The sequence below is a fragment of the [Clostridium] innocuum genome, assembly GCA_012317185.1.
Taxonomy (GTDB): domain Bacteria; phylum Bacillota_I; class Bacilli_A; order Erysipelotrichales; family Erysipelotrichaceae; genus Clostridium_AQ; species Clostridium_AQ innocuum.
Map to the genome: position 1 here is coordinate 3,344,949 of CP048838.1, position 115,343 is coordinate 3,460,291.

A 115,343-nucleotide genomic window follows, 5' to 3' on the forward strand; every position below is an offset into this window, starting at 1 on the left:
GAACGGCATGCAGATTGCCCTGCAGTATGGAAATCAGAGAATACAGTGAATACAGATAGGCACTGCCCGTACCGACTGCCACCAGCGTATCCATATTGGGTGCCTTGTGGAATAATGCCGTAAACCCTCTGGTAAAGAAGTGGCGACCCAGAATGAGAATCACTGTCGCAAGGAGAAACTGAATAAAGGCGAAATTGAATGGATGTGTATCATAATGAATGATATCCGGCAGCGGCAGTCGGATATTGCCCAGCATATGGGACATACCGATATACAGTAAAACAAAGGCCAGAACCAGTGTGGTATAAATTTTAACTGCCTCATAATCCTTTTTCACAGCTTCTTCCTTTCGCTCCACATGAAGCGCACCGTGATACCCGGTATTCTGAATAATTGCCAGAATCTCCGACAGCTTGATTTTATGCGGGTCTGCTTCCACTGTTGCCGTATTTGTGACAAGGTTGATGCTGACAGCGGATATTCCCTCCGCTTTTTTCAGCGCATGCTCCAGCGCTGCGCTGCAGGACGAACAGGTCATTCCATCCACATCGATGCGATATGTCTTCTTCGCTTCCTCCAGCAGCGTGAAGCCGGCCTTTTTCACTGCCGCTGCCCACGCCTCGAAATTCTTTTTCGTAAATGTGATGCGCACGGTATTCATTACCAGATTCACACTCGCCTGCTCAATTTCCTCAAAGCGGCTCAATACCCGCTCTACAGCTGCACTGCAGGCGGCACAATGCATGCCCTCAACACGATAGGTCTGCTGCTTGGCAGCATCGCGCTCCTTCATATGAAAGCCGCCCTTTTCCACAGCCTGCATGGCCTTTTTTTCGTCAAAGCCGTCCGTGAAGCTGACCACCGCTTCTTCCATAACCAGATTTACAGAAGCATCCTCTACCGCTGGCTGACGCTTCAATATTTTTTCTACCGAGGCTGCACAAGCTGAGCAGTGCATCCCTTCTATTTTATATGTCTTGTTCATAAGATTTTCCTTCCTTCTATTTCAGCAGTGCCGAAATTACAGCTTCGATTTCACTGACCTTTTCCTCGGCATCCCTTTCTTCAATAGCAGTCAGTACACAGCTGTGCAAATGTCCGCTCAGAATATGCTGATTTGCTTTTTTCAGCAGAGCCGTCGATGCTGAAATCTGATTTGATATATCAATACAATAGCGTCCTTCTTCAATCATGCGAATGATACCATCCAGCTGACCGCGTGCAGTCTTTATATTCTGAAGTGCTTTTTTTCGTTCATCGTTCATCGCTTTACCTCCCCCAGGGGGTGCCCTGGTACAATCTATTATAGTAGCTGCCTTTTCTGCTGTCAACTCCTATGCCTTTATGAATTTTTCTGTTGAAGAGGATTGCGGAAAATCACCTGCTTTATGCCCGCATGCCGCTTCCTTAGTGTACCGATTATGCGTTCCTGTATTCCTTTTCCAATCACGCATCCTCTTTGCGCAGGCATTTAACAAGGATCCTATCTATGCTATCCTTTCATAAAATATGCATAATGAAATCTTACAATTTCAATATATTTCTATACTTTCACATGTCCTGCACACGATTGTACGATATAATAAAGACATGTGTGGAGGTTATCGACATGATTAAGAAAAAACTGTACATCCTTATGCTGAGCCTTTTGATCACGGCATCCCTTACTCCGGTATCAGCCAGTGAAAAGACGCTGCAGGATGATGGAACATATCACATTGTCAGTGTGGAAAAGGATGGTACCTATACAATTCTTGAGGACAGTGACACCTATGCCAGGGCAAAGGTTCTCTATACACTTCGTAAACGCAGCTATGACAATCTTGCAATCACCTATGGCAGTAGCTTTCTGAGTCTGGAGCAGGGGGTTGTGGAATTTGCGACAGCCAAAGACTGCACGCTGAACATCACCTATACCAATGATGAAAATGGTGAAGAAGGCTATACCAACGGCTGTTATGGTATTGACGCGGCATTTCTGGAATACAATCCCGGAACACAAAAGGTAAAGTTTCGTTTGTCCGGTGTTACCGGATGGGCAGATGCGGCCGATGTCACCATCTATCCGATTGAGCAGGTTCCCAATGTTTCCTCATTTACGGTAAAAAACAACACTTTGCAGCATCAGCTGAAATCCTCACTCGCAACCGCTGCCTATGACAATGTCCTGCAGCTGGGAAACGCTCCGCAGCAGCTGAAGGAGGGCGTTACCTACTATAGCTATGATACCCATTATTTCTATGATGATTACGCTGTGATGATCGAAGATTATCGAAACAGCAGCTTTGCGCATGCGGTAAATGCCAATGCTCCCTACTATAATTATTATCAGTATCTGAATCACCGCTCTACCAGCGCCTATACACAAAAGGATGTGGACGGCTATCTGAAAAACACACTGGCTCTGCAGCATACGATTACCGCCTTTTACGATAAGGACAACTATATCCATGATGTTTTGACACAATCTTTGCTTTTACAGGCGGAAGCTGCGTTTTTCCAGTATCAGAATCAATTCGGGGCAAATGCGCTGATGATGCTTTCACTGGCGGAGAATGAAAGTGCTCTGGGAAGAAGCTATCTCGCCTACACCCGCAACAATCTGTTCGGACATGCAGCGTATGATTCCACCGTTGAGGAAAATGCCTCCCGCTATACCAGCACCTCAGGCAGCGTATATTCCCATGCCATGCATTACCTGTCCAATGCGTATATGAATCCCAGCCAGTTTCAGTTTCACGGCGGCTTCTTCGGAAACAAGGCAGGCGGTATGAATGTATCTTACGCATCCGATCCCTACTGGGGAGAAAAAGCAGCCCAGTACTTTTATGAAATGGATCACGCCATGGGGGACAGGGATCACAACCGCTATGCGCTTGGAATCGTGAAAAATACCGGTGTTTCCATATATAAAAACGCTGATAAAAAAAGTGATGCCGTATACAGCATCAAAAAAGGCTATGATGCAGCCCTGATTCTGCTGGAAAAGCTGGAGAACAAGGATGGCGTCTGGTATCGGGTACAAAGCGACCCTTCCCTTGACAAAGAGCAGAAGCAGCAGGAAGGAAGCTACAATTTCAAAAACAGCTATGGCTTTGTGAAGGCAGAAGATGTTTCCACAGTGCTCAACAGCAAGCACATACAGGATAAAGCCTATGTGGATATCACCTTTGATGCGAACGGCGGAACATTTTATCCCAATGATAAGAAAATCACCCTGCAGGTGGAAACCGGAAAGACACCGGTGATGCAGGCGCCGGTCAAGGATCATGCCCTCTTTTCTTCCTGGGATATACAACTAAAGCCCGCAGGGGAACCGTTGACCTATAAGGCAACATACAGGGACGTCAAGCAGATTGTGCTGACACAGATGCCGCTTACCACCTATGATTTGAATGAATCCCTCGATGTCAGTGATGGCAGAATCCGCGTGGATTTTGCGGATGGTACAAGTAAGGAGGTTTCCATGACCACCGATATGGTGGAGGGCTTCTCCAGCAAAAAGACAGGAACCAAAACACTGAAGGTGACCTATGCCGGCTGTACGCTGAATTATGAAATCAGGGTATCCGACGAGCTGACGAAAAAGCAGGAAAACATGCAGCAGCGAGCTGCGGCAATCATTAAGCTGTACGACGGGAAAACGGATTTAAACGATGAGGCTCTGCAGGAGCTGGAGCAGTTCCGCAAGGATGTTACCGCATTCCTTCTTACACCGCTCGCAAATGAACAGATCCGTCTTATCGACCGGATACTGCAGGAAAATCTGAAGCCCCGCTACAGTGTCATCATCAGGGATGACAGCCATGATCTGCAGGTATCCGGCTTATCCATGGCACGGATACAGGAAACCGGCTTCCTCAATACCTTCCTGCCTAAAACGATTGTCCTCAAGGTAAAGGATTCCATGGATGAGGAGCAGAAAGCACTTGCAGAGAAAGTAGCCAAGGCAGACGGAACCACTGTTGAAGAAACCTTCTCTATCGAAGGAACGGATGATTTCTCCTCCCTGAAGCTGAAGCAGGAGGCTGTATTCTCAATCAGGAAGCCGAAGGACAGCAAAAATAAACGATATCGTATATATTATGTGGACGGGCAGGATGTCTATCAGATTCCTACCGAGCAAAGTAAAAGCCGCATCCGCTTTACAACGGAAAAGCTGGGCAGCTATGTTCTGGTATCCACAAACCAGCGCAGCATACAGGAAGCAGACGATATTGCAGAGGTGAATACGATCGCCTTGAACGGAAAGAACTATATCCTTCGCTATGTCCTGTTGCCATGTCTGCTGCTGGCACTGCTTGTATGTCTGTTTCTCACACTCCTTGTATACCGCAGACGGCATCCGAATCTGCGTCTAAAAAAGCCGTGGAAGAAAGCAAGAGCGGAAAAATCACAGTACAAAAAAGATGAAGATGATATGCAGTAGGAAAGAAAACAGAAGAAATCACATGCTTCCTTGTGATTTCTTTTTATTTGACATACAATACTATATGAGGTGATCATACATGAAACGTAACGAAATAGATTCACAGCTGACCTGGGATCTGCGCTTTCTCTTTGAACATCAGGAGGCCTTTGAAGTGCAGTTTGCACAGGCACAAAAGGAAATCGGATTGTTGCAGGCTTCCCTTTCTTCTCTTGCGGATGACAGAGCCAGCTTCATCAGCTTTATGGAACATCAGGAAACACTGGAACGCTATCTGGATAATCTTATCAGCTATGCGAAGATGAGCAGTGATGTAGACCCTGAAAATATGCAGAATCAGGAAAATCTGGCACGCAGCTATACCCTGTATCAGCAGGTGAATCAGGCATTATCCAATATGCCTTTACTTCTGATTCAAAACAGGGAACAAATTGAACAGTGGCTGCTGGAGGATGACTGTCAGGATTTCCGCTACCCGATGGAAGAGGTATTCCGTACTATCCCACACCGACTGAATGAAGAGCAGGAGGCTTTGCTTGCACAGGCGGGAGAGCTGATCCGCAATCCGCAGGAAACCTTTGAAAGCTTCCGTTTGCAGTTCGAGCCTGTTCTGGTGAATGGAAAAGAGGAATTCCTGAATGAAGGAACCTATCAGCAGTTCCTGAAAAACCGTGACCCCAGAGTACGAAAGGAAGCCTTTGAACATTTTTTCACCGCCTATAAAACCTATCAGAATGTGTTTATGAATCTGTTGAGCGGGCATGCCAAGGGCCAGATATTTGAAGCCGGATTACGCAATTTCTCCAATGCTCTGGAAGCCTCCCTGTTTGAAGACGGCGTTGACCGATCGCTGTTTGACAAGGTGCTTTTCATGGCAAATGAAAAATACATCGATGGCATTCACCGTTACTTTGCGGTTCGCAAGCAGGTCAGCGGACTTGCTGTTCAGCATGTGTACGATATTCAGATACCACTGGTGGATGCGGTGGATATCACCTATTCTATCGATGAGAGCTTCGATATTCTCAAGCATGCCCTTGCACCGCTTGGCGAAGACTATGTGCAACTGCTGGATCAGGCAAGAGAGGAGCGCTGGATCGACTTTCTGCCATGTGCAGGTAAACAGGGCGGAGCATATTCCGGGGGGACCTATGATTCCCGCCCGTATGTACTGACCAATTTCACAAACGATTATCCATCCCTGAGCACGCTGGCGCATGAGCTGGGACATTCCATGCACTCCTGGTATTCCCGTCACCATAACCGGCCAATGCTTTCTCAGTATACGATTTTTGTTGCCGAAGTGGCATCCACTGTGAATGAGATTCTGTTGAACCGTTATCTGCTGGATCACAGCGATAGTGAGGAAGAGAAAGCATATCTTCTTTCCAATCTGCTGAATCAGCTTGTCGGCACGCTATATCGGCAGCCGATGTACGCAGAATTCGAAAAGCAGCTGTATGCCATGCTGGAAAACAAAGAAGCAGTTTCCTCACAGAAGCTGACCTCCCTGTACATGGAGCTGTCCAGGCGGTATTACGGGGATGCTGTTGAGGTGGATGATCTGCAGCGCTATCATTGTTACTACATACCGCACTTTTATTTCAATTTCTATGTATATAAATATACCCTGGGAATGTCGGTGGCATTGAGCTTTGCGAAGAAGATACTTGCCGGAGATACAAAGGAGTATTTAAAGTTTCTCACCAAGGGTGGCAGCGAGTCACCGCTGGATGAGCTGATCCATGCCGGTGTTGATCCGAGAGTGGACAGTGTCTACGACGATGCCTTCACCTTTTTCGAAAAAACTCTGGATGAATTCAGTGAACTGATGAAGGTAAAACGATAATCCCTTTATAGCAGGGCAACTATTGCAGGGAAGCCATGATGTTCTCCTGCTGCTGTACCGATTTGCTTTAAAGGAATTATCCATGTAGCTGAAAAAAGAATGCAGAATCTTTGGATGGTAAGCATCCGTAAGGATTTTGCATTCTTTTCTTTTACTGTAACGCTGTTATATTTCTGCTTGCCTCTGCTTTGCTTTACTTTCTAAATATCGGTTCGATCTGCTGTTTAATCAAATCCATGCTGTCTTTTGCTTTAGGATCAAACCTGCACATGAGGGATACAACCAGCTGTTCTCCGGTATTCACATAAATAATGTTTCCTCCATCCCCCATTGCCGCAAATCCGTCTTTCTGCTCATCGATCCACCATAAATAGCCGTATGGCAGATTGCGCTTTTTCCAGCGGCTGTGCTCCTTTGTGCTTTCCTCAATCCAGTGCTTTGATACCAGCTGTTTTCCTTCCCATACACCGCCATTCAAATACAGCTGCCCGATATCTGCCATTTCCTTTGCCGATAACGCCAGTCCCCAGCCTGCGGATTGCAGTCCCTTTGCGTCTGCTGCCCAACCGCTGATGGAGGCTGACTGATTGAATGCCATCTGTTCTTCCTTATCTTTAAATATCAGTTCCTTTTCCACAGAAATTCGCAGCGGGGCAAATAATTTCTCACGTGCAAAAGCAAGCACAGATTGTCCGGTTGTCTTTTGTAAAATACCAGTCAGAATATCCGGTCCAATCAGTGGTGTATAACGGAATTTCCCGCCCCTTCCCTTCAGCTGCTCCAGTGAAAACCGCAGCCAGTCATCACTTGTAAAATATTTTATATAGGGTGGAATTCTATATTTATATGCCGCTGTCATGGTGATGACATCCTCCAGCGTTACTTCACCCTTTGCATACTCTTTTTCCCGGGCTGCATACTCCGGAAAAAAATCCAGAACCCTTTGCGACACATCCGCAATGTACCCTTCATCCATTGCGATTCCCAGCAATATGGATACAATACTTTTGGTCACGGAATACACATGCATTCTGCTATCGGAAGTACATCCCTGAAAGTATGCTTCATACACCGACACACCGTTTTTTAATACATTCATCCCACAAATATTCTTGTAATTCCTGTTGATCAATGCTTCCATTTCTGTTATTTTCATCTGTTCCATGCAATTACCTCCGCAGTTTCTGCCTATATCTTACAGTTTTCCCTCAGGGGAAGGTCAAGGGGGATAATGCAGAAAGCTTCGGCTGCACAAATACAGTGCTCATAGGGCTGGTATTTCGTTAGCATATCAACGAATCTCGCACGTTTTCAAGCGATAAAAGCCTTATGAAGATATCCTTTTTTCGATTGTGCAGATCTCTTTTAGCTTACGCCTCCTTCCCTCTCTACGCAAGGCCTTAGTAGAACCATATTCTCTTTCCAGATTCTCTTTTTGCATTGCTATGCTAAGGAAAAGATGTAAAGCGTTTCCCCTCAACCCGTTTCACAAGACGCAGCAGCTTTTATCTACTTATGAGCACAGAAAAGCCTGTGGTACACAGCAGTATACACACAGGCCTTCATTCATAATCAAAAGCAAAGAAATTTACATTTTTTCAGACTGTCTCAATATGAGAATTTCTCGTAGTATTCCATATCCTCAAGAACTGTGATATCCTCGATTGGGTTTTCATCCAGACGAAGCTCATACAGATTCTTCAGTCTGGTCAGCGGTGTCACATCTGTTACATAATTCGCCTTCAATGTCAGGGAGCTCAGATATATGCATTCCTCCAGCGGAGATAAATCCATTACGCCATTGTGATCCAGCCGCAGGGAGCTTAAATTGATCAGCTTCTTCAGCGGTGAAAGATCTGTAATGACATTGTTGTATAAATCAATCGTACTCAGATTGGTTAAATCCTTTAATGGCGTCAGATCAGAAATATTGTTGTGGGAAAGCCCCAGACATTCCAAATTGATCATATCCTCAAGAGAATCAATACTGCGAATATCGTTGTTTCCGACATCCAGGGTTGTCATATGCTCACAGCCCTTTAAAACCTCGATATGCTTGATATGATTGTTGAAGACATTCAGCTCTACCAGATCCTTTGCATTCTTCAAAAAGTCGATGTCCTTCAGGAAACAGCAGCTGGCTTTAAAATAGCGAAGCAGCTTCATTTCTTTTAAAATTTCCGTATGCTCCACACGGTTTTCACTGATATCCAGCTTCTCCATCCTGATCAGACCCTTCAGATTACGTAAATCACAAAGTCCGCTCTGCGTAGCACGAAGATCCTTTAAATTCTTCAGCTTCTTCAGGAATGAGAAATCCTTAATATGGTCAAAGGAGATATCAAGGACCTCCAGATTCGGAAATTCCTCCAATATACTTAAATCACGCAGATATTCACAATTTGAAATATTCAGATTGCGCAGAGAATCCTTCATATACTGCAACGGAGATAAATCACAGAACAGATTGGTCGATACATCCAAAACCTCAATGTGCTTCAAATAGGTCAGATCGGCAATGTCATACAGCCACATCTTGTTCATATGAAGCTCCTTCAGCTCATCCAGCATACCGAGAATGCTGAGCGGGAACGGTCCGTTTTCAATTCCGACATACAGCTTTTTCAGCTTCTTGACATTTTCCAGATATACCAGATTGTCCACCTTGCTGCGTTCCAGATTCAATTCTTCCAAATTGATCATTCCTGCCAGTGCACTGATATCCATCGTATACAGGTTATTGCGTGAAATATCCAGCCGCAGCAGCTGCCGGAATTCCCTCAGCGCCTGAATGTCACGCAGCATATTCTTGGACAGATTCAAAACTTCAATCTCCCGCAAATCACGGATCGGTGTTAGATCCTCAATGGCATTTCCGCAAAGGTCCAGATACTTCAGATTAACCGCATATTGCAGTCCTTCCAGAGAGATAATTCCACTGCTTCTGGCAGAGAGTGTCGTCAGCTCTTCCAGCTTTTTTTCTGTGATATCCGCTTCCTCGATCTGCAGGGTTCTGGCGATTGCAGCTCGCAGCATTTCATCCTGTATGATCATAAACATTCCTCCGTTTCTTTTCTTGTATGCCTATATTATACCCCAAAAGATTAAAATCTGAAACAGCTTACACAAAAAAACACGAATCATGAAAAAAGAGAAAAACAAATCCTTCCAATTCACGAAATAATGATTGACTTTCGGTTTTGAAAGTGATATTGTTTAAGAGTAATAAAAAGCAATAATTATGATTTCACAAGTCTGGAATTGTATTTATGTGTTTCAATGTACGAATATCCAGTTTTGTGATTTTTTTATACATTGGAGGGCTTCTTATTGACACACGTATAGGAGGTACTAAAATGAGTACAGGTAAAGTAAAATGGTTTAATGCAGAAAAAGGTTATGGATTCATCACTTCTGATGAAGGTAAGGACATCTTCGTTCATTACTCAAGCATCCAGAGCGACGGATTCCGTACACTGGAAGAAGGACAGGCTGTAAACTTCGACGTTGTTGAAAGCGATCGTGGACAGCAGGCTGCTAACGTAACTGTAGCGTAAGCAAAACCGTTCTTGGATCATGACCTCGTGCATGATCCTTTTTTTTGACTGTGCATATCCTGTACGGAAATGATACAATAGAAGAAAGGATGTGATGTCATGGATCGCTTAGAACTTATCCGTGAACAAACGGATGCCGTCATTCAAAAGCTTGTCAAGGAAGAGGAACGCAAATTTGCATATATCCACACGTACGGCGTTGCACAGGCTGCAGCTATGCTGGCCACTTTGCGAAAGCTGGATGTGGAGCTGTGCTGTATTGCCGCCATGCTGCATGATATAGCACTTTACGCCCAGAATTGTCCGCATCTGGGTCATGCACAGCGCAGTGCGGAATATGCGAAGCTGCTGCTGGAGAAGATGGAGGTATTCAGTGAAGAGGAAATCCGGATACTGACCCATGTTATATCGGTGCATTCCGATAAAATGAACCGACATGACGGACCGATTTCAGAGCTGCTGAAGGATGCGGATGTTTTGCAGCATTATCTGTATAACCCGAAAATTGAGTTATCGGAAAAAGACAAGGTACGGCTGTTTTATCTGCTGGAGGATTTGAATTGTGCGCAGGTAGAAAAATAGCTGTCTATATCTGCAAGCAGATTACGCGTAAAAAGGAGTATTCACAGGGGATGTCCCTTGTATACTCCTTTTCCTTTTCTAATTTTCCCTAATTGTTCCGTTTTTAAGCTACAATTCTGTATTCAGGATAGCTGTGGCTTTCCTCATACTGCTGCTCTATAAGCTCACCTCTTTTTTTTCATTCTTTCGTCGGTAACAGATAGAGCATTTCTGCATGAGAGGAAAGGAGACAGCCATGGTATTCCCCAAAACAAGCATACTGATCCAGGTACCCTCGCGCAGCATTGTAAAATCCAGGGAAAACACAGCAACAAGCAGCAGACTGCAGGTGATGAAGACAGCATCTGCACCGCAGCGCAGAAAATTGAAGGGCTTTTTATATTTTTTTGAAATCACGACAATCAACTGTTCAAACGGCTGTTTCACAAGATCAGCAGCCATGGTAAGCGCAACACCAAAGGACACAAGGATAATCCCCACTGCCAGAAACACCCATTGCATAGGATACGATACAGGGCGAATATCCGCAAGAAACGCTATATCATAGCAGGTGAGATTGATGATAATTCCCTGAATCCAGCACACCGGTAGCTGTAAAACCTGAAGCTTATCAAAGTCCTTCCGCTGTATCAGCAGCTGCAATAAAACACATAGCAGATAAAAGCACATAAGAAGTGTACCGCTTTTCATACCACTGATAAGTGAAATACATTGCAGAAAGGCTGTCAATGCAGTTTGTCCAAGACCGGATTTCATCATGAATGAAAGTCCCAGAGCTACCCCTGTAACACCAAGCAGCATTTCTATGAATTGCTCTAATTTCCAAGCGTTAGCCATATATGCCCGTAATCTAATGAGGTATGAAATCGATATCCTCATCCGGACAGCTTTTCAGCATCGCATATACATGGGCACTGCTTTCCATTTCTTCAATAAGATCAAACGCATGATACACATCTTCTGCTCCTGCCACGATTCCGTGATGTTTCAACAGCAATATCTTCGGTTTTGTCTTCGTTTTATCCTTGAAATGACAAAACAGTGCATCACTTCCCGGCGGCGCATACGCAACACATGGGATATTTCCTTTTGTTTGCATAAACAGATAAGGAGTATATGCAAACAGGTTCCTGACATGAGACTCCGCATCTGCATAACAGGACAGTACGGTAGCATAAAAGCTGTGTGTGTGAATCACCGCCTTATACGCCTCGCTTTCTTGATACAATGCCAAATGCATGGGATATTCCTTGCTTGGCTTTCCATACAGAATAGTCCCCTGCATATCCACCTGTGCGAAGTCTTCCTGCCGCAATCTTCCAAAACAGCTTCCGCTCCTTGAAATATACATACGATATTCATGGAGAAAGCTGATATTTCCTGTCGAGCCGCCAACAAGTCCTTTCTGAAACAAGGTATGCGCACTCCAGATAGCGGCATCCAGCTTTTCCTGTAATTCACTCATGTGTGTTCCCTCCTATTGCCTTGATGAAGAAATCCTCTGCACCGAAATTACCGGATTTCAGAATAAGAGTAAGACGCTCATTCTTCAATGGAATCAGTTCAGGAACACCGGGATCAACACTTTTTCCGATATAAAATCCATCAAAGCCCAGCTGCTGCATGACAGCTCCGGAGGTTTCTCCGCCCGCAACTACGATACGTTCATATCCGCACGCCAAAGCAGCGCTGCTAATCTCCCCCATGATCTGTTCTATACATTTCGATGCTTGATAGAAGGCTTCATCCTTTTTTAGCTTTCGCATATCCCGTTCCACCGCATCACTGTAAATCAGCACCGGCTGTGTCTGTTTGTTTGCATATGTCAGAATATCCTGTGCGGTAAGCTCTTTATTCATCACACGGTTTGCATTTACAGGATAACAGCAGCCTTGATGCTTTCGGAAATACTCAATTTGACATCTAGTCGCAGCCGAGCAGCTTCCACATAGCAAAATCGTCCGCCCATGCTTCCGTATCTGATTTTTTTCCGAATGCAAAAAAGCATCGTTCTGTAAGACATGGGCAAGCAGTCCGGAGCCGCCGGTAAGAATAGGCAGATCCTTAAACGCTTCCGCTATCCGTTTTCCATCCTGCTCTGTTTCGTAATCCGGTACGATATAAAACTTCTCATATTCGCATTTCAACGCATGGATCGTTTGTTTCCATTCTCCCTCACAAAGCTCCTCCTGCCGCATAATAAAGCAGGGGTATTTGCTTTGTGGCTTCATCAGATTGGGGATATAGGAATCCCACATTGGATTTAAGGGATGATTTTTCAACGGACTATCACTTAATTTTTCACCATTGACGTACAAATTTCCATCCTTTACTATGCGATGATTCACTGGTAAGGAGGGGCATAGAATTGTAAAGGGCTGTGCCAGATATTCCAACAAGAAATCAGCAACGACTCCGATATTCCCCTGAGGAGTGGAGTCAAAGGTTGAGCAGTATTTAAAATATATTCGTTCACATCCGTTTTCCTTGAGGAAATCAACAGCCTTTTTTGCTTCCGTAACAGCCTCATGGGGAGAAACGCTCCTTGTTTTCAAAGCGATAACAGCCGCATCACACACCTGCAGCTCGTTTGGAACTGCGTTGTACATTATGGTTTCAGCACCGCTTTTTTCTAAAAAGCTGGCCGCATCCCCTGCACCTGTAAAATCGTCTGCGATAACACCGATTTTTATATTTTTCATTTCCATATATAGCTCCTTTTTCGGTAAGAGGATAAGTTCCCGTTTACAGGAAACAGTTCCCGGTTCAGGAACAACTTCCATACTGCGGGAACTGCTGTACGCTTCCTTTACCCCCAGGCCTTTCCAGCCTGATCAAACAATTCAACGTAATGAGCCAGACGATCCTTATACCCCTTTTTGAAGGCAGGTATCAGCTTCCATTTATCAAAATTCGGATCCTTGATGAAGTCTTCCAGCTCCTCTTTTCCTGCAACGATCAGCTCAGTAGCCAGATTAACCTTCTGAATTCCTGATCGAACTGCTTTTCTGAGATTTTCATCCCCCGTTCCACTTCCGCCATGCAGGACAAGCGGTGTTTCTCCACATGCTTCAACGAGCTGCTTTAATCGCTCGAAGTCAATATGTGGTGTTCCCGTGTAGCGTCCATGTGCGGTTCCTATGGCAACTGCCAGACAATCCACACCGGTTTCCTTGATAAAATCTGCCGCTTCTTTTGGAACGGTAAGATTATTTACTCCGTCTACAGCATAATTGTTTCCCATACCGACATGTCCCAGCTCGGCCTCAACACTGATTCCCAGCGGTCTGCACATTTTTACGACTTCCTTTGTCTGTTCCACATTTTCTTCATAGGATAAGCTGGAACGATCAACCATGATAGATGTAAACCCGGAATTGATAGCGAGCATAATATCCTCATAGGATTTTCCATGATCCAGATTGATTGCGACAGGTACTGACACCTTTTCTGCAAGATCCCGTATCATATGTATAAACCACGGAAGATCCGTATGAATAAACGCATTGACATCTACAATCATGGGAGCATGGTATTCCTCAGCTACCTCCAGCACGGCCCTTACCGTATCCTCACTTTGTACATTGGGTGCGGTAACACCATATCCTCCTTTCTTTGCATGATCGAGTATTTCTTTCATTGTAACTAACATAATAAGCACCCTTACCTTTCGTTATCCTCCGGCCTGCAGTTATCACCCTGGCCATATATAAAGACGATTTCTACGCATCCACCTTCATCATAGTGGAAAGCATGCCATTCATTTTCCGGGATATGAAGAATCATCCCCTCCTCTAATGCAATGGTTCTTTGCAAATGATGCGCATCATTCCCCCAGGATACATACCCGTTTACCGATTTTGTGATGATCACGGTTTCCTCTGCATGTGCATGCGGCTCCATGATGCCATATTCTTTTCTGTATAACGCATATCCCACTGTCATTTTATCGCTGTCAAAGCAGCTGTTTTTACCAACGGCGCGTATTAGTCCACGTCCGCAAAGTGCATCCACGGTGATGCTATTTTTATTTATATAATCCATACAGACTCCTCCCTTTCCCTACTTAAATCTCCTTCAGCTGCTGCAGACCCAATGGCAGACTCGTTACTATTTTCTCTCTGCCCTGCGTGATATATTGTATCGCATTTGCCATACTTGCCTGTGCCAGTACGATCACATCATATGTGTTCAAATGCTCCTGTATCACTTCTGCGATCCTTTGGTCATGCTGTTCTCTGTCAATTTCATATAATTCAAACACGTCGGGAATCAGGATACAGGTGATGCTTTGCTCCTGTGACTTCCGTTTGCTTCGAATTAAATCGGAGGTCGGCTCCAGCGTACTTTTCACCGTTCCCAGAACGAGGATGTTATTTCCTGAGTTCACCGCTTGATCCGCCATTGGCTCATCGATTTTATATAGCGGTATATCCAGGAGCTCTCTGGCGATATCCGCTGCTTTGCCAAGAGAAGAGCAAGCCAGTAAAAGCGCGTCACTTCCATTGTTTTTCGCAATACATGCATATTGAATAAATCGTTCGATTATGGATGCACTCATCCTGCCGCTGCACTTTATATCATTTAGTAAAGAATCATCTAACACGTTTACAATATCAAATTCATCCGGATAAAGCTCCCGTATCATTGCAGGTATCGTTGTGGTTGTCGCAAGGGTGGTGTGCAGAATCGTCAATTTCTTTCGCATATAGGTTTCCTCCTTTTATCGTCATGAATATTTCATTTTGAAGTCTAAACGATATGCACCGCTGCCATTAGCAGGGAAAGAACAAAGATTCCGACCATAATCCAGTTGATGTTTACATTTTTATCAAGCAGTTTTTTACAGCCGAATGTCAGCAGGAGCGGAACAAGTCCTAAAAACAAGGTATCCAAGGAGGACTGTAATGCGACCGCTTCTCCGCCAGGAATCGGAATGGAAATCGCTGTTGTAAATTTTACAGTAGATGCTGTCATTGCACCAACCATAATCAGACCAAGTATACCGGCGCATTTTGTCAATATCTTTAAGGTACCATTCTGATACATATTTGTGATAAAGCTGGAACCGCTGATAAAGCCGACATATCCCAAAGAGAAGCGCAATGCCATCGTACAGCCGTTATAAATCAGAAAGAAGAGAATCGGTCCAAGGATAGAACCCTGCAATGCAAAGCTGATACCAATACCTGCCGCAATGACACGTACGACACTGAACAGCAGGGAATCTCCGATTCCTGCCAGCGGCCCCATAAGCGCTGCTTTGATTGCGACGATGGAGCTTGTATCAAAGTCATCTACTTCACTGTTTTCTTTTTCCATGGAAGCAACCAGTCCAGCCAGGAACGGATAGATAGCATTGGATACGTTACAAAATTGAACATGACGGTAAAGTGCTTCTTTTTTCTTTTCCGGCTGATCTTTATAATAACGGTTCAGTGCCGGCATAATCTGCCACAAAAATCCGATTGCCATCTGTCTGGCCTGCCCGCCTACCCTTGAACAATGTGCATTCAGTGAACGCCAGCAAATGGAATTGATCATTTTCTTATCTTCTCTTGATAAATTATTTGTCAGTTTCATTGTAAGAAATCCTCCAGTTCCTCATTTGAATCATTTGTGTCAGCACATGCGATTGGGTGCTGTTTCATTCTATTGATTTCAAAATCACGCATGGCTGTCGCTACCACGATGACAATACCGATGACTGCAATCGCGATGATTGGCAGCTTCATATAGATAAACATAACGAAGCCGAGCAGATAATAAATACCGATTTCCTTTGTCCAAATCATTTTCATCAGCAAAGCCAGACCAACTGCCGGAAGCAGCTGTCCGCAAACGGTAAGGCCGGTCATGACAACATCCGGAATGGAATCCACAAATGCTTCAACTGCATTGTAGCCCACATATACACCGAAGAATACGATAGCAGCAAAGAACAGATTTTTAGCCAGCCAGACGCCAAAGTTCAAGTAGATGAGAAGCCCTCTTTCATTTCCCTCGAGTGCCCATTTATCCATTAAGGTTGTGAATACGGTCAGGAAAATATTATTTACAAACATGGTTACAAATCCCATTAGAATCCCGATAGGTACAGCAATCGTCAAGGCTGCCTGCGGATCCAGTGTAGCATTAGTTGCGAAGGCTACCGCAAATACGGTTGCCGCAGAATGGTCCGCTGATATCTGTCCACCGATATTGACAGACCCCATAAATACAGCCTCCAGTGTTGCCCCGATAATCAGCCCCTGTTGCAAATCCCCAAGCAAGAGTCCTGTAACCGCCCCGATAAAGATTGGTCTGTCTGACATGCTTTGACCAAACATCCAGTTTCCGGCATAACAGATGAAATAGGACAATGCAGATAATAAAGCAACGTTTAACATATTCAATTCCCTCCTTTAATTGTTTTCCAGCAGCTTTTTCACACTGATTTTAGGATTTGTCGGTATAACCCAGTGAATGGTTTCCATATCAAGCTTGGCGATTTCTTTCAATGCTTCCAATTCCTTTGGTGTACAGCCGACATCCGCATTCAGCTGCTTCTTTTCCGATGCTGCTTCAAAGCGCCCGACATTCGCTACATTTATCGATTCCACCTTGCAATTGGTAGCGATTTTCAAAGCATCCTGAATACTATTGGTTAAGACAAACATCTTAACAGTCTCAGATTTGGGATTATTAAACACCTTGATGGCATCATCAACACTGCGAATCAAAACCTTCACGCCATTTGGAGTTGCCATTTTCAATGTCATCTGCTGTACCTCGTTTTTTGCCGCCTGATCATTTGCCACTACCAGATGATTGGTAGCGAAATGCTTTGACCATACGACTGCTATCTGCCCATGAATCAAACGATCATCTACTCGAATTTGAATTATCATACGTTCCTCCTTAGATGCAGCTTTTATAAATCGCTGCTAAATCATTGCTGTTTAATACGCAGGGTGAATTGACAAGCAGCCGCTGTTGCTTTTCATACACGCTGACTGCCCATGTGTCACAAATCCCCTCATCGATCCCCAATGCTTTGAAATCCGGACATGGATAGATTTCAGATAACAACTTTTGTAGTCCTGAAACAGAAGAAATATCTGCTGGCAGATCCTTTAAAGCATTTTCAAGCTTGTATAATGGTATATTCTTTTTTTGATAGTATTGCAGAGTCTGTGCAAATACGGCATAGACTGCTTCTCCATGGGCAAGCTGACAGTTCGCACCCAAAGGAAAGGACAGTGCATGCATGGTGGCACATCCCGCTATACTGAAAGCGACTCCCGCCATATTGGCACAAATCAGACTTTTCTGCATATCCTGAGGGAGCTTCTTTGTTTTTCGTGTCTCCTGCAGATTTTCCACAATACCTGAAATCGCACTTCTAGCATACATATCTGTATAGGGGTTTGCCTTGGGTGAAAGCAAAGCCTCAATCGCATGTGCCAATGCATCGATGGATGTGAGTGCAAATGTCTTATACGGCAGCGAGGTCAGCAGTTCTCCAATCAGAATCGCTTTGTCCGGGAACAGTGCATCCATCTGCAGACCAAGCTTACTGTGCAGGGAAGGAAATTCCACAACGGAAACATTGGTTACCTCACTTCCGGTTCCACAGGTTGTCGGCAAAGCAATCAGCTCCCGCGTTTTACGTACTTCTCTTTTATCGCTGTACAATTCCTGTACGGATCGGCCATCACCGAATACACAAAGCTTTGAAACATCAATCACAGTACCACCGCCGATTGCGATTATACGCTTGTATGGATACGCATTTGCTACTTTTAATATGTCATCTACCCATTCCTCTTTGGGCTCCTTCGTACCGTATGCATCCATATTCAGAAGAACAGCCTTTCCCAATGCATTTGTCTCTTTGATTTTTTTCATCTGGGAATTACTCGTGATTACCAAATCAGTTTCCTGCAGCTTTAAGTTCTTCAAACAGATGTTCAGATCAGCTTCCTGATAGATTTCCCCTTTCATACGAAAAAGCCGATGCAGCTTTGTCTCATGCGAAGAATTCATCCTCATCACCTTCCTTTGACTCGCATGAGGACATCTTCACAAGCTGTAACTGACATTCCTTCAGCATGCTTTCCATCCGTTCAGCAGTTAAACAATCATCGGTCATAGCCGCTGATAAAACAATCGGCAGATTCATACCGGTAACAATCGGAATATCCTTTCCGCTTTCCATTACCATTGCACTAACCTGCTGATTCACACTTCCTCCATAGATATCCGTGAATATGATCGCTTCCCCCACTTCTGCAGAATCCACAAACCTCTGGAGCTGTTGCAGATAATCACTGGAAGTGTCTACATAAGCATCTACCGCAGCAATCATGTCTGATTGTCCCAGGAAAAACTCCAAGGTATCCTTTAATCCGGAAGCTAATCTGCCATGCGACGTTAATAAAATCCTTTTCATTTCATCACCTCTCGTCCACTTTATACATCTATATAACCACAACTTAACAACAATTTCAACATATTTTTAGTATTTTATTGTTATTTTTGTTATTTTTTATTTTCATATTTTGGATAAATTGGTGATATGAAGTTTAAATTTGGTTATTTTATAGGTAAATTGTTGTTATTTTCATATCAGTTTGATATAATATACTCAGCAAATGCATAAATTTATATCATCTATAAGCTGGAGGGAAGGATTGCATATGATAAACAACCAAAGAAAAAAAGAGATTATAGAGTATTTAAGTGATACAGATTACCGAACATTAAAGGATATAGCTGATAAATTTGCTATATCGATGAATACTGCACGAAGAGATATCAATGAATTAGCAGAGGAAAACCTGGTTAAGAAATTTTATGGCGGCGTCAGCCTGGCTAGGAAAAAGGACAGCACCTTTCAAAGCAGAATCGCCTCACATATCGAGGAAAAGCAAAGAATTGCGAAATACGCTGCAGCACTGGTGAATGATAATGACCTGCTGTATATTGATTCAGGATCCACCACTTCCTTGTTAACAGACTATCTGCACAGGGATTTTCATTTAACAATCGTTACAAACAACATCTATGTTATTACAAAGGTGATCGAGGTCGTGAACTGGGACTTGATTGTTGTAGGATCAAGATTGAAGCATTCTTCCTGTTCCCTCATAAACGTGTATGACTGGGATTATCTGAATTCTTTAAATGTAAATAAAGCTTTTCTGGCCACAACCGGATTAACCATACAGGGTGGTGCTACAAATCCGGATAATGCGGAAACAATTATTAAAACAAGCATGATGAAAAGAAGTCAGGAGAATTTTCTACTGACCGATTCATCCAAATTTGATCGAACTTCCTTAAGAACCTTCGCCAATATCGAGGACTTCGATAAAATTATCACATCCGGATCTGTACCAAAGCATTTTGTAGAATACTGCGCAGCTGACAGCACACAGCTCATCATTGCATAAGGAGGAGCACCGTATGAACATAGGCTGCTGTATTGCCACAAAGGACATACCCCTGGCAAAGGAATTCGGATACGATTATGTTGAATTATCCGCAAAAGAAATTATGAAAATGGATACGGAGCTATGGAAACTAAAACGTAAGGAAATTTTGCATCCGGGTATTCCGGTATTGGGCTTCAGTGCTTTTGCAGATGAGCAGATGCCTTTGATTGGCCCATCCGCACAGGAGGAGGTCTGGAGTGCTTATTTGGATATATTATTGGAAAGAGCCTCACAGCTTCATATAAAAAACATCGGTATCGGCGCCCCAAAAGCCAGAATGATACCATCGGAGTATGATTATGGGCTTGCAACACGGGAAATGGAATATTTTCTATATACGGCGGCTAGGAAAGCAAACTCCTATGATATCACGATATTGTATGAAGCGCTGCATCCGAAAGAATGTAATTTTGGTAATCATACGCAGGAGTGCTATCAAACTGTAAAGCATATCCATTCACCAAATCTGAAGCTGGTATATGATGTATATCATGCGATAAACACCGGTGAACAGTATGCAGACAGCCGCATGTGCTTTGATGAGATAAGACACGTTCATATCAATTCTTGGGATCAAGGACTGCAACGATATTTCTTATTTGAAAAGGATTTACCCTATGTAAAAGATCTCTGTGTATTTCTGCAATCCGTGGGATATGATAACACGATTTCCGTGGAAGCCTTTGATGCGGATTTCCCAGAAACAGGGGCTGCCTCGGTATCTATTATAAGGGAGGCGTTATACGAGGCAGAAATCAAACATCCATTATCCCGTACACCTTCTCTTTGATAGAGCTCACCTTTTTCTAGGTTCCTAAATTTTTTTTCATTCTCTGATGAAATATGAATACCGTATGCGTCAATTTCTACGAAGAGTCAAGCACAGCAAGAAATGTATACTTATAAGGTGGTAAAGCGATCAGAGGATATTGTGTCTGTGCAGTGCTGTAAAACGAAGAAAGAAAAAGAATGATTTACATAGCAATTCAGATATATATAAAAAAAGGGTATTCCGCTCTATTGTCAATCGGCTGGAATACCCTTTTTTGCTCATAACTGGTAGGAAGCTGTTTTTTTAGAATATTGCAGGGTTAACTGCGAATAGCCTGTGCGAAGGCTATTTCTGACTTTCAAATCCTTCCTATATCTGTTGCAGTGCCTGTTCCCCATGTATCTGTGCCTTTTTCTGGCTGCGCAGCATACACCATATACTGACCACCAGTGTACTGCTTTCACATACAAGCGTTGCATACCAGATTCCTTCACCCTGAAACAGCTCTCCCATAATCCATATAGATGCCGCGATCAGCACAAAGCCGCGCAGCAGCGATATGGCAAAGGAATAGCCGCTTTTCTCCACAGCCGCAAAATAACCGCTGCATACGATATTGTAGCCAATTACCAGATAGCACAGAGAATAAATTCGAAAGGCATGAACGGTATAGGTGAACAACTCGGCTCGTGATGCATCAATAAAAATCGAAACAAGAGCCGGTGTCATAAACAGACAGATTGCCAGCGCCAGCATTGACATCGCAAACGTGGAGTACAGGGCATAGCGCAGGAATAAACGGCAGGTGTTTTCCTCCCGGCGCCCTCGGTAAAAGCTGACCAGTGGCTGCATCCCCTGTGATATTCCCGTAAAGGTCATCATGACAATATTGTAGATATACGTGATAACAGTATAGGTCACCACTCCGTTATCTCCGATATGCTTTAAAATTGCATGGTTGAACAGAAAAATAATCGTACCGGCAGACAGCTCGGTGATAAAATCCGCAGTCCCGATGGGAATAATACGCTTGTAAACCGATAAGTCCATCGTTGTTTTACACCAGTGAATCGTCCCTCTTTTTCCAAGAAAATGAATGGTAAACACGGTAAATGTCAAAACCTGGGACAGACCGGTCGCAATCGCCGCTCCCCGAATCCCCATCCCCACATGCACGACCAGCACATAGTCCATGACGATATTCATCACCGCACCAACCGATACAGCCGCAGTTGCCAGCTTTGGGAATCCATCCGTTTTGACAAGCACCTCCATGGAATAAGATACGATAAAGAAAAACGTAAACCAGATCAGCACGCCAAGATAATCATGCACATAGGGCAATGTTACTTCACTGGCTCCCAGAAACAGGGCAAGTTCATTTTGAAATACCAGCGCCAGCAAAGTGATGATCAAGGCACAGACGGTCAGAAAAATCGTGTTCCTCGTGAATGTTTCATTTGCGCTTTTCATATTGTTTTCTCCACGGAAGATGGCTACAACCGTACTCGTTCCAACAGAGAAGAGAATGGAAAATGCAAAGATGAAATTGACATACGGCATGGAGATATTCACTGCGGAAAGTGCATGCTCGCCAACAAAACGGGCTACGTAAATACCGTCCACCATCGTATACAGATTGAAGACCAGCATGGATACCACGCTGGGAATTACAAATTTAAAAAACTGCTTTTTATGATTCATATTATAACCTCACTTGCATAGATATCATAAACCCTGGTATAATACCAGAGTCAAGAGGTAAATATGAAAACATACTATAAAATCAATGAAATTTCAAAATTATACAACATCGGACAGGATTCCCTGCGTTATTATGAAGAGCTCGGTATTCTTCATCCCATGCGGGACAAAAACAACTACCGCCAGTATACCACCAGTGATATTCATCGTCTGAATGTAATTCGCGATCTTCGTAATCTGGGGTTTTCCATGAAAAGTATTCAGGACTATCTGGAGAACCGAACCATCGCCAACAGTCTTTCCTTCATGGAGGAAGAGGAGCGCATCATCAATCAGAAGATTCAGGAGCTTTATCAGCTAAAGGTCGATATTCTGCATCGCAAGGCGTCTTTAAAAGCGTGTCAGCAGCTGCAGATGGAGGTGATAGAGCTGATGCGCCTGCCTCAGCGCAAATGTGTAGCCTTAAAAACAGATACTGTTCATGATGATGTGGAATATCAGCTGATGAAGCTATCAAAGGAATACGAAAAAAACATTTATACGATTGCGAATTTTAATACCGGCTTCTTTCTGGATGTATCCGATCGTGAACATATTCACGCTTCCTCTGTTTTCATTGCGGGGGAATCCCTGCAGGACTGGGAATTCACACTGCCTGCCGGAACCTATTTGAATCTATATTATCAGGGTGCACGCGATAAAGCGCATGAGCATTTAAAAAGGATGCTGAAATACTGTGATGAAAACGGATATGCCATTGGACGCCATATTATGGAATTCTTTGTTATTGATACGCATGAGACCCATGTGCAGGAGGAATACATCACGCAGCTGCAAATCGAATTGGAGAATATATAGATTATTGTTATAAAACCGTACAGGGCACACAGCTTTGTACGGCTTTTCTTATCTTCTTTTCCTTTAGCAGGTGACGTCATACAGGAAGAACTTCATCAGTGCCTGTTGTCCGGCCAGCTTCACAACCATCTCTGTTTCTCCTCTTCGCTGCATTCCACGGTGCTCATAAAAGCCGTAATTACAGCTAATGTCTGTGTAAAGATAAAAGCTTTGAATATTCTCCTGACGCATATAAGTAAGCGCAGCTGCATAGAGCTGTTTGCCGATTCCCAGACCACGCACAGCTTCATCCAGGACGAAGAATGACAATTCTCCTCCATAGGTTTGCCCGCTACCGTCTAACAGCTCCTGATCAACATTACGAATCTTACCGTAAAAGGAACAGATTTCTCTGCCTTCTCTTTTTATAAGCAAACGCACGATAGCAAGAAGGCTTTGCAGCTTTAGGGAAAACGGACAGCGGTGCTTCTGTATATGTTTTGCCATAATGATACCACAGGGCTTTCCGTCAACGATTGCCACGGCAGTGAAGGTTTGATTGGCAAGACAGGAGTACAAATATACATGTGCGAGTCTGGCTGCTGTATCGGAAGAACAGAATGCATCATATTTCCAGGTTTTGCGTATCACATCCTCCAGAGCAGGTGCATCCTCCTTGTAAAATCTACGAATAACGACCGTTTTGTTCATGATGTTCACTTCTCCTTTATTCTTCATTCTATCAGGTGTATAATCATCTTAAAGTATCCAGTAACTGTAAAGTCAAGAAGAAACATGCCGATTTCCCTAATATTGGGACGGCCAGTATCCCCTTTTTATCGCTAAAACTATTTCCGGATTCAATTCTGTTACATATCGGATACTGAAGGAGGAATTGTATGAAGCTGCCGCCATGGAAAATGACAACTGCACAATTTGCGAAGCTGCATGGTCTGAACAAACGGACACTGCATTACTATGATGAGATAGGATTGTTTTCACCTGCCTTCAAAGGTGAGAACGGATATCGCTATTACGATTACCGACAAAGCATGGAGTTTGAATATATCCGCATGCTGAAAGACCTCCATATGAGTATTGAAGAAATCAAGGAATATGAAAGTAACCCAAGCAGTGCCGGCTTTTTGAAAATTGCCGATACCAAGCTTACCGAAATTGAAAAGGAAATTCAAAGGCTGCAAATGACTGCGGATTCCTTACAGAGAAGAAAGGAACAGCTGCTCCTTTGTGAAAGCGTAGAGAATCTTGAAATCCGTTTAGAGAAACAAAATGAATGTACAGTATCAACGATTCCCTATCCTGATGGCGATGCCTCCATTGCCGTTTTGTTTCATCATATGATGAATGCCTTCGGCGCACAGCAGCTGCGTGATTTGAATATGGGCTGTTTTCTATCCCTTGATAAGGTGCAAAATAGAAACCTGGACAGCTATGACGGTTTGTTCACCACAGCAATTCTTCCGGATACGGATACTATGGTTATTCCAGAGGGAGCCTATTTATGCGGATATGCAAAAGGTGACTGGCAGCAAATCCCGCAGCTGTATGAGGTTATGTGTACCTATGCAGAACAGCATGAAATCATGCTGTCGGGTCCTGCATGGGAAATCGGTCTAAATGAATTTGCGATTTCCTCAATGGATTCTTATGTGACAAAAATCATGATGAAAGCAGACAATGCTTGACTTTCCACCTACTGTACACTATACACTGAATAGGAAAAGGAAGTGTCGAATGAATTTGTCGAGATACTCCTTCTAGCATTATGATCAATCTTTTACGGTGTTCTTGTCATATTGTTTCTGCTGCTATGCTTCCGAATGAAAAAGTAGTTCTTTCCTATGAATGAGGATAACTGAAACAGCTGTTTTTTTACTATGTCGAATACTGGATATCTCATCCGATTTAGCGCAGTTTCATCGCTATACAAATTTTGAAGTTATCACAAAGAAAAACAGCAGTCATGTACCGGCTGCTGTTTTCATTCATTTACGTATCATAGGGGCTCTGTTGCCCTTTATCGTATAAGGAAGCTTAGCAACTGCTTCCAGTGTTTCCTGCATACAGCTGCGTATATCCTCGCAAGCATAGCCCTGCTCTTCACATTCCGAAAGGAACTCTTCTATGACTTCCTCATAACGGTTTTTATGCTCAGTGTTGCGTTTTTTCCAGTTGATTCCGGCAAAGGCAGGTAGAATATTCCAGTTTACAGAAAGAATTCCCAGCTTCATCCATACTGCCAGAATAGGATAGCCTGGATAATGCTGCCAAACGGTCGCATTGTCATTGCTTGAAACCTCATCATCATGAAATCTGACAGTATACGTCTTTGCATAATCGCTGCTGTCAACAAGCGCCTCCTGCTCCTTCACTACAATACGGTCATCTGCCAATGCACTGTATGCCTCATATACCTTTGCTATCGGGGGTAGCTTTTCCACATCATCACCTTCTTTCTATTAGAATACCACGATATATACTGCCTATAAAGTAGTTTTCCACTTTTCCACATTGTTTTCCACATTTGGTGGAAAACTAAAAAAAAGACCGATACCTGTGATGAAATACCGGTCTTGCAGCGATTTCCTTTCCATAAGGAAAGAAAGCATCTTTCTTTCCTATTCTTTATACATTCCCATACACTGCCATACCATACGATATCCGGCTGCCAGATACTGCATGATATGGAGGCTTCACCGTACAACGTATCTGAAAGAGGAGGGACAATTGCACTGAACGGCGTCTATGTGGAATGCCTGCACCCCGTAAGGGATGAAAGAACCTAAATAATTGTTTCTTCTGTTTCCTTATCGAAGAAATGAACCTTGCTAAGATCCATAGCCAGCTCGATATCCTCATGCGGTCTTGCTTCAATGCGGGCCGCTACCTTTGCCTCCAGACGCTGTTTTCCAAAGCGTCCGTGCAGGATAAACTCATGACCGAGCAGTTCACTGACCTCAACATCGAACATGAAATGTGAGGTAGGATAGGTATCCGCAACAATGCCTTCACCATGCAGATCCTCCGGACGGATACCCATGACAACCTCTTTGCCGTCATACGGCTTCATAGCCTCGTGGAACATATCCGGCATTTCGATGCGCTGATCGTTACAGATAAACGCATTTCCCTGATAGGTTCCCTGCAGGAAGTTGGTCGCAGGTGCCCCCAGGAATCCTGCAACAAACATATTCTTCGGATTGTTGTAAATTTCCTTTGGTGTACCGATCTGCTGGATATAACCGGCCTTCATCACAACAATGCGATCCGCCATGGTCATCGCCTCTGTCTGATCATGAGTTACATAAATCGTTGTCGCATTGATGCGCTCATGCAGCTTGATGATTTCACTTCTCATCTGTACACGCAGCTTCGCATCCAGATTTGACAGTGGTTCATCCATCAGGAAAACCTTCGCATTGCGGACGATGGCACGCCCCAGCGCAACACGCTGACGCTGACCGCCGGATAATGCTTTCGGCTTACGATCCAGATAGTCTTCAATTTCCAGTATACGGGCAGCTTCCCGTACACGCTTGTCGATCTCTTCCTTCGGCGTCTTTTTCAGCTTCAGACCAAACGCCATATTATCATAAACACTCATATGCGGATACAATGCGTAGGACTGGAAGACCATGGCAATGTCACGATCCTTTGGTTCTACATCATTCATCAGCTTGCCATCGATATAAAATTCCCCGGCGGAGATATCCTCCAGTCCTGCAATCATACGCAGAGTTGTTGATTTTCCACATCCGGACGGACCTACGAATACAATGAACTCCTTATCCTTGATTTCCAGATTGAAATCAAAAACGGCCTGTACATTATTATCATAGATCTTATCTATATGTCTTAATGATAAATCTGCCATTTTACTTCCTCCTTCTTATTTGTACTTTCGATTGTATACATACAGCTCTGCGAGCAGTCCGGCCAGTCCGGCAATCTCCAATCCCAGATTTCCCAAACCAACGGTTTTCTGTCCGATGACGATCATGCCAAGGAACACAAAGAACAAAACTGCCATGATGATATTCTTCACAATATTGGTTTCCATTATTTCATCACCATCCATCGTATTTCCCCAGGCTGCAGTGTGACATGTTTGCAGTTACCTTCTCCGTCATACACACCACTTTCCTGGATTTCATTTGTATTATTCAAAATCGCATACTGCTTTGACTGCGGATATGCGTGAACCTCACAATACAGGTTGTCCGCATACCATTTCTTGAAGGCTTCCTCCTTGCATGCCGCATAATAGAGGGCACGCAGCAGGATTCTCGTATTCTGGGTGCTGTATGGAAGTCCTGCAATATATACACAGCGTCCTTTTCCATACGCATGGGCTGCCATGTTCACTTCGCCATCGTTATATGCGATGATTTCCGTATCCTCATACAGCGCATAGATATTCTTCATTCCTTCACCGAAATCCAGCGGCTCCACAACATCCTCTGTTATGAAATGCCTGTCCTGCGGTGTATGGAAATATTTATCTGTATGCAGTGTGAAGCCAAGCTCCTTATCCACACCGAATGCATCTGCCATCTGGAAGAAACGCCCGCCATGCTCACAGGCTGTCGGCTCTCCGATTCCTACAAGGCCATGTCCGCTGTATACCCATGCACGCAGCATGCTCACCAGCTTCTCATTTTTCCATATATCACCCCCGGAGAATGCCGTATGCGCATCTCCGGCATTGATGATGACATCAATATCCGCAGGAATACCATTTTCCAGCAGCTCATCAAAGCTGATAAAGACAACATCCACACTGGCTCCACTCAAGGATTCCAGCATCCCGTTATAGGAGTAAATCTGTTTGCAGTACAAACCATGCGCCACCATATAGGCATGCCAGCTGCGTAAGGCTCCCCAGTGATTGAGTATGGCCACCTTCAGCCCGCAGTATGGTGTCTGATCATGTACGATATCGTAAATCTGACGGAATTCCTCACATACCTTTTCAATATATTCTACGAATTTCGGGAACTTATAGGCAAGGCTTGGATATCCGCCATAACCGATACGGTCAATCGGCTTGCGCATGATGGCGCGTCTGGCACTCAGCCAGTTATCCACCGCTTCAATTACCGGATCATTTCCTTCATGAAAGGTATCCGGAAAGAAATACGGAAGGAATCGCCCTTCATGATATTTCACACCGGGAATATCGGAAATCAGACGAAGGGTTGCACCGCCGCCGACACTTCCGACCACAGCATCCAGTCCGATGGAAGAAAAGTATTTACCATACGGCTCGGTACCGATCCAGTTATCACCGAGAAACATCATTGCTTCCTTACCCGCTTCATGTACCAGATCCACCAGCTCTTTAGCCTTACCGCTTACAAAGCGCTGTGTAAAATCAATATACTCCTGATATTCCTTTGTCGGAACACAGAACGTGGAATTATAATAGCCGTTTTGTATAAAAACCTCCGGGCGCAGGCGATAGCCCTTTTCCTGTTCAAATGCCAATATTGCTTCCGTGGATACACTGGCACCATAGCCGCACCAGTCTACGAATTTTTCCTTCGCATAGTTATTGAAAATCAGCGTAAAATGATAGAAGAACGTTGTAAAGCGCACAATATCACAGCGCTTATTCTCTTCCTCCTGCAGCCAGTGTTTCAAATATTCCACAACATAGCCGCTGCTGAACGGCTTGCGTACATCAAACGGTATTTCATGAGGCTTGTCACCCCAGTCATTGGTGATATGATTGTACATCTGTGTCGGATCCCAGAGAATATAGGCAAGAAAGCTGACCGTATATTCATGGAACGGCTGTGCATGATGCACGATAACCGTATGCTGCTTTTGATCCAGCTCCCAGTCATCTGCGGAAATCACAGTCCCACTGGTACGGTCAATAACCTCCCACCATTGCTTGGGATCATGGTCGTAATCCGGTGTGACCTGCTGATCGAAGTATTCTTTGGCAAATGCAATACAGACATCATCTTCGGTTGCCAGTGTATGCGCACTCATCAGATAAATCTGCTGGCATTCCTCCATGTGCTGTTCAGCGAATTCATTATGCCCTCTGGCTACGAAATATGTGGTATATATCTTCGCATCCAGATTCCGGATTCCTTCATCTAGCTTTGTGCCGTCGCTGTCACGGATTGCATCCGCACCCCAGCGCTCCAGCAAATCCTTTGTTTCTTCCAGAAAATTGCTTTCTCCTGGCAATGTAACTCTGCCGAATGTTTTTTTCATAGTCGTGTTGCTCCTAATCTTTCAGACCTCCAAGGCTCATGCCCTGGGTCAGTTTCTTCTGTACACAGATATACAGAATCAAAGTTGGTACCATAACGATAACAAGACCGGCATACATGACACCGTAATTCGCCTGCGAGCGCTGATCCGCCATCAGAAATTTCAATCCGACAGCCAGCGTTGCATTGTCCTTATCCATCAAGGTAAACGCCATGATATACTCATTCCAGAACGCAAGGAACTGGAACAGAATAACGGTAATGATACTTGGTCTGGCCATTGGAATCATGATTTTCGTCATTGTCTTGAAATAACCGCAGCCGTCAATCAGTGCTGCTTCCTCATACGCCTTCGGCAGCGTCTTGAAGTAGCCGCTCAGCAGATAAATCGTGAACGGAAGACTGGTCGCTGCATTCACCAGTGCCAGCATGACCTTATTATTCAGGAACACCTCCACACCGAGCAGTTGATCCGCCTGAAACAGCATCAGATAAATCGGCAGCACAATATAGTTTACATTGACAAACAGGCCTGCCATAAACAGGGCATTGAAGAATTTCTTGCCCTTGAACGGATATCTTGCCAGAACATAGGATGCAGGCAGTGCCAGCACCAGCAGGAAAATCAGACCGAGCACGGTGACAAATACGGAATTGATGAAATACTCTCCCATGCGGGCCTTTTCCATCGCATCAACGAAGTTACTCCAGAGAAACTGCGTCGGCATGGACCATGGATCGCCAACCAGATCCAGCTGTGATTTCACACTGGACAGAAATACCCAGGCAACCGGAACGATGATGCTGATGGCGAATACAATCATCGCCACGTAGACGAATATCTTATACCAGGCATGAGAGGACATTTTTTTCTTATTCATAGCTCACACCTCCTAGAATTCCAGAACATCACGTTCTGTGATTTTGTTCAGTAAACCGGACAGGGCGAAGGAGAAGATAAAGGTGATGACACCGATTGCCATACCATAGGAATAATTTCCTCCGAATGCCTTGTTATACATATAGTTCAGCGGTACTTCACTTCCAAGATCTCCATTCGTATTGATCTGAATGAACATAAAGCTTAGATTGATCGTGGAAATAACGAAGAAGGTCAGTGTTGTTCGGATGTTGTTCCAGATCAGTGGAAGCGTAATCATGAAGAACTGTTTTACCTTTCCTGCCCCTTCCAGAGCAGCCGCCTCATACAGGTTTTCCGGAATGGACGACATACTGGCCATATACATAACCATATAGTAGCCGATTGCCTGCCATACCAGTGCAAAGATAATGGAATATAATATGATACCGGAATCTCCCATCCATTGCTTCTGCAGCATACCCAGACCGATCATTTCAAGAAAACTGTTCAGCAATCCGTTATCCGGTGCATAAATTGCCGAGAAGATACCGGCGATAACAACAATACTTAAAATATTAGGAATGTAGAAGATGACACGGAAGAAGTTTTTCCCTTTGAATTCTTCTCTTGTCAGCAAGGTCGCAAACAGAACAGCGAGTACAACGGTAAACAGCGTCACCATTACAATGATCAGAATCATGTTCTGCATGGATTCAATAAAACGCGAATCGGTAAATAAAATTTTAAAGTTGTTCAATCCTACAAACGGGGCATCGCCGACGATTCCCGTTTTCCCGTACAGAGAGTAACGGAATACGTTGAAGGTAGGAATCACCATAAAGAGAATCACAAGAATAACCGCCGGTGCCAGACAGGCAAAGACAAATCTTCTCTGTGCTTTCTTTTTATTCATTACTTAACCCTCCTTTTCTAAAAAGCAGTGAGCGATTCGCTCACTGCTAGTTCAATAAATCATGCTCACAAATTTATTTTACTGGATGCTCACTAATCGTTTTCCAAGTTTTCACTAATTCACTGTTCCACTTTTCAGCAGTAGTCTTACCAGTATTGATATCATCAGCTGTGAAACATAATACCTTCTTCATGTCTACATCAGGGATAGCCGCAGAGTCAAATGGTGCAAATGCGCCGATAACTGCAGTAACATTCTCGTCATTGTATACATTGTACAGCTCTTTGTTAACGCCTGTCAGTTTTTCTGTGATACCGTTGACAGGTACAACACAGTTGTATTTCAGCATGATGTTTGCGCCTTCCTCAGAATAGATAAATTTCAGGAATGCTTTTGCGTCGTCTTTGTTCTTAGCTTCGGAAGGGATCCAGCACTGCTCTGTAAAGGTCGTGATGGCTTTCTTTCCGTCTTTTGTCAGTGCAGGCACTGCGCTTACACCCCATTTGAAATCCTTCGGAGTTGTAGCTTCCATTTCACCAACTACCCAGCTTCCGTTTGGCATGAACAGAGCCTTACCGTCGATAACAGCCTGCTGGTTCTTTGTGAATCCGTCTTTTACGTTAGCATTTGCAACCGTATTCGGTTCCATGTAATCTTTTACAAGACGTCCGATGGTATCGGTAACTGTCTTACCTTCTTTTGTTTTCCAAGCCTCAGAATCGTAGTTCAGCAGCTTGCTCAGCAGATCCTGTCCGCCGGCTTCCTGAATAACGGAAAGGATTGTGTTATCCAGATATCCTGCTGTTGCATACGTGAACAGAGAAACCTTGCCTTCTTCTTTCAGCTGGTCACCAAGCTTGAACATATCATCCCAGGTCTGAGGAATTTCATATTTCTTTCCTTCGCCAACCAGGTTTGCATTGTAATATAAACCACCAGGTGTATACATGATTGGTGCCAGATAGTTTTTGCCGTCACCATAGAACTGAGATACCGGGTTGTTTACGAAATCCGGATTGATGTTTTTCTTAACATTTTCATCTGCGAATACATCAGAGATGTCTTCCACCTTCTTGCTGTTCAGCTGAGTTTCTGTAAACTGGCTTTGCTGTCCCAGGTTGTAATAAACGATATCGGAATATTCCCCTTTGCTGTTTTCCTTGTTCAGAACTGCTGGTAAGTCCTTCTCAAAACGAAGCTCAATCTTGACATCTTTATTTTTTGCTTCGAATGCCTTCGCCATTTCCTTCCAAACTTCTTCACCGTTTCCTCCAGAGAACGCATCAAATTTAACGATACGTTTTTCGCCGTCACTGCCAGAAGATGCATCATCCTTCTTGCTGCTGCAGCCTGTAACAACGCTTGCGGCCATTAACCCTACACAAGCAAGTGCTACCATTTTTTTCATAATGAATTTCCTCCTTCATCTGGATATGTTTTCCATACCTAAATATTACTGAATGTAAGCGTTTTATGCAATGCATATATTGTTCTGTTTTTTATAGATATTGTTTTTCAAACAATAAAATGCAAGAAACTGTAAATCTTTTCAGAAATCACATTTTTTACATTTCTTTACATTCAAAGACAACCATCATTATATAAGATAAATCGAAGAAAATAAATAGTATTCATACAGTTATTCTTCGATACAAACAAAAATACAAGAAATTTTAACAAGAAATACCAATTTACAAGAACTACATATAAATTAAATTCCTTTTTATTGACGCTGTATATGAAGTCAGTACTTATAAAATAGCTGTACATGATGAAAGAGCAGGCTGGCAACAATCAGAAAACAGGTGACAAATTGTTTATCAGAAAACATACAGTCAGCAGGTTGCACAGAAGCATAGCCGCTTTTCTGCACGACATTCCACACCCTCCGGTTTCCATTTTTTCCATTTTTTATTTTTGTGTCAAAATCGTGCTATAAAATCGTGCTATACTATAGATAGAGAGGAGGGATTTTCATGAAGTACGCCAGCTATCTCTATTATTTTCTATATCCGTATCTGATGCTGTTATCTCAATATCCTATTCATACCGCCTATAAGAACATGATGCAAACATATGATTTCACCGAGTACTATCTCGTCTTCTGCAGTATTTTTCTTCTGACTGGTATCTCCGTATTCCTCCTGTATCACTGTTATCAAGCGATACAGCCCCGTATACGCTATGGAATCGAGCTTGTAAACCTCATTCTTCTCGGCTCGTACGTTTACAGCTTTTTCAGCGGAAATCAGCTTCTCCCGGTATTCTCCATCCTTCTGGTCAGTGACTTTGCTCGGGGATTGACCATGGTGTACGCCGGCTTTACTCTCTGTGATATTATCAAAGGCGCCATTTCAAAAATTCATCCTGTTTCATAGTATTATCATACGGTATCCGCAGAGGATACCTTTTTCAACCTGCAGGTTTCTTGTCCAGTTTTTTCATATAATTGCCACAAAGAACGTTACACATTTCCTTTTTCCACTCTTTCCTATATAATGAACGTTAGAAGGTGAAATTATGAAACAGAATGTGAACGTACTATTGATTGTCTGTGATCAGTTTCGGGGGGATGCTTTATCCTTTGCGAACCATCCGGATGTTAAAACCCCTTATCTGGATTCCCTGGCTGCGGCTGGTGTCTTTTTCTCCCATGCTTATTCAGCCACGCCAAGCTGTATCCCCGCACGGGCCGCCCTGATGACGGGAAGAAGTCAAAAGCGGCATGGACGCGTCGGTTATCTTGACGAGGTGGAGTGGCGTTATCAGCATTATATGGCTGAGGAATTTTCAAACAGCGGCTATCAGACGCAGTGCATAGGCAAGATGCATGTACATCCTCCAAGACTGACCTGCGGCTTTCAGAATCTGCAGCTCCACGACGGTTATCTGGGCTGTTATCGCAGCCTGGATATTCCGCACTGGATGCATCAGGATGTCAGTGATGATTATTTGCAGGATCTGCGCAATGTGCTGGGAGAAGATGCAGACATCAATACCAGCGGAGCGGAATGCAATTCCTGGGTAACGCATCCCTGGATTTATGAAGAGCGCCTGCATCCGACCAACTGGGTTGCAGATAAAAGTATTCGCTTTTTAAAAACACGGGATCGCACCCGGCCGTTTTTCCTCATGTCCTCCTTTGTTCGTCCGCATCAGCCCTTAGATCCTCCTAAAGCATATTTTGATATGTATAAGGATAAAGAGCTTCGCTCACCGGCTAGCGGTGACTGGGATCCGCAAAACGGAGCAGGTGCGGCTGGCAGAATTTCAGACTCCATATACGGCTGCTGTGATGCTGCTATGCGAAAGGATGCCATGGCCGGCTACTATGCGGCAATCACCCATGTTGACCATCAGCTGGGCCGCATCCTGACAACGCTGAAGGAAGACGGCGTCTATGACGATACCATCATCTTGTTTACCAGTGATCACGGAGAGATGCTGTTTGACCATAATTTATGGCGCAAGGTCTTTCCATATGAAGGAAGCACCCATATTCCGTTCCTTGTGCATATCGGTAAGCATATAGCGGATATCGTACCACATACTGTCAATGGCATTACGGAGCTGCGCGATGTCATGCCGACGCTGCTGGATCTGTGCGGGCTGCAAATCCCCCATACGGTGGATGGATGCTCTTTGAAGGATTGTATCCTGCAGGAAGCTGAATCTGTGCGAAGCTATCTGCACGGAGAACACAGCTTTCACGATAAGCTCTCCAATCACTATATCGTTACTCAACAGGATAAATTTATATGGTACAGTGAAACAGGCGAGGAACAGTATTTTGACCTGAGCCGGGATCCGCAGGAAACACACAACGCCATCCTGGATGAGGAGTATCAGTCACGTATAAGCGAGCTTCGTGGCATCCTCATTCAAACACTAGAGAATCGAGAGGAAGGGTTTAGCGACGGCACCAGACTGATCTGCCGCAAGGCACAGGACATCCTACAGAATGTGCATGATTACTAACCGCAGGAAACTGCGGTTTTTTTATGCCCTGGGCAACCTGCTGTTGATACATACAGCAGTATGATGGATAACGTGCTGCATATCTGTTTACCTTGAAGACCTCACCCTCATGATAAAGTCCAAGAGCCAATGCAGCCACAATAAAAAAACAGGCGGCATGCATATGAATGGAAAGCACAGGCAGCCTCCTGTACAAAGCATGAGTAGACAAGAGTCGGGTATTCCATTGTACGGATAACATCCAAGAAGGTCTGCGCCGATATGGGTTCCTTCTTACTTTAGGTGTTGGAAAAGGGAGAATTCAACTTCTATTGATAATTACAATAGTGTTACATTCTCCCTTTTTTAAATTTACCCTCAGTTGAGTAAGAACTTCGATATCATCACAGACATTTTCCAGCTTTCCTACGCATGGAAACTGAAGCACATGGTATCCGAGCGTTTCTACCGTCCTTTTTTTACCGGATTTTTCGGCTTGTAAATACGGAAGATAACTCCCTCTGCCATATTCTCTCCGACAACCTCATAGCCATTGGCACTGACAACCTTTGCCACAATCGACAGACCCAGACCGAATTTTCCGCCCTTTCCCATCTCATACGGCTTAAACAGCACCTTCAGGCGATCCTCATCCATACAAGGTCCGTCATTGGAAATGGTCAGACCCTCTTCCTCACTCAGATGGATATCAATCGTTGTTTTCGCATACCGCAATGCATTTTCAATAATATTCTCCACGACTACGCGCCACGGCTCTGCCAGTCCGTCAAAGTAAACCTCCTCTAGATTTGTCAGGATCTGAATATCCGAGCGGATGAATCTGGTGTTCTGCACAACCGTTTCCACGATTTCCTCCATATTGGAGCCGATTCCCTCACAATCCTGAGAAATCAAATATTCCACGCGGTTCATGAACAGCAGGGAATGTACCTTCTGTTCCAGCCGGTCGGCATTTTCAATAATAACATCGACGCTTTTCTCCAGTGTATCATACGGATAAATACCGTCCTTGATGCTTTCACCGTAGCTTTTGATCGTCGCAATCGGTGTTTTCAGGTCATGGGAAATATTGTGAATCATTTCTTCCTTCGTCTTTTCCTGCTTGCGCAGCTCTTCCCGCATGCTTACAAGTGCATCCGCCAGCTCGCCGATCTCATCCCGCCGGTTTACACGCAGGTCCGCATCCTTGCCAAGCTTGACACGTTCGATATAGTTTCGTATCTGATTCAGGGGGTGAATCAGCGTCAGTACCCACATCATCATAATGATGAAGAAGAAGCCGACAACTATCACCGTGATATAGACAACGCTGTTAATCAGTGAGTTCTCCAGCTTGCCCATATTGTCGCTGTACATCTTGCTAACAAGCAGCTGGTCATCTGCCACCTTGTAAATGCTGTAGTAGGAATCCCGATCTCCGCTGACCTTCTTCACGATTCCGTGATGAATCTTATCGCCTGCCGTATAACGGGCATTGATACTCAGAATGTCCTGTGCAATGGCTTTCCATTCAGAGCTGTTCAAATCCATATCCGAGGTGTTTTTACCTGCCAGCGTAACATGCGTGGCACCATCCAGCGTCTTATCCACCCGCACCATAAAGATATCGATACCGGCTGCGGAGTTGATCAGCTGGCGCTGTTCATCATTGGTACTATCACTCATAGCCCAGCTTTGCAGCGTCGAATCCAGAGTACCATACATCTGTTCACGTATCACAGTGGTCACATTGCCGTTGATGTAGACAAAGAAGAAGACCGCAAAAAATGTGACAAAGAAAAAGATTAGGGCAAACAGCTGCTGTGTCAGTGACAGCCGCTTGACAAATTCATTAAAACGCTTCATTATCCTAAACGGTATCCGTAACCGTAAATGGTATGAATGTTCAGATTCGGAAGCTTCTTACGCAGTCTTCGCAGCGTATCATCCACAACACGGTCACTTCCGAAATAATTTTCCTCCCATACACTGGTCAGAATCTTATCCCGGTTGAACGCCATTCCCTTGTTTTTGATAAACAGCATCAGCAGATCAAATTCCTTGGTTGTCAGATCGATTTCCACACCGTGATCAAACACCTTGCGCTGTTCCTCATCCAGCTCATAGCCGTCCACCATGATCCGGTTGTTGTCATCCTTATAGACGCGCTTGATGACATTGTTTACACGCAACACCAGCTCCTTTGGGGAAAAGGGCTTCGTGATATAGTCATCGCTTCCTTTTTCCAAACCGATGATACGGTCAAATTCCTTATCTCTGGCAGACATGAAAATAACAGGGATATCCCTCCCCTGAAGGCGGATTTCCTCAATCAGATCAAAACCGCTCTTGTCATCCAGCATGATATCCAGAATCCATAAATGCACATCATCATCCATTACATGCGCACTTGCTTCTTCATATGTATAATAAGAACGTACTTCATAGCCTTCCTTTTTTAAATACTGATTCACCAGGTCGTTGATGGCCTTTTCATCCTCGACAACGCAGATTACTTTCTTCATTAACATCACCTCATACCCCTATTTTAGACTAAATTATGTGAAAAAAAAAGCTATTTTTCAAAGTAGCTGCTTTTCACATGGATTTCTCACATTTGCCGCTGTGTTTCCACTCAATTTCCGACATTTCTCGACATTTCCCGGGAAACGTAAAAAGACTCCCCCAAAAGGTAGCTACTCATAAAACAGTATCAACCAACAAACTGAAATAGGGTAGCTGCCATACAGGGTGCAGAAAAGTAGGCGTATCGTCAAAGCGATACGCCTATTTTTTGCATTTAAGCTATTGAAGCAGACGGCTTGTTGTCATTTCTACAATCGATTAAGTAAATTGACTCGCCAATCATGTTTTCATACCCAGCAGCTTTAACAATTTGTTCCGAATAAAGATATTCACTTTCAGAGAAGCAAAATATTGCAATCAAGCTACCATCGCTACAATTTGCAGCTTCGTATATCTTCACTTGTGTAAATACATGTGCTAATGCTGAGTTGCTCGCCAATTTAAACTCGACAATACTTTGATTTTTTTGCCCCATTGAAATTATGAAGTCGGCTTGTCCTCTTCCGTTATTAGGCTCTGCGTCTACTTTATAGTTCGTACCATACCAAACAAAGCGGAAGAGTCTTTGCAAATCATTTTCCTTTGCAATTTGTTTCCCTTTAACATATAGATTTTTGTATCCGTCGCAATCTTCAATTATATGCTTAAAAAACTTTAATCTTTGTTTTGCTCCTCTCTTGCCGACAGATATTCGTCAAATTGATAATTTGAATTTTCAAAAATGGATATTATGTTTTTGGAAGACACTAACAGACGCTCTAATTGCAAATTTAATTCTGTCATACACTTTAAGCGTATTTCATCTGTGTCAGCTTCTCGCAATTTGATATAATAATCATATAGTTCTGGATATTCCCTTACCAACTCACTAAAAGCTTCTTTCTCAATTTTGCTTATGGACTTTTCTTTGATAGGCTTCCTATTTCTCCTTTGGTTTTCTTCATACCGTCTAACAGCTAATCCAATATAATTATTAACATATGCTCGTAAGGTATCATTTTCAATCACCGTGCGAATGCGGTCATAACTGTTGTAAAAATCAGCTTTGTTTATTGAGGGTTCATCTTCACGCAAAATGTCAAAAGGAGTTAGCAGAACATATTCTGGTATTCCTTTTTCATCATACACAAAAGGAAGTGCAAACTCTTTGCTAATAAAACTTTCAGTATCATAATTGAAATAAGCTTTATCAACAGGAAAGTACAGTTTACAAGGGACTACACAGGGTAGGTATCTGACGGGAGGGGTTCCACCCGTCAGATTTTCCATGTGATATTCAAGCTGTCGCTTGTGGCGGCTACGGTGGTAATCATCAAATCCACCACACGCCGCTTGTCGTCAAAAGATACATTCTCCCAAGTGTCGAGGTAGCCGGAAATCTGGCTGACCTGTTCCGGGCTAATGGCTTCCACCGTTAGTTCCGCTATCCTCGCCAGAAGGTCCTGCTTGCGCCCGTCCAGTTCTGCTATCTTCACATTCACATAGGAGAGCAGGACATTGTTTGCACCCGTCAGACTGTCCACCAGCTTTTCAATCTCGCTGTCCACATGGGCAAGATCCACTTGCAGGGCGGCAATTTTCGGGTTTGCCTTTGCCGCTTTCTTTCTGCCTGTCAGCGTCTTGTAGCTTGCCAGTTTCTTTATCATCTGCTGATAAACAACCGTTTCCAGCTCCGAAGTGATGATTTTCCCGCACCCGGCACAGCTTTTATTGTCCAGCCGCTTTGTGCAGCGGAGATATTGCTTTCCCACAGGATTGTTAATGCTCATAAGGGCATACCCGCAGTTTCCGCACTTGATTTTTCCCGCCAGCCATGTATGGGTGGCTTTTCGGGCAGACTGGATTTTCATGTTGTTCATCAGCTTCTTGCGGCAGGTCAGCCAGATGTCGGAGGGGACAATGCCCTCATGGGGAGCCAGTACCAGCATTTGGTCTTTCAAGTCGTTCTTTTTGCTGGGCTTCACATCCCGCCCTTGATACAGATAGCAGCCGTTCATGCCAGTAAAATCGGCAGCGTCATTGACAATGACTGTTCCTTGACTTTTGAAAAATTCGTACACATCAAGGTCTGCCTGCACATAGACAGGATTGCGTAACATCTGCGCCAGCGTGGGGCGTATCAGCTCTTTGCCATGGAACAAAATGCCCTGTTCGGCAAAGTACCGGGTAATGTCCCCGTAGGAGGTAGTGGGCTGGGCGTACATCTCAAACATCAGCCGGATATTTGCCGCTTCGTCTGGATTTACCACCAGCTTTTTTGTGTTGATACCGTCCATCTTAATCGGCTCTGTATGAAAGCCGTAAGGGGCTTTCCCACCCATCTTGAAGCCTCGCTGGCTGCGGGAATAGTAAGCGTCCGTTACCCGCTTCTGTATGGTTTCCCTCTCAAGCTGGGCGAACACGATACAGATATTCAGCATCGCCCGCCCCATCGGCGTGGAGGTGTCAAACTTCTCCGTAGAGGACACAAACTCCACATTGTACTGTTGGAACAGCTCCATCATGTTGGCAAAGTCCAGAATAGAACGGCTGATACGGTCGAGTTTGTAAACCACGACCTTTGCAATCAAGCCCCGCTTGATGTCCCGTACCAGTTCTTGAAACTTCGGACGGTCTGTGTTTTTGCCGCTGTACCCTTTGTCTGTGTATTCCTTGCAGTTACCGCCTTTCAATTCATATTTGCAAAATTCAATCTGGCTTTCAATGGAAATGCTGTCCTTTTTGTCTACCGATTGTCTTGCATAGATTGCGTCTATTCGATTGTTCATATTGTCGCTCCTTTTCTTAAAAAAGAAACGGAGCTGCTGACAGTTTTATTATACCGCCAGCAGCCCCGCAAATCAATGATGGCTTCGGAAAACCTTATGCCCCGGCTTCCTCACTCTGCCGTTTGTCGGCATACTTGCGGAACACCTCATAAAGCTGCTGTTCCAGCTCCCGGCGTTTTGCCGCTTCCTGCTCCGGCGTGAACACCGGGGAGAGATTTTCCAGCGTGATTTCCTTTCCCTGAAAAGTCACGACTTCGGTTTCTTTCTTGTATCTGATATGCTCCATAGTACCTCCATATTTAATTTTCAAAGTGCAGTGCCGCCATGCTGCGGCGTGAAATGTTTTCTGTCATCAATCACCGTTCCCTTGTGTGCCGCTGCTGCCGTTTCAGTTCTGCCAGCACCTCCGGCGGGATACGGTCTACCAGCCGCTGAATGTCTTTCAGCTCGCTTTCCAGCTTTGCCCGTTCCATCGTATCTTTCATCTTGCCTTTTTCGCTGGCTTTGGCTTTGGCTTCCAACTGTTCATTTTCTGCCAAAAGGTCGCTTATCGTGACCTTGTATTTTTTGAGCTGACCGGAGAAGTTCTCCATCTGCGGAAACCACTTTTTCAGCAGGGAGAGGGCTTCCTCTTTTTTCTTTCCAGCATTCAGCGGGTTAATACCGTCCAGCGTGGCTTCAATGGCTCTTGCCTGTTTGGAGAGATTGACCGCCTGTTTGAACAGACGGGTGGGGATATGCTTCCTGCCTGTCTTACTGGCACTTTCCCCACGCTCCAAGTCGGGATATTTCTCCACCATATAAGCGTGAAAATCGTCCTGCCATTTTGTGAGGTTGGCTCTATTCCCTATAATCTCCTTTGCACACAGGCGGTTGTCCTCTGTCAGCGGAACAAAGACCAAATGTAGGTGGGGTGTTTTCTCGTCCATGTGTACCACCGCCGACACGATATTTTCTTTTCCTACCCGCCCGATTAAGAAATCAGCCGCCCTCTGGCAAAATTCCTGTATCTCCTTTGGGGATTTCTTCTTGAAAAACTCCGGGCTGGCGGTAATCAGCGTATCCACAAACCGGGTGCTGTCCCTGCGGGTGCGGCAGCCCGCTTGTTCAATACGGTTCTGGATAAAGTGGTAGTACCTGCCCTCTGGCTTGACGATGTGGAAATTGTACTTGCTCCGGCTGGTGTCAATGTCGGGATTGCTGGCGTACTGTTCCTTTTGCCGTTCGTGATGGGCTTCCAGTGGTCTTGCCGGATTGCCCTTGTGTTTTTCAAATCGCAAAATTGCATGTTGTGCCATGAAACTCCTTTCCCCATTCCGTTCCTTTCCGGGACTTTTCCACAGGAAAATCCCGCAGAAAATATCTCGGATAGGAAGGGAATGGATAGAATATAAATCAATATTTTTATTTCTGTATTTCTATATACCGTCCGATTTTCGTACTTCAAGAGGATTGATTATCGTACTCTATGAGTGCAGTTTTCAGTCCTCTGGCGTTCCATAACTGGATTTCTTGAAGTCGGTGTTTGGAACCGCTTCGTAGGATTTTGGGTAAATGCGGTTGGGTTTTCCACAGCCCTGCTTCTGGATTTCCACCAGTCCGGCATATTGCAGCTCCCGCAGGGTATTGACCGCCTTCTGCCGCCCGCAGTGGAGCAGCTCCACTACCTCGTTAATGGGATAGTAGAGGTAAATGCGCCCGTATTCGTCCGCCCACCCGTTTTTTCGGGATAGGTCTGTCCGGCGCAGGATAAAGGCATACAGTACCTTTGCTTCGTTGGACAGTGGCGTGAATGTGGGGGCTTCAAAAAGGAAATTCGGAAGCCGGGTAAAGCTGACCGCCTTTTCCGGCTGATGGATATAAATGGTGTTTGTCATATCGTGTTTTGTGGACGGTTAGAAGCCCGTTTCCGGGAGCAGGCGGTAGTTTCTATTGCCTGCCCCTGTTCTGTGCTTGCAAAGCCTTGTAAATCAAGGACTTTTCAGCCCCTAACTGTCCACAGTAGACCTCCTTTTCCGTTCACTTTCTGTTTTCTGCCGCCTGTGAACTCCGGCGGCACAGTCGGGACAGTATTTCGCCCGGTTGGACTTTGGGACGAACACTCTGCCGCAGACCGCACAGCGTTTTAGCTCCTTATCCCGGAAAATCTCTGCTTCCAGCGTTCCGATTTGCGGCAAGACCGACCAGCGGAACCACTTACAGCAGACCGAGAAAGAAATGGTCTGGGGGCAGGTGTGGGTATCCCCATCGTCAAGGAGCATACAGTTCCCGTCCTCATAACAGCAGCACTCCCGGCGGATCAGGGCGTTTGCCTGTTTCCTCTGTGCCGGTGTCATGCGGTAAAGGGAACCGTCCGGCTTGCGCTCTATGGGCGGCAGTCGTTTATATGGGTTCTCTTTCATGTGTTCCCTCCATTTTTCCTTAGCCGTTCTCCCCGAAAAGGCTTCCTGCCTCGTCGTCGCAAGCTGCGTATCGTTCGTTTCACCGCAAGCGGCAAAACTCACTCGCTCCGCTGCTCCTCCTCTCCCCACAAAGCCATGCGGCTTTGCGGGGATCCCGACAATGGCGGCGTGTTCCGGCGTTGGCACGCTCCCCGGACTTCGGGACATTTTGTCCCGAAGTGGCTCGTTGCGGTGCTTCCCCTGCCGGGGTATTCCTTTTCGGACGGTCATTCGGTTTTCAAGGTGCGGCTCATCGATGAACTACCCTAAGTCTACACCTAAAAGACCGCCCGTCCCGTATATCCGAAAGGTAGGAAATCCGCCCAAAAAACTGCCTATTTCCACGCTCTCGGAATTGTGGTAAAATGATAAGTACAAAGAGACAAATCGGCGTTTGGAAAGGGGGAAGCCTATTTGATTGAGTTACAAACAGGAAAGATTACTTTCCCTGAACTGAATATAACAGTATCACCGTTATTGCATTATGCTGACTTTATTTCTGATTTTCCAAAAGATAAAATCACACAAATCAGAGATATGAGAAATGGATATATATGGTACGATATAAAAGAAAAAGTTTATGACAACAAAATCCCTGTTTATTTTTGCTTCAATCCACAGAAAAATCTTGAATTTGTTAATCTATATCCGCAGCACTTTGACTTAAATGCTATTCTGCATTGGGAATGCTGGACACCCGAAGAAGCTCAGAAAGATAAAAGGTATTGTGATGAATGGCTCATGAGGTTTTGTGGTTTGAAGAACGAAGAAAACTTGTTTTCATGGGGTTCTATTTCATCTTACTTTGACCCGCGCTCGTGCAGTAGTGGTATTTGTATTCATTACACAGAACAGAAATAAATTAAAACATGAGAAAACAGCTATTCCCATTTATTGGGCAGACAGGGGGGAGAGCATGGAACTATCCATACAGGAACGCCTAAAAGACCTGCGTGTGGAACGAGGGCTGACGCTGGAACAGCTTGCGGAGGAAACTCATCTTTCCAAATCTGCTTTAGGCAGTTATGAGGGAGACAATCTCAAAGACATCAGCCACCATGCCCTTATCCAGCTGGCAAAGGTTTATGAAGTGACCGTTGATTACCTGCTGGGACGCTCTAAAACAAAAAATCACCCAAATGCCGATCTTGCAGACCTGCATTTGAGTGATGATATGATTGAACTGCTGAAAAGCGGGCGGGTGGATAATTCCCTCTTGTGTGAACTGGCGGTACACCCGGATTTTCCCCGGCTGATGGCTGACCTCGAAATCTATGTGAACGGTATTGCTGGCAAACAAGTGCAGAGTGCAAACGCCATTGTAGATGCTGTAAGCGCAACCATTATGAAGCAGTACAATCCCGGCTTGTCCGACCCGCAGTTACGACAGCTTATCGCCGCCCATATTGACGATGACAGCTTTTGCCGCTATGTGATACAGCAGGACATAAACGGCATAGCCCTCGACCTGCGGGAAGCACATAAGGACGATTTTTTCAGCGTCCCGGAGGACAATCCTCTGGAAGATTTTTTGCAGACCGCCGAGGAAACCGCCAGCCCAGACAGCGACCCGGAGCAAGCAGCTTTGGCGTTTATCTGTAAGCGGCTCAAATTGAATTTGAAAAAGCTATCCGAGGAAGAAAAGAAGTGGCTGAAAAAGATTGCACAGAAGTCGGACTTGCTGAAAAATCCAAACCCACAGCGGGGGAGAAAGTAAGAGAGCGACAAATCGGGAGTTGCTATGAGGTAATTATCATGGAAAGGAATATTGAGTATATACAGCTATTTATGGAATACGAATCTGATGATATGCCGATGGTATATTTTTATGAAGTCGATGTGAATGATGACCGTTTTGCCCTAAGAGCGATAGAAATTTTTGTAGACAGGACAGTAAAGTTTTATAATGACCTATATTGTGATGTTGTAGAAGTGTGTCCAATTCCAACCGTTGATGAATTAAACGAAAAGGTTTGGGGAGAGGGCTTTTATGCAACTATTATTTCTAAAGGTAAATTTGACGAAATATGGAATACAGGAATTTATAACGAAAGCCTAACGGCTACTTAACATTCCCATTTATCGAGGGAGATAGCAAATCCAGCCGAGCCAGTCAACGGTCAAGATGAACGGCGCACAAATGCGCCGCCATTGACAGCCCCGCCCGCCTTTGCTGATGGGCAATCAAGGCGGGAAAGCCCTAAAACGGCTTCCCGCCCATTTCTAAGAACTGATAAGTCAGATTTGCTGAAAAATCCAAATCCACAGCGGGGACGGAAGTAGAGAACAATAAATAAGAATTTACAGGAGGAAAATCAATGGAAAATTTAATTAAATTTTTGGAAGAAAAGATAACTGATAAAATGCCGGTGGAAGGAATTGTTGATGTGTTTGAGCAGATGTGCAGCACACCTCTTGAAGAAGATATGGTTTTATTTGAAACCGGAACATTTACTGATTTTTCAAAAGAACCGTTTTTTCAAATTTCATTAGTACGACAGTTTTCAAATGATGATGAAGAGTTTTATCAAATCCATGTGGACATCTTGTATGAGCCAACCGCTGAAAATAAAATTTTCAGCGAAACAACATGGGACGAAGATTTAGACGAAAATATATTTGACTATATCAGAAAATCAGCGTCGTTTGCTTATGCAAGAAATCATGAATACATCGAGGTAAAAATATATATGGACGAAACTTAACTTCTCATTTATCAGGGAGATAGCAAAGCCCTAAAATGGCTTCCCCGCCCATTCCAATTTTGAGAGAAAAATCTGTTTGCTTTTTTGTGAGTGTGTCCACAAGTTCGGGACATTTTGTCCCGAAGTCCGGCGTGGGACGAGGAACGGGGGCTTTCATATACGCCCTGTCTGCTGACGAAACCAGCCCTGCGCTTGCGGCTCCACGACACGCAATCACAGCCCTGTTTTCCTGCTGCTTCAAATGCCCTTGCCCGACCCGGCGGCAACCTCATTTTCGCAGCAACGCCGACAGAGCGTATAACACACTACACTTTGCTACGCAAAGTCGTGTGCCAAAAGGGGGCGTTGCCCCCTTTGGAAACCCCGGACAACAAAACAGGCTGAATATCTCGCACTTTCCCGGTGCTTGATACTCAGCCTTTATTTGTTGTCAGCAGCCCCCGTTTCGTGGTCTGGGTGTAGTTCCTTGTAAACTGACCTAAAGAGTTTTATAAACTGTGGTTGAATATATTCTTTGGCAAACTGTTCAGTATACTCGCATAGAAATCCTTTTATCAGATTTACTGTTAAGTCACTAATTTTATCTTTTCCGCTGCCATCATAAAGAAGCATTGCTTTTTCAATATGCTGGGATTGAGATATGCCATGTGTATTTAATGCAAATGATATATTCTCATACAGAAACTTAGCATATTTATCTCCCAATGCTAACCCCTTATTTCCGACTAACGCATATCCAAGCCAATTATTAGGTACTTCGCTAAAATTAAACCATGCATTGATTTCTTTTTTTGATAGCCCTTGCTCTGCTTTCATGTAAAGGAAATGAAAATAACGGATAATTTGATTGTGTAACTCTTTATAAACATTTTTTTCACTATTAAATATCAGCATTGGGTCAATGAACAGAGGAATATCACATACTAAGGATATATCGACTGCGCCATAGTCTTTTATCAAGTCACTACTAACTTGAAATTTTTCAGAGAAAAACATGGCATTTGTCCTCCGTTTCCTAATTTTTCTACTATAATGACATTATACTACTATTACTTACACTTGTCACGCAGTAGAACGCCATTTTAAGGGGTACGCGTATAAAACCCTTTCCTACCCTCATTTTACCTTTGCAAAGCCGCATGAATAAAGGCTTTCTTAGCCCCTACTGCGTAACAGAAAACCCCATAATTTAGAGAGGGCGCAAGCGGTCTATCCGTTTGCGCCCTCTTGATTGTCCCATAGCAAGGACATGAAAAGCCGTCAAGGGCGGGCGCAGCCCGTTTATCTTGACCCTTGACGGTTTTTCATGGCTTTGCTATTTGCTCGGCGGCTGATAGTCCAGTCGGAACTTCAAAACCGCCATGAGCAGCTTTGCATTTAATCGCTCTTGCATATCGGCGTTTCCTCCGCTTAATCTGCCTATGTAGGCTTTGTGTTGTTCCTGTACCGCAAGGAGCGCGGCGGTATCGCCTGTGATTGCTCTTTCAATCACTTCATAGGGAACAAGGTTGTATTTGCTGTTCCTCATCATTCATCTTCTCCATTTCTGTCCGCAACTGTTTCAAAGCTGCGTTTTTCTGATAGTTGACCGTTGTGCGTGGCTTTCCCAATAACGCCCCAATCTGCTTATCTCTTAATTGCAGATAATAGCGCATAAGGATAATTTCCCGCCGACGTTCCGATAGGCACAACAAGGCTTTTGCTAACTTCTCGCTGTCAATAATAACCGTCTGCCCGTTGACTGCAAAGGCAGTCGACTTGTCCTGTAAGACAAAGTATTCGTCTACACTGTGAGGCGCAAAAGACGTGTTCTATTGCAAGTATTCAAAGGATATCTCGCGCTGTGTTCTGTGTTTCCTTTCCCTGTAATAATTACAGGCTTCATTGTGCAATACAGCTTTGCAAAATGCGTAAAAGCGGCGTTCGATACTTTCTCTGTATTCTGTGGATAACATCATTCTCACCCCCTTTCCGTTTGGAATGAGGGCTATAACAAAACCGCCTGTGCAGCGCAAAACTGAACAGACGGTTATGCTATATAATGTGATAATGCATTTATGATGATGTGAGAGTTCCTCTTGATAGTCGCAATATCCCGTAGGTAGGAACGGGCTTTTTTTGATAAGCTACTGATTGGAAAACAGTATTGATATAAAGCGGACATAGCGATACCTCCTTGATACCGCCATGTCCTTAAAAATGGGCGACTTTATCACGTCCCCGCAAATCCAATTCTGCAAAAGGAAAACGGCGGCTTTATTTTCATAAAACTGTCGCCTAATGCTGCAACCGCAATTCGCCAACAAGCAACGGTTTTATAAGTTGCAATCTGTCAGCAATCACATAGGTTGTCAAAAAAGTAAAGAGCCGACAACCGCATTTTATATCTGCGTGTTATCGGCTCTGCGTCTTTGCGTCTGGCTCTTTGATAACTGACGTATTTAGTTGTTTTACATTGATTAAGGTTTCCTGCTTGCACTTCGGGCAGTATAGAGGGAAGTTTTCAAGTATCGTATCTTCCCGTATTTTCAACCTCGTTTTACTTTGACATATGGGGCATATTACCCATTCGGTACTCATGTTAAATACCCCAATCCTGACTGATCATTTGCAGTTCTACCATGTGAGGATATATTTTCCCTGTTTTCATCAGTTCTTCCGGCAATCCCTGTTCCGCAACGGAACCGTCCGAAAGAACAACTACTTTATCCGCGCCGCTTACGGTACGCATACGGTGGGCGATAACAAGTACGGTCTTATCCTTTATCAGCCTTGACAAAGCAGCCTGTATCAATGTTTCGTTTTCCACATCAAGGCTTGCCGTTGCTTCATCAAGTAAGATGATAGGAGAATTTTTGAGGAAAGCGCGGGCGATTGAAATACGCTGCCTTTCACCGCCGGACAGTTCACAGCCGTTTTCACCAATCATACTGTGATAACCGTCCGGGAGCTTTACCGCAAATTCTTCACAATTTGCTAATCTTGCCGCTGCAATCACTTCTTCATCTGTTGCGTCCTTTCTGCCTATTCTGATATTTTCCATGATTGTATTGTTAAACAGCGTCACGTCTTGAAACACGATAGAGTACAGTGATAACAGTGTTTCCGGCTCTATTTTCGATATATCCATACCTCCGACAGTGATATTACCTTTGCTTATATCCCAAAACCGGGCGGCAAGACGTGACACCGTAGTTTTGCCGCCGCCGGACGGTCCGACTAAAGCGGTAACTTCTCCTTGTTTTGCCGTAAAAGACACATCTTTCAATACGGTTTCCCCGGTATTATAAGCAAATCCTACATGGTCGAACACAATATCATAACCTTTATTTGTTAGTGTATTGCCGCCCGTCTGAACTGGCTGGTCAAGGATTTCATTCATGCGGTCTATGTTCGTTTTTGTGGATATTACTGCGGCAAGGTTTTGTAATGCGCCCTCCAGCGGGGCATACAGCCTTGAAGCTACAAGCAGAAACAGAAAGAACAGCGGAATATCAATCTCCCCTTGAATGAGCAGCGCAGAGCCTACAAGCGCAACCGTAGCAATTCCAAACTTTAATATCAATGTTGAGGAAACAACAAAAAGTGCCGTTCCAAGTTCTGTTATAATGTGCCGTTTTTCCACATAATCAATTTTCTTGTTTAGTCCTTTTAGGTAGTTTTCTTCCGCATTATTCGCCTTTAAGTCCTGTAAACTTTCGATACACTCCTGTACGCCACTTTCAAGCGTGACATTTGCCGCTACGGATTTACGGTTGAAATATTCCTGTATGCGGGCTGAAAAGAATACGATTGTAAATGCAATCGGCAAAACCCAAACAGCCGCAAGAGCCATACGCCAATCATAAGAAAAAAGACAAATTGCAATCAGCGTTGTTGAAATAAGGGAGCCTGCCAAAGCAGGTACATAATGGGAAAATGCCTGTTCAAGTGTGGCACAATCGCCCATAATGGAATTTGTTAAATCGGCAAGGTCTTTTTTTTCAAAAAAGGATAAGGGGATTTTGCGGAGCTGCTCTGCTAACGAAATGCGTCTTACTCCGCTTTCCACATAAGTCGCTAAATAGGTGGCGTTATATTGAAACCAAGTTACAACAAAGATAAGGCATAAGCAAACCAAAGCGCCCACCCCATAGAAAGCAATGCGGCTTCCATTTACGCCCCCGTTCATGGTGTCAATGACAAAATTATAGAGCAGCCCCACCGGAAGCATAAAGGATATATCCTGCAAAACGCAAGCAATACAGCCTTTTATTAAATCGACAGCTCCTTGCCTTGATAACGCAAATCGTCTTTGCAATGTTTTAATCATGCTGTTACCTCCTTTGCAATTTTCCATTCTGCCGCTTCGGAATAATTTTTCCACATTCTTGTAAATATGCCGTTTCTCTCTATCAACTCATTATGCGTGCCGCTCTCGACAATCTCACCGTCCTGCATTACATAAATACAATCCGCACCTGTGATTGACGATAGCCTGTGTGCAATCATAATGACTGTTTTTTTCTTTGAAAGTACGGATAAAGCCTGTTGTACGCGCACCTCATTATCGGGGTCGGCAAATGCGGTCGCTTCATCCAGAATTAGGATAGGCGCATTTTTCAAAATTGCGCGGGCAATCGCTATTCTTTGCTGTTCACCGCCGGACAGGTACACGCCGTTTGTACCCACAACTGTATCAATGCCATTCGGTAATTTTTCGATAATATCCAGGCATTGTGCAGCTTCCAGTGCATGAGCGATTTCTTCGCGTGTAGCGTTAGGCTTTGCCATACGCACATTTTCCAATATGGACGCTTTGATAAGACGGCTATTCTGAAATACAAAGGACACCTTATTCATCAATGTTTCCTTTGGAATGTCGCGTATGTCGATATTCCCTATCAGTATGCGCCCTTTTTGCGGGTCAAAAAATCTTGTTACAATATTTGCAAGGGTCGTCTTGCCGCCGCCGGACGCACCTACCAATGCAATCACCTGTCCCGGTGCAACCCGAAGTGACACATCATTCAGCGCGTTTTTTTCTCCATCATAGCTGTAACTAACGTGTTCTAATGTAATTCCATTGTCTTTAGGGGTATTATTCACGCTGCTTTCAGACAATGGTTTTTCGTTTAGCACTTCATCAATTCTGCCTAACGCGTCCCCTACAATCATTGCGTCCTCGCTCATAAACATAATTTTTGTGAGTGTTATACCAATGACAGGAGTAATCACAATATAGAAGATAAGGTTTAGCAGCAGTTCATTTGTTACGCCGCCCCTTGTAAAGAGAATACCTCCGGCAATCAGAAACGCGAATACACCGTTGATTGCCGTTGTATAGAACATCATAGGTAGACGCAGCCCCTTTGTGTACGCAATTACCCATGTTTCGTAATTGTCTATCGCGTCTCTGAAGCGTTTGAAAGAAAAAATTGTCTGCCCGAAAGTCTTTACTACGGGTACGCCCCTTACATATTCAACAGCTTCATTTGACATATCGGAAAGTGAATTTTGGTATTGCTCCATTCTCCGCGCCATGTCTTTTCCGGTCATTTTCATCATGATGAGAAAGCCAAGCACAACGGGAACAAGGCTCAAAAGCCCTAACCGCCAATCAAATGCAAACAGTAAGAAAAGCAGCCCTATGGGGGTGGCAATCGCTCCCGCTTTGTCGGGGAGCCTGTGTGCAAGATAGGTTTCCGTTGCGGCGCTTGAGGTGTTGACAATCCTTCGCAGATTGCCGCTTCCGTACTTTTCTGTTACCCCCAGCGGCAGGGCTGTGATGTGCCGCATAAGCTCTTTTCGGATATTGGCGGCAACCCGGAATGCGCTCATGTGCGAACACATCAGACCGGCGATATAGACAACAATAGAGAGTACCGCAAACAATACCGCAGACCAGCCGTAGCTTGTGACATTCCCCGCCTGTGAGAAGTCCGGGGAAACTTCCAGTATGTCGTGAATGATACGCCATATATACCAAAACGGCACAAGAGCCAACAGCGCACTCATGACTGACAGTACCCAAGAAAGATAGGTCAATATTTTATGCCCTCCGGCATAACCCATCAATCTTGATAGATTAGACTGTTTTTTCATTGAAAAACCTCCTTAAAATTTTTATGATAAAGAGATTATGGAAACCTCAAATATCCATTCTTTAAGTTAGCGATGACTAACTTATATGTAAAAATTATAGGGCCTATTGCCCCATAATCTTCATCCACCCTGCGGTGTAAAAGGCTCTCATTTCTTTTAGATAATGCTTTGCTTCTTCAAGCGGCATTTCATGTATAATCAATTCAAAAAAAGTGTTGAACATTCCTGTGATTAAGATATGCTCCAACCGTCCATCAATGGGTGGGGCAGGTCTGCCGAGCTTTTCAAGAACCATTAAATAATCATGTGTGCCTTTTGTTTCTATTTCCACCATTTCATCAATCAGCTTTGAAAAGTGCGTTCCCTCGGAACAACAAAGAATGAGCTTAAATTCATTCAGATGTTCATAGGCGTACAAGAGCATTTCATACATACATTCGCCGGAAGTAGAGGTAAGATTGTCGGGCTGTTCCTCTGATGGGATTTCTGCAAATTCTTTTTGCGCCTTGCGAAAGCAATCTAACAAAAAGTTGTAATGTTCACCTACCAATGCTTCAAATAAATCCTCTTTGCTGTCGTAGTAGCCATATAACGCCCCTGTTGTTACACCTGCTGTTTTGACGATGTTTCTCAAGGAAGCAGACTTGAAACCTTTTTCAAGAAATTCCTGCATGGCGGCTGAAAGAATTAAGTGTAATGTCGTCTGCTCTACTTCATTCATTAACTCACCCCTCTCATATAACATCGTTATATATCACTGTTATATGATACAGTAAAGAGGGGGCTTTGTCAATAGTTTGAAAAATTTTGAATTATAGAATTGGCATTTTTCGATTTTCTCCGTATTAAGAAGTGAGAAAACTTTTTGAAAAATCTTTCTCAGAAACTTCGGCAAAATCGCCCCCTGCGTTGTTGTAGGTAGTGAAAGGAGAAATGCGAATGGAAAACAGAAAACGGAACGTGCAAATCATTGTCCGAGTGACGGAGGACGAACGGGCGTTGATAGAGGAAAAAATGAAGCAGATACCGACCATGAACCTATCTGCTTACTCCCGTAAAATGCTGATTGACGGGTACATCATTGTTTTAGATTTGCAAGAGGTCAAAACGCATACGGCGCAGCTTCAGAAAATCGGCGTAAACGTCAATCAGATTGCAAGGCGTATCAATGGAACAGGACGCATTTATGTTGACGATATGGACGAGATAAAGCGGCTCATGGAAGAAGTATGGAGATTGGAGCGTCGGCTGCTTCTGCAATTTAGGGGGCTGACAAAATGAGGGTTTGGGAAACTTCCCAACAAGCAAAAATGGGCGGCGGCAGACGGGCATTTTACGGGAACGGCTATCCGTTCCCTATGCTTGCTACGCTACGAAACTGTAAACGCTGATTTTAAAGGAAAGGACGGAAAGGAATGGAACAGAAACGAATACTAAAAAACGGACATATCGTGGTGAAAAATCCGCTTGCCTATGAATTGCCAAAGCGTGAAGTCGTGATAAAATCCGGCAGGACGCTCTACCGTTTTACGGGCAGCTATGACGGACAAAGAGCGTTGCCGAGCAAGGTTTTACGGCTTATGGAGCAGGATAATTTACAGAAAGATGATGACAATGGAAACAAAGAGCGTTAAAATAGAAATATGCAATCCTGTATTGTCAGACTGCCCGCCGATAAAGGAGGAACATTCTATGTCAAGGCAGTCTGACAACAAAATTACCGCCCTTTATTGCCGTTTATCACGCGACGACGAGTTACAGGGCGACAGCAACAGCATTGTAAATCAAAAGGCGATTTTAAGTAAATACGCAAAGGAAAACGGCTTTAAAAACACCTTGTTTTTTGTGGACGACGGTTACTCCGGGGCAAATTTCGATAGACCCTCTTGGAACGAACTTGTTGAGAAAATTGAAAATGGCGAAGTGGCGACCTTAATTGTCAAAGATATGTCCCGTCTTGGACGCGACTATCTGCGCGTGGGGCTTTATACGGACGTTCTTTTTCCTGAAAAGGGCGTGCGGTTTATCGCTATCAGCAACGGCGTGGACAGCGCACAACAACAGGAAAACGACTTTACCCCGTTTTTGAATATCATAAACGAGTGGTATTGCCGCGATACAAGCAAGAAGATACGCGCTGTGATGAAGTCCAAAGGGGAAGCAGGCGAACATCTTTGTACCAATCCGCCTTACGGCTACATGAAAGACCCCGACAACAAAAAGCGTTGGATTGTGGACGAAGCCGCCGCCGAAGTAGTCAAGCGGATATTTGCTCTCTGTTTAGAGGGCTACGGGCCGTCGCAGATTGCCCGGATTCTGAAAGAGGATAAAGTCATAACGCCGACTATCCATTTTCAGCGGACAGACAGGGCAACGAGGAATACGCCGCCGGACAATCCGTACAACTGGACGGGCGACACCATAGCCGATATTTTAGAGCGGCCAGAGTATCAAGGGCATACGGTGAACTTCAAGACCTACAAGCAGTCGTATAAGAGCAAAAAGACCTGTTACAATCCCAAAGAAAAACAGCTTGTTTTTGAGAATACCCACGAAGCAATCATAGACGCTGATACATGGGAACTGGTGCAGGAATTGCGGAAGAACAAACGCCGCCCGACAAGGACGGGAAAGACCAATCTGTTCTCTGGTATTGTTCGCTGCGCAGACTGTGGGGAAAAGCTGTATTACTGCACAAGCAAGAACTTTGAAGCGCGGCAAGATCATTTTGTTTGCTCCACTTCAAGGCTCAAAGGGAAAGAGGTCTGCCCGACGCATTTTATCCGCGCCGTTGTACTGGAGCAGGGTGTACTTGCTCATATGCGGCTTGTGATTGCCTGTGTGTCTACCCATGAGGAACGATTTAGAAAAGCTATGGGAGCGAAGCAGAAAGCCGAAGCGAAAAAAGAACTCGCGGCGAAGCAGCGGCAACTGACGCAAGCCGAACGGCGTATTGAAGAACTTGACCGAATATTTAAGCGTATTTACGAAGATAACGCCAACGGAAAGATTTCTGACAGCAGATTTCAAATGCTCTCCGACGATTACGAACAGGAGCAGGAAGAACTGCGGGAAAAGCTGTTGCAACTGAATGAAGAAATTATACAGCAGGAAGAACAGGCAGAAAACATTGATAGGTTTATCGACAAGGTGCGCAAGTATCTCGATTTGGACGAGCTGACGCCCGCTGTCTTGAATGACATGGTAAAGGCGGTATATGTTCACACGCCGGACAAGTCAAACGAACATAGGGAACAGCAGATTGATATACTATGACCTTGTGGGAATACTCCCCGCGTCCTTGCTGGGTAACCTATCAAACGGAGAAACGGCATAGCCGAAGCTACGCCGTTTCCCGAAAACAATCTTATGCTGTTTTATGAGTGCCGCCCTAAGGGAAGAGCCTTTCACACAATATGTTATAGTCCTTTTTCTTTAATGAAATCCACAATACGGTTTACATATTCCGCACACAGTGCATCGGTTTTGGCTTCCACCATAACGCGCACCAGCGGTTCTGTCCCACTAGGACGAACAAGGATTCTTCCCTCGTCACCAAGCTCCTGTGCTACTGCATCCACTGCCGCAAGCAGCTCCTTATCCTCCAGAGCGGCATGCTTGTCATGTACCGGCGTATTGATCAGCAGCTGCGGATAGATAAACAGATCTGCACACAGCTCCTTCAGGGATTTCTTTGTATCCACCATAATTTCCAGCAGCTTCATCGCAGTCAGAAGACCGTCTCCGGTATTCGCATGAGCATGAAAGATGATATGTCCGCTCTGCTCACCGCCGATGGAATAGTCATGCTCCTTCATACATTCAAACACATATTTGTCACCGACAGCCGTCTGCTCATATTTCAGACCCTTGGCCTTCAGTGCATGATACAGACCAAGGTTGCTCATCACCGTGGTCACAACAACATCATCGTGCAGAATTCCCTTATCGTACATATAGCATCCGCAGATATACATCGTGTGGTCGCCATCAATCAGGTTTCCGTCCTCATCAACAGCAATTAGACGATCCGCATCTCCGTCAAAGGCAAAGCCGACATGGTAATTGCCTTCCTTCATCATACTCTGCAACTCCTCGGGATGTGTGGAACCGCATTTGGTATTGATATTGATACCGTTTGGCGCAGAATGAATCACCTCAACGGTTGCCCCCAGCTCGCTTAAGGTTTCCGCAGCACAGCTCGTTGCACTTCCGTTGGCAAGGTCCAGCAGAATGTTCATGCCGGAAAGATCCATCGGAACAATTTCCTTCAGCCAGGATTCGTACAACTCCAGACCTTCCTCCCATTCGATCACACTTCCGATTTTCTCATTGTGTGCAACTTCGATTGACACTTCGTTGTCGATATATTTCTCAACCTCCAGCTCAATCTCCGGATTCATTTTACAGCCGTCTCCATTAAACAGCTTAATACCGTTGTCATGGAATGGATTATGACTGGCGGAAACCATGATTCCACAGTCGAAATGCTCCTTCTGAATCAGATAGGAAACCGCAGGAGTCGGGCAGACTCCCAGCAGATATACACTTGCTCCGCAGGATGTGGCACCAGCTGCCAGACCCATTTCAAACATATCGCTCGAAAGCCGTGTATCCTTTCCAATCAGAATTTTCGCATGACGGTTTTTTCCATAGTACCATCCCAGGTACTGTCCGATTTTTACCGCCATATCCAGTGTCAGCGTATCATTGGCGCGTCCTCTGGCACCATCTGTTCCAAAATATTTTCCCATATGTGTTACTCATCCTTTCCTATTCGTCGGCTACACTGCCTGTCGCAGTCACCTTAACACTACCATTCTTCAATACGTAGGTTGCCAGCTTGTTCTTGCCCTCTACGATCAAAGGCTGTTCATACGTACCTGCCTTCTCAATCTTTGAAAGATCGACATACACCTGCAGCTCCTCTTTCTTGATTTTGCTGATGATATCCTTCGCTCCCTTGACCGTTACATCTACACTGGAGGAGCTTCCCTGCGCAACCGTGAAATTCAGTCCGTCAATGCTGTTTTTAAAGGCAATCGGCACATCCCTGATGACCCGCTCCTTCGTATCCGTCAGCTTGATGGAGATGTTGGCAATATTGCTGGAAATCTTAGTTACACCGTTCGGCATAATGATTGGCATGGAAATCTCACGATCGCTCGTCAGTGTAGAGGCCGGTATGGTAATCGGTATCTCGTTAATGTTATCGAGCACAGACTGCTTCGCATAGATAGTCACATGATCCTTATCCAGCTTATAGGATTCTATTGATTTATCATTTGGAATCACACCGGTTGGATTCAGTGTGATCGGTACGTCTTTGCTTGGTTTGGTTACCTTGACACTGGCTTTCAGTGTATCCGGTATAATGTCCACCTTCATAAGGTTTCCATCTGCATCATATGCAACGATGTTTGCTTTGGTTTCAAAATCTGTTTTCACATCCTTATCCACCTTGATCAGTGCTTTTACAAATGCAATTTTATCCAGGGTATCGCTATCGGAGCGAACCAGAACCTCACCCTGCTGCAGCTGCGGTTCCCCCAGGTCATATATGGAATCCATCTGCTGGCGGTTGACGAAGTCATAGCCGACGGTAAAACGCCGTATGGATTTCTTCTTTATCGTAACAACGACGGTGGAAGGCTCCAGCACAACCTCCACACGCGCAGGCATCGCCTCCGTTGTCAGCTTCACCTCATGCGTGCCCTCGGTCAGATCGGTCATATTCGCTATCACCTTGAAATTCTTCTGCTGTTTAACGCTCTTGATATCCGTCAGATCTCCGATGATGCGCACCTTGACCGTCTCCGGCAGACCGCTTACCTCATAGGCCTGATTTGATAAGACCTGAGATACCGGAAATTCGCCCAGATCCTCAGCACTCTTCACATTCTCGAGAAAGTTCGCCCCTTGGGAATTAAAGGTCACGTAAAACAAAATAGCTAGTATCAGCGCAACGACCTTGCCGTGCTTCTGATTAAACAGCAGCTTATCCAGCCATCCGCTGATCCAGCGAAAGAACTTGCCGACCTTGATTTCCACATTTGCATAGGTTCTGGCAAACGTCTGACTCTTTTCGGCAATCGCCTTGGCCAATTCGGTCTTGCCTTCCGAGCTTAATTGTGTTTTCTTTTTTTTCTTTGCCATTAGGAATCTCTCCTTTCTGTAGCTTTCTCAGGAGTTTCTTCATCCTCATCCGCTTTCTCATAATGCAGAACGATTGCCTCAGGTTCAATAACATCATTAAACAGATCACTTGCCATATTCGTCATAATGGTTTTCCCTGTTTGCTCTTTCGGCGGCTCCTTCTTCACTTCTGCTTTTTTCTTACGGCGTGTTTTTTTCACAGGCTTCGTTTCCTCTGCCGCTTTTTGTGATTCCTCTTTTACAGCGGCAGCCGGCTTTTTCCTTACTGCCGTTTTCCGCTTCTTCGGCTTTGGTTCATCCGCTTCCGCAGCCGATTCTTCCTTCTTCTCCGAGTCGGTTACGATATTTTCAAACAGGGCGTCCAGCTTCTCATCCTGTTTCTGTGTGAGGTCCTCGATATGCAGTCGATCCACTTCCTGTTCAACGACAACAACATCCTTTTCCTTCTTATCCTGTTCTTCGCTCTTTTTCTTTTTTGTATAACGCTTGTCTGCCGCTTCCTTCTTTGTCCGCTTGTTTTTTCCCTTAAAGTAATGCGCAAATACGCCCGGCTTCTTACCGTCGTAAGGCGGCGGTGTGCTGACCTGCTCGGCAGGCTCCTCCTGATTGTCATGCACGGCAGTGCTTTGCTGCTTACAGACAACATTCATTAAGAATTCCCGCAGACTCGCTTCGGAAATCACGGTCAGCTTACCACCCTCCGCTATGGAAATATTACCTGTTTCCTCACTCACGACAATGGTGATGGAATCGGTGATTTCGCTGATTCCCACCGCAGCGCGATGTCTTGCTCCGTAGCTTGTCGGAAGCTCTCTGGTCGTTGGTGGAAAATAGGCAGCCGCACAGGCGATTTTCACACCCTGAATGATCACGGCACCATCATGCAGCGGCGTTCCGTATTGAAAAATGGAACAGAGCAGCTCGCTGGATACAACGGAATTCATCGGTGTCCCGGTTTTGATATAGTCACTGAGAGAATGTCCCTGTTCGATGGATATCAGGGCACCGGTCTTAGTCTTCGACATTTCCGCACAGGCCTTGACCAGCTCATCCACCAGATTTTCACGTTCATTGATCGTCAGCGTGGAAATACGGGAAAATACATTGGTTTTACCGATTTTCTCCAGAATACTACGAATTTCCGGCTGGAAGATAATGATGACCGCAACCACACCCCAATTCATGATGGAATCCGCAAGATTTGCGACGGTGTGAAGTCCCAGAAAGCTTGCAGCGGAACGTATAATAATTATGAGCAGTACCCCCTTGAATATCTGGATGGTACGCGAATTGTTTTTCACGATTTTCAGGCAGTAATAGACAAGTGCCCAGACACAGGCAATGTCCAGCAGCTGCTGAATCAATTCCCGTAAATTGTTCAAAGTGAAATAATTGAGCATAAAAACACTCCTCTCGTATTTTATATTATAGCACAAAGTGCTTCGTCTACCTATAGTTTTCTGATGTTGGTTAAGCCTTTCAGAAGCATTTTCCGTTCTGAAAGGCCCGTTTTTTATTGATATAAAAGAAGCTGGAAAAAAAACAGAAAAATCCGATACGGAATGCATACTTCCTCGACGCAACCTGACACCATCATACAGCCGCCTTATATTCCTGACTGTAAGAAAGACACAGGGCGCTCTCTATCGCATACCGTATCAGATACAGGATGTATCCTATACCATGCAGGAAAAACTGCTTTAAAATCGTCAAGGAGGACTGCATCCCTCATGAAACTGGTACAGTGCTCTGTAACATCATAATCCAAGGTGTAGCACACCTTCAGAAAGACACAGTTTACAATCCCTAAGCGCAACGCCGAAAAACCTGCAGCTACCTTCTGCCTCACCCGGCGGATTGCTGCATCGGACACCCCCAAAACTTATGATCCTCTGTGAAGCCCTCCGCTGCAAAACACGGTACCGCTGATTATCGGGCGCCATTTATTATGATCCTTAAGCTTTGCGTATCCACCAGAAAGCGTACCCTTTTTTCTTTGGATACATACTCCTGCTGTCATACATATTGACATGCAGCAATTCACGCATGACTTGAGGTTGTGCAGCGCTACGCTTCCTCCTGCATCCCCCGATATAAACGAAACTGCTTTTCTAATAGAAAATGATAGGCAATCCAGGATAGAATACAGCTAATCGCCAGAAGCGCAAGCAGCCACAGTGGTATGGAAAGCATCCCTGTGGAAACATGAAAGCAGGAACTGAGTAGGTAGAGAACAAATTTGAAACCCACAGCTAAAACGCCATATGCGATCAAATATGTGTACCATGCGCCCAGAATACGGTGAAAGCTGCGCCGGTTATGCCATTGTACTAGCACAGTGCTTCCTAGAATGAGCATGATATAAAACATGATGGTCTTCCATGACACAAACAGCATACCGTTTTTCACATATTCGCTCTCATCGATTCCCATCCCGATAACATCAAGCAGCGCCCACAATACCATAAGGGAGGACAGCAGCCTCCACCAGCGCAGCAGCTTTTCCAGCCGTGTCTCCTGTACCGCATTCGCACAGACGGCATCACAAAATTTCTGATAATCGCCAAATGCTTCCTCTACCTTGAGTCCGCGCGTTTGACTTTCCAGTGCCATAGCCAGAATATCGTCTCGAATATCCCTTGCGACCAGCAGGGAAATGTCCTTACTGCTCAGATAGCGCAGCATATCCTGATATACGATCATGTATTCATGGTTGAGATTTGCTTTGTCGTTATATTCATTACCGGTCATCGTTCCCACCTCCTTCAAACAGCTTGTCAATCGTTTTTGCCAGCTTGCTCCATTCCGTATAAAAATCCCGAAGATACACGCGGCCTTCTGTTGTGATCTGATAATATTTGCGTCTGGGTCCCAGTGGAGAATCCCTTTTTTCCGCACGGATATAGTGCAGCTTTTCCAGCCGCAGCAAAATCGGATACAACGTTCCTTCTGTGACATCAATCCAGCCGGCTTCCTTCATATTCATGAGGATTTCATAGCCATAGGTCATATGCTGTTCAATGATTTTCAGGATACAGCCCTCCAGACTCCCTCGCATGAGCTGTGTTTTATCGTACATGGACTCACCTCTACTTTGCGACACAAGGTACTTCCTTCATCTATATTGTACCACAAGGTAGTCGAGAGTCAACAGGAATCTACCAGACAAAGACAGCTTTTCCATATATATTTTCTATTACGTCAAAGCTCATGTTAAAGCATTTTCACATAGGAACAAATACGAGATACCCGGAAAAGGTATCAGACAAGAGATATGCAAGGAGCTTCCCCTGCTGTATATTTACGCTGTAAAGGCTAATCGGTTGTTATGCAGGCACGAAAAAAGAGCATACGTTATGCCCTTTCTAAACAGCCACATTGAAACTCCTTTTTACACATGGTTTAAAAAGGATCTGTCACACAGCCTTTCCTTTATGAAACGATGACCTTATTTCCTAATAAAGCAAAACACACCTGTACGATTTCACTGTTTACAGCTTCATCAGAAATGCAATGCATTCCTCAATACTGATAAACACATGCTCTGCCGGCTCCACGATTGCACTTCTTGCATGCATCATGGCACAGCCGTGAAATTCCTCAATCATGGGAATATCATTAAAGGAGTCACCGATGGCATAGATGGCATCATGCTCCAGACCAAGATGCTGTTCGATGAAATACAGTCCCTCTGCTTTGGAAACACCCTCCGGCACGATATCCACACAGTTCACATTCACATAGGCAACAGCGTAGCCCTTAAAGTTCGTATTGATGTAATGACTGATCTCCTCCGCAAGCATGGTGTCGTTCAGGGAAACAACCAGCTGGGATATCTTCCCGCGGTCCAATACCTCCTCCTCATGCTCGTTTGTATCCGGCATATTGCCGTATTTATGATCAATCTGATTCTCATCCACGGAAAATTTAAACCGGTGAAAGCCGTCATTGATAACATACGATACACAATCCAGGGTTTTGATATATGCGATGATATCCAGCGCCTTGTTGAAATCCATATACAGCACCTGCAGACGTTGAAAATCACGGTCATAGATCACACCACCGTTATTTGCCACAATGAAATCAAATTCTATCTTATTTTTTTGAATCTCCGTCTGTATGGACTCCATACTTCTTCCCGTAACCAGACCGAACATGTTTCCCGCTGCACGAAATTCATGTATCGCATGGACATCATTTATATCAACCAGCTCCTCTGTTCGAAGAGTACCATCATAATCACTAGCCAGAATTTTCATACGCATATCCTCCATACATTCATTTTACCAAGTTTCAATAAAAAAACAATGTTTATGTATAAGATTCATAAGCTTTTCCCATACTACTATCAGGAGGTGTTAGAAATGGCACAGAAGAAATACCGCCCAGGAATGAACTGCGAAAAAACCGGCAAATACACATGCTATGACAAAGATGGCAATGAAATGTACGGTGACGTAGACGTTGAAAAGGGCAGACGTTTTCCTCCTTCACAGGAAGAAGGATGCTACTACGAAGAACAGTAGTATCTGTTCGGCTCTGTAGAACTTATACAATGGTATAAGAAAAAAAAATTCCCATTCTCTTTATGAGATTGTGGGAATTTTTTTATGTCTTCTTCTGCTCCGCATGAAGGGCTGCTTCTGCAACGGACTGTTTTGCGGACGTATCCTTTTTCGGCACATCCACCAGACGATAGACTGCCCGTCCGTTTCTGACACCCAGCTGCAGCACCTTAATGATTTCCTGCTCGCCCTCTTTCAGCTTCACCAGGCAATATTTATCCTTTAACAGCTTTTCCGCCATGGGCAGGGTTACCTCTTTTTCAATCGATTGAAAAAAACGGTCCTCCTTCCACAAAGCGAATTTACAGCCGTTGCGATAATTCACACAGCCAAAGCCCTTGCTGTTTTCAACAATTTTATTCCCACAGACAGGACAGATACCGACCGCCTTGCGATCATCGTCGATTTCCACCTCACCGGATACACGAAGATGGGAGTAATCCTTTTTCAAATGCGGCACAAAGGCTTCCAGCACACTGTCCACCAGGGTTTTCACATCGGCATTGCCTTCCTTGATATCCTCCTGAATCACCCACCATTTTGCGGTCAGATCCGGCTTTTTGATCTCCTCCGGCAGCAGGTGGTAAAAGTCCTTTCCCAGCTGAGTAGAGATAATGTTTTTCCCCTTCATTTCCACATACCGGCGTTTGATCAGCGTCTCCACGATCTGTGAGCGGGTCGCACTTGTTCCGATCGAACCGTTCTCTCCCTTTTTATCCTTATCCTTCTTCTTCAGAATATCCTTGATTTCCTTATCCTGTACATATTTGGCAATACTGGTCATATCCCGGATCAGACTGGCTTGGGTATAGCGCTTCGGCGGATTGGTTTCCTTTTCCTGTAGTTCACTGCTTACCAGCTGTATCGGATAGGTGCCCTTCGGCAAATCGAAGCGGCTGTCATCCTCTTCCTCCTCCTGGCTGTCCTCCTTCTCCGGCGTAAAATATTTCTTATAGCCCTCATCCAGCACATAGGTACTGGTCGCTCGCAAATCCCCATATTCCGTTTTGATTATCGCACTCAGCTGCCGTTTACGAATCGGCGGCAGAAACTGCATGATGTAGTACCGGCAAATTTCCTCATACACCCTTCGCTCATCCGGAAGCAGCTGCGCGATATTGAAATCCGACATGGTTGGAATAATGGCATGATGTGCCGTCACATATTTGTCGTTAAAGCATTCGGAATGCAGCTTGTAATCCACCGGATACTGCTCATTCAGCTTGCTCATGACATGCGGCAGCACCTTGTGAGCCTCCTGAAAATGATCTTCCTTTAAATACTGAGAGTCACTTCGATTATAGGTAATGGCCTGATAGCGGTCACGCAGTGTCTGGGTAATCTGGTCCGTTTTGCTCAGATCAAAGCCGTATCTGGCATTCATATGTGCCTGCAGCTTTGCAAGGTTAAAGGGCAGCGGCGGCTTCACATCCATGAATTTCTCATCGATTTTCACCTTCTGATCCGGCTTGGCCATGATATCGCGTTCCATATCCTCCATGATATTGCGATGCAGAATATGCTTTCCATCATCCAGCAGATCACTTTTCGGTTTCAGCTGAAAGCGGATGGACGTATCGGGCTCTGCAATATGTCCACCGGTATGCAGCTCATAATATTTTTGCTTCACATGATGATCAATGGCCTCATCACGCATGACGATCAATCCCAGCGTTGGACTCTGCACACGTCCAACGCTCATGCCTTTTCTTCGCAAAAGCAGGGAAAACAGGCGGGAATAATTGATTCCCACTACATAATCCGCAACTGCACGGGCATAGGCGCTTCTACCCACAGCACGCAGTTTTTCATCATTATCGATTAGATCATGAAAGGCCTTTTTGATATTTGCCGGCGTATTGTCATTGATATATACCCGTTTGACCGGCTTTTCATTTTGTGCGTAATCCAGAATTTCGTCAATCAGAAACTGTCCCTCATCATCCGGGTCACCTGCATGGATGATCTGGTCACACTCCTGCATCAGTGCCATAATCTGTTCCACACGGTCCTTTTTATTTCCATCGGGAACCAGCTTCCAGTTTTCAAAGCAGATCGGAAGATCCTCTTTTTTCCATTTTTTATATTTTCCATCATACTCATCCGGTTCACACAGGCGCAGAAGGTGTCCGTATGCCCAGGTGATAATGACATTCTGCTTACGTATGACGCCGCGGACTTCCTTACCGCTGCCGTCAATCGCAGCCGCAATCGCTCTACCCAGCTCCGGCTTTTCCGCAATGATCAAAGAACGCATCGAATTCCTCCTTTGCACGATCCTAAACAAATACATAGAATTATATCAGAATTCTCTGAAAATTTCTAATATTTTTCAAATCAGGGTGACTGGCAATGAGACGATAACCTGTACATAAAAGATAATCTGTATATATAATAAGAAAAGCAAGCAAGCTCATCTGCAATTCGTATGGAAAAGCAGCTGCTATCAGCAGGATATCTCCTGTAATCAGCGAACGTTATCTACAGTATACTACACTCCCTGTATACTTTGACAGTCTATGAAAGCTTACAGTGAGGTCATCGATAGTCTGTACTGACATCTCCTGTAACGAAAATCATATTTTTTTCTGTTTATACCTTTTAAAAAGAAACTAAAAAAGGCACCTTGTGAAGTGAATCCCTTTCCTTTGACTGTCCAAGCTTTGGGGTTCATTTCATTGAGGTGCTTTTCGTTACATTATGCCTTTGCAGTAATCAAACGCGCATTGATAATGCCTTCCCGGCTGCGCAGTCGTTCCATCAGTTCTTCACTGACTTCATCATTGGTATCAAGGATCATATATGCATAATCCTTTTTCCCCTTATTTGCCATATTTTCGATATTCACACCGACATTGGCAAGTGCCGTGGTAATGGCACCGACCACATTCGGCACATTCTTATTGATAATGCAGATTCTGTATTTGCATTCCTGTGCAAGCTGCATATCCGGAAGATTCACAGAATGGGTAATATTTCCCGTTTCCAGATACTCCATGATTTCATTGGCAGCCATAACCGCACAGTTTTCTTCACTTTCCGGAGTGGAGGCCCCAAGGTGAGGAACTCCGATCACCTGCTCATACTGCAACAGCTCCTTTGTCGGGAAATCCGTTACATAGGCTGCAATCTTTCCTTCATCCATCGCCTTCATCATCGCCTCATCATCGATCAGACCGCCGCGTGCAAAATTCAGCACACGCACATCGCTCTTCATTGCCGCAATCGCTTCCGCATCAATGATATTTGCGGTTTTATCACTGAATGGAACGTGTACGGTTATATAATCGCATTCCTCAAAAATCTGCTTCAGATTCTGTACATGGTGCACTCTTGCCTTTAAGGTCCAGGCGGCTTTTACAGAGATGAACGGATCATATCCGAAAACCTCCATATCCATAGCGGCTGCGGCATTGGCAACCAGTACGCCAATCGCACCAAGTCCGATAACGCCCAGCTTTTTACCTGCAATTTCCGGACCGACAAAATTGCTTTTTCCTTTTTCCACAGCCTTGGAAATATCGTCACCCTCCAGAGTCTTGACCCATTCGATGCCCTTTGTAATCTTACGGGAGGACATCAGCAGTCCTGCCATTACCAGCTCCTTCACGGCATTGGCATTGGCCCCCGGCGTATTGAAAACGACAATTCCCTGTTCACTGCAGCGATCCAGCGGTATGTTGTTTACCCCTGCTCCGGCTCTGGCTATACATTTCAGATCGGTGGGAAATTCCACATCGTGCAGCTTCGCACTACGCACCATAATAGCATCGTACGTGTCAAAATCCTCAGAAAATTCATATGCACTCGGATCAAACTGATTGATCCCGGCATCCGCAATTTTATTAAACAGCTTTATTTTCATAGTTATCTCCCTTATTTATGTTCCTCTTCAAATTTTTTCATAAATGCAATCAGTGTCTGCACACCCTCCAGCGGCATGGCATTGTAGATAGATGCACGCATTCCGCCAACTGCACGGTGCCCCTTCAGATTGCTCATACCGGCTGCGGCACTTCCCTTGGCAAACAACGCATCCAGCTCTGCATTCGGTGCACGGAAGGTTACATTCATCAAAGAGCGATCCTCCCTGCGTACGGTGGTTGTATAGAAAGCACTGTTATCCAGATAGTCATACAGCAGCTTCGCCTTTTCTTCATTTCGCTTCTGCATGACCTCGAGTCCGCCCATTTGTTCAATCCATTCCAGCACCAGCCCCAAAATATAAATTGCATAGGTCGGCGGTGTGTTGTACATGGAATCCTTGTCGGCAAGGGGAGCATAGTCCATCATCACCGGTGTGAAATCCTTTGCATGTCCGATCAAATCTTCACGAACGATTGCGACTGTCAGACCGGCACACCCCATATTTTTCTGTGCTCCGGCAAAAATGATGCCGAATTTGGATACATCCACCGGCTTGGACAGGATGTCACTGGACATATCGGCAACAATCGGCACACCGTTCGTTTCCGGAACATATTTCCATTCGGTACCGTAAATCGTATTGTTCGCACACAGATATACATAATCTGCATCCTTATTCAGCTGCAGCTCCTGCTGAGCGGGTATATAGGAATAATCCGCATCCTTGCTGGAGCCTGCAAGAACGATTTCCCCGTATTTTTTTGCTTCCGCATACGCCTTATTTGCAAAATATCCGGTCACGATATAATCTGCCGTACCCTTCTGCAGCAGATTCAGGGGAACCATGGAAAACTGAGAGGTTGCTCCTCCCTGCAGGAACAAAACCTTATAGTTATCCGGTATATTCATGATGGAACGCATTCGTTCCTGTGTTTTTGTAATTATCGCATCATAGGCTTTGGATCGATGACTCATTTCCATAACCGACATGCCACTTTCCTCGTAATTCAGCATCTGCGATTGCGCTTTTTTCAACACCTCCAGTGGCAGCATGGATGGACCAGCTGAAAAATTGTAAATTCTGTTTTCGGCCATAATCAGGCACCTTCCTTTCCTCTTATACTTCATCCAACAGCATGTTTTTCTGTTAGTAAGCACTATTATAGCACAAATGAAATAAAATGAAAGTTAAAATGAAAAATTGATGTAACATTTATGAAAGAGTTTTCTCAACGTAAACAAAACAAGTACATCTGTACACATATTAAAGACACCTGTTTTTCTTTCGCTCTTCTTTTATTCGTGGTATACTTACCTTACAGAAATTGGGAGATGAGAACATGCTGGATTTTCGTTTATATACATTCCTTACGCTGTCTGAAACATTAAATTATACGAAGGCTGCGGATATCTTATGCATTACACAGCCTGCGGTTTCGCAGCATATCAAATATATGGAAAAGGAATATGACTGCAAATTGTTTTTTTATGACGGAAAGCAGTTGAATCTGACGGCTCAGGGTAAGCTGCTGGCTGAGAAAGTGCGTACCATGGTTGCGGATGAGAAAATGATCCGCAGTCTGCTGAAGCAGAATCAGAAAACACCCGCCCTGCGCTTTGGTGCCACGCTGACGATTGGGGAGTTTATCCTGCCACAGCGCTTGAACAGCTTTCTCGTTGAGCATACGGAGACCTCTTTGTGCATGATTGTGGAAAACACAGCAACCCTTTTACAGATGCTGAACAGCGGGGATATCGGCTTCGCCTTTGTTGAGGGATATTTTCCAAAGCAGACCTATGACTGGAAGCTGCTGTCGCAGGAGCGCTATGTCGCGGTAAAAGGAAAGCATTATACCTTGCAAAAGGAGGTTCGCTGTTTGAAGGATCTGGTGCAGGAAACACTGATTGTTCGGGAAGATGGCAGTGGTACCAGAGAAATACTGGAGCGCGGCATGCAGGAAATCAATTTATCCATCGCCGCCTTTCAGAGGGTGATTGAAATCGGCAATGTACAGGCTATCAAAACGCTCGTCAGAAACAATCAGGGAATCAGCTTTCTGTATGAAGCCGCCGCAAGAGAAGAGATAGAAAAAGGAGAACTGGAAGTGATCGACCTGTATGATTTCCATATTCTCCATGAATTTAATTACATTACACTGAAGGATTCGGTATTCAAGGAACAATATGACGCCTTCTTTGCATCTGTGTGCCGGCCATGATGATTGTCATGGCTTTTTTTATTTGAGTTTTTCATACTTGCTCAGCACCCTGACACCGTGCTTCGTTACCTGACAGACCTTTCATACCGTGACAGCTATTCAGAAGCCAAAAGATCAGACTGCTCTGTGTGGTAAAACTGCGTAAACAAAGCGCGGTGAAAATCTTCGGCTTATGACTGAAAAATGTGATGTGTCTGTATCCCATTTCTAAAACACATACAGCTTTCACAGTTTCACAGAAAAAGGGTGTCCCTGTACAGAATTCATCAATACGGAACACGCCTTTCCTTATCATTACGTTTTTAGTTGGTTCAAAGCATCCTTCAAAGCTATACAAACACCAGCTGTACCAGCACCATATAAAGCAGGGTTCCCCCGATGATACTGATCATATTATTGCGTTTCCACACATGAAGAAGTACGACACTCCCGATTCCCAGCAGCTCCGGCAGACCGTACGGATATTGAAAAAAACTCGTATTGCGTACACAGTAGACAATCAGACAGAGCATGATCGCCATGGGCAGCACATTCCCCAGATATACAATTTTCCGCGGGAGTGCTTCTGCGTTCTTGAATATCATAAAGGGAAGCGCACGTGTCAGAAAGGTGCAAACTGCCGCAACTGCGATAATCAGCAGGCTATCCGTAATACCTATCATGATGCATCCTCCTTTTTTTCCACCTTGTCCTGAAAGATGACAAGCAGAATGACCAGCAATATGAGCGCCGGCAGCAGAAAGTTAGATAACTGAAACAGTGCAGTGGAAATGAGAATCGCGGCTATTGCGATATAGACAGCACCATGCTGCTTCGCTGCCAGCCACTGCTCCACAAAGATGACAGTAAACAAAGCCGTCATTGCAAAATCGATTCCCGTGGTATCAAAGGCGAGCAGAGAGCCGATGGTTGCACCGAGTACGGAACCTATTATCCAATACAGCTGATCAAATAACGGTATACAGAACATCAGCTGTTTCCCCTCTCTGCTTTCCTTATTCGGAATTGCACACAATAAGGAATAGGTTTCATCTGTCAGGGAAAACATCATATACCAGCGTTTCTTTCCCATCGCCGGAAAGCTCTTCAGAAATGAAAGACCATAAAACAGCTGCCTTGCATTTACGGTAAGTGTGACCAGTGCTACCTCCACAAGTGAAAATCCGGCATGAAAGAATGTCAGTAAAACAAACTGCATACTTCCGGCATACACACTCAGACTGATCAAAAACGCCCAGAGCATGGAATAGCCCTGCTGCTGGCAGAGAATACCGAAAGCGATTCCCAGGAATACATAGCCGACCATCACAGGAAAGCTGAGCCGCAGTGCCTCCTTTGCTATTTTCATACAACATCACCCCTCAAAAGTTTTCTTATATTTTAGACGATTTCTCTTTCGCTTGCAATCCCCTATTCTTTTTACGGATATATCATAAGCATGCAGTCTGCTTATTTACAGTTGACCGTCTTGCAGGGAACACACTGACTGGATGGTAGCCAAACTATCACGAATCGTGTAAAGCATGGAAGCTGTATGCTTATGAATGCAGATTACATACCTACCTTTGCATACACGTTACCTCTATGGCTTTAAGGACAGCTTTGAAGATGGGATGGAAGAAGGAATCATAAAAGGTTTTAAGCAGAAGGTAGAGAGGAAGGGAAAAAGAGGAATCAAAAAAGGCAGAGTGGAAGGCTCATGTTACTTTCGAAGCCGACAGTTGGAAACCAAGTTTCATGATAGCCGCTTACCGCGGCTGTATACCTTACAGCAGAGCAGATTGAACAAATCTTCAGCCTTATGTTTACTGTCATAACCGGAGGAAATAAAGAATCAAATCAAAGCTTCCTTGCAAGTGAAGGATCGCTTTGACTTTCAGGATTCCTTGTTAATCGATACCGTTTATCATTTTATCAAAAAAATCAAAAAAAGCATTGACAAGGCTATCTGCTGCATGATATATTTATTAAGCAATCGAGATGGGGTGTTAGCTCAGCTGGGAGAGCACCTGCTTTGCACGCAGGGGGTCATCGGTTCGATCCCGATACGCTCCACCATGACAATAATAGTCGAACTTCTTATCTTAATAGAGAGGTTCGGCTTTTTTCTAATTTACAGTTAAAGCAGAATCTTATAGGCGCCATTACAGTTATATCACTGTATATGGCGCCTTTTTCTATATACATGAATGCAGAATTGGAGGTATAGCGGAATGGAAAACACAATGAAACATGCTCAACCGCAACGTTATTATGTTACAAAGGAGCAAGATGCTATCATCGGCAGTCTGGCAAAGCGCATCGGTGTAAGTAAATCGAAGTGTGTGAGGATATGCATGGTAACGATCGCAGAAAATCCGGTCTTAGAATATATCATATCGAACGGAGTTCTACTCAATACGTGTGATGAAGTCTTCTACTATTATCTATCTATGATAGAAGTAATCGATGAAGCACTGGAACGATTAGAAAAACAAGGCATCGATATCGAAATCCATAGATCGAAGATAAATATAGCAGAGTTGAAGAAATTCAAAGAGGATTGCTATTCGATTTTAGAAGACAAGAAAGGAACCGATAAAGAAGAGATGTAAGTGTCTCCCCCCCTGCAGCTTAGCCTGTAGGAATATGAAGAGGATGAAAAAATCCTCCCAGGTAAAAAAAACATCCATACGATTAACACACGGTGGTAAGAGTCTGTGATGTATATTTAATCGAACAAATTATGCACTTACTTCCAAGAACGACAGACAGCGATCCGGAAGCAGCTGTCTGTACAAAAAGAAGTATCGATAACACAAGGAGGAAGAAGATCATGTTGACGGTTCATTTCAAAAACAAGGAAGAGTTTTATGAGCAGATCGCAGATGGATCCCTGCAGAAGATCATGATGGAATATTTTAATAGATCGGCAGACATGGGGCTTCCGATCGAGGAGGATACCCTGTTCTATAACTTTGAAGTAGAATTTGAATGTGTATTAGAAAATGGAAAGCGTTGTATCACGGATGAGAAAGTAGCACATCGACATGGGGAGATTGCCGGAAGACTCCACGATATGATCCGCAGTGTCTGGAGGAGATATCAGAAAAGTGTCCCTATATCGGGAAAAGATTTTACTCTTACAGAGCTCAGCACGGATATGTGGCGGTTGGTCTGGATAGATTCGGAGATCCCGAAAAAGAAAGCAGAATACCTCTTTTGGAGGCATCAGATCTTCGTATGCAGTGCATTGGGGAATGCCGTCTTCACCTTCCCTCAGGGAGTGAGCTGGAAGGATGTTTGGACCAAGATGGAGACTTCTCAGTTTGCTGATGCCCTATCTATTGGGGATTTCAAAAGTCATATATGGCTTGGAAGTGCTGCATATGATGACATCATAGAACGTTACCGACAGCGATACCGGAAGGCAGATAAGGAGGGACCGATCTCCCTGATAGAATATGAGCGATATCTGCAGTATGCACAAGAGTCCTCATGCCATGAAGAATTCCTCCTGAGGATCGAGCTGGATGAGGAACTGCCCTACCGTTATGACCGGGAGGAGCGATGGCTGCGGACAGAATGCGGGATGCGCCTGAACCCAATCGTTGCGTTTTACTTACATGGGCTTCAAGTCTTCTACAAACGTCAGATCGAGGGCAGATATCCGCTAAACGAAGGGAGCTGAATGATATGAAGAAAATATATAACGATGACACACTACTGAAACGAATCAAAAAACAGATCCGTATATGGGAAGCGTATTACAATGAGACCGGTCATTATCGGGAGGAAACGATCTTTCTGGATTACGGAGAAGAAGCATACCAAGCATGGCTGGAGAACATGAGATCCTATCTAGGCGGTGATGAACTTGGCAAAGAGAATACTTGATGTTTGTTGTGGATCAAAATTATTTTGGTTTCAAAAACACCATCCCGATGTCGTTTATATGGATATCAGGCAAGAACATGGAGATATCCATGGAAAGCATGTCCATGTCGATCCTGATGTGATCGGAGACTTTCGAAATATCCCATATGATGATGGACGATTCGATATGGTCGTATTCGATCCTCCACATCTTCGCTGGGCCGGGCCGAATTCTATCATGAAGGCTCAGTATGGTCAGCTCAGTGAGACATGGTCGCAGGATATCGCTCAAGGGTTCAAAGAATGTATGAGAGTGTTGAAATCAGGAGGCTTCTTGATTTTCAAATGGAACGAATGTCAGATCAGAGTCAATGAGGTCTTGAAGCTCATGGATACGACGCCTTTATTCGGAAACAGACGTGGTGATACCCATTGGCTCGTATTCACAAAAGAGGAATGTCAAAATGAAGAGATATCATAAGTGGAATATATACAAAAACGTCATCATGCTGAGATACCTGTTCCGTGGATGTGATGGTCTCCGGCAGCACGTCCAAATGATGAGATGGATCCATAACAAAGGACTTACCGAGGTCTTCGATTTCATAGAGGAACACTTCGAAGAGACCTGGACGATGCCGATCCAAGAATTTATTACGGAGAAGAAACATACCAGGTATGATCGAAGAAGATAAAAGACTATCCGGTCGCGAAATACGATACCATATCTGCAAGGCGGATCTGATCGCCATCAGACCAGTGACGGCCGGAGATAAAAGCATAGGAGAATACATGGGATATATACCATATGAATGTGTAGACGGAAGGAACTATCATGATCAATAGAGTTGTATTAGTGGGAAGATTGACGAAGGACCCTGTATTACGGAAGACGACGAATGGCGCATCGGTCGTGTCTTTTACGGTCGCATGTAACCGGCTTTTCAAACAGGAGGGACAGCCAGAAGCTGACTTCATCAACACTGTCATCTGGAACAAGACCGCGGACAGTGTAGCAAAGTATACGCACAAGGGCTCTCTGGTAGGTGTAGAGGGCCGTATCCAAACACGCAGTTATGATGACAAAGACGGCAAACGTGTATATGTAACAGAGGTGGTCGCAGATAATGTGCGCTTTTTGGATAGTAGGAATGCGGGAGGTACGAACAGTGCCTACGTACCAGGACAGGAAAGCATGCAGAGCAGCACTGATACGAGCAACAGCTATCCATCCTTCTCCAATGAGTTCACGAGTATTGCAGCGCTGGATATCTCCGATGACGATCTGCCATTTTAATGAAGGAAACGATACGGATGATCACGCAAAAAGAGATCGATGTGGAGGTGTGGGAACTGGTCGATACGACGAAGAACCTTTATATCTCCAATAAGGAGGATATAGAAATGAAAGAATATGAGATCAAGATAAGACTTACAGAAACAGAAGCGGAGCAGCTCATAAAGGCTGCAGCACAGCACGATCAGAAGGTTTCCGAGCTGCTGGAATCCTTTGTATATGATCTAGTCGCATCCGATGAGCATCGCGGAGGTGATGATGAGACAGAATTGGCCCATCAGTGGTATCAGCGGCGCAATGAAGCACTCTATCCGCATCATGCGACCCCGTTAACAGAGAGCGAATCTCTGAAGCTGGCAGAGACAGATATACAGAAGCGCTGTATACAGGAAGCATTCCGGTATACTCCCCTTTACTTTGAATGGATAAAAGCAACGATGAAAGATGATGGAGTGATCATGGAAGATCGTGAACATGAACTTGTACGCTTTTCTATTGAGGATGGCGATATCGACTTCGATGATGAATATAGAAACAACTGTAATGATCTGAGGCTCGTTCGTGAGTCCGATAAGATCACATGGGATGAGGTGGAAGCACGCCTGCGCAGTTATTCAAAAGAGCATCAACAGGAGTTACAGTATCACTTGAAAGAATGTTTTCAGCGATTACCAAGACAAGGGGAAGGCAGCGACTACGTGCGGATAAAGATGGCAAGCGATATCTATCATTTAGAGGCAATGCTGCGGCAGATCCTGGAAACTTCTGTGATGAGTGAATCGTGCTGCATAAAGGGAGGATGAGGAAAATGAAAAAATATTTAGGAAGCAACCTCCGCTATCTAAGAGAAAAAAATGGACTGACCGGCGCAAAACTTGCTGAGATGTTAGGTGTTCATGAATCAACGATCAATTATTATGAGAAGGGCAAGCGATACCCATCACCGAGAACAGCGCAGAGTGTCGCAGATCTATTTCAGATATCTGTGTATGCATTATGTAATACAGATCTGGAGATAACGGTAGAAACAGAGCTTTTGCATAATTCTACTTCTCTGATGGGATATGTCATCGAATATAGCGAGAAGGATGCATTCGAACCAGCAGGAGAACCTAAAAAGGTATTATGCACACAAAATAGGCTCGTTTGGATCCTGGAAAGAAATATGACATATACCGTATGGTCAGCGTACCGGTGCGACCTCAGTCACTATGTTCAAAATAATCCTGATATACCCTATTTTAGAAAAGCAGGTATGCTCTCGGATGACGAAAAATAAGATCGAAGGAAAAGCAAACCAAATAGAAAAGAAGCATAGTGAGGGATCCGTACGATGGAAGAGATGAGAAGTATGATCCTATTCGTGATCATCAACGCTCTGGCCATATCGTGTTATCTATTGGGAAAAGAGAATCCAAAAAGGAAGAAGGGAAAGAATGAAAAGAAATAAATATCTGAAAGCAAGGCTGTCTATGGCAAATGAGGACGAATGTCTACACAACACATTCGCTCTATATGTTGCAGGGATATCGGAGCTCCTGCTGATCGCAATCTTACAGGGAGAATTGAATCTCATAAGTATCCCCTGCATCTCATCTGCAGCTATCGCTCTATGCAGCTGCTCCTACCAGATCGGCAGAAATACCATACAGAGATCGGAAGATGATATCGATGGGAACCGTTGAAAGCGTGATATCCCCCATGCTGCCGATGCTGAAAAGCTGTCACAATACCATCATCTCCTATCGTGATTATCAAAAGCTAGGCGATGAGGAGATAAGACGCTTCTGTAAGCAGGCATTGGGGAGGGACATCCGGATCATCGTAAAAGAGGATGATCATTATGAGGAAGAGGTCCTCATGAACCGATATAGGAGCAACCGGAAAAAATCTAAGACAGTGATCCTGGAGCTGCTCTGATATAACAAATGAAGAAAAGGATGTGAGGAACAGATGATAGATGAAGCAATGAAAAATCAACGATGCTGCCACTGTAGGTTCTATCACGAAGAGGATGACAAGCAGTATTGTCAAAACTATGGCGAAGAAAAGCGATCCTGGAGAATGATCGATGCGAATCCTCAGCTGTTGCCCTGGTGGTGTCCACTGGATCTGCAGGAAGCAATAAGAAAAAGCATCGTACCGAATTATTCGAAAAAAGGTGGCGGTGGCTGTCATAAAGGCAACGATAAGGTCCTGCCGGATAATTTCGGGAAGATCGTACGAGCAGAGCAAAAGAAAATGATACCGATCAAGAAGGCCGCATCGATGACTGGCGTGAGCGTCTATCTATATAAGAAATTCAGAGATCAGTATATAGAGAGCCACTGATATGGATGAAAGATATACGAAGGAGCAGCTGTGGAAGCTTATTGGCGAAAATCTGAAACGTACAGAAGACTTCCTGCTCCTATATTCCCTTGAGGCTTTGAAGGAGTACGAGGAGAATGCCGAAAGGATACAGGGGATCCCTCTGGAGCCTATCACGATCGATGGAAAGACATATATACCGAGAAACGAACGATAAGGAGATCACAAATGAATACACTGACGGAACTCACGAAGAAGTATGGGGATATCGCCTATGACCCTGCTACCGGAGAGGCAAAAGGCTATATCAATTTCCAGTTCCTGCATAAGACTGCACTGCAGCGGGAATTGAGACTCATGAAGAAAGAGAGGCTCATACAAAAAGGTAATATCGATGAGGATCCCTTCCGATTCTTCAGGAAGCTGATCCGCTTTGAAACGGATCATGCGTATCGATATGAGAAAAAGAGTGGATATAAGACCATCTATGGGGTCAGACTGCAGATCCTACTGCCGAAAAAGATCAGGAAGGACAGTGAGATCAAAAAGCTGATCAGCCGCTTCATGACGCATTTGAATCCTTTGTCCTATGATCTGCCGTATGCCGCATTCTTCCTACAAAAAGGAAACGGAAGATATATAGAGCTGATCCTGAGTGAACGCGAGGTAGTCGATCGGATGGAGATCGTTCGATATGCCCGTGATTATCACAACAAGGACGGTGTATTGAAACACAAGCGCGGGGAGGCAAAACGAGACGGTGAAGGAAAGATCATCAAGAAGCATGTGATGTTCTCCAACAAGCGGAGGATATTTACCTTGGACCGCCCGATGGAGAAGCTACGACAGCGACTGATGCGGATGCTCTTACAATCCGTGAGGACGATCCTGCAGCATATCAAGCTCAGGATGTTCCTGAAGATACAGAAGCCGGGAAGAGCTTGGCATTACTATAACCGACAGTGTGTCCTGGAGGTGAATCAAGCCAAGCGATATATCGAATACATGTGCAATCATGCGGCTGAGATCAAAAAAGAGGAGATACGAGATCTGGAAGAGGCACGTCCGTATCAAAATATCCCGATACCGGGGTATCGAGAGATCAAGACGATCTTCATGAGATATAAAGCCAGATTCGAAAAGGGCTGCTTTCATGATGGTGATGGCAATCGGTACAGGATAAGAGCCAAAGGTGTCCCTTATGATGAGCTGCGGGCGAATATCACGGAATTGATCAGAATCTTCGAAGAAGAGCTCAGGGGGATCGTACCACAACTATAAGCGATGGACGTAGACAGAAGGAAGCATCAGAACGAATACCGATAAACTGAGGAGTGATGAGAAAATGGGAGTCAAAGTATCACCAAAGTTAGTGCAAGCAGCGGAAGAAAGCTATGAGAAGCTTTCTAATATAGGACTCAGGGAGGAACTGCTGGAGCCTTTCGATGATTTAATAAAAACGTGTGAGGATATCCTACATGAGGAAGCGATACGTAAGGAGAAACAGAAAATAGGGATACGGGAGGCGCAACAAAATGGTATCTGTATAGGAAGATCGCCGGTCCCGGTCAGTAAGAGATTCCTAGAGCTGGAACACCTCTATTCGAAAAACATGATCACAGCAAGAGAAGCTGCAGAAAGACTGGATATAGCAGTCTCTACCTTCCACCAAATGAGAAAGAGATACGAGAAGGAGATAAAGGAATGGAAGTGTCAAGAGGATACATAGCGAAAGGCTCCCCTGTCAATATTGCATACATAAGCTTTGCGAACCGGCATCCGTATAAAGGAGGAAACTATGGAAAGAGAAGAATTCAAAAAAATGACATCGGTATATGAAGCACGTCTCCGACAGCTATCTGACCGAAATGCTCAGGCGCCGCTCACTGCATACTTCGATCGGGTGAGGAGCATGGATGAGATATTTGGGTTCATACAGCGCTTCGAAGTAAAAAAAGCATATGACTGTTCTGGGGAGCTCGATTTCAAAGAGCTGACGCAATGTATCGGGGAACCGGTATATGACGCGATCAGCTGCTGCTGGCTGATCATCGAGGACTATCGAGATGGAGAGATCCACTTCAATGACGGAACGTCCGTTCGTGACGATCCGAATGTCCTGAAGGGCAGATTCTTCGATAAATGGCAGGATCTGACAGAGGAGCAGCTCTTCACTAAATCGCTCCTGCGAAGGATAGAAGCTTATGAGTCTTTGTCTATGTCTATATGGAATTCGGAAAAAACGTCAGAAGAAAAGACCACACAGCTGAAACGTATCCTCGACGAATTGGCGTCCGTGAAGGAAGAATTATGTCTACGAGGAGCTGAACGTCAGATCGTAGAGAATTCCATACTCTGCATCACGACGATCGTCGATCTCCTGAAAGAAACGGAGGGAACTGTATGACGAGTAGGTCCTACAGCGTCGGATACAGCTTCAAGGGTATCGGGGAGCTACTACAGTATGTCTAACTTAGGGCCCATACTCTTCACGATCTTCATCATCGTTTATTTCTGTGAGGATATAAGAGATGATTGGAGGACATGGAGGCTTCATCGCTTGGAAACTCTGAGTAGTGACCAGCTGTCTGCAATGGGATTCATATTTTATGGAGAAAGCGAACGAGAAGATCTGCTGTTTCTATTCCATGAGCGCTTCATCTTCAAGCTCCGGCGTAGGAGATGGATATTCAGCCGGATCTATATCGTAGACCTCAGATATCTGGAGATGGAGGGAACGATGGATATGAATATCAGGCTCATCGATGAAAGCTGTAAGAAGCATCTCTATACCGCTATAAAGAAATCAATAAAGGATGGATCGTATCTTGCAGATCCGATGCTCAAGGAACAGCTATATGCTGACATCGAGCGTCGTTACAAGAAATATGTCAAGATGCGACAAAGGATCTATGGAGGAAATCAAACATGGGAATGATCATTGCTGTTTTGAATCAAAAGGGTGGCTGTGGTAAGACCACGACTACAGATACCGTATCTGATATGTTGGCACGGAGCGGCTACAGCGTATTGGATATCGAACTGGACCCACAAGGAAATCTGGGATTGCTCCACGGATGCAAGGATGATCGGAACTGCTTATATACACTGCTCAAGGGTGGCGCATTTCAGCCGATCCGGATCCGGGAGAATCATCATCTGATCCCGGCAGGAAACACATCCAGGGATATACCGACGGAATACGCTGCCTGCATAGGGAAAGAGGTCATGCTGGCCGATATCCTGGAAAGCTATCGGGATATGTATGATTTCATCTTTCTCGACTGTCCGCCGACACTATCGCTTCTGACGGATCTTGCGATGGCAGCTGCAGATAAGCTGCTCGTCCCTGTGTCGATCGACCTCTACTCGATCGATGGTCTGACAAGATTGGATGAGCGGACGAAGCTGATCAAACGCTTCTATAATCCGGGACTCGATTATCTTGGGCTTCTGGTGACGAATGCGAAAAAGAATGCAAAGTGTACGAAGAAGATAAAAGAGATGGCGCAGGAGGCTACACAGTATCTGGGGACGAAGGTCTTCACGACGATCATCCGGAATTCGATCGTCGTCTCCGACGCACAGGTAGCATTCAAGACGCTGCAGGATTATCGTAAGAATGCAAGCGTCACGAAGGATTATGCAGCCTTTACGGATGAGCTGCTGGAGACGATCCAATATGGATAGCAGATCTATCGTGAGCGGTCTGTTCCAGGCGAATAGACAAGGCGGATCGGATACGGTCACGAGTTACCAGGTCATTGAAAAGGATGAGGTGCGTTCCCTACCGATCGACGCCCTCATCCCATCAAAGATCAACCGGGAGTTGGATCATGATTTCGTCACTGAGCTCGCGAACAATATCCGGATGAACGGGCTCATGCAATATCCTATAGTAAAGCCGATCGGGGACGGAACATTTACGATCCTGGCAGGGCATCACCGTATAGCAGCCTGTAAAAAGCTGAAGGAAGCGGATGGAAGCTATCAAACGGTGCGCTGTCTCATCAAGAGATCTGACGATATCGACAGTGAGTTGCTGTTACTGGATACCAACCTTCAGATCAATACACTCAGCGTATATGACAAAGTGATGGCGATCGGCAGGAAAGAAGAACTGTTGAAGGAAAAAAAGAAACGGGATCATGCCAAAGGCGGAAATCTCAAACATATCATCGCAGAAGAATCCGGATTGAAACGTAGTCAGATCCAGACTTATCTTACGGTATATAAAAAAGCGATACCGGAAGTGAAGGAAGCTTTGCGGAAAGAAAAGATCACTTTAACTCAAGCTGTAGCGATATCACAGAAGCCTGCTGATGATCAGCTGAAAGCTGTGATGAAAGGACGGGAGAAAGTATCGGCAGAGAAGAACACTGAAGCCTGCTTCCAGAAAACCCTCGATACGACTCTCACCGCTTATGTCAAGGCGAATCATGAACTGGATCGTCTCCTACAGAAAGCAGGAACAGAGCTGACGCCGCAACAGGAAGACCTGAAAAGATTCGTGCACGAGATGGTGAGATTCCTGGAAGCTTTCCATGATGTATGACATACGATCAGCTGAATCATTATGCATATGATCTCGTAGGAAAGATGAAACGCTCACTGAAAAAGAAGAATAAGGATATCTTCGTATTGGAAGATCTTGATATCGCGCACCTGAGATGGAGGTATGATGAAGCTCTGTCGACGATAAACGTATATCAGCTGCATGAGCTGCTGGTGTTCATAGAAAAAGTGAAATATCAGTTCCTGTTGAAAAACCAGCGTATCCCGACATATAAGGACATGAGAGAGGAATTCAGGCAGGAGCTGCATATAGTGATGGAATCTGTATAGGGGAGTCACTTTCAAACAGGTCTATAAGAGGTCCTACATATAGAAAAAAACATGGAAGGGGCATAGAAAGAGGAAATGAATCATGATTTCAAAATACAGCTGCTTCAGGCAGAATGTCTGGTGATCTTAGGGATAATGGGAATCGTCATCGTACTACTCATTATCGAATACATTCGTAGATGTAGAAAACTAAACCATTCGGAATTAGTCCTGCACGATGCAATGGGAAAATTCATATACTTCATAAACGACGATGATGACATCGATAGAGAAATCTTGACGGGGATAAGAATAGAGGATGACTGGAACGGACATATCGCATTCTTTCATGAAGTCCCCAAAGACCATAGAAAGAGATTCATCGTCACGACTGCTTCCTGCCTGGAATTCGATCTTGAAGCGTTCGGAAAAGAATGGTTCTTGACTGAAGACGAAGCAGAAGCATTCAGAAAAGCAAAAAGATAACGAAGCCTGTCGTAATGGCTTTCACGTATGGAATAAAAGAGGCCGAATCAACAGGAGCTTAAAATAGATCCGTAACATCATAAGGAGAACAGTTATGAAATGTAGAATAGATACCATGTCGTGTAAGATAAAAAAAAATAATCAAAAGCGTAGCAATGAATATCGCTACAATCACGCGGGAGCTATATGATGTGGACAGAGAAGATCGAATCGCACAGATATCCGAAAGAAAAAGAAGAACGTATAAATTTGTCTATCATGCAGTCAACATGATCAACACGATCGTGCTGTTTGCTATCAACTACCTGATTATGTGGATCGTATGGTACATCATCATGGATCCGCCATTCGGTAAAGCAAGATATATCTTTCCATTCGAGGATACTCATAACCTATTGATATGTTCCATCCCTATCATCGTGCTATGTCTATGTACGAGACGGCTATTGGCAAAAGAATATCCTCATATCGAGAGATATATACGATTGATTCCATTTTTACCTATTAGTGGTGTCATAATTATTTATATGGCAGATATAGGTGAACCTGATATCCTTCTACAAATATTTTACTTATCCATCCTACGCCTTATTTGCAATTCTTTGTCTAAAGCTATGGCCCCTATCGTGTATCCATATACCTTTCTGTCACAGGGAGTATCTTTGAGGCGTGCAGTTCAGAAACCAGACCGGAAATAAACGAAGATAGACTATCGATCGTTCTATAGGAGGCATTTATGAAACACAAGTATAAAGAGCAATGTTGTCATTGCAAGAAATGGATATATGACTATGATACGACTACCGGGAAGCTCCTTTGTAGACAGTGTTTGCAGGAAACCGGAGGCAAGCTGGAATTAGAGGAACCGGTCCAACTGACGATCGACGCATTTTTATACACGGATACAGAAGGCGGTGATAAATGATGTTGAAACGTGGGATCTTTTTCTTCGCTTTTCTAATCCTTATCGTACACATCGTTCGATTCTTCCAGTTCGGACAAGCATGGTATCATGCAGAGACGCAGGAGCTGCGTACATGTCATGCTGTCGAATCTGCATCCGGAAGTGACATTTCGGAATTCAATCGCTACATTCAGGATGGAACGATCCCTCCTACAGATGTATATTGGATCTTATCACAACGTGATGATCTTCACTGTACACAAGCTACGACCACACAGATGACTCCACTCGAAAAGATCAAATACTATATCGAAAAAAACTTGAATACGCTTGAAGAAAAAATAGCATTGTTGTCACAATGGAAGACATCAGAGCATATAAAAATCTCCGATATCTTCCTGCAGCTCGTGTTCTATATCGTATTGTGCGGGATAGTCTTGTTTGGTATCGTCGCAGGAATACTTATCTATCAGGAGATCCCTTTGCCGACCTATAACAGCACTGAGAAGCATATACAACTTCGTGCTTCCTGCTATGAGGTAGGTTCCCTATCCGTTGGCATCGTCGTAGGTCTCAGCATCATCCTGATACTGGGAAAGTTGTTATGTATATCCTACTTATATTTCAAGGTATCCAGGGTATTGAAGTTAAGAAGTATCCCGTACTGGATGGTCTCAATCGTCCTATTCATCTTCCTGTCATCGTGGATGATCCGAAGAGCTGTCCGCGCACGGCATTTCTATTGTTCAAACTTAGAAGCAGAGGTATTACAGAAAGGAGAAACATGAAGAAAAGAAAGTATGAAAAATTCCACGTTTGTAAATATACAACTACTGATCACATGGATAATCATTTATAATATACTTCTTTCAAGAAAAGAGGTATCTTCCATGGAAATGATGACAATCATGGTTTCGGCGCTTTTGGGAGCAGTACTTATCTGGACTACCTCCACAGTGCTCTACAAAAAACAATTTACGATTGAAACGAGATGGACATTATTTCAATCGATATGTGATGAAATGTATGCATCAAAAAAACTTATTGCATCATATTTCAATGAATTAGGCAAAATTGCTGCAGATATGCGTGAGGAAAAAGAGGCCGGCGAACATGTACATATTGATTTTACGAATCTCTCCTCTATACATCAGGAATATTCTATTCTGACGAATAAATTTCTGGCTTATATGAAAATGTATAAACCTGATACGATCTGCAAAATAATGGCGCATCTGCCCTTTATTTTTAAGAGCTCTACACGAAAAATGAAGTTCTATCTTTATCTGGAAACATGGAGAACTGCAATGTACTATGATTTGAAATATCTGCTTGATGCAGAAAATAAACTACAGGAGATCTTGATTCCCTACCTTGATAAGACTGCTGCTCCAGATATATATGACGAAATATTAACAATTATAGGCAATATCCATGCATCCGACATTCAAACGATAGACCTTGATGAAATTGGACTGTATGACTTTATGGCAGAAAGCTTCAGAAGAATCGTCTGATAAAACTAGCTGGATGACGATAAGAAAAGTGTTCATCAAAGATTGTCATAAAGTCTCAATAACCATGAATTACTTAGCAAACTGCTATGTAAGATAGGAGGGAGAAGTGTGATATCGATACTTTTTATAGGGATGATCATTTCCCTCTTCGTTCTATTATCCTATGCACTTTGCAAAGCAAGTGCTGAAGGTGACCGACGATTCGGATATAGGGAAGGACGGAATGAAAAAGAGGAGGAGATGACAGATGAAGACGCTGGTCAAGATATTCAATAAAAAAGGACAGCGAGTCATTATCGGATGCTTAGATGTATCCGGAACTCTGTGGGTGAATAGAGCTGACCTGCCTGCCGGCATATACAATTGTGTAGAATATGCTTATCAGAGGATCCCCAGAAGATTGAAAAAAAGTTTCAAGGTGCGGGATCCAAGATATAACGATAAAGTAAAAAAGAAATCAACAGGAGAAATATCATCATGAATATATTTATCACGATATGCTCGTGTATTGTCGCATCGATCATGACGACTCTATATTGTTGGAAGAAATTCGGGAAAGAAGAGGAAGAACGGATCCTGCAGGAACAGAAAGAACGTCGCGAAAAGATCCGGGACAGTATGCTCCAGACCGGATCAAAGCGCTATTCCTTCCCCATAGACCTGAAAAAGGCCAGTGACTGGCCTTTTGAGGAAGAAGTGCCACTGTCGGAGTTATCGGATGCGGAACATCTGTTACATGAAATATATATCGCCTCCGGGAAGCTGAAGCTGGAGAACATTACTGCAGTTGAAGCAAAACAGGATCTTTTCAGGATTCTGATCATTCTGGAGCATAAAGAACTTGTAAAAAGATACAACGATATCCATGGTGATGATTACCATACCAGACTCTTCTATATAGCGCACTTAGAAGAAGATGCAAAAAGAAGCCTGGAACGTGTCTACAGCAGTATGATCGATATCATCAAATATGGATGGTTGGGGTACAATGATATCTACAGCAATATCATCCGGATCCTACGCATGATCCTCGATACATCTTTAGAGGATATCATTCATAAATGATCTATGCTATATTTAATGCATAAGGAAGCAAATCTTATATTCATCAGGGAAAAACAAAAAAAGTAAAAAAAGGCCAGTGACTGACCTTTTGTGAAGGAGGGGAAGCGTGTGAAAGCTTTAGAAGATTGTATCGATGTAAGGCAGACACGGCGAGAAGTACAGAAGCATTTAAAAGTATTAGGAAAACGGATGTTTCGGAGCCAGATACTTGATTATATGTCCATAAGTGGCAGTATACTTTCCGGTAGTGGTAATCATGGAAGTGCAGACAATGGAGGAAAGCTTTTAAAAGCTATGGAGAAAGCAGAACAGAAAAATGCGGATATACAAACCTATATAGAATCTTTGATGAATGGCTTGAATAAATTAGAGGAGGAACAGCGGGACATATTACTTGCGAAATATTTATATAAGCTGGATGATGAAGAATTCGAAGAACAATTTAATACAAGTATGAGAACGATATATACTTACATCAAGGAAGCAGAAATCGATCTGGCAATAATATTGGGATGTGCAGTATTTAAGTAAATTGCAAAATAGCTTCAATTTTGCTTCAGTTTTATTTCAAAATCATTTCAATTTTGCTTCAATTTTACTTCAATTTTGCTTCAAAATCGTTTCATTTACACTTCAGTTTTGATGTGTTAAAATTGCTATGATGGATGTAGTGTAGAAAGGAGTCCTGATGAGCTTTAAAGGGAAGATGATCTTGCTTATCTTATTTATATTCGTCATTGTAGCAGCTTTCTTAGTCTACAATACGATAGCTATAGATAAGGCCAGCAAGGAGCACAAGGAAACGGTCACTCAGATAAAAGAAGAGGAACCGAAGAAAGATACACAGAAAGAGAAATTAGAACTGACACAGGACTCTATTGAGTTAGAGATCGGTGCAGTATTCGATTTTAAACAATATATCAAGGTGGCAGAGAATAAATACGGATACAGTGTAAAGGATCAGATCAAGGTTGACGGCGAGATACCTACAGATAAGGAAGGTAAATATCAGGTAGAGTATATCATGGATCTGGGTGAAGGTAAACGCATAAGCCGTATTTTGCGTGTTACCGTGCGAAGGTTTTAACTACCATATATTAAGGAAAGAGAATACGAAAGGTGACGCTATGGAGAAAAGAGAGAAAAAAAGTGCTATTCAATTATTTGAGGACAGACAGATACGTACTGCCTGGGATGAAGAAAGTGAAGAATGGTATTTCTCTATAATCGATGTTATCGCGATTTTAACAGAAAGTATGGATCCATCTGCTTATTGGCGTAAGTTAAAGCAGCGCCTCAAAGCTGAAGGAAATGAAACCGTGACAAATTGTCACAGTTTGAAGATGATAGCTGCCGATGGAAAAAAACGTCTTACAGATGTGGCAGATACAGAGCAGCTCTTACGTATCATTCAATCCGTGCCTTCACCTAAGGCAGAGCCGTTCAAAGCATGGCTGGCAATGGTGGGACGAGAACGCATTGAAGAAACAATAGATCCGGAGCAAGCGATCGATCGTGCGCTGGAGACCTATTTGAAAAAAGGATATTCTGAAGAATGGGTACATCAACGTGTCCTTGCCATCCGTATCCGTAATGAACTAACGGATGAATGGAAAAAACACGGTGTTGAAAAAGGAAAAGAATATGCAATTTTAACAGATGAAATTACTCGTGCCTGGTCTGGAATGGGAACACGTCAGTATAAAAAGCTGAAAGGCCTTAAGAAGGAGAATCTACGTGATAATATGAGTAATCTGGAGCTTGTTTTAACGATGCTGGCAGAAGCATCTACGACAGATATCTCCAAATCAGAGAATCCTAATACTTTTTCGGAAAATCAATCTATCGCTCGTCGTGGTGGAAAGGTAGCCGGTATAGCGAGACAAGCACTTGAAACGGAAACAGGAAAACCTGTGATTACCGCAGAAAATGCAACAGATTTACAAAAGCTGGTAACAGATATCGTAGAAGACGCAGCGGCATTATCAGTAGATTGCAATGGCAAAGATGATGACAAGCAAATGGGATAAATGCAGAGTCTCACAATAGCTACTTTTGTCTGCTATCCAGTATGCTGTAGATATGATGATATCTTTAATTATGTATGAATAAATAGAAAACGGATTTCGTAATACAGGAGGAAGTAGAAATGGAAGGTAATTGATTATGGATAAGATAAAAGAAAAAATGGATATGACGGTAGTAGAAGATGAAATACCATTAAACCAAATACAAAATCTGGTTTACGTAATTCGAGGACAGCAGGTAATGTTGGACAGTGACCTAGCGATGTTATATCAGGTTGAAACTAAACAATTAAATAGAGCAGTAAAACGAAATCAACAGAGGTTTCCGATGGATTTCTGTTTTCAACTCACCGAAGATGAGTTTTTGAGGTGCCAAATTGGCACCTCAAAAATAAATGACGGAAATGGTAGTGAAAGTCGAGGAGGGCGAAGGTATTTGCCCTATGTCTTTAATGAACAGGGTATAGCCATGCTTTCGGCGGTTTTAAGGAGCGAAACAGCTATCAGGGTCAGTATTCAAATCATGAATGCATTTGTGGAGATGCGTAAATTTATATCAAGCAATGCGTTGCTTTTTGAACGTATCAGTGAGGTTGAACTAAAACAGATTGATTATCAAAAAAATCAGAAGAGAAATTTGAACAGCTATTAGACTACCTATCAGAACATGAGCAATCACAACAGAAGATTTTTTTCGATGGACAAATCTATGATGCGTTCCGTTTGTTGGTAGAAATTATACAAAGTGCTGAAAAGAGTGTTTTGCTGATTGATAATTATGTCGATTTGAACACGCTCAATATCCTTGCAAAGAAGAAAAAAAATGTGGATGTGAGGATCTATACATTGGAAAGAACCACGCTCTCCAAGACAGATATAAAACTCTTCAACACGCAATATCCATTTCTTAGCATAGAATATATTGGTAATTTCCATGACCGCTTTCTTATCCTAGATAATGATAGAACATATCACATTGGAGCATCCCTAAAGGATGCAGGGAAGAAATGCTTCGCATTAAGTCTATTAAAGGACAAGAATGTTGCGAAAGATATTATAGGGCATATAAAAAGTAAAAGGTTATCGTCTTGTGGAAATAAATAACGTTCTTATTGGGTGAAATAAAGGAGGAAAAGAACATGAAAAAACTATTGTGTATAGCTGCATTAGCAGCACTCGTACTGACAGGCTGTGCCAAAGACCTGCAGGTCAAAACGACAGAGAAGCTGACTATAGAGTACGGTGATAAGCTGGATAACGATAAACTATATGACGCAAAGGAGTCAGACGAGAATGTCAAAGTCGACAAAGTTTTTGGATATGACGCAAAGAAAGTTGGAGATCAGACCTTGAAGGTCACATTTACGGATGGGGACAAGACTATCCAGAAAGATGTGAAAATTACAGTTAAAGATACGAAGAAACCTGAAATCGTACTGAAGAAGGATAAGATCACGATCACAGCTGGAGACAAGCTGAATCTTAAGGATAATGTGAAATCCGTAAAGGATCCAGTTGACGGTGACCTGAAGTACAGTGACAAGGAAATTAAAAAATCCGGATATACGATTGACAAAGGAAAGCTTAACGTGAAGAAGACTGGAGCATACAAGGTAACAGTGAAAGCTTATGATGCGAATGGGAATACAACAGATAAGACATTTGATGTTGTTGTGAAGAAAAAAGTTGAGAAGAAAGCCACGACAGAACAAAATTCTGAGACCACGACTTCTCAGAATAATAGCACTGGACAGCAGACGCAGGCAGTTTCCCCTTCCTCTCCTGCACAATCCAATCAGAGTTCAGGATCCAGTGGACAAAGTGGTACAACATCAGGAGGATCATCTTCAGGAAATTCCGGAACCTCCAAACCAGCTGAACAACAGAAACCAACAACATGTTATGTTCCAAACAATCAGCTTGGAGAATCTGGGCAGATTTTCAAAACTGAAGCAGAAGCATATAAATATGGCGCAGATATGGAAGGCAATCCAAAAAATAATATTATGTCATACAGTGTTGGACCAGTTGTTGATACCTGTGATAATATCACTGGTTATACTGTTGGTCTCATTTATGGTAATTAAAAAGGCAGGATTCCTGTCTTTTCTTTTTGGAATAATAGAAAGGAAAATGTAAATGAATTATATTAAGCATAGACCACCATAGAGGGGTCACGCCCAACATAAATGAAAGGTCGTATCTGTACAGTCGTACATAACATCCTATATTTAAACAAGATCGGTTAATACCGGTCTTTTTCTGTTTAGGCTGTGCAAAGAAAGGAGAGTCAATTATTTATGTTATACTTCAAAAATATCAAGAAAAAACTATTTAACTACATTGCAGTATTATTTTTGATTATATCAAATATATCGAACCCTCAAGCTGTAAAAGCTGCTGGTGCAAATGTCACCGTGAAAAATAGGATTCCTTATAGTTATCAAGTGACAGATAAGGATGGACATATGGTTTGGGGCGCAGAAACAGAACATATATATGCAGATGGCGAAATTGCATTTTGTGTGCAACCTGGAATATTGATAACCGAAGGTTCATCCTATACAAGGTCTAATTTCAGTCATAGTGAACTTCGTAAAATAGAACATATTGCGTATGTAGGTTGGCAATTATCTAGTAAAACAGATGAGGACTATCTAGCTACACAATTTATGATTTGGGAAGCTCTTGGTGCTACAATCGATAATACTTCCTATTCTGGATATACTTCAAAAAAAGTCCAGATACAAGATAAGGTAGATTCACTTTTTAAGAAAAAGCCTTCATTCAATGGAATCGAAGAAAATATCAAAATAGGAGAATCCATCACACTGACAGATACCAATAAGGTATTTTCTAATTATTCGCTCACATCGAAAAGTGAAGGTATTACTATATCAAAAAGTGGAAACAAATTAACGATCACAGCTTCTAATAATACCCCAGAAAATGCAACAGTAAAATTTCAAGCAATAAAGGCAGAGTGTGTTGGGACATCTATTTTATTTTCATCCTCTACATCTCAAGATGTTGTATCCTTTAAAGTTGGCGACCCTGTAACTATCACCATTAACTTGAACGTTGAAAAATATGGTTCTCTGAAAATCACAAAGCAGGACGAAGATGGAGCTATAGTTCCGAAAACTTCCTTCAAAGTGTCCAAGAATGCAGATATGTCTTCCCCTATCGGAACTTACACAACAGGTGCTGATGGCTCTGTAACTGTCAATGATCTGTTACCACAGAAATATTATGTGCAGGAAACAGCAGTCCCTAGTCATCTGGTACTCGACAATACCATCCATGAAGTGACTGTCGAAGCTAATCAGACGACGACCTATACTGCACGTAATAACTGGGTCAAAGGTAAGGTGCAGCTGCGTAAGATCGACCCTGATTCCGGAAAGCAGGTCGCAGGTGCTACCTATGCTATCTACAACGATAAAGGACAAGAGCTGGAACGTCTTGTTACAAAGGCAACCGGCTATGTAGAATCCGGTTACTTGAGATTTGGTGAGTACACAGTCCGCGAGGTCATAGCTCCATCCGGATACATCTTAAACAAGACCTCCTACCCTGTTACGATTGCTACTAACGAGCAAAAAATCACAGTCACCGGCGAAGATGAAAGACAGACAGGCCGTTTAGAAATCACAAAAGAAGATAGTGTCACCGGCTCGGCCGCACAGGGCGAAGCTACTTTAAAAGGAGCTGTCTATGAACTGCGTGCTAAAGAAAATATCTTGGATCCTGCCGATGGGTCTGTCAAATACGCAAAGGATGCAGTTGTTGCAACACTGACAACAGATGCAAATGCCAAGGCATCAGTAAGTGATTTATATCTAGGTAAATACATCCTGCAGGAAAAGACGCCAAGTACCGGTTACACATTGGATACGACGAAATATGATATCTCTCTTGACTATGCAGGTCAAAGTGTGGAAATCGTTACAAAGAAACAAACGGTAAAAGAAAGGGTAAAAGCGCAGGCTTTCAGTATTGTTAAAATCTCTGATAACGGATCCGGAGAAGCGGATAAGCTGGCCGGTGTTGAATTTACAGTAAAAGCTCAGAAAGATATCGATAAATACGGTTCTTGGGAGAAAGCGCCAGTTGCGAAAAACGCAAAGGGTCAGACTGCTGCTGTCCTGGTGACAGACAAGAATGGATATGCTGTTTCTGATGAACTTCCTTATGGTGTGTATGTAGTCCGCGAGACCAAAGTCCCGGATGATCATTATGCTGTAGCGGATTTCAAGGTAACGATAACGGAAGACAGTCGTGATCCGCAACCATGGCGTATCTTCAATGATGAAAAATTCCGTGCGGTGGTCAAAGCGGTCAAAGTCGATCAGGAAACCGATAAGACCGTTGCACTGGCAGGAACGACCTTCAAGATCAAGAACATGAAAACGAACGAATATGTAGGCTACTGGGAGTGGAATCCTACTCCGGAATATATTACGGAATGGACGACAGATGAATCCGGTACGGTCATGACCGGAAAGGAATTGGATCCGGGACATTACGCACTTGAAGAGATCACTGCTCCAAATGGTTATGTTTTGAATATCGCTCCAGTTAAATTTAAAGTATCAAGCAATACAGCATATGAGACACTTCCAGACGGTGCTACACCGGTCATCACTGTCACTAAACAGGATACTTCAGTAAAAGGACGTATCGCAGTCGTAAAACAGGGAGAGGTCCTTACTTCTGCAGAAACTGATGATCATGGCAATACGAAGTTCAAATATGAAATGCGGAAATTGAAGGGTGCTGTGTTCGAAGTCAAGGCAGCGGAAGATATCTCATCTCCAGATAATCAGGGCGATATCCTATATCACAAAGGCGATCTGGTAGATACGATAACGACCGATGCTGCAGGTGAAGCACAGACCAAGCTGCTCCCTTTGGGTAAATATCAAGTTTCGGAAAAAACTGCTCCAAACGGATTCACGCATTCCGATGATATCAGAGAAGTCGAGCTCGTCTATGAGGATCAGAATACAGCGATCGTATTCGGAGATGCCGGTACTTATGAAAATGAACGTCAGAAAGTTGAAGTACAGGCTGTCAAAAAGGACGCAGATGACCAACAGCTGCTAGTCGGCGCTGAAATCACGCTATATGCAAACAGAGACGTGTACAACTATGACGGCGATGTAATCGTAAAAGCCGGTGAAAAAATTGAAACGGTGGTAACCGGCGAAGATGGTAGAGCCACATTTACTGCAGACCTGCCTAATGATCTTACTCCGGAATATGGTGTAATGCCGATTGAGAAAATTGAAGATGAAGATATAGATCCAGGATTCAGTCAAACAGTCATTGAGGATGTAAGACTCATCGGTGACACCAATAGCCTATTCTATGCAACGGAAACGAAAGCTCCTGCAGGTTATGCGAGTGGTCAGGAAGTGCGTTATTATTTTGATACAAAGTATACGAATCAAAACAATGCAGTCTTGAAATTCACAGCAGAGTATCAGAATGAAACGACAAAGGTCGAGATCTCTAAAGTGGATATCACGAACGAGGAAGAACTTCCGGGCGCTACGCTGCAGATAAAGAGCGAGGCCGGAAAGATCATAGAGGAATGGATATCCACAGATAAACCACAACTCATCGAGATGCTGCCTGTTGGAGACTATGTACTATCTGAAAAGATCCCGGCATCAGGTTATACGACAGCTACCGATGTACCGTTCACGATCAAAGATACTGGTGAGATCCAGAAGGTCGTCATGAAGGATGATATAACGAAGTTACAGATCATCAAGACGGATGAAGAAGGTAAGCAGTTACCAGGCAACAGACTGGCCATCATTGACAAAGACGGAAAGACCGTTGATGAGTGGATCACAGATGAAAAGCCTCATGATATCACCAAGCTGGTTGTCGGACAGGAATATACGTTGCGGGAACTGGAAGCAGCTGCCGGTTATACAAAAGCTGAGGATATCATCTTCATCGTACGTGATACGAACGATGTACAGACGATCGACATGAGCAACAGACAAACAGAGATGCACTTTTCTAAAGTCGATGAGACCGGCGAAAAAGAATTACCCGGTGCTAAACTGCAGATCATTGACAAAGATGGCAATATCATAGATCAGTGGGTATCCACAGAAGAGCAGCACACGATCACAGGACTGAGTGAGGGTCAAACATATGTCATGAAAGAAATCTCTGCACCATATGGATATGAGATTGCAGAAGAGATCACCTTTACCGCAGGAGACGGCCAGAAGGTCACGATGAAAGATAAAATGATCCGCTCCTATATCAAAGTCAATAAGGTCGATTATTATGATCATAAGGACATCCTGAAGGTCGCAGAGTTCACGTTGTACAGTGATGCAGCGTGCACGAAAAAGATCAGCGCTGCAAAGACAGATACGAAGAATGGGATCGCACTGTTCGATGATCTGACATACGGTACGTATTTCATCAAAGAGACGAAAGCACCAGCCGGTTATGAGCTTTCTGATGAGGTCGTGAAGGTCACGGTCGATGACGAATGGGTCAATGGTGACGATAAGCTGCGTACGATCATCTATGCAGATAAACCACTTCCGGGCGGTGCGATCAGCACAGGAGATCATACGAATACGATAATACTCTTCATCATCACCGGTCTTGCCGGGTCCATGGTCGGCTTTGCAGCATACAAACGTAGAAAGATGAAAAAGGCCAGTGACTGACCTTTTTTATGAAGAAGAAAACAGTATATAAGGGGATAGTATGTGTACTCATCCCTTTTTTACTTCTCAGTGGCTGCAAGTCTGGCGAGGAAGAAGAAGATGATCAGAAACAAAAGGAAAGCTATTCTGTACAGTTATCCGCAACCGTAAAGGATCTGAGCGCGCCTGTAATCAAGTGTGAGGACGAGCTCTATCGTAAGATCGGTGATGATCTCGATTGGAAGAAGCTCATAAAGGTAGAGGACAATGTAGATGTTTCTCCGATATATGAGATCAAAGGAAACGTCGATATGGACCATAGTGGTACGTATCCGATCACAATCATAGCGAAGGATGACAGTGGAAACGTACGTAGAAAAAAGCTGACTGTCTATGTATCGGAAGGATCTAGGCCCATAGCTGAGAAGGACCGGAAGGAAGAGACGCCGCAGGCATCGGTACCCGATACCAAATCGAAGGAACAGGCTCCACCCTCTTCCGCCTCGATACAGAGCAGATACTTCGCATTCCGGGAAAGGATATCGCGAGATGCGACCTATCAGGAATGTATGAGCTATATCGCAACGAGTCTGGCAGGTAAGAGCGGGACAGGAAACTGTATCGTCGTCGATGATGCCAATGGCGTGCACATTGGTTATCAGGCAAGCTTCAATTAAAGAAAGGAGAGAACGATATGAACATGATCCAAATCATCATCATCGCTGTATGTGCCATCGTCATGGTGGGAGCGATGATATTTCTGTTCAAGCATAAAAAGAGATAACAAGAAGGAGGATCCTATGATCTATGAAGGAATCATACTGCAGCGGAATCATGATCTGGCGGAGGTATGCCTGCTGCAGAGGAGAAAGAACAGATATGTCTTCCTGCCTGAACGGGTCATGGAGCTCATCCGTCCGGGAATGAGGATCTTATTCATGGGGCAGGAGGATACAGAGTCCGCAGAGCTATACATCGCGGCAGGAGGACATCCATGATCCCGCGAGAGACGATCGATGATATCCTGCGTCGCTTGGATATCGTCGACGTCATACAACGATATGTCCCTTTGACCAGAAAAGGAAAGAACTTCGTAGGGCTCTGTCCGTTCCACGAGGATGGGAATCCCAGCCTATCTGTATCTAGGGAAAAACAGATATTCAAGTGTTTTTCATGCGGTACAGCCGGAAACAGTATCAGCTTTTTACAAAAATATAAGAACATATCATATATGGAGGCTGTGCAGGAAGCTGCACAGCTTGCAGGTGTAACGCTCCCGCGGTCTGCGCCTGCAAAACAGGATCCGCAGAGGCTGAGAAAGCTGGAGCTCAATCAGGAGCTCATGAAGTATGCGAACCACATATTGCATACCGAGGATGGAGAGGCGGGGCTGCGATACCTGCAGCAGCGCGGTTATACGAAGGAGCTGATCGATCAGCAGCAGCTCGGTCATATCCCGGAGAAGGAAAAGCTGCTCAACTTTTTAGAAAAGAAGGGATATAGCAGGCAGGAGCTTATTGAGGCGGATGTGTTCTCCCCTCACGGCAGCTGTAAATGGGAAGGTCGTATCCTCTATCCGATCATCACCGCACATGGTGAAGTGAGAGGGTTCACAGCCAGAACGATCGGTAAAGGGCATGATCAGCCTAAGTATGTCAATACGAGCGAATCGACGATATTCGCAAAAAGGAAGCTGTTGTATGGAGGGCCAAAAGCAATCGAAGCCGCAAGACAGAAGCATGAGCTGATCATCGTAGAAGGAAGTGCAGATGTAGATATGCTGACGCAAGCCGGATATCTAAACTGTGTGGCTACGCTGGGGACAGCACTTACAGAAGATCATGTACAAGCATTGAAGCGTATGAATGTCCGGATCCGCCTATGCTATGATGGCGATGCGGCCGGGATCAAGGCTACGATGGCTGCGGCTTCACTGCTGAGAAAGAATGGTATCCTTCCCTTCTGTGCTTCCCTTCCTCTCGGTAAGGATCCGGATGAGCTTATACGACAAGCTCCCCAACTGCTACAGGAGTTATTGTCCACGCAAGAGAATACAGTCGATTTTCTGCTGCAGCATCCCAATGACCTGAGTGATTTCAGCAAACGAAAGGAGTATGCTGTCAATGTAATGAAAGAGCTGATCTCTTATCATGACCCTTTGATGAAGGAACATTATCTCCGTGAGCTCTCAAGAAAGAGCGGTTTCAGTATCGCTTCTCTTCAGGACTCCTACGAGAAGATGAGTGTGAGCAAGCCACAATATACGGCCGTACGCTCGCAGCGCTTCGCAAAAAGTGAAATCCGCCAGGAGCATCGCAATGTCCGAATCAATTTTCAGGAAAAGGATAAGGTGATCTATAAGAATGAGGTACAGCAGAAATTCGATAATCTGCAGCAGGATGGAAACGTGATCGCCTTCGACAGGAGCCGATTGTTGGAGAGGACCGATATATTGCGTAAGTATATCGGTCAGAAAGGACGTTTGTTAGAAACTACAATCACCTGTATAACCGACGATGACATTGACCTACGCTGTCATTCGATCACAGAGTCTTGTGTAAGAGCGATCAGCGAGGAGCATCATATGGATGCAAGGGCATTGAATTATATCGCCTATCTGCATAAGGATACACGATATCCGCATATCCATCTTCAGATATGGCAGGAAGAACCCTTGCTGGAACGGTATCGGTTGACAAATACTTTGCTTGAAAAGCTGAGATCCGATGTCATACAGGTGATGGCATCGCCTCTGCCTGTTCAGGAGACAGAGACAGAAGCTATCATACCGGAAGCGATGAAGCTGCCGGGAATGTAAAGGCCAGTGACTGGCCTTTTTATATTTTAATGAAAACAAGGAGGCATCGAAAAGAAATGAGAAATCTAAAACTGATGAAAGCAGAGCTCATTATCGGAGGAAAAGAGATAACGAGCATTCAAAATGCGATAAAGAATGCGGGAAAGGACATAACCAGTACGATCAAAGTCGTAGCACAGGTCTTGGCAGGCATCGTAGGAGCAGTCGCGGGACTCGTACTGCTCTTCATGATCGTCAAGACATTGTTCAAATCACATCGAGGAGATGGCGGTGCATGGGATGAAGCAGCACAAACGATCGCAGTCTGCATCATCTGTCTGGCATTTTCTGCGGCCGTATTCACAGCCTTCTTTTAGGAGTAGAGCCGTATGAACATGATATTGAAATGGCTGCTGGGAAAGCTCGTCGAGACCTTTGGAGGGATCTTCGAATTGTATGCAGCTATGTCCGGGAACGTCTTCGATCAGTCAGTCGTCAAAACGATCTTCACCTTCTTTCAGACGATCGGACTTCCTTTGATCGGCCTTGCGATGATGAGCATGCTGTTCAAAGTGATGTTGGAGCATGCCGATGGGAAGGGGTTCCAGGTCATGGATATCCTGAAGCGTTTCGTTGGCGGAGTCATCATCTATTCCTTCGGTCTCGAGATCATGAAATCCCTCTATGTCGTATTGATGGGGGTGACCGGAAAGATCATCAGCGTGATAGCGAACGTCGCCACTGAGGATATGAAGATCGATTTCGATGATTTCGGATTCTCCTTGACCTCGATCCTTCTCGTCGTGATCCTGACCGCCATCTGCATCTATTATATGATCAAGTCCTTCATGGACATATTGGAGCGGACATGGCAGTACGTCGTCATCCTCTGTATGATGTATATCTATACGACGGGATATATCATGGGGAATGATGAATCGATCATATCGTGGTTCAAGCAATGCCTTGCGATCATATTCAGCCAGTTCTTCCAGATCACACTGGTGAGTCTGGGGATCACGTTATATGTATCTGCCGGAGGAGTGAATGATTTCCTCTTCGGTATAGGCGCAATCATAGCTTCAGCTAAGGTCGAGCAGCTGCTGGATCGCTTCGGTATGGGAAGCGGAGGCAGGATCGGCAATGCTATGCGCAACGCGATGAGCATGGGCTTCTATGGAAGCAGCATCATAAGAAGCTTCAGAAAAGGAGGATGATGAGATGGAGCGGACCGATATAGAAAAGAAACGGTATATCTATCCACAATATGTACCGGCACAGCAGCTGATGAAAGGATTGTATACGGGGGAATGGGCAATGATCGCGGCACCGCCGATCCTGGGCCTGATCTTATACAATATCATCGGCTTCGCGATCGGAATGATGCTGGGACTCCTCTTCTTCGCCCTGCTGTTCCGTTATGAAGGCAAGCGGGTGAACCTGCTGCATGAGATGGTATCCAGCGCCCGATATCTGAGCTCTCAGCGTTATTACATCAAAAAGGAGCGAGAGCTTGATGATGAGATGGAAGCAGCAGAGGAAGAGACAGAGCAGGAGGAAGGTAAGAAAGCTAAGAAAAAACCGAAGAAGCAAAAAAAGAAAAGAAAACAGAAACGAACAGAAAAAGAACAGCGGAAGAAGAAAGAGAAGGTCATGCAGGAGCTCTTCCCCTTCCGCCGTATCGAAGATGCACTGATCGAAATGGAAAATGGGGACGTCTTCTTATTCCTACGTATCCAGGCGAACAATCTGGATCTGTTGTCTTATCAGGAGGTACAGAATATGATACGTTCCTATTCCAAGGATATCGATCGGGACAGGTTCAAAGTAGGCTATTTCATCACGGACAGCGTGTTCAAGATCGGCAACAATATCCAGGCAATCGAAAAAGCAAAGGAGAAGCAGCGCATCCCCTTCCTGCGGATGCTGCTGGATCAGGAAAAATACCTGCTGCAGATGAAAAAAGACGATGCCAATAAGAAGATGTATTGTATCCGAGTCCTCATCAAGGAGAAGGACAGGAAGAATCTGGATCTCGATGATGTGAAGCATCGCATCAAGGAGACTTATGCCACTTCCCTGTCACCGATCGAATGTACGAAGGAAGAGATCAAGCAGATGCTCGGCGTCTACGGGAATCGGATCTTCGCAGATCATTATCCGGATAGTGAGCTGGAAGTGGAGACACAGGGAGCAGATAAAGGGTTCCTCCTGTTCAAAAAGAAGAAGACCTATGAGGAGCTGCAATTGCCGGGGATCTATGATTTCAAGGATATGATCGTCCCTGTGACTGCTGAATTCCGTCCCAGTCTGGCAAGGTTGGGGACGAATATCGTGAAGACCTATGCAGTCAGCTCCTTCCTCGGGACAACAAAGGAAACGAACCTGTTAGCGAGGATCAGCAATATCCCGGGCGTATCTACCTCGATCTATATAAACCCCTTATCGACCAGAGTCTATAAAAGCAACATCCGGAAGGACATGAAGGCAAGGCGATCCGCTATACGTGACGACTTGGATCAAATGGATTATGAAGAATCCGCAGAGACACTGGCAGGTGCCTATAGAAGAGTCCGGGAAGATAGTCAGGAGATGTATTACATCTCGATCTATTTCGTACTGAGTGCTGTCAATCAGACTGCGTTCGATAATCTCGAGGAAACGTTCCGCAGTGCGATCGAGGACGTGTCGATAACGCTGGATGATCTGAAGACGAAGCAGAAGGAAGCCTATCTGGCAGCCAGTCCGATCGGAGAAGATCTGCTGGGGAAATGGATCCGGCAGAACATACCGTCAGAGAGCGTCGCGAATCTTTATCCATTCAACGAGCCTTCCCTCATGGATCCCAAGGGACTCTATATCGGAACGATCGTGGATAAGAAGAATCCGATCTTATATGACCCATTCCAATATCGTGGGACGAACAACAATATCCTCATACTTGGGATGTCCGGTGTAGGAAAAACAGTCCTCCTATGGCTGCTATTGCAACACGCGGCTTGTATGGGAGCTTATATCCGCAATATAGATTTTGAGGGGACTGCAAGAGACTTTATCGAGAAGCTGGGAGGGATCAATATCGATATCGCCGGAGGGAACGATTTCATCATCAATCCCTTACAAGTCCGCATACCGTATGAGATCCGTCGTGGTATCCTGGATGACTACATCGGAGAAGTGAAGAGCTGGATGCGCATATACAAAGCGAGCTGGAACGATAGCCTGCTGGACCTTTTCGAGGAATTCCTACGACGAGCCTATGAAAGGAAGCATATCAGCAACAGTACGGACTTCACGCGTCTGCAGAATACGGATTATCCGATCCTATCCGATGTATATCAGGAGATCGTGATAGAAAGAGATAATTACGATGAGAAGGAATCCCTGGCCACGAAGGAGGAGCTGCGGAAGCTGCTGCTGGGGATGAGGTCTGCAGTGGAGGGGGCAGATAGCGGCCTCTTCAACCGGCATACTTATCTGGGAGAACGGTTTCACGGAGATGGTTCCAGGCAGGATGTCTTCAATAGCGTTCGGATCATTAATTTTGATTTCTCGCGTATGATGGACACCGATAAATCCCGAAAGCTGGCACAATGGTCGAACATCTTCACCTATATCACACAGTTCGTAAACAATAATATGTCTGCACGAGATGATATCGTAGTCAGTATCGATGAGCTGCACGAGATGCTGAAGAAGGAATACATGCCGATAATCAACATCATCTCCTCCTATGAGAGACGCTTCCGAAAATACAATACATCCCTGATCAAAGCAACGCAGACGATGGATGAAGTCGATAGTGATGACGCAGAAATGGAATCAAAGGTGAAGCCGTTATTCTCACAGTCTGCGACGAAGTTCCTGTTCCACCTTGGTGATATCGATTATGACAAGCCAAGGAAGATGATGAACCTGACAGCAAACGAGATAGAGAAACTGCAGGAGAGTCGTTCCGGGAAATGCCTGGTCCGTATCAACAAAGCGCTTTATGATCTCGACGTCTTCATGCCGGAGTGGTTCAAGCAGGTGAAGAAGGATGCATGATGAGCTTTTGGATGAGAGTGGCCCTTTGGATCGCGCCCAAAATAAAGAAGAATGGTCCGAAGGTCCTATTCGGTACCCTCCTGGCGATCAGCTTCCCGATCATCGCCGTCACTGCGTTGTTCTCCGATGGAGGCTCACAGGAGGAACAGGATGTCTATCAGGAAGCCTACGAAGAGCTCGGATGTTCAAAGGAGGACAGCTACATCCTGGCAGATATCCGTCTCTTCGATACCTATGCGGATGAAGCAGCATCCGAGCATATGACGAAGGAGGAAGCACAGAAACGTATGAGATCCATCTATATGGATATCGAGAATAAGGAAGATGAGAAAAGCTGCAGACTGCGTAGTGATGAAGACATCGTAAAGGAGCTTAAAAAGAAGTATCCTATGAAGGAGGAAGAGATCAAAAACATGCTGGAGGATCTGCAGAGCATGCGGAATGGAAGACAGAATATGATCGTTCCGGCAAAGGAGCTTCAGATCGTCAAGGACTGTGATGAACAGGCTCCCTATATGATCCTAAAGGGAAGAAGACAACCGGTCGTATCGATAGGAGCGGGTACCGTCAAGAGGATCGTGACGGAGTCTGAACAGATAGAGATCGATGAAGAGCATAAAAAACAAAAAGGGTTGACAGTTACTGTAGAATATGAGTCCAATATAGGATTCGATAATGATATGGAGTATATCACCAAAAAGTATACAGTCACCTATGCAATGCTGCAGGAGCTGAAGGTAGAAGAAGGACAGGAATTGAAACAGGGACAGCAGATAGGCGTCATGGAGGATCATCTGTATCTATCCGTAAGGGATGAGAAGGGGGCGATTGATCCCAAAGAACTCATCCATCTTTCTTCTACGACCACTTCTACCGGGAAATTCCACCTCCCCTTCAAGATACCTCCTATCATCATCAGTGAGGTCGGTAATCGTGAGCTGGATGGTTTCCATGCCGGTATGGACATATCCGCCGGAGCCGGTGAAGCTGTCTTATCGATCAGTGATGGTACGGTGATCCGGGTCTCCACCAGTTGCTCTCCTTATGGCGGGTATATCGGGAACAGATGTCCGGCGGATGATGCATTTGCATGGGGAGCCGGGAATTTCGTCATGATAAGGTTTGAGGCAGATGACAAAGAGTATTATGCGTTATATGCGCATCTATCGGATGTCACTGTCTCTCATGGAGACAAGGTCTCAGCCGGTGACGTCATCGGTAAGCAGGGATCGTCGGGAAACTCACAAGGGACCCATCTCCACCTCGAGATCCACGAAGGCTCCTTCGAAGTAAATACGGTGGCGTCCAAAAAGGGATTGGTCGATCCACGCAGGTTCATAGATTTCAAGGATGGGAAGAAACCACAGGTATCCTTCTAAAGGCCAGTGACTAGCCTTTTCGCTCATCATGACAGGGAGGTATGAGCAGATGCGCATACAGGTACCGATCGCCAAGGATACCCCGATCGAGCGTATCTATGAAGGTGCAGGATATATACACAGACTACGATATCCACAGGGCTGCGTCGAAAAAAAGGAAGCAGGAGATGAATGGCCGGCACACACGAAAAAGATAAGCAGCGGAGCGTATCGTGCGGCGGTGAATGCATTCGATGAGAAGCATATCCTCCCGGCCCTGCATGCGAAGAGGAGTGTCTTACTGAACGCGGGCACGACGATGGATGTACCTACGACTGCAGCAGGGCTCGCCAAGATCGAAAGCGACCTGCGTCATGTATATCTGTGGGATGGTCAGGGATGGCTGGATATCGTTTCGATACAGAGTCGGATGGACAACACCCATCCGGGACAAGAGAGAGGACAAGAAAAGGAGGCACCTATGAAAACGTATTATAGGACGACAGAGGAATATACACAGCGGCTGACATACCAGATCGAGAGCGACTTCGGCTCTGACGGTGAGTTCGTATATCAGCATACAGACCGACAGATCCTGAGCGGTACACCGATCCTGGCATCCGATGAGGATATCTCCATCTATGATCTGAGATATCCGGAAGGAGCGATCCATGACGGCGTCGATGATACATGGAGGGCGCATGCGGAGGAGATCGATGAGGCTGCATATGAGGAAGCGAAGCTGACGTATGATCAGGAGCATATCCTTCCAAGGCTGTACCGGTCGAAGCAGCAGCTCCAGCATGCACGGGAATACGAGCATGCGATGGATCGAGCAGAGGATATCTTTTTCAATGATCCCGAGATGGTAAAAGAATACTGGGATGACGACGCACCTCCGATGAGACGCGATATTCCGGATATCCTGTATAAAGCAGTACAGGGATCGTCAGAGCCATCTCTCGATAAAGATGAGATACAGATGCTCTATGAAGTGATCGATCGGACTGAACAGGACGCGTATGAAACGTCCGTAAGGTATGAAGGCTACGTGAAGGAAGCTCTGGAGGATGTAGATGGAGCTATCACTGATATCGAACAGCGGCTCGCAGCTGCAGGCAGAGTATCACCGGATACCTTCCGTACAGCACACATCCTGGATCAGGTGGATATGCTGGCTCGTGAAAATCTTGCGGATCCGGGAAACCTGAGAAAAGGATTGGACGAACTCCTTTCGGATGATATAGCGCATAAGCATGAGAGACATACAAATCAGGCATATTACAAATATGATACAGAAACGTATTATCTCAAGAATAGTAACGGCGTCTACGTGCGGTTGTGGAGAGGCGGAGAGATTGATGGGGAGACTCTTACAGATCGTGATATCGTCCTATCGATCAATCATCCGACATTAGATTATGATACAGGTGTACGATATGATATGCATGAAATGCCGGAGCATACGGATTGGATGGGATTTGCCGGCGTCATGGAGGGGAAGGATCTGCAGTATCAGCTGACGCAGGATCCTTTCCTGTACACGACCTTGAACGAGGAGCTGCAAAAAGACAGCAGGACCATCCAGAATACATTGTCAGGGCTAGAGGAAGTCGCACATGAGCTCTATAAAGAAGAAATGGAGTATGCTGATATCAGCCCAAACGGCGGCGCGGATGTCGTTCCGAGCACACCTGCCGAACATTTCTTGGAAGACATGAAGGAGCTGTCCGGATATCCTGCTCTCGTGGAAGCCGGTGAACAGCGACTGGCTGAAAGCCGCATGGGACGTGAATTCTTGGATACAAGAATAGAAGAAGATAAAATGAAGCTCTATTATATCGATAATGCAGAGCTCTATGATGAACTGCATGAATTGGAACTTGAAAACATCTATACAGACGGTGGACTGCTGCATACCAGAGAAACACTCGACACAGTAAAGCAGGATATTCGTAAGAAACAGGAGAACGTGAAAGAGCTTCAAAAGTTGAAGGATCAGCTGATGAAGAAACGATATCGCTTCTGGCAATTCCGCCAGCATCGAGAAAATTTGAAAAAGTTGGAAAGCATCGATAAAGAGATCAAACATATGGATGAAGAGATCTACGAAGACACCGGACTTGAACAGATCCTAGAAGATAAGCTGCCTACGCTTGAAAGATATGAAGGATTACAGGCACAGCTGAAGGCTCCTTATCAAGATCATATCCTGAAAGAAGCATACGATCCTGTTCATGGATATCGAACTTCCATGGACGCTCTTTGTGACCATAGAACAGATATCGAGCAGGAATTGCAGAAATTAGAGGATGTCAAGTCATTGCAGCCATTCACGAAGCGATTGGATATCGAGATTGATATACGCCAATCAGATATAGCAAATGCAAAGCTGCAGCTGCTGGGGTTGAAGGAGACCTTCGGCAGAGTATTGGAAAAGCCAGGCGTCTACGATACGAGGTTGACCCTGACCTGTAATGGTCGAGGATATTTGAAGGACAGGGTCCTGGAGGATGGAGAGATCGAGAAGCTGCAGGAATTGATGACATCAGGACATGCCAGTCCGATCATCAAGCAAGCGCAGGCGATCCTTCGAGAGGATCATCATATAGATAATGCCCGGGAGCTGAGTTCCTTCGCTCGGCAGATCGATCGAGAAACGATCATCGAAGAAAGCTTCTCGGCGGAGATCCAGACGACACTGGCACCGGCATTCTGATCGACAGAAAAAGGCCAGTCACTGGCCTTTTCGCTCAGAACCATCCTTATCCTTCCTCAAAAGATACTTCCATTCCCTGCACTTCCATGAGAAAACTCATGTATCATGTTTCATCTGTTCCTTGCTATGTGAAAATAGATATGCTATCCTTATCTACAGAATATTATATAGGAGGATATGGAACAACATGAATACTTTAGATTCTTATATGGTATACGGAATCATCGCCCTTCTGCTTGTAGTGATCATCAGCACGATATGCATCTTACGTTCACCATTTCATTATCCGTATTTCATTCATTCTTTTGACGTCTCTGGTAAGAGAGCACCTCAGATCGAAGACCTGGTCGATGAGTTTCTGAATGCCGGAAATTTTTATAGGGTCCAGGAGCATGGTCACTATATTTCGCAATGGAAACAGGAATGTCGTAAGAAGATAGAAAAAAGTAAGATAAAGACATATCGACAAAAGCAATTCAATGCTTGTCTGGATGACGGTGCGGCATTTAGATTTTCTCTTACTCGTCAACAAACAAGATATAGACAACAAAACTATGTGAAAACATCCTATAAGGTTTCACAGATCACAGATGAATACACTTGCAGTTATAACTATTTACGAGATCGAGATCGTCAATTACGAAATATAAATCATGAATGCACATTACGGAACTATCATAGTAAAAATCAAAGAAAACTTATGACAAAGGAGCTTAGAAAAAAGATCATGGTTCGCGATCATCATACCTGTCAGTCATGTGGAAAGTATATGCCGGATGAAGTCGGGCTCCACATTGATCATATCGTACCTGTTTCTAAAGGAGGCAAGACTGTGCCATCGAATCTTCAGGTACTTTGTTCTAAATGTAATGGAAATAAATCAAATAAGCTCTAAAGGATCTTGAATAACAAAGAGGTCCAACCACCAATATGAAGGATTAAGAGGCAGGAATACCTGCTTTTTTATTCGTTACTTAAGGGATACACGATCGAAAGGAGAACCTGATATGGAAAAGCATACAGAACATAAGCTGCTTCATAAAGCAATCGACAGAATAAGCTATCGACATCGTCATGAACAGGCGTTATCAAGCTTCAAAGAAAAGAAGCGGCGATATCTCTCCATGAACGAGGATGAATTTCTACTAAGCTATATAGAGATCAGTATGAGATGTATATGTAAGAAATGGACGCTCTTCTTTTCCTCGACAGTCTGGCTGATGATGACGATATCTTCGTTTTCCTATGTGAAGAAGCTGCTTGCTGTCTTTCCAGCGATCTCTGATCAGGAATACCGAAGCACGATCCTGCTCGTATCTATCGGTGTACCTGCAATGATCCTCCTGCCATGGCTCGTCTGTCTGGTAAATGCGCTCATCAGGCAATATCGACGGATGAAAGAAAAAATGATCATGGATGAGGTGAGAAGATATCTACGAGAGAATATACATGATGATGAAAACAGAAGGGTTTTATGACAAGATGGCTGAAAGGTATCGCTCATTTATCTGCATTCGAGGCGATCGAACAGATTAAAAACGCGAAAGATGAAGAAGAGAAGAAGCGTTTGATCCAGAAGGAATGGGAAAGAAGGAAGAAGATCCGGCAAATGACGAACATGATGGTCGTCATTGGTTCGATCATAAACCTCGTTGCCACCCCGATGCTTTTTCTTAGGATCAAACAACGAGTCTTCGATATCATGATACCGGACCATGCAGTAAGCGTCACCGTATCCGCCTGTGCGATATGCATGATAGCGATGATAGTATTCTTTTTAAATGGTCTCATAAAATCAAATCGCTGATCTTTTTATCCCCCAAGAAAAGGAGCTGATACGAACGAAACGAATAGGCAGCATTGCGTTGACCATTCTATTGGTTTTGGTATCCTTATGTTTATGCGGTCATTTCCGGATCTATTGTATCCTAAGTGGTTCGATGGAGCCCACGATATCCACCGGCAGTCTCATACTGGTCGATACCGATGTTGTACTGTATACGGAGGATATCGTTACCTTTCAAAAGCAGGATTCCATCATCACACATAGGATCGTGAGACAGATTGATGATCAGAGATTCATCACAAAGGGAGACGCCAATGACAGCGATGATCCTACACCGCTCTATAAGACGCAGATCATCGGTAAGGTCATCCTGGTCATCCCTTACCTCGGCTATATCGTCCTATTCATCAGACGATATCTCTGGCTGCTGTGCGCGGCCTTTTTGGCATGGCAGATCATACGAAAAAGGAAAAGGAGATAAGAAATTTATGGAAATCAGAAACAAGAAAAAAGTAGGCATCCTCTCAATAGCTGCATTGGCAGGAATCACAATCATTGGATCCTCTGTCGCATATTTCACTTCGACGGATACGAAGGACAATCTCTTTACCGTAGGCTCTGTGAGGACCATCCTGCATGAGGACAGATGGGACGATCTCGCAGATACCGACCATAACGGTATCCCCGATATGGCAGAAGATATCATACCGAATAAAACGATCCCAAAAGATCCGACGATCGAGAATACCGGCAAGAACCCTGCCTGGGTCTATCTGGAGGTCAGAGTACCGATCGTAAATATCATCACCGCGCAAGAGGATGGCTCACGGAATCCGAAAGCTGATACAGAGCTCTTCCTCTTCACGCCGGACCTGGATCACTGGCGACAGCTGAGTAAGATCGTTGAAGAGGATACCGATGGCAGGAAGACAGCGGTCTATGTCTTTGGTTATGAGACTGTATTGAATCCCGGACAGACGACAGCAGAGCTGTTCTCCTCCGTGACCTTCTGCAATGCGATCGAAGAACAGGGGCTGGAGGACAGCGAACAGACGATCACCGTCAAGAGCATGGCCATCCAGCAGGAGGAGACCGGAACAATGGAGGAAGCCTATGGAAGCTTCATCAACCAGGAACATGTTACGAAGGAACCTGCACCGCAGATGCCAGAAGATGGAGAAGCAGCTGTGGATGATGGAGGTCACGATGAATGAAGCACAGGAAGAAATGGTTCCTCGTCTTCCTGTTGGCAGGGATCATCCTTATGATGGTCCCCTTCAGTATCGCCTATCTGACGCATGTGGAAACGAGAGAGAACCGGATAACGATTGGACAGAACGATGTCATGATAGAAGAGGATTTCACACCTCCCAAGCAGTGGCAGCCGGATACGACGTACGAAAAGGACGTGAAGGTCCGCAATACCGGCAGTGTCCCCTGTTATATCCGCGTCTACGCAGCGCTTTCCGATACGACCATCCCTGCGCATATGGACTTCGATACGAAGGACTGGACGCAGGCCGATGACGGCTACTGGTATCATAACAGCATCGTGGAGCCGGGAGCTGTCACCTCCAGTCTGTTCACGAAGGTGACGATCGAGGACATCGAAATAGAGCAGCGGAAGACATTCGACATCATCATCTATGCGGAATCTGTACAGGCGGAGGGCTATCGCGATATACGGGATGCCTTCGCCGGTATACGATGAAGGAGGTATGGAATAGCATGAAGAAAAGAAGATCACTCATCTTATCTCTTGTCGTATCCCTGCTCATCTGCGGACTGATCATGGGGGATTCCCTCTCTTCCCTAGTACGTTCCTTCCAGCAGCGTTTCATCGCACAGACGGATACCGTGGAGGTGACATTGATCGATGACCTACAGCGTAGTGAACCGATCGTACCGGGAAGCAGGATCCCCCTGGATATGGATGTGCAGAACCTGGGAGCTGCCTGTCAGGTACGTTTCAAGGTCTGCGTCTATACCGGTGGAGAACTGCTCCGTGAGCTTACAGAGGCGGAGCTGGAGCTGGCGGATGGCTGGGAACGGAAGAAAGACGGATATCTCTACCATACAGGCATTCTGGAAGAGGATGGCATACTGGAGCTGTATGACGCTGTCATCGCGAGCAGTGACATCATCACGAAAGAAGATCAGACGCTGGTACTGGAGACGACGATCCAGGCCGTACAGAGTGAGCATCTTGAGGTCTCTTCGGATGGCTGGGGAGATACCGAGATCCGACAAACGCTCCGTTCAAGGAATGAGGTGAGATCCGATGCGTAGAAAACTGCTGTTACTGACGATACTGCTGTTGCCCTTCCTCCCTGTAAGGATACAGGCAGAAGGATCAGACAGGGACGACATCCACATCCGGATCACGGAAGCAGGGATACAGAAGACATCGGCAGATGATATCGTGTTGTCACGGATGCTTCCGGGAGATGAACAGACCTATACCCTAAGGGTGGATAACCGAAGCAAGGAGGAACAGGAGCTCTATCTCAAGCTTTCCACAGGAGAAGGACAACTTGCCGAGATACTGGAGCTGCAGGTGACGCAGGATGTCCACCGCCTCTATGAAGGAACTATGCAGGACGCGCAAAGCGGTATAGAGATGGGGCGCTATGCACCACAGGAGATGACGACGATCCGGATCACACTGCGTCTTCCGAAAGAGACAGACAATGCATATTCGATCAGGGAAGCTGCTGTCGATGTCGAGCTCACTGCACTGACGATACAGGAAAGCGTAGCTACAGGAGATCAGACACAGCGGACACTGCTCATATCCAGCACGCTGGCATCCATCTCCTTCCTGATCATCATCGTAAGAAGGAGGCGAAAAGATCATGAAGAAGCACGGTAGTCTACTCATATCGATCCTGTTGCTGTTCCTGCTGATCATCCTTCCCCAGGATGGCCATATCACAGCAGCGACCATCCATGAGGTATCCGGAAGCAGCACCATCATCGATTCCTATTATAGCTTCGCACCGAAGTTCACGCCCGGGGTATCCTGGGCGGAATTCTATGGCTGCAGGAGCTATGATGATAGTGCGCTGTTCCGCAATGAAGGAGCTGCCAGTGGACGACTGCCAACGAACAGTCACCTCGCCCTGTTATCGAGCAATGCGCTCGTGAGAAGTGGCACGATCGGCGTGCGATACAATAACATCGGCCACTATAACGGATCGGCAGTAGATCTAAAGATCATGCTGGTGGACGGAGAGATCCGCACGGCGACTACGACGACGCATCCGGATATTAACATGCCGAGCGTCGCCTTCATGGATAACAGTATCGACATCTACCAGCAATCCTATCAGAGCAGGAATTTCGTTTGGCAGTTCACCTTCTATAGGAGAGGAACGAACACACCGATATCAGTACCCTTCCATGCGAATTTCAAAGATATCGATAACACGGAGATCTTAGGTCATGGCTATAGCGGGATCGATGGCGTCTATGTGATGAGCAGAGGCAGTGGCGGTAATCTGAGCTATAACAGTTCTCAGGTGTATGCACCGTCAGAATTGAGTGGAGATGATGTCCGACAGAACTGGGCTACATTGATAGGAGTGGCCTCGAGCTTCCGGCTGGGGTATACGAGAAGACTGGATATCGATGTCGAGACATGGGACAAAGGAAGTGATTATCGAACGTTCTATCACTGGAAATGGTCCAACGATTCCCTCGTGAAGTTCGATACACCGGTCCCGACGAAACGCATCAATGGCAGCACTTCGGCATCTATTTACAATGATACTGCTTTTAACTATACGGTAGACTTTGCAGTACCGCCGGAGAATGCGACAACGTATTACACGAGCTTCAAGCTCAATGATACCCTGGCAAGCTGTCTGCAGCTGGCCAATGGAACAAGCAGCATCACCATCCGAGATTCAGCCGGTAACGATGTGACATCGAAATTCGATCGTACCATCAGCGCTCAGTCCATACAGCTGAGCCTTCGTAATGTCGGTGACGCTTCGTTCTATGGAAAAAGCTATACCGTCACGCTGAAGTGTAAAAAGAGAAGCGGTCATGACCTGTCCGCCTGGTTCAGCACATCCGGTTCCGGATCTGTCCGCAATACAGCGTCGATAACGACAGATCGAGGGACGAAGACATCGAATGCAGTAACTGTGGGCTTCTATTTCAAGATAACGACATCTGTGACGAACGGGACGATCACGGCAAGCACAGCCTCCCAGCTGCCGAATACGAGCAGGACGATCAGCTACAGCCCTGTGGACAGTGACCACGTATTGGAGAGCGTCACCATCGATGGGAAGGCAGTCGATATCAAGAAACATCCGAAGAGCTATACCTTCAGCGGGATAAAGGAGGACCATACGGTAAGTGTGAAATATAAACGTGTCTACAAGATCGAGACCGGTGCGAGCGGTGGGACGATCACACCCAAGGTGACCGGCATCGACAAGAAAGAAGATAGAACGATCACGTATACAGCGGATAAGGGGTACTATCTGCGCAGACTGCGTGTAGACGGAAAGGAAGTAGACGTGAAGCGATACCCTACCTCGTATACCTTCCATGATATCTCTTCAGACCATGTCATAAAGGCAGAATTCCTGCCGATACCGGAACTGCGGATCACGAAGCGGATCTATGGGGAAGAAATGTATCCGGCGTCGGGAGATCCGACCTTCCTCTTCCATATCGAAGGCACAGACTTCACCGGAGAGAGACAGGAATATACGGAGGTCATCCGATTCACAGCGTCTGACAAGAAAGCGTCCGGAGGCATAGAGAAAACGATCGTCCGGAAGGATATCCCTGCCGGTGAATATGAGATCAGCGAGATCCCGGTATCGAGATATCGTTTGGAACGCATCACAGGCGTGGTATCCGGAAGCGTGAGCGGCAGTAAGGTGATACTTGATACCGATGGACAGGATGCAAAGGCGACCTTCGTGAATCGCAGGGAGAGCTATCAGGATTACAGCGATAACGATCTGGTCATGAATACCTTTTCGAAATAGAAGGAGTGATTCAACTATATGAATGCAAAGTATTCCCTATTTCCTATCATCCTTTCTCAATTCATCGCTTATATCATACTGATCATGAATAGCGATGAAGGAATGCATATGGAAGCAGGATCTTGGGCAGTAGCTGTAGCGATTATCGGACTCATAGGAAGTATATGGTATCGATACGCAGCATCTAAAAAAAATGCTACGCTTGAGAGAAAACTGCATGAGCAAGAGCAGGTGATAGCTGCGATGAAGGTCGCATTAGAGTTACTCAAAAGTAAAAACCAGCAGCTACAAGATCAAATCGATGAATATGAAAATACATATCATGAAAGGAAGCACGGTCATGGAATCAGCAGATGATTTCATTGTCTGAAAACGAACAGAAAGGAGTCTCACGAGGCGAACGATGGATCACAGTTTTCCTTATAGGATCCAATATCAGAAAAAGGTCAGTCACTGGCCTTTTTCTATAATATGCAGAGATTCAGCTAGAAGCCTACAAAATGAGAATGATAGAGGACAAAGGCGCAAACTCTTAAGTTTAGATACGTACATGCGGAGGATCTGTGATAGTTAAACAAACATCCCTTAAAGGAACTGTAAAAAATCTTATTAAAGAACCCATCAGTAAATATTATGAAAAAGCCTATGGGATGAAATTCAGTGAAATCAAGAAAGTGTTCAATCATGGAAATACTCCTATAGAAAGAAATCAATTATTTCGCGAAGCTTTAAGAAAGCAGCTTCAAAAATATTCTGATAAGCATAGCTATGCTTATACACCTGTGTTTCTCGATCACAAATTGCACATTTATGATATCATCGTCCTCTCATATTCAACATATGGCCAAGAATTATTAAAGAATACGATGTACAGGCTGTACAGAGACCGAGAACAAGCTATCGAGAAAAACGTGCAGCAGGAATTCGATCTATTTTCCACAACTGAAGAAGATATATATGTAAAAGATAGACGATCCGGTATATCAGAGTTTGAATTTCATTATGCAGATGAGCATATCATCAAGATGTTTTGTGAAGCGTTCAAGGGACAGATGTTGACGAAAGAAGATTTTAGAGAAAGATTGCGGAGACATCCCTACTTACCTACTAATGTTTTGAATATGGTAAAAAAGGTATGGAAGTATGAAATCGTGAAAAGAGAAGAGAATGGAAAGACAATCGTCTATTATAAGTTTTCGGAAAGGGGACTTTATGAATAAGAGTAAAATCGAATGGACAGATAAGACATGGAATCCGATCACCGGATGTACTCAGATCAGTGATGGATGTAAGAATTGTTATGCAAAAAAAATGGCACATAGATTGCATGCGATGAAGAATCCAAGATATGAGAACGAGTTTAAGGTTACGATACATGAGGATCTGTTCGATGCACCATTGAAGATGAAAAATCCAAGTGTGATATTCGTATGTTCCATGTCGGATCTATTCCATGAGGAAGTGAACTTTATCCATATAGAAAAGATCTTCCATACGATGGAACGAGCGGATCAGCATATCTTCCAAGTATTGACGAAGCGGCCTGAAAGACTTCTACAATTTTCAAAGGAACACAAAATACCAGATAACGTATGGGTGGGAACAAGTCTGGAATCGGAGACATATAGAGAAAGAGTAGATATCCTGCGAAATGTCAAAGCACGAATACGATTCTTATCCTGTGAACCTTTACTGGGATCATTGAAGCATATCGATTTCAAAGGGATCGATTGGGTAGTGACAGGAGGAGAATCCGGAAGTAATGCGAGGCCGGTAGATAAAGCATGGATCCTAGAGATACGGGATATCTGTCAGGAAGAGAGGATACCGTTCTTTTTCAAACAATGGGGAGGATGGAACAAGAAAAAGAACGGGCATGAATTAGATGGAAAGATATATAAGGAGATGCCAAACAAATGAAGAGGATCTAAGATCCTCTTATCTTAAATAAAAAAGGCCAGTGACTGGCCTTTTTTATGTTGGATATCCTAAGTGCGCACAGTCGTGCGCATTCAAAAAGCTGATAGAAAGGACGTTTCCGATAGTTCGTGCGCACATTCATGCGCACGAGGGTGACGTTGTGCGCATGAATGTGCGCAGAGACGAGGTGTGTGCGTACAAAAAGAGGAAATCGTGCGCATTTTTCTGTGGAAAAGTTGAAATCGTGCGATGGATAAAAGCTTCCTGTGTGCGCACGAAAATGCGCACTTATAAGGGTCTCGCCCGGCTTTGCCGCGCGATGTAGCCAGGATTGCGCACGAAAGTGCGCAGATCCTTTTATCCTGCGTCCAGCAAGCAAAGGCCCATACACAAGATATGAGCTCTGCCTGACCATCGGTCAAAAGGCCAGTGACTGGCCTTTTTTTCTAATGCTTCAACGCCTCGAAGCGATTTAGGAGTTCCTGCATGCGGGAATCATGAGCGGCACATTTCTTCATCTGTTCCACCATCTTGACTTCCTTGCTGAGGTCTTCCATCTCACGTAACAGCATCGCACGATTGACCTCGGCTTCCTTTCCACGCAGATACTCAGCTATTTCGACCTTCGTCAGAGCGTTGTGATAGTCGTAACGTCCTGTAAGTATCTTGAGCTCATCACAGGGCTCTTTTATTCTTGCGGTGATGAAATGGTCGTTGTAGTCGATGACGACGATATCGTCCTTTTTCAATTCTCCCTCGAATGCACATACGCAGGAACATGTATCATCGTCATAAGTAGAACAGGTCTCAGCAAAATAGTATTTCATAGATATCTTCCTTTCCCGGCAATTTGCCATGTGTCGCAGACACATCATGGGTACCCGGCCATGTCTGCGATGGCAATGAAAACACACGGATGGGAAAGGATGGCAAGACCTGCGGAGCAGCTTGCTAGGAAAATGAAATTTTCCGTAGTCTTGCGATCGTGAACCGTGTGTTAGAACTTGCCGCAGATATGGCCGGGTACCCTGTAAAAAAGAGGTAAAGATCATGAAGAAAAAAGAAACTGAATTGGAAACAGTCATAAAGGAAGCAGGGATATGGATCAGCGATCCAAAAGAGCTAGAAGAAGCTTTGGATCTGAAGGACATATGGGAAGAAGAGGATGGTGATCTTTATGAATGATATGCTGAATGCCGCACGCAGACGTTTGATCGCGGAGTACCTGACAGCGTTGCGCTCGGATACGATCCCCTGGCAGAAGCCATGGAAGACGCGTGCTCCGAGGAATGCAGTTACCGGCAGAGCCTATAAGGGGATCAATCATCTCCTGCTGGATCACATCGCAAATGAAAACGGATGGCAGGATCCAAGATGGTGTACGTTCCTGCAGGCGAAGGAACAGGGCTGGCGTATATACAAGGGTGAGCACGCCGTACCGGTCGAATACTGGTTCATCATCCATACGGAAGAACACAGGACCTATAGCTGGGAGGAATATCATACCGCGATCGAAAACGGAGCAGATGAACATGATTTCCGATTGCGGACGAAGATCAGTCATGTATTCAATGCAGCACAGCTAGATGGGATAGCTCCTTATCTATCGGAGGAGATAGAGATCAACAAGAATGCTTTCATCGACGGACTGATCGAGAACATGGAAGTAGACTACGTGGAGATCGGAGATCGAGCCTGCTATGTGCCGGCAGAAGACAAGGTAATGGTACCGCCTAAAGAAGCATTCCTGCATACGTATGCTTATCATTCGACGAGACTGCATGAATTATGTCACGCGAGCGGGCATGAAAAACGTCTCGCCAGAGATCTGTCAGGGGTGTTTGGCAGCGAAGCCTATGCAAAGGAGGAACTGCGGGCAGAGATCGGTTCTTCCTTCCTGATGCAGGATCTGGGCCTTTCGTATGATGATCGGCACAGCCAGCAGCATATGGCATATGTACAAAACTGGATCAGCGTGCTGGAGAAGGATCCGAATGAACTCTTCCGTGCCATACGGGATGCAGAAGAGATCACCGGATATATCAAAAAGGTCGGAGGATATGAGCAGTTCATCGAAATGGGAGACGTACGAGGACCGGAGCTTTCCGTGGAAGCACAGGATCCGATATTCTCGATCGCTCTGC

General features: G+C 44.6%; 123 protein-coding genes, 1 tRNA gene and 3 pseudogenes (2 of these 127 cut by a window edge). 73 read left to right on the top strand and 54 right to left on the bottom strand.

Going from position 1 to position 115,343, the window contains the following annotated elements:
- Together G4D54_16285 and G4D54_16290 are read right to left on the bottom strand one after the other, a co-directional pair.
- Positions 1-985, bottom strand: the start of a protein-coding gene (locus G4D54_16285; protein QJA03886.1) for a copper-translocating P-type ATPase. 1,643 nt of this gene lie to the left of the window's left edge; 985 of the gene's 2,628 nt are visible here — the first part of the coding sequence; the start codon lies at positions 983-985; its stop codon lies beyond the left edge, outside the window.
- A gap of 16 nt (positions 986-1,001) precedes the next feature.
- On the bottom strand, positions 1,002-1,265 hold the full coding sequence (locus G4D54_16290) for a metal-sensing transcriptional repressor (GenBank protein ID QJA03887.1): 264 nt from the start codon (positions 1,263-1,265) through the stop codon (positions 1,002-1,004).
- 344 nt (positions 1,266-1,609) lie between these two features.
- Between G4D54_16290 and G4D54_16295 the strand changes: the two genes are divergently transcribed.
- Both G4D54_16295 and pepF read left to right on the top strand, forming a co-directional pair.
- Positions 1,610-4,429, top strand: a complete 2,820-nt coding sequence (locus G4D54_16295; GenBank protein ID QJA03888.1) for a cell wall-binding protein — start codon at positions 1,610-1,612, stop codon at positions 4,427-4,429.
- A 79-nt stretch (positions 4,430-4,508) separates the two neighbouring features.
- Positions 4,509-6,278: an oligoendopeptidase F gene (gene pepF / locus G4D54_16300; GenBank protein QJA03889.1), complete on the top strand. Its 1,770-nt coding sequence runs from the start codon at positions 4,509-4,511 to the stop codon at positions 6,276-6,278.
- A gap of 193 nt (positions 6,279-6,471) precedes the next feature.
- On the opposite strand, the gene G4D54_16305 is transcribed toward pepF, so the two are convergent.
- Together G4D54_16305 and G4D54_16310 are read right to left on the bottom strand one after the other, a co-directional pair.
- Entirely contained in the window at positions 6,472-7,443 is a 972-nt protein-coding gene (locus G4D54_16305) for a serine hydrolase (GenBank protein QJA03890.1), read from the bottom strand.
- A gap of 443 nt (positions 7,444-7,886) precedes the next feature.
- Entirely contained in the window at positions 7,887-9,332 is a 1,446-nt protein-coding gene (locus G4D54_16310; GenBank protein QJA03891.1) for a leucine-rich repeat domain-containing protein, read from the bottom strand.
- A gap of 302 nt (positions 9,333-9,634) precedes the next feature.
- On the opposite strand from G4D54_16310, the gene G4D54_16315 reads away from it, so the two are divergent.
- Positions 9,635-9,835: a cold-shock protein gene (locus G4D54_16315; GenBank protein QJA03892.1), complete on the top strand. Its 201-nt coding sequence runs from the start codon at positions 9,635-9,637 to the stop codon at positions 9,833-9,835.
- Between the two features lie 99 nt (positions 9,836-9,934).
- Complete coding sequence (locus tag G4D54_16320; protein QJA03893.1) at positions 9,935-10,417, top strand: HD domain-containing protein; 483 nt, start codon at positions 9,935-9,937, stop codon at positions 10,415-10,417.
- Positions 10,418-10,573: 156 nt separating this feature from the next.
- On the opposite strand, the gene G4D54_16325 is transcribed toward G4D54_16320, so the two are convergent.
- The 11 genes from G4D54_16325 to G4D54_16375 form a co-directional block, all read right to left on the bottom strand.
- Positions 10,574-11,218 carry a hypothetical protein gene (locus G4D54_16325; protein QJA05220.1) on the bottom strand — a complete coding sequence of 215 codons (645 nt, stop codon included), beginning with the start codon at positions 11,216-11,218 and terminating at the stop codon, positions 10,574-10,576.
- A 49-nt stretch (positions 11,219-11,267) separates the two neighbouring features.
- Positions 11,268-11,882, bottom strand: a complete 615-nt coding sequence (locus G4D54_16330; protein QJA03894.1) for a class II aldolase/adducin family protein — start codon at positions 11,880-11,882, stop codon at positions 11,268-11,270.
- Complete coding sequence (locus tag G4D54_16335) at positions 11,875-13,125, bottom strand: four-carbon acid sugar kinase family protein (GenBank protein QJA03895.1); 1,251 nt, start codon at positions 13,123-13,125, stop codon at positions 11,875-11,877. The genes G4D54_16330 and G4D54_16335 overlap by 8 nt, the downstream gene beginning before the upstream one ends.
- Positions 13,126-13,226: 101 nt before the next feature.
- Positions 13,227-14,069 (bottom strand): class II fructose-bisphosphate aldolase, encoded by an 843-nt coding sequence (locus G4D54_16340; GenBank protein QJA03896.1) that lies wholly within the window; start codon positions 14,067-14,069, stop codon positions 13,227-13,229.
- 11 nt (positions 14,070-14,080) lie between these two features.
- Entirely contained in the window at positions 14,081-14,461 is a 381-nt protein-coding gene (locus tag G4D54_16345; protein QJA03897.1) for a hypothetical protein, read from the bottom strand.
- Between the two features lie 22 nt (positions 14,462-14,483).
- Positions 14,484-15,125, bottom strand: a complete 642-nt coding sequence (locus G4D54_16350) for an aspartate/glutamate racemase family protein (GenBank protein ID QJA03898.1) — start codon at positions 15,123-15,125, stop codon at positions 14,484-14,486.
- A 44-nt stretch (positions 15,126-15,169) separates the two neighbouring features.
- A complete protein-coding gene (locus tag G4D54_16355; protein QJA03899.1) occupies positions 15,170-16,000 on the bottom strand; it encodes a PTS system mannose/fructose/sorbose family transporter subunit IID in 831 nt (276 codons plus the stop codon).
- Complete coding sequence (locus tag G4D54_16360; GenBank protein QJA03900.1) at positions 15,997-16,806, bottom strand: PTS sugar transporter subunit IIC; 810 nt, start codon at positions 16,804-16,806, stop codon at positions 15,997-15,999. Before G4D54_16360 ends, G4D54_16355 begins: the two co-directional genes overlap by 4 nt.
- Before the next feature lie 15 nt (positions 16,807-16,821).
- On the bottom strand, positions 16,822-17,307 hold the full coding sequence (locus tag G4D54_16365) for a PTS sugar transporter subunit IIB (protein ID QJA03901.1): 486 nt from the start codon (positions 17,305-17,307) through the stop codon (positions 16,822-16,824).
- 10 nt (positions 17,308-17,317) lie between these two features.
- A complete protein-coding gene (locus G4D54_16370; GenBank protein ID QJA03902.1) occupies positions 17,318-18,451 on the bottom strand; it encodes a 4-hydroxybutyrate dehydrogenase in 1,134 nt (377 codons plus the stop codon).
- Entirely contained in the window at positions 18,429-18,851 is a 423-nt protein-coding gene (locus G4D54_16375) for a PTS fructose transporter subunit IIA (protein ID QJA03903.1), read from the bottom strand. The genes G4D54_16370 and G4D54_16375 overlap by 23 nt, the downstream gene beginning before the upstream one ends.
- A 247-nt stretch (positions 18,852-19,098) precedes the next feature.
- Between G4D54_16375 and G4D54_16380 the strand changes: the two genes are divergently transcribed.
- On the top strand, positions 19,099-19,854 hold the full coding sequence (locus G4D54_16380) for a DeoR/GlpR transcriptional regulator (GenBank protein ID QJA03904.1): 756 nt from the start codon (positions 19,099-19,101) through the stop codon (positions 19,852-19,854).
- Between the two features lie 13 nt (positions 19,855-19,867).
- Positions 19,868-20,686 carry a sugar phosphate isomerase/epimerase gene (locus G4D54_16385; protein ID QJA03905.1) on the top strand — a complete coding sequence of 273 codons (819 nt, stop codon included), beginning with the start codon at positions 19,868-19,870 and terminating at the stop codon, positions 20,684-20,686.
- A 351-nt stretch (positions 20,687-21,037) separates the two neighbouring features.
- On the opposite strand, the gene G4D54_16390 is transcribed toward G4D54_16385, so the two are convergent.
- A complete protein-coding gene (locus tag G4D54_16390) occupies positions 21,038-22,372 on the bottom strand; it encodes an MATE family efflux transporter (GenBank protein ID QJA03906.1) in 1,335 nt (444 codons plus the stop codon).
- Between the two features lie 63 nt (positions 22,373-22,435).
- Between G4D54_16390 and G4D54_16395 the strand changes: the two genes are divergently transcribed.
- Positions 22,436-23,230, top strand: a complete 795-nt coding sequence (locus tag G4D54_16395; GenBank protein QJA03907.1) for a MerR family transcriptional regulator — start codon at positions 22,436-22,438, stop codon at positions 23,228-23,230.
- 63 nt (positions 23,231-23,293) lie between these two features.
- Here G4D54_16395 and G4D54_16400 read toward each other — a convergent pair whose 3' ends face one another.
- Positions 23,294-23,920 (bottom strand): GNAT family N-acetyltransferase, encoded by a 627-nt coding sequence (locus G4D54_16400; protein ID QJA03908.1) that lies wholly within the window; start codon positions 23,918-23,920, stop codon positions 23,294-23,296.
- 188 nt (positions 23,921-24,108) lie between these two features.
- On the opposite strand from G4D54_16400, the gene G4D54_16405 reads away from it, so the two are divergent.
- Positions 24,109-24,915, top strand: a complete 807-nt coding sequence (locus G4D54_16405; protein ID QJA03909.1) for a MerR family transcriptional regulator — start codon at positions 24,109-24,111, stop codon at positions 24,913-24,915.
- Positions 24,916-25,215: 300 nt separating this feature from the next.
- Here G4D54_16405 and G4D54_16410 read toward each other — a convergent pair whose 3' ends face one another.
- The 7 genes from G4D54_16410 to G4D54_16440 form a co-directional block, all read right to left on the bottom strand.
- On the bottom strand, positions 25,216-25,671 hold the full coding sequence (locus tag G4D54_16410; protein ID QJA03910.1) for a hypothetical protein: 456 nt from the start codon (positions 25,669-25,671) through the stop codon (positions 25,216-25,218).
- A gap of 341 nt (positions 25,672-26,012) precedes the next feature.
- Positions 26,013-27,104, bottom strand: coding sequence for a sn-glycerol-3-phosphate ABC transporter ATP-binding protein UgpC (gene ugpC / locus G4D54_16415; protein QJA03911.1), 1,092 nt, complete (start codon positions 27,102-27,104; stop codon positions 26,013-26,015).
- Positions 27,105-27,119: 15 nt separating this feature from the next.
- Entirely contained in the window at positions 27,120-27,290 is a 171-nt protein-coding gene (locus tag G4D54_16420; GenBank protein QJA03912.1) for a hypothetical protein, read from the bottom strand.
- Positions 27,290-29,461: a 1,3-beta-galactosyl-N-acetylhexosamine phosphorylase gene (gnpA, locus tag G4D54_16425; GenBank protein QJA03913.1), complete on the bottom strand. Its 2,172-nt coding sequence runs from the start codon at positions 29,459-29,461 to the stop codon at positions 27,290-27,292. Before gnpA ends, G4D54_16420 begins: the two co-directional genes overlap by 1 nt.
- A 13-nt stretch (positions 29,462-29,474) precedes the next feature.
- The gene (locus G4D54_16430) at positions 29,475-30,341 is read right to left on the bottom strand and encodes a carbohydrate ABC transporter permease (protein ID QJA03914.1); all 867 of its coding nucleotides are present in this window, start codon (positions 30,339-30,341) and stop codon (positions 29,475-29,477) included.
- Between the two features lie 12 nt (positions 30,342-30,353).
- Complete coding sequence (locus G4D54_16435) at positions 30,354-31,235, bottom strand: sugar ABC transporter permease (protein ID QJA03915.1); 882 nt, start codon at positions 31,233-31,235, stop codon at positions 30,354-30,356.
- A gap of 73 nt (positions 31,236-31,308) precedes the next feature.
- Complete coding sequence (locus G4D54_16440; protein QJA03916.1) at positions 31,309-32,643, bottom strand: carbohydrate ABC transporter substrate-binding protein; 1,335 nt, start codon at positions 32,641-32,643, stop codon at positions 31,309-31,311.
- Positions 32,644-33,211: 568 nt separating this feature from the next.
- Between G4D54_16440 and G4D54_16445 the strand changes: the two genes are divergently transcribed.
- Complete coding sequence (locus G4D54_16445) at positions 33,212-33,613, top strand: hypothetical protein (protein QJA03917.1); 402 nt, start codon at positions 33,212-33,214, stop codon at positions 33,611-33,613.
- Positions 33,614-33,755: 142 nt separating this feature from the next.
- Positions 33,756-35,213, top strand: coding sequence for an arylsulfatase (locus G4D54_16450; GenBank protein QJA03918.1), 1,458 nt, complete (start codon positions 33,756-33,758; stop codon positions 35,211-35,213).
- A 444-nt stretch (positions 35,214-35,657) separates the two neighbouring features.
- On the opposite strand, the gene G4D54_16455 is transcribed toward G4D54_16450, so the two are convergent.
- The 9 genes from G4D54_16455 to G4D54_16495 form a co-directional block, all read right to left on the bottom strand.
- Positions 35,658-37,058, bottom strand: coding sequence for a HAMP domain-containing histidine kinase (locus G4D54_16455; protein QJA03919.1), 1,401 nt, complete (start codon positions 37,056-37,058; stop codon positions 35,658-35,660).
- Complete coding sequence (locus G4D54_16460; protein ID QJA03920.1) at positions 37,058-37,717, bottom strand: response regulator transcription factor; 660 nt, start codon at positions 37,715-37,717, stop codon at positions 37,058-37,060. The genes G4D54_16455 and G4D54_16460 overlap by 1 nt, the downstream gene beginning before the upstream one ends.
- A 275-nt stretch (positions 37,718-37,992) precedes the next feature.
- Entirely contained in the window at positions 37,993-38,349 is a 357-nt protein-coding gene (locus G4D54_16465; GenBank protein ID QJA03921.1) for a hypothetical protein, read from the bottom strand.
- Positions 38,350-38,432: 83 nt separating this feature from the next.
- Positions 38,433-39,047: a hypothetical protein gene (locus G4D54_16470; GenBank protein ID QJA03922.1), complete on the bottom strand. Its 615-nt coding sequence runs from the start codon at positions 39,045-39,047 to the stop codon at positions 38,433-38,435.
- On the bottom strand, positions 39,035-40,546 hold the full coding sequence (locus G4D54_16475; protein QJA03923.1) for a recombinase family protein: 1,512 nt from the start codon (positions 40,544-40,546) through the stop codon (positions 39,035-39,037). The genes G4D54_16470 and G4D54_16475 overlap by 13 nt, the downstream gene beginning before the upstream one ends.
- Positions 40,547-40,640: 94 nt before the next feature.
- Entirely contained in the window at positions 40,641-40,832 is a 192-nt protein-coding gene (locus G4D54_16480; GenBank protein QJA03924.1) for a hypothetical protein, read from the bottom strand.
- A gap of 70 nt (positions 40,833-40,902) precedes the next feature.
- Positions 40,903-41,844 (bottom strand): plasmid recombination protein, encoded by a 942-nt coding sequence (locus G4D54_16485; protein ID QJA03925.1) that lies wholly within the window; start codon positions 41,842-41,844, stop codon positions 40,903-40,905.
- 183 nt (positions 41,845-42,027) lie between these two features.
- A complete protein-coding gene (locus G4D54_16490; protein QJA03926.1) occupies positions 42,028-42,423 on the bottom strand; it encodes a replication initiator protein A in 396 nt (131 codons plus the stop codon).
- Between the two features lie 111 nt (positions 42,424-42,534).
- On the bottom strand, positions 42,535-42,948 hold the full coding sequence (locus tag G4D54_16495) for a conjugal transfer protein (protein ID QJA03927.1): 414 nt from the start codon (positions 42,946-42,948) through the stop codon (positions 42,535-42,537).
- A gap of 453 nt (positions 42,949-43,401) precedes the next feature.
- Here G4D54_16495 and G4D54_16500 point away from each other — a divergent pair, with 453 nt between their 5' ends.
- From G4D54_16500 to G4D54_16515, 4 genes are all read left to right on the top strand, one after another.
- A complete protein-coding gene (locus G4D54_16500) occupies positions 43,402-43,848 on the top strand; it encodes a hypothetical protein (protein ID QJA03928.1) in 447 nt (148 codons plus the stop codon).
- Between the two features lie 55 nt (positions 43,849-43,903).
- Entirely contained in the window at positions 43,904-44,704 is an 801-nt protein-coding gene (locus G4D54_16505) for a helix-turn-helix transcriptional regulator (GenBank protein QJA03929.1), read from the top strand.
- 38 nt (positions 44,705-44,742) lie between these two features.
- On the top strand, positions 44,743-45,057 hold the full coding sequence (locus G4D54_16510) for a hypothetical protein (GenBank protein QJA03930.1): 315 nt from the start codon (positions 44,743-44,745) through the stop codon (positions 45,055-45,057).
- Positions 45,058-45,305: 248 nt separating this feature from the next.
- On the top strand, positions 45,306-45,692 hold the full coding sequence (locus G4D54_16515; protein ID QJA03931.1) for a hypothetical protein: 387 nt from the start codon (positions 45,306-45,308) through the stop codon (positions 45,690-45,692).
- A gap of 30 nt (positions 45,693-45,722) precedes the next feature.
- Here G4D54_16515 and G4D54_16520 read toward each other — a convergent pair.
- The 8 genes and pseudogenes from G4D54_16520 to G4D54_16555 form a co-directional block, all read right to left on the bottom strand.
- A pseudogene (locus G4D54_16520) lies at positions 45,723-45,964 on the bottom strand (hypothetical protein).
- A 208-nt stretch (positions 45,965-46,172) separates the two neighbouring features.
- Positions 46,173-46,688 (bottom strand): annotated as a pseudogene (locus G4D54_16525) (hypothetical protein).
- Positions 46,689-47,007: 319 nt separating this feature from the next.
- Positions 47,008-47,220, bottom strand: coding sequence for a helix-turn-helix domain-containing protein (locus tag G4D54_16530; protein QJA05221.1), 213 nt, complete (start codon positions 47,218-47,220; stop codon positions 47,008-47,010).
- Positions 47,186-47,383: a hypothetical protein gene (locus G4D54_16535; GenBank protein QJA03932.1), complete on the bottom strand. Its 198-nt coding sequence runs from the start codon at positions 47,381-47,383 to the stop codon at positions 47,186-47,188. Before G4D54_16535 ends, G4D54_16530 begins: the two co-directional genes overlap by 35 nt.
- Positions 47,384-48,086: 703 nt before the next feature.
- Complete coding sequence (locus tag G4D54_16540) at positions 48,087-48,272, bottom strand: conjugal transfer protein (GenBank protein ID QJA03933.1); 186 nt, start codon at positions 48,270-48,272, stop codon at positions 48,087-48,089.
- A gap of 1 nt (position 48,273) precedes the next feature.
- Positions 48,274-50,004, bottom strand: coding sequence for an ABC transporter ATP-binding protein (locus G4D54_16545; GenBank protein ID QJA03934.1), 1,731 nt, complete (start codon positions 50,002-50,004; stop codon positions 48,274-48,276).
- The gene (locus G4D54_16550; protein QJA03935.1) at positions 50,001-51,776 is read right to left on the bottom strand and encodes an ABC transporter ATP-binding protein; all 1,776 of its coding nucleotides are present in this window, start codon (positions 51,774-51,776) and stop codon (positions 50,001-50,003) included. The genes G4D54_16545 and G4D54_16550 overlap by 4 nt, the downstream gene beginning before the upstream one ends.
- Positions 51,777-51,879: 103 nt before the next feature.
- Entirely contained in the window at positions 51,880-52,497 is a 618-nt protein-coding gene (locus G4D54_16555) for a helix-turn-helix transcriptional regulator (protein QJA03936.1), read from the bottom strand.
- A 218-nt stretch (positions 52,498-52,715) separates the two neighbouring features.
- Between G4D54_16555 and G4D54_16560 the strand changes: the two genes are divergently transcribed.
- The 3 genes from G4D54_16560 to G4D54_16570 all read left to right on the top strand — a co-directional run bounded on the left by G4D54_16560 (position 52,716) and on the right by G4D54_16570 (position 55,052).
- Entirely contained in the window at positions 52,716-53,057 is a 342-nt protein-coding gene (locus G4D54_16560) for a MobC family plasmid mobilization relaxosome protein (protein QJA03937.1), read from the top strand.
- Between the two features lie 134 nt (positions 53,058-53,191).
- The gene (locus G4D54_16565; protein QJA03938.1) at positions 53,192-53,410 is read left to right on the top strand and encodes a hypothetical protein; all 219 of its coding nucleotides are present in this window, start codon (positions 53,192-53,194) and stop codon (positions 53,408-53,410) included.
- Positions 53,411-53,468: 58 nt separating this feature from the next.
- Positions 53,469-55,052: a recombinase family protein gene (locus G4D54_16570; protein ID QJA03939.1), complete on the top strand. Its 1,584-nt coding sequence runs from the start codon at positions 53,469-53,471 to the stop codon at positions 55,050-55,052.
- Between the two features lie 143 nt (positions 55,053-55,195).
- Here G4D54_16570 and G4D54_16575 read toward each other — a convergent pair whose 3' ends face one another.
- The 6 genes from G4D54_16575 to G4D54_16600 all read right to left on the bottom strand — a co-directional run bounded on the left by G4D54_16575 (position 55,196) and on the right by G4D54_16600 (position 62,194).
- Positions 55,196-56,530: a phosphoglucosamine mutase gene (locus G4D54_16575; protein ID QJA03940.1), complete on the bottom strand. Its 1,335-nt coding sequence runs from the start codon at positions 56,528-56,530 to the stop codon at positions 55,196-55,198.
- Positions 56,531-56,549: 19 nt separating this feature from the next.
- Positions 56,550-57,932 (bottom strand): hypothetical protein, encoded by a 1,383-nt coding sequence (locus G4D54_16580; protein ID QJA03941.1) that lies wholly within the window; start codon positions 57,930-57,932, stop codon positions 56,550-56,552.
- Positions 57,932-59,332 (bottom strand): TIGR00159 family protein, encoded by a 1,401-nt coding sequence (locus G4D54_16585; protein QJA03942.1) that lies wholly within the window; start codon positions 59,330-59,332, stop codon positions 57,932-57,934. The genes G4D54_16580 and G4D54_16585 overlap by 1 nt, the downstream gene beginning before the upstream one ends.
- A gap of 667 nt (positions 59,333-59,999) precedes the next feature.
- Positions 60,000-60,683, bottom strand: coding sequence for a hypothetical protein (locus G4D54_16590; protein QJA03943.1), 684 nt, complete (start codon positions 60,681-60,683; stop codon positions 60,000-60,002).
- A complete protein-coding gene (locus G4D54_16595) occupies positions 60,673-61,011 on the bottom strand; it encodes a PadR family transcriptional regulator (GenBank protein ID QJA03944.1) in 339 nt (112 codons plus the stop codon). The genes G4D54_16590 and G4D54_16595 overlap by 11 nt, the downstream gene beginning before the upstream one ends.
- Before the next feature lie 412 nt (positions 61,012-61,423).
- The gene (locus tag G4D54_16600) at positions 61,424-62,194 is read right to left on the bottom strand and encodes an HAD-IIB family hydrolase (GenBank protein QJA03945.1); all 771 of its coding nucleotides are present in this window, start codon (positions 62,192-62,194) and stop codon (positions 61,424-61,426) included.
- 105 nt (positions 62,195-62,299) lie between these two features.
- On the opposite strand from G4D54_16600, the gene G4D54_16605 reads away from it, so the two are divergent.
- Complete coding sequence (locus G4D54_16605) at positions 62,300-62,461, top strand: hypothetical protein (protein ID QJA03946.1); 162 nt, start codon at positions 62,300-62,302, stop codon at positions 62,459-62,461.
- An 82-nt stretch (positions 62,462-62,543) separates the two neighbouring features.
- Here G4D54_16605 and G4D54_16610 read toward each other — a convergent pair whose 3' ends face one another.
- The 3 genes from G4D54_16610 to serC all read right to left on the bottom strand — a co-directional run bounded on the left by G4D54_16610 (position 62,544) and on the right by serC (position 67,462).
- Positions 62,544-64,757: a DNA topoisomerase III gene (locus G4D54_16610; GenBank protein ID QJA03947.1), complete on the bottom strand. Its 2,214-nt coding sequence runs from the start codon at positions 64,755-64,757 to the stop codon at positions 62,544-62,546.
- A 441-nt stretch (positions 64,758-65,198) separates the two neighbouring features.
- On the bottom strand, positions 65,199-66,365 hold the full coding sequence (locus G4D54_16615; GenBank protein QJA03948.1) for a phosphoglycerate dehydrogenase: 1,167 nt from the start codon (positions 66,363-66,365) through the stop codon (positions 65,199-65,201).
- A gap of 11 nt (positions 66,366-66,376) precedes the next feature.
- Positions 66,377-67,462, bottom strand: coding sequence for a 3-phosphoserine/phosphohydroxythreonine transaminase (gene serC, locus G4D54_16620; GenBank protein QJA03949.1), 1,086 nt, complete (start codon positions 67,460-67,462; stop codon positions 66,377-66,379).
- 245 nt (positions 67,463-67,707) lie between these two features.
- On the opposite strand from serC, the gene G4D54_16625 reads away from it, so the two are divergent.
- Positions 67,708-68,586 (top strand): LysR family transcriptional regulator, encoded by an 879-nt coding sequence (locus G4D54_16625; GenBank protein ID QJA03950.1) that lies wholly within the window; start codon positions 67,708-67,710, stop codon positions 68,584-68,586.
- A gap of 31 nt (positions 68,587-68,617) precedes the next feature.
- Here G4D54_16625 and G4D54_16630 read toward each other — a convergent pair whose 3' ends face one another.
- The 3 genes from G4D54_16630 to G4D54_16640 are packed head-to-tail and all read right to left on the bottom strand — an operon-like array spanning position 68,618 to position 69,934.
- Positions 68,618-68,866 (bottom strand): hypothetical protein, encoded by a 249-nt coding sequence (locus G4D54_16630; protein ID QJA05222.1) that lies wholly within the window; start codon positions 68,864-68,866, stop codon positions 68,618-68,620.
- A 49-nt stretch (positions 68,867-68,915) separates the two neighbouring features.
- Positions 68,916-69,248 (bottom strand): branched-chain amino acid transporter AzlD, encoded by a 333-nt coding sequence (locus G4D54_16635; GenBank protein ID QJA03951.1) that lies wholly within the window; start codon positions 69,246-69,248, stop codon positions 68,916-68,918.
- Entirely contained in the window at positions 69,245-69,934 is a 690-nt protein-coding gene (locus G4D54_16640; protein ID QJA03952.1) for a branched-chain amino acid transporter AzlC, read from the bottom strand. The genes G4D54_16635 and G4D54_16640 overlap by 4 nt, the downstream gene beginning before the upstream one ends.
- Before the next feature lie 634 nt (positions 69,935-70,568).
- Between G4D54_16640 and G4D54_16645 the strand changes: the two genes are divergently transcribed.
- The 53 genes and pseudogenes from G4D54_16645 to G4D54_16905 all read left to right on the top strand — a co-directional run bounded on the left by G4D54_16645 (position 70,569) and on the right by G4D54_16905 (position 113,199).
- Positions 70,569-70,644 (top strand) — tRNA-Ala (locus tag G4D54_16645).
- A 155-nt stretch (positions 70,645-70,799) separates the two neighbouring features.
- Complete coding sequence (locus G4D54_16650) at positions 70,800-71,180, top strand: hypothetical protein (GenBank protein ID QJA03953.1); 381 nt, start codon at positions 70,800-70,802, stop codon at positions 71,178-71,180.
- A 221-nt stretch (positions 71,181-71,401) separates the two neighbouring features.
- Entirely contained in the window at positions 71,402-72,256 is an 855-nt protein-coding gene (locus tag G4D54_16655) for a hypothetical protein (GenBank protein QJA03954.1), read from the top strand.
- 5 nt (positions 72,257-72,261) lie between these two features.
- Positions 72,262-72,462: a hypothetical protein gene (locus G4D54_16660; protein QJA03955.1), complete on the top strand. Its 201-nt coding sequence runs from the start codon at positions 72,262-72,264 to the stop codon at positions 72,460-72,462.
- Complete coding sequence (locus G4D54_16665; protein ID QJA03956.1) at positions 72,437-72,922, top strand: class I SAM-dependent methyltransferase; 486 nt, start codon at positions 72,437-72,439, stop codon at positions 72,920-72,922. The genes G4D54_16660 and G4D54_16665 overlap by 26 nt, the downstream gene beginning before the upstream one ends.
- The gene (locus tag G4D54_16670) at positions 72,906-73,136 is read left to right on the top strand and encodes a hypothetical protein (GenBank protein QJA03957.1); all 231 of its coding nucleotides are present in this window, start codon (positions 72,906-72,908) and stop codon (positions 73,134-73,136) included. Before G4D54_16665 ends, G4D54_16670 begins: the two co-directional genes overlap by 17 nt.
- 140 nt (positions 73,137-73,276) lie before the next feature.
- Positions 73,277-73,738 (top strand): single-stranded DNA-binding protein, encoded by a 462-nt coding sequence (gene ssb, locus G4D54_16675; GenBank protein QJA03958.1) that lies wholly within the window; start codon positions 73,277-73,279, stop codon positions 73,736-73,738.
- On the top strand, positions 73,738-74,541 hold the full coding sequence (locus G4D54_16680) for a hypothetical protein (protein ID QJA03959.1): 804 nt from the start codon (positions 73,738-73,740) through the stop codon (positions 74,539-74,541). The genes ssb and G4D54_16680 overlap by 1 nt, the downstream gene beginning before the upstream one ends.
- A gap of 5 nt (positions 74,542-74,546) precedes the next feature.
- Entirely contained in the window at positions 74,547-75,017 is a 471-nt protein-coding gene (locus tag G4D54_16685) for a helix-turn-helix transcriptional regulator (protein QJA03960.1), read from the top strand.
- A 157-nt stretch (positions 75,018-75,174) separates the two neighbouring features.
- Positions 75,175-75,423, top strand: a complete 249-nt coding sequence (locus G4D54_16690) for a hypothetical protein (protein ID QJA03961.1) — start codon at positions 75,175-75,177, stop codon at positions 75,421-75,423.
- Positions 75,401-75,658, top strand: a complete 258-nt coding sequence (locus G4D54_16695) for a hypothetical protein (protein ID QJA03962.1) — start codon at positions 75,401-75,403, stop codon at positions 75,656-75,658. Before G4D54_16690 ends, G4D54_16695 begins: the two co-directional genes overlap by 23 nt.
- A 33-nt stretch (positions 75,659-75,691) precedes the next feature.
- Positions 75,692-76,069, top strand: a complete 378-nt coding sequence (locus G4D54_16700) for a hypothetical protein (GenBank protein ID QJA03963.1) — start codon at positions 75,692-75,694, stop codon at positions 76,067-76,069.
- Position 76,070: 1 nt separating this feature from the next.
- On the top strand, positions 76,071-76,265 hold the full coding sequence (locus G4D54_16705; GenBank protein ID QJA03964.1) for a hypothetical protein: 195 nt from the start codon (positions 76,071-76,073) through the stop codon (positions 76,263-76,265).
- Between the two features lie 11 nt (positions 76,266-76,276).
- Complete coding sequence (locus G4D54_16710) at positions 76,277-77,329, top strand: hypothetical protein (GenBank protein ID QJA03965.1); 1,053 nt, start codon at positions 76,277-76,279, stop codon at positions 77,327-77,329.
- A 64-nt stretch (positions 77,330-77,393) separates the two neighbouring features.
- Entirely contained in the window at positions 77,394-77,777 is a 384-nt protein-coding gene (locus G4D54_16715; protein ID QJA03966.1) for a recombinase family protein, read from the top strand.
- A gap of 69 nt (positions 77,778-77,846) precedes the next feature.
- The gene (locus G4D54_16720) at positions 77,847-78,455 is read left to right on the top strand and encodes a hypothetical protein (protein ID QJA03967.1); all 609 of its coding nucleotides are present in this window, start codon (positions 77,847-77,849) and stop codon (positions 78,453-78,455) included.
- 57 nt (positions 78,456-78,512) lie between these two features.
- Positions 78,513-78,986, top strand: coding sequence for a hypothetical protein (locus tag G4D54_16725; protein ID QJA03968.1), 474 nt, complete (start codon positions 78,513-78,515; stop codon positions 78,984-78,986).
- On the top strand, positions 78,977-79,738 hold the full coding sequence (locus G4D54_16730) for a ParA family protein (protein QJA03969.1): 762 nt from the start codon (positions 78,977-78,979) through the stop codon (positions 79,736-79,738). Before G4D54_16725 ends, G4D54_16730 begins: the two co-directional genes overlap by 10 nt.
- A complete protein-coding gene (locus G4D54_16735; protein QJA03970.1) occupies positions 79,731-80,603 on the top strand; it encodes a ParB N-terminal domain-containing protein in 873 nt (290 codons plus the stop codon). The genes G4D54_16730 and G4D54_16735 overlap by 8 nt, the downstream gene beginning before the upstream one ends.
- Positions 80,600-80,893, top strand: coding sequence for a hypothetical protein (locus G4D54_16740; protein QJA03971.1), 294 nt, complete (start codon positions 80,600-80,602; stop codon positions 80,891-80,893). Before G4D54_16735 ends, G4D54_16740 begins: the two co-directional genes overlap by 4 nt.
- A 75-nt stretch (positions 80,894-80,968) precedes the next feature.
- On the top strand, positions 80,969-81,358 hold the full coding sequence (locus G4D54_16745; GenBank protein ID QJA03972.1) for a hypothetical protein: 390 nt from the start codon (positions 80,969-80,971) through the stop codon (positions 81,356-81,358).
- 736 nt (positions 81,359-82,094) lie between these two features.
- Positions 82,095-82,283 carry a hypothetical protein gene (locus G4D54_16750; GenBank protein ID QJA03973.1) on the top strand — a complete coding sequence of 63 codons (189 nt, stop codon included), beginning with the start codon at positions 82,095-82,097 and terminating at the stop codon, positions 82,281-82,283.
- Complete coding sequence (locus tag G4D54_16755; protein QJA05223.1) at positions 82,283-83,050, top strand: hypothetical protein; 768 nt, start codon at positions 82,283-82,285, stop codon at positions 83,048-83,050. The genes G4D54_16750 and G4D54_16755 overlap by 1 nt, the downstream gene beginning before the upstream one ends.
- A gap of 102 nt (positions 83,051-83,152) precedes the next feature.
- Entirely contained in the window at positions 83,153-83,779 is a 627-nt protein-coding gene (locus G4D54_16760) for a hypothetical protein (protein ID QJA03974.1), read from the top strand.
- A 108-nt stretch (positions 83,780-83,887) separates the two neighbouring features.
- Positions 83,888-84,055, top strand: a complete 168-nt coding sequence (locus tag G4D54_16765) for a hypothetical protein (GenBank protein QJA03975.1) — start codon at positions 83,888-83,890, stop codon at positions 84,053-84,055.
- Complete coding sequence (locus G4D54_16770) at positions 84,027-84,260, top strand: hypothetical protein (GenBank protein QJA03976.1); 234 nt, start codon at positions 84,027-84,029, stop codon at positions 84,258-84,260. Before G4D54_16765 ends, G4D54_16770 begins: the two co-directional genes overlap by 29 nt.
- Positions 84,257-84,844, top strand: a complete 588-nt coding sequence (locus G4D54_16775) for a hypothetical protein (GenBank protein QJA03977.1) — start codon at positions 84,257-84,259, stop codon at positions 84,842-84,844. Before G4D54_16770 ends, G4D54_16775 begins: the two co-directional genes overlap by 4 nt.
- A 108-nt stretch (positions 84,845-84,952) precedes the next feature.
- Entirely contained in the window at positions 84,953-85,375 is a 423-nt protein-coding gene (locus G4D54_16780; GenBank protein QJA03978.1) for an ArpU family transcriptional regulator, read from the top strand.
- Between the two features lie 157 nt (positions 85,376-85,532).
- The gene (locus G4D54_16785; GenBank protein QJA03979.1) at positions 85,533-85,931 is read left to right on the top strand and encodes a hypothetical protein; all 399 of its coding nucleotides are present in this window, start codon (positions 85,533-85,535) and stop codon (positions 85,929-85,931) included.
- Between the two features lie 40 nt (positions 85,932-85,971).
- Positions 85,972-86,874, top strand: a complete 903-nt coding sequence (locus G4D54_16790) for a Bro-N domain-containing protein (protein QJA03980.1) — start codon at positions 85,972-85,974, stop codon at positions 86,872-86,874.
- Between the two features lie 136 nt (positions 86,875-87,010).
- A pseudogene (locus tag G4D54_16795) lies at positions 87,011-87,975 on the top strand (ORF6N domain-containing protein).
- Between the two features lie 35 nt (positions 87,976-88,010).
- Positions 88,011-88,958 carry a flagellar biosynthesis protein FlgM gene (locus tag G4D54_16800; protein QJA03981.1) on the top strand — a complete coding sequence of 316 codons (948 nt, stop codon included), beginning with the start codon at positions 88,011-88,013 and terminating at the stop codon, positions 88,956-88,958.
- Positions 88,959-89,171: 213 nt separating this feature from the next.
- Entirely contained in the window at positions 89,172-93,581 is a 4,410-nt protein-coding gene (locus G4D54_16805; GenBank protein QJA03982.1) for a Cys-Gln thioester bond-forming surface protein, read from the top strand.
- Between the two features lie 8 nt (positions 93,582-93,589).
- A complete protein-coding gene (locus G4D54_16810) occupies positions 93,590-94,237 on the top strand; it encodes a DUF5011 domain-containing protein (GenBank protein QJA03983.1) in 648 nt (215 codons plus the stop codon).
- A 123-nt stretch (positions 94,238-94,360) separates the two neighbouring features.
- Positions 94,361-94,558: a hypothetical protein gene (locus G4D54_16815; protein ID QJA03984.1), complete on the top strand. Its 198-nt coding sequence runs from the start codon at positions 94,361-94,363 to the stop codon at positions 94,556-94,558.
- A complete protein-coding gene (gene dnaG / locus G4D54_16820; GenBank protein ID QJA03985.1) occupies positions 94,555-96,378 on the top strand; it encodes a DNA primase in 1,824 nt (607 codons plus the stop codon). Before G4D54_16815 ends, dnaG begins: the two co-directional genes overlap by 4 nt.
- Positions 96,379-96,434: 56 nt before the next feature.
- A complete protein-coding gene (locus G4D54_16825) occupies positions 96,435-96,734 on the top strand; it encodes a hypothetical protein (GenBank protein QJA03986.1) in 300 nt (99 codons plus the stop codon).
- Positions 96,735-96,746: 12 nt separating this feature from the next.
- A complete protein-coding gene (locus G4D54_16830) occupies positions 96,747-97,574 on the top strand; it encodes a hypothetical protein (protein ID QJA03987.1) in 828 nt (275 codons plus the stop codon).
- 4 nt (positions 97,575-97,578) lie between these two features.
- The gene (locus G4D54_16835) at positions 97,579-100,404 is read left to right on the top strand and encodes an ATP-binding protein (GenBank protein ID QJA03988.1); all 2,826 of its coding nucleotides are present in this window, start codon (positions 97,579-97,581) and stop codon (positions 100,402-100,404) included.
- Positions 100,404-101,783 carry a M23 family metallopeptidase gene (locus tag G4D54_16840; protein ID QJA03989.1) on the top strand — a complete coding sequence of 460 codons (1,380 nt, stop codon included), beginning with the start codon at positions 100,404-100,406 and terminating at the stop codon, positions 101,781-101,783. The genes G4D54_16835 and G4D54_16840 overlap by 1 nt, the downstream gene beginning before the upstream one ends.
- A 49-nt stretch (positions 101,784-101,832) precedes the next feature.
- Positions 101,833-104,481 carry a hypothetical protein gene (locus G4D54_16845; protein QJA03990.1) on the top strand — a complete coding sequence of 883 codons (2,649 nt, stop codon included), beginning with the start codon at positions 101,833-101,835 and terminating at the stop codon, positions 104,479-104,481.
- A gap of 187 nt (positions 104,482-104,668) precedes the next feature.
- Positions 104,669-105,376 carry an HNH endonuclease gene (locus G4D54_16850; GenBank protein ID QJA03991.1) on the top strand — a complete coding sequence of 236 codons (708 nt, stop codon included), beginning with the start codon at positions 104,669-104,671 and terminating at the stop codon, positions 105,374-105,376.
- Positions 105,377-105,488: 112 nt separating this feature from the next.
- Positions 105,489-105,959, top strand: coding sequence for a hypothetical protein (locus G4D54_16855; protein QJA03992.1), 471 nt, complete (start codon positions 105,489-105,491; stop codon positions 105,957-105,959).
- Complete coding sequence (locus G4D54_16860) at positions 105,956-106,288, top strand: hypothetical protein (protein QJA03993.1); 333 nt, start codon at positions 105,956-105,958, stop codon at positions 106,286-106,288. The genes G4D54_16855 and G4D54_16860 overlap by 4 nt, the downstream gene beginning before the upstream one ends.
- A gap of 25 nt (positions 106,289-106,313) precedes the next feature.
- Positions 106,314-106,748 (top strand): signal peptidase I, encoded by a 435-nt coding sequence (locus G4D54_16865; GenBank protein QJA05224.1) that lies wholly within the window; start codon positions 106,314-106,316, stop codon positions 106,746-106,748.
- Between the two features lie 7 nt (positions 106,749-106,755).
- Positions 106,756-107,481, top strand: coding sequence for a signal peptide protein (locus tag G4D54_16870; GenBank protein ID QJA03994.1), 726 nt, complete (start codon positions 106,756-106,758; stop codon positions 107,479-107,481).
- Entirely contained in the window at positions 107,478-107,978 is a 501-nt protein-coding gene (locus tag G4D54_16875) for a hypothetical protein (protein QJA03995.1), read from the top strand. Before G4D54_16870 ends, G4D54_16875 begins: the two co-directional genes overlap by 4 nt.
- 17 nt (positions 107,979-107,995) lie before the next feature.
- Positions 107,996-108,556 carry a hypothetical protein gene (locus G4D54_16880; GenBank protein ID QJA03996.1) on the top strand — a complete coding sequence of 187 codons (561 nt, stop codon included), beginning with the start codon at positions 107,996-107,998 and terminating at the stop codon, positions 108,554-108,556.
- Positions 108,549-109,139: a hypothetical protein gene (locus G4D54_16885; GenBank protein QJA03997.1), complete on the top strand. Its 591-nt coding sequence runs from the start codon at positions 108,549-108,551 to the stop codon at positions 109,137-109,139. The genes G4D54_16880 and G4D54_16885 overlap by 8 nt, the downstream gene beginning before the upstream one ends.
- Positions 109,123-111,279, top strand: a complete 2,157-nt coding sequence (locus tag G4D54_16890) for an isopeptide-forming domain-containing fimbrial protein (protein QJA03998.1) — start codon at positions 109,123-109,125, stop codon at positions 111,277-111,279. The genes G4D54_16885 and G4D54_16890 overlap by 17 nt, the downstream gene beginning before the upstream one ends.
- 18 nt (positions 111,280-111,297) lie before the next feature.
- Positions 111,298-111,636: a hypothetical protein gene (locus G4D54_16895; GenBank protein QJA03999.1), complete on the top strand. Its 339-nt coding sequence runs from the start codon at positions 111,298-111,300 to the stop codon at positions 111,634-111,636.
- A gap of 206 nt (positions 111,637-111,842) precedes the next feature.
- Entirely contained in the window at positions 111,843-112,499 is a 657-nt protein-coding gene (locus tag G4D54_16900) for a hypothetical protein (protein ID QJA04000.1), read from the top strand.
- Positions 112,492-113,199 (top strand): phage Gp37/Gp68 family protein, encoded by a 708-nt coding sequence (locus tag G4D54_16905; protein ID QJA04001.1) that lies wholly within the window; start codon positions 112,492-112,494, stop codon positions 113,197-113,199. Before G4D54_16900 ends, G4D54_16905 begins: the two co-directional genes overlap by 8 nt.
- Positions 113,200-113,645: 446 nt before the next feature.
- Here the strand turns inward: G4D54_16905 and G4D54_16910 are convergent, their stop codons facing one another.
- Positions 113,646-114,026 (bottom strand): hypothetical protein, encoded by a 381-nt coding sequence (locus G4D54_16910; protein ID QJA04002.1) that lies wholly within the window; start codon positions 114,024-114,026, stop codon positions 113,646-113,648.
- A gap of 350 nt (positions 114,027-114,376) precedes the next feature.
- On the opposite strand from G4D54_16910, the gene G4D54_16915 reads away from it, so the two are divergent.
- Positions 114,377-115,343, top strand: the 5' portion of a protein-coding gene (locus G4D54_16915) for a DUF1738 domain-containing protein (protein QJA04003.1). It continues 953 nt past the right edge of the window; only the first 967 of its 1,920 coding nucleotides appear in the window; the start codon lies at positions 114,377-114,379; its stop codon lies off the right edge, out of view.

What these genes read in the sequence shown, in the direction of transcription:
- G4D54_16735 (QJA03970.1), top strand. Translation starts at nt 79,731, where the DNA reads ATGGATAGCAGATCTATCGTGAGCGGTCTGTTCCAGGCGAATAGACAA.
- G4D54_16495 (QJA03927.1), bottom strand. Translation starts at nt 42,948, where the DNA reads ATGAAAGAGAACCCATATAAACGACTGCCGCCCATAGAGCGCAAGCCG.
- G4D54_16375 (QJA03903.1), bottom strand. Translation starts at nt 18,851, where the DNA reads ATGAAAAGGATTTTATTAACGTCGCATGGCAGATTAGCTTCCGGATTA.
- G4D54_16745 (QJA03972.1), top strand. Translation starts at nt 80,969, where the DNA reads ATGAATCATGATTTCAAAATACAGCTGCTTCAGGCAGAATGTCTGGTG.
- G4D54_16815 (QJA03984.1), top strand. Translation starts at nt 94,361, where the DNA reads ATGATCTATGAAGGAATCATACTGCAGCGGAATCATGATCTGGCGGAG.
- G4D54_16545 (QJA03934.1), bottom strand. Translation starts at nt 50,004, where the DNA reads ATGATTAAAACATTGCAAAGACGATTTGCGTTATCAAGGCAAGGAGCT.
- G4D54_16875 (QJA03995.1), top strand. Translation starts at nt 107,478, where the DNA reads ATGAAGCACAGGAAGAAATGGTTCCTCGTCTTCCTGTTGGCAGGGATC.
- G4D54_16475 (QJA03923.1), bottom strand. Translation starts at nt 40,546, where the DNA reads ATGAACAATCGAATAGACGCAATCTATGCAAGACAATCGGTAGACAAA.
- G4D54_16785 (QJA03979.1), top strand. Translation starts at nt 85,533, where the DNA reads ATGAGCTTTAAAGGGAAGATGATCTTGCTTATCTTATTTATATTCGTC.
- G4D54_16600 (QJA03945.1), bottom strand. Translation starts at nt 62,194, where the DNA reads ATGAAAATTCTGGCTAGTGATTATGATGGTACTCTTCGAACAGAGGAG.
- G4D54_16515 (QJA03931.1), top strand. Translation starts at nt 45,306, where the DNA reads ATGGAAAATTTAATTAAATTTTTGGAAGAAAAGATAACTGATAAAATG.
- G4D54_16740 (QJA03971.1), top strand. Translation starts at nt 80,600, where the DNA reads ATGACATACGATCAGCTGAATCATTATGCATATGATCTCGTAGGAAAG.
- G4D54_16660 (QJA03955.1), top strand. Translation starts at nt 72,262, where the DNA reads ATGAAGAAAATATATAACGATGACACACTACTGAAACGAATCAAAAAA.
- G4D54_16295 (QJA03888.1), top strand. Translation starts at nt 1,610, where the DNA reads ATGATTAAGAAAAAACTGTACATCCTTATGCTGAGCCTTTTGATCACG.
- G4D54_16810 (QJA03983.1), top strand. Translation starts at nt 93,590, where the DNA reads ATGAAGAAGAAAACAGTATATAAGGGGATAGTATGTGTACTCATCCCT.
- G4D54_16430 (QJA03914.1), bottom strand. Translation starts at nt 30,341, where the DNA reads ATGAATAAGAAAAAAATGTCCTCTCATGCCTGGTATAAGATATTCGTC.
- G4D54_16400 (QJA03908.1), bottom strand. Translation starts at nt 23,920, where the DNA reads ATGAACAAAACGGTCGTTATTCGTAGATTTTACAAGGAGGATGCACCT.
- G4D54_16550 (QJA03935.1), bottom strand. Translation starts at nt 51,776, where the DNA reads ATGAAAAAACAGTCTAATCTATCAAGATTGATGGGTTATGCCGGAGGG.
- G4D54_16850 (QJA03991.1), top strand. Translation starts at nt 104,669, where the DNA reads ATGAATACTTTAGATTCTTATATGGTATACGGAATCATCGCCCTTCTG.
- G4D54_16350 (QJA03898.1), bottom strand. Translation starts at nt 15,125, where the DNA reads ATGCGAAAGAAATTGACGATTCTGCACACCACCCTTGCGACAACCACA.
- G4D54_16695 (QJA03962.1), top strand. Translation starts at nt 75,401, where the DNA reads ATGATATCGATGGGAACCGTTGAAAGCGTGATATCCCCCATGCTGCCG.
- G4D54_16905 (QJA04001.1), top strand. Translation starts at nt 112,492, where the DNA reads ATGAATAAGAGTAAAATCGAATGGACAGATAAGACATGGAATCCGATC.
- G4D54_16845 (QJA03990.1), top strand. Translation starts at nt 101,833, where the DNA reads ATGCGCATACAGGTACCGATCGCCAAGGATACCCCGATCGAGCGTATC.
- G4D54_16725 (QJA03968.1), top strand. Translation starts at nt 78,513, where the DNA reads ATGTCTAACTTAGGGCCCATACTCTTCACGATCTTCATCATCGTTTAT.
- G4D54_16775 (QJA03977.1), top strand. Translation starts at nt 84,257, where the DNA reads ATGAATATATTTATCACGATATGCTCGTGTATTGTCGCATCGATCATG.
- G4D54_16670 (QJA03957.1), top strand. Translation starts at nt 72,906, where the DNA reads ATGAAGAGATATCATAAGTGGAATATATACAAAAACGTCATCATGCTG.
- G4D54_16760 (QJA03974.1), top strand. Translation starts at nt 83,153, where the DNA reads ATGGAAATGATGACAATCATGGTTTCGGCGCTTTTGGGAGCAGTACTT.
- G4D54_16335 (QJA03895.1), bottom strand. Translation starts at nt 13,125, where the DNA reads ATGGAAATGAAAAATATAAAAATCGGTGTTATCGCAGACGATTTTACA.
- G4D54_16340 (QJA03896.1), bottom strand. Translation starts at nt 14,069, where the DNA reads ATGTTAGTTACAATGAAAGAAATACTCGATCATGCAAAGAAAGGAGGA.
- G4D54_16750 (QJA03973.1), top strand. Translation starts at nt 82,095, where the DNA reads ATGAAACACAAGTATAAAGAGCAATGTTGTCATTGCAAGAAATGGATA.
- G4D54_16635 (QJA03951.1), bottom strand. Translation starts at nt 69,248, where the DNA reads ATGATAGGTATTACGGATAGCCTGCTGATTATCGCAGTTGCGGCAGTT.
- G4D54_16700 (QJA03963.1), top strand. Translation starts at nt 75,692, where the DNA reads ATGATAGATGAAGCAATGAAAAATCAACGATGCTGCCACTGTAGGTTC.
- G4D54_16770 (QJA03976.1), top strand. Translation starts at nt 84,027, where the DNA reads ATGAAGACGCTGGTCAAGATATTCAATAAAAAAGGACAGCGAGTCATT.
- G4D54_16370 (QJA03902.1), bottom strand. Translation starts at nt 18,451, where the DNA reads ATGAGGATGAATTCTTCGCATGAGACAAAGCTGCATCGGCTTTTTCGT.
- dnaG (QJA03985.1), top strand. Translation starts at nt 94,555, where the DNA reads ATGATCCCGCGAGAGACGATCGATGATATCCTGCGTCGCTTGGATATC.
- G4D54_16805 (QJA03982.1), top strand. Translation starts at nt 89,172, where the DNA reads ATGTTATACTTCAAAAATATCAAGAAAAAACTATTTAACTACATTGCA.
- G4D54_16440 (QJA03916.1), bottom strand. Translation starts at nt 32,643, where the DNA reads ATGAAAAAAATGGTAGCACTTGCTTGTGTAGGGTTAATGGCCGCAAGC.
- G4D54_16365 (QJA03901.1), bottom strand. Translation starts at nt 17,307, where the DNA reads ATGATAATTCAAATTCGAGTAGATGATCGTTTGATTCATGGGCAGATA.
- G4D54_16355 (QJA03899.1), bottom strand. Translation starts at nt 16,000, where the DNA reads ATGAAACTGACAAATAATTTATCAAGAGAAGATAAGAAAATGATCAAT.
- G4D54_16830 (QJA03987.1), top strand. Translation starts at nt 96,747, where the DNA reads ATGAACATGATATTGAAATGGCTGCTGGGAAAGCTCGTCGAGACCTTT.
- G4D54_16715 (QJA03966.1), top strand. Translation starts at nt 77,394, where the DNA reads ATGGGAGTCAAAGTATCACCAAAGTTAGTGCAAGCAGCGGAAGAAAGC.
- G4D54_16345 (QJA03897.1), bottom strand. Translation starts at nt 14,461, where the DNA reads ATGGATTATATAAATAAAAATAGCATCACCGTGGATGCACTTTGCGGA.
- G4D54_16640 (QJA03952.1), bottom strand. Translation starts at nt 69,934, where the DNA reads ATGAAAATAGCAAAGGAGGCACTGCGGCTCAGCTTTCCTGTGATGGTC.
- G4D54_16730 (QJA03969.1), top strand. Translation starts at nt 78,977, where the DNA reads ATGGGAATGATCATTGCTGTTTTGAATCAAAAGGGTGGCTGTGGTAAG.
- G4D54_16575 (QJA03940.1), bottom strand. Translation starts at nt 56,530, where the DNA reads ATGGGAAAATATTTTGGAACAGATGGTGCCAGAGGACGCGCCAATGAT.
- G4D54_16800 (QJA03981.1), top strand. Translation starts at nt 88,011, where the DNA reads ATGAAAAAACTATTGTGTATAGCTGCATTAGCAGCACTCGTACTGACA.
- gnpA (QJA03913.1), bottom strand. Translation starts at nt 29,461, where the DNA reads ATGAAAAAAACATTCGGCAGAGTTACATTGCCAGGAGAAAGCAATTTT.
- G4D54_16710 (QJA03965.1), top strand. Translation starts at nt 76,277, where the DNA reads ATGAATACACTGACGGAACTCACGAAGAAGTATGGGGATATCGCCTAT.
- G4D54_16560 (QJA03937.1), top strand. Translation starts at nt 52,716, where the DNA reads ATGGAAAACAGAAAACGGAACGTGCAAATCATTGTCCGAGTGACGGAG.
- G4D54_16870 (QJA03994.1), top strand. Translation starts at nt 106,756, where the DNA reads ATGGAAATCAGAAACAAGAAAAAAGTAGGCATCCTCTCAATAGCTGCA.
- G4D54_16555 (QJA03936.1), bottom strand. Translation starts at nt 52,497, where the DNA reads ATGAATGAAGTAGAGCAGACGACATTACACTTAATTCTTTCAGCCGCC.
- G4D54_16595 (QJA03944.1), bottom strand. Translation starts at nt 61,011, where the DNA reads ATGTACGATAAAACACAGCTCATGCGAGGGAGTCTGGAGGGCTGTATC.
- G4D54_16705 (QJA03964.1), top strand. Translation starts at nt 76,071, where the DNA reads ATGGATGAAAGATATACGAAGGAGCAGCTGTGGAAGCTTATTGGCGAA.
- G4D54_16910 (QJA04002.1), bottom strand. Translation starts at nt 114,026, where the DNA reads ATGAAATACTATTTTGCTGAGACCTGTTCTACTTATGACGATGATACA.
- G4D54_16380 (QJA03904.1), top strand. Translation starts at nt 19,099, where the DNA reads ATGATAAACAACCAAAGAAAAAAAGAGATTATAGAGTATTTAAGTGAT.
- pepF (QJA03889.1), top strand. Translation starts at nt 4,509, where the DNA reads ATGAAACGTAACGAAATAGATTCACAGCTGACCTGGGATCTGCGCTTT.
- G4D54_16315 (QJA03892.1), top strand. Translation starts at nt 9,635, where the DNA reads ATGAGTACAGGTAAAGTAAAATGGTTTAATGCAGAAAAAGGTTATGGA.
- G4D54_16360 (QJA03900.1), bottom strand. Translation starts at nt 16,806, where the DNA reads ATGTTAAACGTTGCTTTATTATCTGCATTGTCCTATTTCATCTGTTAT.
- G4D54_16565 (QJA03938.1), top strand. Translation starts at nt 53,192, where the DNA reads ATGGAACAGAAACGAATACTAAAAAACGGACATATCGTGGTGAAAAAT.
- G4D54_16485 (QJA03925.1), bottom strand. Translation starts at nt 41,844, where the DNA reads ATGGCACAACATGCAATTTTGCGATTTGAAAAACACAAGGGCAATCCG.
- G4D54_16330 (QJA03894.1), bottom strand. Translation starts at nt 11,882, where the DNA reads ATGAGTGAATTACAGGAAAAGCTGGATGCCGCTATCTGGAGTGCGCAT.
- G4D54_16385 (QJA03905.1), top strand. Translation starts at nt 19,868, where the DNA reads ATGAACATAGGCTGCTGTATTGCCACAAAGGACATACCCCTGGCAAAG.
- G4D54_16755 (QJA05223.1), top strand. Translation starts at nt 82,283, where the DNA reads ATGTTGAAACGTGGGATCTTTTTCTTCGCTTTTCTAATCCTTATCGTA.
- G4D54_16790 (QJA03980.1), top strand. Translation starts at nt 85,972, where the DNA reads ATGGAGAAAAGAGAGAAAAAAAGTGCTATTCAATTATTTGAGGACAGA.
- G4D54_16860 (QJA03993.1), top strand. Translation starts at nt 105,956, where the DNA reads ATGACAAGATGGCTGAAAGGTATCGCTCATTTATCTGCATTCGAGGCG.
- G4D54_16835 (QJA03988.1), top strand. Translation starts at nt 97,579, where the DNA reads ATGGAGCGGACCGATATAGAAAAGAAACGGTATATCTATCCACAATAT.
- G4D54_16895 (QJA03999.1), top strand. Translation starts at nt 111,298, where the DNA reads ATGAATGCAAAGTATTCCCTATTTCCTATCATCCTTTCTCAATTCATC.
- G4D54_16650 (QJA03953.1), top strand. Translation starts at nt 70,800, where the DNA reads ATGGAAAACACAATGAAACATGCTCAACCGCAACGTTATTATGTTACA.
- G4D54_16290 (QJA03887.1), bottom strand. Translation starts at nt 1,265, where the DNA reads ATGAACGATGAACGAAAAAAAGCACTTCAGAATATAAAGACTGCACGC.
- G4D54_16855 (QJA03992.1), top strand. Translation starts at nt 105,489, where the DNA reads ATGGAAAAGCATACAGAACATAAGCTGCTTCATAAAGCAATCGACAGA.
- G4D54_16570 (QJA03939.1), top strand. Translation starts at nt 53,469, where the DNA reads ATGTCAAGGCAGTCTGACAACAAAATTACCGCCCTTTATTGCCGTTTA.
- G4D54_16505 (QJA03929.1), top strand. Translation starts at nt 43,904, where the DNA reads ATGGAACTATCCATACAGGAACGCCTAAAAGACCTGCGTGTGGAACGA.
- ugpC (QJA03911.1), bottom strand. Translation starts at nt 27,104, where the DNA reads ATGGCAGATTTATCATTAAGACATATAGATAAGATCTATGATAATAAT.
- G4D54_16455 (QJA03919.1), bottom strand. Translation starts at nt 37,058, where the DNA reads ATGAAGCGTTTTAATGAATTTGTCAAGCGGCTGTCACTGACACAGCAG.
- G4D54_16605 (QJA03946.1), top strand. Translation starts at nt 62,300, where the DNA reads ATGGCACAGAAGAAATACCGCCCAGGAATGAACTGCGAAAAAACCGGC.
- serC (QJA03949.1), bottom strand. Translation starts at nt 67,462, where the DNA reads ATGGCCGAAAACAGAATTTACAATTTTTCAGCTGGTCCATCCATGCTG.
- G4D54_16460 (QJA03920.1), bottom strand. Translation starts at nt 37,717, where the DNA reads ATGAAGAAAGTAATCTGCGTTGTCGAGGATGAAAAGGCCATCAACGAC.
- G4D54_16655 (QJA03954.1), top strand. Translation starts at nt 71,402, where the DNA reads ATGTTGACGGTTCATTTCAAAAACAAGGAAGAGTTTTATGAGCAGATC.
- G4D54_16880 (QJA03996.1), top strand. Translation starts at nt 107,996, where the DNA reads ATGAAGAAAAGAAGATCACTCATCTTATCTCTTGTCGTATCCCTGCTC.
- G4D54_16680 (QJA03959.1), top strand. Translation starts at nt 73,738, where the DNA reads ATGAAGGAAACGATACGGATGATCACGCAAAAAGAGATCGATGTGGAG.
- G4D54_16590 (QJA03943.1), bottom strand. Translation starts at nt 60,683, where the DNA reads ATGACCGGTAATGAATATAACGACAAAGCAAATCTCAACCATGAATAC.
- G4D54_16420 (QJA03912.1), bottom strand. Translation starts at nt 27,290, where the DNA reads ATGGAAACCAATATTGTGAAGAATATCATCATGGCAGTTTTGTTCTTT.
- G4D54_16450 (QJA03918.1), top strand. Translation starts at nt 33,756, where the DNA reads ATGAAACAGAATGTGAACGTACTATTGATTGTCTGTGATCAGTTTCGG.
- G4D54_16405 (QJA03909.1), top strand. Translation starts at nt 24,109, where the DNA reads ATGAAGCTGCCGCCATGGAAAATGACAACTGCACAATTTGCGAAGCTG.
- G4D54_16885 (QJA03997.1), top strand. Translation starts at nt 108,549, where the DNA reads ATGCGTAGAAAACTGCTGTTACTGACGATACTGCTGTTGCCCTTCCTC.
- G4D54_16610 (QJA03947.1), bottom strand. Translation starts at nt 64,757, where the DNA reads ATGCGTTCTTTGATCATTGCGGAAAAGCCGGAGCTGGGTAGAGCGATT.
- G4D54_16470 (QJA03922.1), bottom strand. Translation starts at nt 39,047, where the DNA reads ATGGAAAATCTGACGGGTGGAACCCCTCCCGTCAGATACCTACCCTGT.
- G4D54_16690 (QJA03961.1), top strand. Translation starts at nt 75,175, where the DNA reads ATGAAAAGAAATAAATATCTGAAAGCAAGGCTGTCTATGGCAAATGAG.
- G4D54_16510 (QJA03930.1), top strand. Translation starts at nt 44,743, where the DNA reads ATGGAAAGGAATATTGAGTATATACAGCTATTTATGGAATACGAATCT.
- G4D54_16325 (QJA05220.1), bottom strand. Translation starts at nt 11,218, where the DNA reads ATGCTGCTTGGTGTTACAGGGGTAGCTCTGGGACTTTCATTCATGATG.
- G4D54_16530 (QJA05221.1), bottom strand. Translation starts at nt 47,220, where the DNA reads ATGAGGAACAGCAAATACAACCTTGTTCCCTATGAAGTGATTGAAAGA.
- G4D54_16390 (QJA03906.1), bottom strand. Translation starts at nt 22,372, where the DNA reads ATGAATCATAAAAAGCAGTTTTTTAAATTTGTAATTCCCAGCGTGGTA.
- G4D54_16445 (QJA03917.1), top strand. Translation starts at nt 33,212, where the DNA reads ATGAAGTACGCCAGCTATCTCTATTATTTTCTATATCCGTATCTGATG.
- G4D54_16685 (QJA03960.1), top strand. Translation starts at nt 74,547, where the DNA reads ATGAAAAAATATTTAGGAAGCAACCTCCGCTATCTAAGAGAAAAAAAT.
- G4D54_16435 (QJA03915.1), bottom strand. Translation starts at nt 31,235, where the DNA reads ATGAATAAAAAGAAAGCACAGAGAAGATTTGTCTTTGCCTGTCTGGCA.
- G4D54_16480 (QJA03924.1), bottom strand. Translation starts at nt 40,832, where the DNA reads ATGGAGCATATCAGATACAAGAAAGAAACCGAAGTCGTGACTTTTCAG.
- G4D54_16540 (QJA03933.1), bottom strand. Translation starts at nt 48,272, where the DNA reads ATGAGTACCGAATGGGTAATATGCCCCATATGTCAAAGTAAAACGAGG.
- G4D54_16310 (QJA03891.1), bottom strand. Translation starts at nt 9,332, where the DNA reads ATGATCATACAGGATGAAATGCTGCGAGCTGCAATCGCCAGAACCCTG.
- G4D54_16585 (QJA03942.1), bottom strand. Translation starts at nt 59,332, where the DNA reads ATGCTCAATTATTTCACTTTGAACAATTTACGGGAATTGATTCAGCAG.
- G4D54_16580 (QJA03941.1), bottom strand. Translation starts at nt 57,932, where the DNA reads ATGGCAAAGAAAAAAAAGAAAACACAATTAAGCTCGGAAGGCAAGACC.
- G4D54_16320 (QJA03893.1), top strand. Translation starts at nt 9,935, where the DNA reads ATGGATCGCTTAGAACTTATCCGTGAACAAACGGATGCCGTCATTCAA.
- G4D54_16720 (QJA03967.1), top strand. Translation starts at nt 77,847, where the DNA reads ATGGAAAGAGAAGAATTCAAAAAAATGACATCGGTATATGAAGCACGT.
- G4D54_16305 (QJA03890.1), bottom strand. Translation starts at nt 7,443, where the DNA reads ATGGAACAGATGAAAATAACAGAAATGGAAGCATTGATCAACAGGAAT.
- G4D54_16395 (QJA03907.1), top strand. Translation starts at nt 22,436, where the DNA reads ATGAAAACATACTATAAAATCAATGAAATTTCAAAATTATACAACATC.
- G4D54_16840 (QJA03989.1), top strand. Translation starts at nt 100,404, where the DNA reads ATGAGCTTTTGGATGAGAGTGGCCCTTTGGATCGCGCCCAAAATAAAG.
- G4D54_16665 (QJA03956.1), top strand. Translation starts at nt 72,437, where the DNA reads ATGAACTTGGCAAAGAGAATACTTGATGTTTGTTGTGGATCAAAATTA.
- G4D54_16490 (QJA03926.1), bottom strand. Translation starts at nt 42,423, where the DNA reads ATGACAAACACCATTTATATCCATCAGCCGGAAAAGGCGGTCAGCTTT.
- G4D54_16625 (QJA03950.1), top strand. Translation starts at nt 67,708, where the DNA reads ATGCTGGATTTTCGTTTATATACATTCCTTACGCTGTCTGAAACATTA.
- ssb (QJA03958.1), top strand. Translation starts at nt 73,277, where the DNA reads ATGATCAATAGAGTTGTATTAGTGGGAAGATTGACGAAGGACCCTGTA.
- G4D54_16890 (QJA03998.1), top strand. Translation starts at nt 109,123, where the DNA reads ATGAAGAAGCACGGTAGTCTACTCATATCGATCCTGTTGCTGTTCCTG.
- G4D54_16615 (QJA03948.1), bottom strand. Translation starts at nt 66,365, where the DNA reads ATGAAAATAAAGCTGTTTAATAAAATTGCGGATGCCGGGATCAATCAG.
- G4D54_16825 (QJA03986.1), top strand. Translation starts at nt 96,435, where the DNA reads ATGAGAAATCTAAAACTGATGAAAGCAGAGCTCATTATCGGAGGAAAA.